Source organism: Corallococcus sp. RDP092CA, from assembly GCF_041903675.1.
Classification (GTDB): Bacteria; Myxococcota; Myxococcia; order Myxococcales; family Myxococcaceae; genus Corallococcus.
Genome location: NZ_JAYESI010000013.1, coordinates 56,424 through 171,766 on the forward strand (window position 1 = coordinate 56,424; position 115,343 = coordinate 171,766).

General features: G+C 72.9%; 79 protein-coding genes (2 of these 79 cut by a window edge). 39 read left to right on the top strand and 40 right to left on the bottom strand.

Annotated features, from left to right (window positions below):
* Window positions 1-180: the 3' end of a murein L,D-transpeptidase family protein gene (locus U8525_RS16325; RefSeq protein WP_374266620.1), read on the top strand. 558 nt of this gene lie to the left of the window's left edge; 180 of the gene's 738 nt are visible here — the last part of the coding sequence; the start codon falls outside the window, past its left edge; it ends in the stop codon at window positions 178-180.
* A gap of 65 nt (window positions 181-245) precedes the next feature.
* Window positions 246-1,745 (top strand): amidase, encoded by a 1,500-nt coding sequence (locus tag U8525_RS16330; protein ID WP_374266622.1) that lies wholly within the window; start codon window positions 246-248, stop codon window positions 1,743-1,745.
* A gap of 1 nt (window position 1,746) precedes the next feature.
* On the opposite strand, the gene U8525_RS16335 is transcribed toward U8525_RS16330, so the two are convergent.
* Window positions 1,747-2,901 carry a TonB C-terminal domain-containing protein gene (locus U8525_RS16335; RefSeq protein ID WP_374266624.1) on the bottom strand — a complete coding sequence of 385 codons (1,155 nt, stop codon included), beginning with the start codon at window positions 2,899-2,901 and terminating at the stop codon, window positions 1,747-1,749.
* A gap of 788 nt (window positions 2,902-3,689) precedes the next feature.
* Here U8525_RS16335 and U8525_RS16340 point away from each other — a divergent pair.
* The 4 genes from U8525_RS16340 to U8525_RS16355 all read left to right on the top strand — a co-directional run bounded on the left by U8525_RS16340 (window position 3,690) and on the right by U8525_RS16355 (window position 11,427).
* Window positions 3,690-6,782 carry a tetratricopeptide repeat protein gene (locus U8525_RS16340; RefSeq protein WP_374266626.1) on the top strand — a complete coding sequence of 1,031 codons (3,093 nt, stop codon included), beginning with the start codon at window positions 3,690-3,692 and terminating at the stop codon, window positions 6,780-6,782.
* 61 nt (window positions 6,783-6,843) lie between these two features.
* The gene (locus tag U8525_RS16345) at window positions 6,844-7,698 is read left to right on the top strand and encodes an NAD-dependent protein deacetylase (protein ID WP_374266628.1); all 855 of its coding nucleotides are present in this window, start codon (window positions 6,844-6,846) and stop codon (window positions 7,696-7,698) included.
* Between the two features lie 142 nt (window positions 7,699-7,840).
* Window positions 7,841-9,859: a protein kinase gene (locus U8525_RS16350; RefSeq protein ID WP_374266630.1), complete on the top strand. Its 2,019-nt coding sequence runs from the start codon at window positions 7,841-7,843 to the stop codon at window positions 9,857-9,859.
* A 29-nt stretch (window positions 9,860-9,888) separates the two neighbouring features.
* Window positions 9,889-11,427 (top strand): adenylate/guanylate cyclase domain-containing protein, encoded by a 1,539-nt coding sequence (locus tag U8525_RS16355; RefSeq protein WP_374266632.1) that lies wholly within the window; start codon window positions 9,889-9,891, stop codon window positions 11,425-11,427.
* A gap of 3 nt (window positions 11,428-11,430) precedes the next feature.
* On the opposite strand, the gene U8525_RS16360 is transcribed toward U8525_RS16355, so the two are convergent.
* From U8525_RS16360 to U8525_RS16395, 8 genes are all read right to left on the bottom strand, one after another.
* Window positions 11,431-12,111, bottom strand: coding sequence for a Crp/Fnr family transcriptional regulator (locus U8525_RS16360; protein ID WP_374266634.1), 681 nt, complete (start codon window positions 12,109-12,111; stop codon window positions 11,431-11,433).
* A 418-nt stretch (window positions 12,112-12,529) separates the two neighbouring features.
* Window positions 12,530-14,965 (bottom strand): penicillin acylase family protein, encoded by a 2,436-nt coding sequence (locus U8525_RS16365; RefSeq protein ID WP_374266636.1) that lies wholly within the window; start codon window positions 14,963-14,965, stop codon window positions 12,530-12,532.
* Complete coding sequence (locus tag U8525_RS16370) at window positions 14,962-16,371, bottom strand: MFS transporter (RefSeq protein WP_374266638.1); 1,410 nt, start codon at window positions 16,369-16,371, stop codon at window positions 14,962-14,964. The genes U8525_RS16365 and U8525_RS16370 overlap by 4 nt, the downstream gene beginning before the upstream one ends.
* Window positions 16,372-16,461: 90 nt before the next feature.
* Complete coding sequence (locus U8525_RS16375) at window positions 16,462-21,054, bottom strand: beta-ketoacyl synthase N-terminal-like domain-containing protein (protein WP_374266640.1); 4,593 nt, start codon at window positions 21,052-21,054, stop codon at window positions 16,462-16,464.
* Window positions 21,047-24,370, bottom strand: a complete 3,324-nt coding sequence (locus U8525_RS16380; RefSeq protein ID WP_374266642.1) for an amino acid adenylation domain-containing protein — start codon at window positions 24,368-24,370, stop codon at window positions 21,047-21,049. Before U8525_RS16380 ends, U8525_RS16375 begins: the two co-directional genes overlap by 8 nt.
* Window positions 24,371-24,372: 2 nt before the next feature.
* Complete coding sequence (locus U8525_RS16385; RefSeq protein ID WP_374266644.1) at window positions 24,373-30,339, bottom strand: beta-ketoacyl synthase N-terminal-like domain-containing protein; 5,967 nt, start codon at window positions 30,337-30,339, stop codon at window positions 24,373-24,375.
* A gap of 39 nt (window positions 30,340-30,378) precedes the next feature.
* The gene (locus tag U8525_RS16390) at window positions 30,379-35,037 is read right to left on the bottom strand and encodes an SDR family NAD(P)-dependent oxidoreductase (protein ID WP_374266646.1); all 4,659 of its coding nucleotides are present in this window, start codon (window positions 35,035-35,037) and stop codon (window positions 30,379-30,381) included.
* A gap of 44 nt (window positions 35,038-35,081) precedes the next feature.
* Window positions 35,082-40,517, bottom strand: a complete 5,436-nt coding sequence (locus U8525_RS16395; RefSeq protein ID WP_374266648.1) for an amino acid adenylation domain-containing protein — start codon at window positions 40,515-40,517, stop codon at window positions 35,082-35,084.
* Window positions 40,518-41,161: 644 nt separating this feature from the next.
* Between U8525_RS16395 and U8525_RS16400 the strand changes: the two genes are divergently transcribed.
* The 3 genes from U8525_RS16400 (at window position 41,162) to U8525_RS16410 (ending at window position 43,068) form a co-directional block, all read left to right on the top strand.
* A complete protein-coding gene (locus U8525_RS16400; protein WP_374266649.1) occupies window positions 41,162-42,034 on the top strand; it encodes a hypothetical protein in 873 nt (290 codons plus the stop codon).
* Window positions 42,035-42,128: 94 nt separating this feature from the next.
* The gene (locus U8525_RS16405) at window positions 42,129-42,845 is read left to right on the top strand and encodes a YcnI family protein (protein ID WP_374266651.1); all 717 of its coding nucleotides are present in this window, start codon (window positions 42,129-42,131) and stop codon (window positions 42,843-42,845) included.
* A 22-nt stretch (window positions 42,846-42,867) separates the two neighbouring features.
* Window positions 42,868-43,068: a hypothetical protein gene (locus tag U8525_RS16410; protein ID WP_374266653.1), complete on the top strand. Its 201-nt coding sequence runs from the start codon at window positions 42,868-42,870 to the stop codon at window positions 43,066-43,068.
* A 101-nt stretch (window positions 43,069-43,169) separates the two neighbouring features.
* Here U8525_RS16410 and U8525_RS16415 read toward each other — a convergent pair whose 3' ends face one another.
* The 4 genes from U8525_RS16415 to xdhC all read right to left on the bottom strand — a co-directional run bounded on the left by U8525_RS16415 (window position 43,170) and on the right by xdhC (window position 49,929).
* Window positions 43,170-44,312: an MbnH family di-heme enzyme gene (locus U8525_RS16415; protein WP_374266655.1), complete on the bottom strand. Its 1,143-nt coding sequence runs from the start codon at window positions 44,310-44,312 to the stop codon at window positions 43,170-43,172.
* 12 nt (window positions 44,313-44,324) lie between these two features.
* The gene (locus tag U8525_RS16420) at window positions 44,325-45,191 is read right to left on the bottom strand and encodes an MbnP family copper-binding protein (protein ID WP_374266657.1); all 867 of its coding nucleotides are present in this window, start codon (window positions 45,189-45,191) and stop codon (window positions 44,325-44,327) included.
* A gap of 77 nt (window positions 45,192-45,268) precedes the next feature.
* On the bottom strand, window positions 45,269-49,102 hold the full coding sequence (xdhB, locus tag U8525_RS16425; RefSeq protein ID WP_374266659.1) for a xanthine dehydrogenase molybdopterin binding subunit: 3,834 nt from the start codon (window positions 49,100-49,102) through the stop codon (window positions 45,269-45,271).
* On the bottom strand, window positions 49,099-49,929 hold the full coding sequence (gene xdhC, locus U8525_RS16430) for a xanthine dehydrogenase accessory protein XdhC (RefSeq protein ID WP_374266661.1): 831 nt from the start codon (window positions 49,927-49,929) through the stop codon (window positions 49,099-49,101). Before xdhC ends, xdhB begins: the two co-directional genes overlap by 4 nt.
* A gap of 153 nt (window positions 49,930-50,082) precedes the next feature.
* Between xdhC and U8525_RS16435 the strand changes: the two genes are divergently transcribed.
* On the top strand, window positions 50,083-50,520 hold the full coding sequence (locus U8525_RS16435; RefSeq protein WP_374266664.1) for a DUF2383 domain-containing protein: 438 nt from the start codon (window positions 50,083-50,085) through the stop codon (window positions 50,518-50,520).
* Between the two features lie 168 nt (window positions 50,521-50,688).
* Entirely contained in the window at window positions 50,689-51,528 is an 840-nt protein-coding gene (locus U8525_RS16440; RefSeq protein WP_374266666.1) for a hypothetical protein, read from the top strand.
* 6 nt (window positions 51,529-51,534) lie between these two features.
* Here the strand turns inward: U8525_RS16440 and U8525_RS16445 are convergent, their stop codons facing one another.
* From U8525_RS16445 to U8525_RS16455, 3 genes are all read right to left on the bottom strand, one after another.
* Window positions 51,535-52,629, bottom strand: a complete 1,095-nt coding sequence (locus U8525_RS16445) for a hypothetical protein (RefSeq protein ID WP_374266668.1) — start codon at window positions 52,627-52,629, stop codon at window positions 51,535-51,537.
* Window positions 52,630-52,641: 12 nt separating this feature from the next.
* Window positions 52,642-52,818, bottom strand: a complete 177-nt coding sequence (locus U8525_RS16450; protein ID WP_374266670.1) for a DUF2378 family protein — start codon at window positions 52,816-52,818, stop codon at window positions 52,642-52,644.
* A gap of 130 nt (window positions 52,819-52,948) precedes the next feature.
* The gene (locus U8525_RS16455; protein ID WP_374266672.1) at window positions 52,949-54,838 is read right to left on the bottom strand and encodes a M4 family metallopeptidase; all 1,890 of its coding nucleotides are present in this window, start codon (window positions 54,836-54,838) and stop codon (window positions 52,949-52,951) included.
* Window positions 54,839-55,094: 256 nt separating this feature from the next.
* Between U8525_RS16455 and purL the strand changes: the two genes are divergently transcribed.
* Complete coding sequence (gene purL / locus U8525_RS16460) at window positions 55,095-58,991, top strand: phosphoribosylformylglycinamidine synthase (RefSeq protein ID WP_374266675.1); 3,897 nt, start codon at window positions 55,095-55,097, stop codon at window positions 58,989-58,991.
* A 19-nt stretch (window positions 58,992-59,010) separates the two neighbouring features.
* On the opposite strand, the gene U8525_RS16465 is transcribed toward purL, so the two are convergent.
* The 3 genes from U8525_RS16465 to msrB all read right to left on the bottom strand — a co-directional run bounded on the left by U8525_RS16465 (window position 59,011) and on the right by msrB (window position 63,214).
* On the bottom strand, window positions 59,011-60,921 hold the full coding sequence (locus tag U8525_RS16465; protein ID WP_374266677.1) for a glycosyl hydrolase family 18 protein: 1,911 nt from the start codon (window positions 60,919-60,921) through the stop codon (window positions 59,011-59,013).
* Window positions 60,922-61,050: 129 nt separating this feature from the next.
* Window positions 61,051-62,739 carry a glycoside hydrolase family 18 protein gene (locus U8525_RS16470; protein ID WP_374266679.1) on the bottom strand — a complete coding sequence of 563 codons (1,689 nt, stop codon included), beginning with the start codon at window positions 62,737-62,739 and terminating at the stop codon, window positions 61,051-61,053.
* Window positions 62,740-62,791: 52 nt separating this feature from the next.
* The gene (msrB, locus tag U8525_RS16475) at window positions 62,792-63,214 is read right to left on the bottom strand and encodes a peptide-methionine (R)-S-oxide reductase MsrB (protein ID WP_374266681.1); all 423 of its coding nucleotides are present in this window, start codon (window positions 63,212-63,214) and stop codon (window positions 62,792-62,794) included.
* A 217-nt stretch (window positions 63,215-63,431) separates the two neighbouring features.
* On the opposite strand from msrB, the gene U8525_RS16480 reads away from it, so the two are divergent.
* Window positions 63,432-63,851, top strand: coding sequence for a CBS domain-containing protein (locus U8525_RS16480; protein ID WP_374266683.1), 420 nt, complete (start codon window positions 63,432-63,434; stop codon window positions 63,849-63,851).
* Window positions 63,852-63,917: 66 nt separating this feature from the next.
* On the opposite strand, the gene thrS is transcribed toward U8525_RS16480, so the two are convergent.
* Entirely contained in the window at window positions 63,918-65,120 is a 1,203-nt protein-coding gene (gene thrS, locus U8525_RS16485) for a threonine--tRNA ligase (RefSeq protein WP_374266685.1), read from the bottom strand.
* Between the two features lie 254 nt (window positions 65,121-65,374).
* On the bottom strand, window positions 65,375-67,222 hold the full coding sequence (locus U8525_RS16490; RefSeq protein ID WP_374266687.1) for an OPT/YSL family transporter: 1,848 nt from the start codon (window positions 67,220-67,222) through the stop codon (window positions 65,375-65,377).
* A 122-nt stretch (window positions 67,223-67,344) separates the two neighbouring features.
* Here U8525_RS16490 and U8525_RS16495 point away from each other — a divergent pair, with 122 nt between their 5' ends.
* Entirely contained in the window at window positions 67,345-68,937 is a 1,593-nt protein-coding gene (locus U8525_RS16495; protein WP_374266689.1) for an MBL fold metallo-hydrolase, read from the top strand.
* Here the strand turns inward: U8525_RS16495 and U8525_RS16500 are convergent.
* Window positions 68,892-69,929: a hypothetical protein gene (locus tag U8525_RS16500; RefSeq protein WP_374266691.1), complete on the bottom strand. Its 1,038-nt coding sequence runs from the start codon at window positions 69,927-69,929 to the stop codon at window positions 68,892-68,894. The genes U8525_RS16495 and U8525_RS16500 overlap by 46 nt on opposite strands.
* A complete protein-coding gene (locus U8525_RS16505) occupies window positions 69,926-70,078 on the bottom strand; it encodes a hypothetical protein (RefSeq protein ID WP_374266693.1) in 153 nt (50 codons plus the stop codon). Before U8525_RS16505 ends, U8525_RS16500 begins: the two co-directional genes overlap by 4 nt.
* A gap of 273 nt (window positions 70,079-70,351) precedes the next feature.
* On the opposite strand from U8525_RS16505, the gene U8525_RS16510 reads away from it, so the two are divergent.
* Window positions 70,352-71,170 (top strand): methylase, encoded by an 819-nt coding sequence (locus U8525_RS16510; RefSeq protein WP_374266695.1) that lies wholly within the window; start codon window positions 70,352-70,354, stop codon window positions 71,168-71,170.
* A 300-nt stretch (window positions 71,171-71,470) separates the two neighbouring features.
* Window positions 71,471-72,790: a carbamoyl-phosphate synthase gene (locus tag U8525_RS16515; RefSeq protein WP_374266697.1), complete on the top strand. Its 1,320-nt coding sequence runs from the start codon at window positions 71,471-71,473 to the stop codon at window positions 72,788-72,790.
* A gap of 7 nt (window positions 72,791-72,797) precedes the next feature.
* Here the strand turns inward: U8525_RS16515 and U8525_RS16520 are convergent, their stop codons facing one another.
* The 3 genes from U8525_RS16520 to U8525_RS16530 all read right to left on the bottom strand — a co-directional run bounded on the left by U8525_RS16520 (window position 72,798) and on the right by U8525_RS16530 (window position 75,559).
* Window positions 72,798-74,243 carry a pyridoxal-dependent decarboxylase gene (locus U8525_RS16520; protein ID WP_374266699.1) on the bottom strand — a complete coding sequence of 482 codons (1,446 nt, stop codon included), beginning with the start codon at window positions 74,241-74,243 and terminating at the stop codon, window positions 72,798-72,800.
* A 25-nt stretch (window positions 74,244-74,268) separates the two neighbouring features.
* Window positions 74,269-75,120, bottom strand: a complete 852-nt coding sequence (locus tag U8525_RS16525) for a glycosyltransferase family 2 protein (protein WP_374266701.1) — start codon at window positions 75,118-75,120, stop codon at window positions 74,269-74,271.
* 268 nt (window positions 75,121-75,388) lie between these two features.
* Window positions 75,389-75,559 (bottom strand): hypothetical protein, encoded by a 171-nt coding sequence (locus U8525_RS16530; protein ID WP_374266703.1) that lies wholly within the window; start codon window positions 75,557-75,559, stop codon window positions 75,389-75,391.
* Window positions 75,560-75,734: 175 nt separating this feature from the next.
* Here U8525_RS16530 and U8525_RS16535 point away from each other — a divergent pair, with 175 nt between their 5' ends.
* On the top strand, window positions 75,735-76,541 hold the full coding sequence (locus U8525_RS16535) for an arginyltransferase (RefSeq protein WP_374266705.1): 807 nt from the start codon (window positions 75,735-75,737) through the stop codon (window positions 76,539-76,541).
* Here U8525_RS16535 and U8525_RS16540 read toward each other — a convergent pair.
* The gene (locus U8525_RS16540; protein WP_374266707.1) at window positions 76,528-77,427 is read right to left on the bottom strand and encodes an alpha/beta hydrolase; all 900 of its coding nucleotides are present in this window, start codon (window positions 77,425-77,427) and stop codon (window positions 76,528-76,530) included. The two genes, U8525_RS16535 and U8525_RS16540, sit on opposite strands and share 14 nt — an antisense overlap.
* A 136-nt stretch (window positions 77,428-77,563) precedes the next feature.
* Here U8525_RS16540 and U8525_RS16545 point away from each other — a divergent pair, with 136 nt between their 5' ends.
* The 4 genes from U8525_RS16545 (at window position 77,564) to U8525_RS16560 (ending at window position 82,508) form a co-directional block, all read left to right on the top strand.
* A complete protein-coding gene (locus U8525_RS16545; protein WP_374266709.1) occupies window positions 77,564-78,379 on the top strand; it encodes a glycosyltransferase family 2 protein in 816 nt (271 codons plus the stop codon).
* Window positions 78,379-79,545, top strand: a complete 1,167-nt coding sequence (locus U8525_RS16550) for a GNAT family N-acetyltransferase (RefSeq protein WP_374266711.1) — start codon at window positions 78,379-78,381, stop codon at window positions 79,543-79,545. Before U8525_RS16545 ends, U8525_RS16550 begins: the two co-directional genes overlap by 1 nt.
* Window positions 79,546-79,628: 83 nt before the next feature.
* Window positions 79,629-80,735, top strand: a complete 1,107-nt coding sequence (locus U8525_RS16555; RefSeq protein ID WP_374266713.1) for a glycosyltransferase — start codon at window positions 79,629-79,631, stop codon at window positions 80,733-80,735.
* Between the two features lie 90 nt (window positions 80,736-80,825).
* Complete coding sequence (locus U8525_RS16560) at window positions 80,826-82,508, top strand: glutamine--tRNA ligase/YqeY domain fusion protein (protein ID WP_374266715.1); 1,683 nt, start codon at window positions 80,826-80,828, stop codon at window positions 82,506-82,508.
* Window positions 82,509-82,532: 24 nt separating this feature from the next.
* On the opposite strand, the gene U8525_RS16565 is transcribed toward U8525_RS16560, so the two are convergent.
* Window positions 82,533-83,075 (bottom strand): N-acetyltransferase family protein, encoded by a 543-nt coding sequence (locus tag U8525_RS16565; protein ID WP_374266717.1) that lies wholly within the window; start codon window positions 83,073-83,075, stop codon window positions 82,533-82,535.
* A gap of 114 nt (window positions 83,076-83,189) precedes the next feature.
* The gene (locus U8525_RS16570; protein WP_374266719.1) at window positions 83,190-83,693 is read right to left on the bottom strand and encodes a DUF3592 domain-containing protein; all 504 of its coding nucleotides are present in this window, start codon (window positions 83,691-83,693) and stop codon (window positions 83,190-83,192) included.
* A 164-nt stretch (window positions 83,694-83,857) separates the two neighbouring features.
* On the opposite strand from U8525_RS16570, the gene U8525_RS16575 reads away from it, so the two are divergent.
* The gene (locus U8525_RS16575; RefSeq protein WP_374266721.1) at window positions 83,858-84,691 is read left to right on the top strand and encodes a 3'(2'),5'-bisphosphate nucleotidase CysQ; all 834 of its coding nucleotides are present in this window, start codon (window positions 83,858-83,860) and stop codon (window positions 84,689-84,691) included.
* On the opposite strand, the gene mug is transcribed toward U8525_RS16575, so the two are convergent.
* Window positions 84,692-85,192 carry a G/U mismatch-specific DNA glycosylase gene (mug, locus tag U8525_RS16580; protein WP_374266848.1) on the bottom strand — a complete coding sequence of 167 codons (501 nt, stop codon included), beginning with the start codon at window positions 85,190-85,192 and terminating at the stop codon, window positions 84,692-84,694.
* Window positions 85,193-85,373: 181 nt separating this feature from the next.
* Here mug and U8525_RS16585 point away from each other — a divergent pair, with 181 nt between their 5' ends.
* On the top strand, window positions 85,374-86,636 hold the full coding sequence (locus U8525_RS16585; protein ID WP_374266723.1) for a glycosyltransferase 87 family protein: 1,263 nt from the start codon (window positions 85,374-85,376) through the stop codon (window positions 86,634-86,636).
* A 62-nt stretch (window positions 86,637-86,698) separates the two neighbouring features.
* Window positions 86,699-87,007, top strand: coding sequence for a hypothetical protein (locus U8525_RS16590; protein ID WP_374266725.1), 309 nt, complete (start codon window positions 86,699-86,701; stop codon window positions 87,005-87,007).
* 18 nt (window positions 87,008-87,025) lie between these two features.
* On the opposite strand, the gene U8525_RS16595 is transcribed toward U8525_RS16590, so the two are convergent.
* Entirely contained in the window at window positions 87,026-87,400 is a 375-nt protein-coding gene (locus U8525_RS16595; protein ID WP_374266727.1) for a DUF423 domain-containing protein, read from the bottom strand.
* Window positions 87,401-87,500: 100 nt separating this feature from the next.
* On the opposite strand from U8525_RS16595, the gene U8525_RS16600 reads away from it, so the two are divergent.
* Together U8525_RS16600 and U8525_RS16605 are read left to right on the top strand one after the other, a co-directional pair.
* Window positions 87,501-88,172, top strand: coding sequence for an SET domain-containing protein (locus tag U8525_RS16600; protein WP_374266729.1), 672 nt, complete (start codon window positions 87,501-87,503; stop codon window positions 88,170-88,172).
* Window positions 88,173-88,225: 53 nt separating this feature from the next.
* Window positions 88,226-89,161 carry an acyl-CoA dehydrogenase family protein gene (locus U8525_RS16605; RefSeq protein ID WP_374266731.1) on the top strand — a complete coding sequence of 312 codons (936 nt, stop codon included), beginning with the start codon at window positions 88,226-88,228 and terminating at the stop codon, window positions 89,159-89,161.
* Window positions 89,162-89,239: 78 nt separating this feature from the next.
* Here U8525_RS16605 and U8525_RS16610 read toward each other — a convergent pair whose 3' ends face one another.
* Window positions 89,240-89,947: a hypothetical protein gene (locus tag U8525_RS16610; RefSeq protein WP_374266733.1), complete on the bottom strand. Its 708-nt coding sequence runs from the start codon at window positions 89,945-89,947 to the stop codon at window positions 89,240-89,242.
* 119 nt (window positions 89,948-90,066) lie between these two features.
* On the opposite strand from U8525_RS16610, the gene U8525_RS16615 reads away from it, so the two are divergent.
* Both U8525_RS16615 and U8525_RS16620 read left to right on the top strand, forming a co-directional pair.
* A complete protein-coding gene (locus U8525_RS16615; RefSeq protein ID WP_374266735.1) occupies window positions 90,067-90,900 on the top strand; it encodes a hypothetical protein in 834 nt (277 codons plus the stop codon).
* Window positions 90,901-90,912: 12 nt separating this feature from the next.
* Window positions 90,913-92,223: a M18 family aminopeptidase gene (locus U8525_RS16620; protein ID WP_374266737.1), complete on the top strand. Its 1,311-nt coding sequence runs from the start codon at window positions 90,913-90,915 to the stop codon at window positions 92,221-92,223.
* A 90-nt stretch (window positions 92,224-92,313) separates the two neighbouring features.
* Here U8525_RS16620 and U8525_RS16625 read toward each other — a convergent pair whose 3' ends face one another.
* Complete coding sequence (locus U8525_RS16625; RefSeq protein ID WP_374266739.1) at window positions 92,314-94,455, bottom strand: M4 family metallopeptidase; 2,142 nt, start codon at window positions 94,453-94,455, stop codon at window positions 92,314-92,316.
* Between the two features lie 373 nt (window positions 94,456-94,828).
* On the opposite strand from U8525_RS16625, the gene U8525_RS16630 reads away from it, so the two are divergent.
* Window positions 94,829-95,413, top strand: coding sequence for a DUF2378 family protein (locus tag U8525_RS16630; RefSeq protein ID WP_374266741.1), 585 nt, complete (start codon window positions 94,829-94,831; stop codon window positions 95,411-95,413).
* 22 nt (window positions 95,414-95,435) lie between these two features.
* Here U8525_RS16630 and U8525_RS16635 read toward each other — a convergent pair whose 3' ends face one another.
* On the bottom strand, window positions 95,436-96,449 hold the full coding sequence (locus U8525_RS16635) for a serine protease (protein ID WP_374266743.1): 1,014 nt from the start codon (window positions 96,447-96,449) through the stop codon (window positions 95,436-95,438).
* A 169-nt stretch (window positions 96,450-96,618) separates the two neighbouring features.
* On the opposite strand from U8525_RS16635, the gene uvrA reads away from it, so the two are divergent.
* The gene (uvrA, locus tag U8525_RS16640) at window positions 96,619-101,922 is read left to right on the top strand and encodes an excinuclease ABC subunit UvrA (RefSeq protein ID WP_374266745.1); all 5,304 of its coding nucleotides are present in this window, start codon (window positions 96,619-96,621) and stop codon (window positions 101,920-101,922) included.
* A 34-nt stretch (window positions 101,923-101,956) separates the two neighbouring features.
* Window positions 101,957-102,517: a glutathione peroxidase gene (locus U8525_RS16645; protein WP_374266747.1), complete on the top strand. Its 561-nt coding sequence runs from the start codon at window positions 101,957-101,959 to the stop codon at window positions 102,515-102,517.
* Between the two features lie 66 nt (window positions 102,518-102,583).
* On the opposite strand, the gene U8525_RS16650 is transcribed toward U8525_RS16645, so the two are convergent.
* The 5 genes from U8525_RS16650 to U8525_RS16670 form a co-directional block, all read right to left on the bottom strand.
* Window positions 102,584-103,159, bottom strand: a complete 576-nt coding sequence (locus tag U8525_RS16650; RefSeq protein ID WP_374266749.1) for a DUF4136 domain-containing protein — start codon at window positions 103,157-103,159, stop codon at window positions 102,584-102,586.
* A 129-nt stretch (window positions 103,160-103,288) separates the two neighbouring features.
* Window positions 103,289-103,777 carry a hypothetical protein gene (locus U8525_RS16655; RefSeq protein ID WP_374266850.1) on the bottom strand — a complete coding sequence of 163 codons (489 nt, stop codon included), beginning with the start codon at window positions 103,775-103,777 and terminating at the stop codon, window positions 103,289-103,291.
* A gap of 5 nt (window positions 103,778-103,782) precedes the next feature.
* Window positions 103,783-104,322, bottom strand: a complete 540-nt coding sequence (locus tag U8525_RS16660; protein WP_374266751.1) for a zf-HC2 domain-containing protein — start codon at window positions 104,320-104,322, stop codon at window positions 103,783-103,785.
* Window positions 104,322-104,894, bottom strand: a complete 573-nt coding sequence (locus U8525_RS16665; RefSeq protein ID WP_374266753.1) for an RNA polymerase sigma factor — start codon at window positions 104,892-104,894, stop codon at window positions 104,322-104,324. The genes U8525_RS16660 and U8525_RS16665 overlap by 1 nt, the downstream gene beginning before the upstream one ends.
* A 140-nt stretch (window positions 104,895-105,034) precedes the next feature.
* On the bottom strand, window positions 105,035-105,511 hold the full coding sequence (locus U8525_RS16670) for a peroxiredoxin (RefSeq protein ID WP_374266755.1): 477 nt from the start codon (window positions 105,509-105,511) through the stop codon (window positions 105,035-105,037).
* A 119-nt stretch (window positions 105,512-105,630) separates the two neighbouring features.
* Between U8525_RS16670 and U8525_RS16675 the strand changes: the two genes are divergently transcribed.
* The 5 genes from U8525_RS16675 to U8525_RS16695 all read left to right on the top strand — a co-directional run bounded on the left by U8525_RS16675 (window position 105,631) and on the right by U8525_RS16695 (window position 112,351).
* The gene (locus U8525_RS16675; RefSeq protein ID WP_374266757.1) at window positions 105,631-106,785 is read left to right on the top strand and encodes a YcaO-like family protein; all 1,155 of its coding nucleotides are present in this window, start codon (window positions 105,631-105,633) and stop codon (window positions 106,783-106,785) included.
* A 182-nt stretch (window positions 106,786-106,967) separates the two neighbouring features.
* Window positions 106,968-108,125: a TfuA-like protein gene (locus tag U8525_RS16680; RefSeq protein ID WP_374266759.1), complete on the top strand. Its 1,158-nt coding sequence runs from the start codon at window positions 106,968-106,970 to the stop codon at window positions 108,123-108,125.
* A gap of 420 nt (window positions 108,126-108,545) precedes the next feature.
* On the top strand, window positions 108,546-110,435 hold the full coding sequence (locus U8525_RS16685; protein WP_374266761.1) for a serine/threonine protein kinase: 1,890 nt from the start codon (window positions 108,546-108,548) through the stop codon (window positions 110,433-110,435).
* 118 nt (window positions 110,436-110,553) lie between these two features.
* Window positions 110,554-111,462 (top strand): DUF2381 family protein, encoded by a 909-nt coding sequence (locus tag U8525_RS16690; RefSeq protein ID WP_374266763.1) that lies wholly within the window; start codon window positions 110,554-110,556, stop codon window positions 111,460-111,462.
* Window positions 111,463-111,577: 115 nt separating this feature from the next.
* Window positions 111,578-112,351, top strand: a complete 774-nt coding sequence (locus U8525_RS16695; protein ID WP_374266765.1) for a site-specific DNA-methyltransferase — start codon at window positions 111,578-111,580, stop codon at window positions 112,349-112,351.
* On the opposite strand, the gene U8525_RS16700 is transcribed toward U8525_RS16695, so the two are convergent.
* The gene (locus U8525_RS16700; RefSeq protein WP_374266767.1) at window positions 112,330-112,968 is read right to left on the bottom strand and encodes a hypothetical protein; all 639 of its coding nucleotides are present in this window, start codon (window positions 112,966-112,968) and stop codon (window positions 112,330-112,332) included. The genes U8525_RS16695 and U8525_RS16700 overlap by 22 nt on opposite strands.
* A 70-nt stretch (window positions 112,969-113,038) precedes the next feature.
* Between U8525_RS16700 and U8525_RS16705 the strand changes: the two genes are divergently transcribed.
* The 3 genes from U8525_RS16705 to U8525_RS16715 all read left to right on the top strand — a co-directional run.
* The gene (locus tag U8525_RS16705) at window positions 113,039-114,316 is read left to right on the top strand and encodes a dicarboxylate/amino acid:cation symporter (RefSeq protein ID WP_374266769.1); all 1,278 of its coding nucleotides are present in this window, start codon (window positions 113,039-113,041) and stop codon (window positions 114,314-114,316) included.
* Window positions 114,317-114,390: 74 nt separating this feature from the next.
* On the top strand, window positions 114,391-114,873 hold the full coding sequence (locus tag U8525_RS16710) for a peptidylprolyl isomerase (protein WP_374266771.1): 483 nt from the start codon (window positions 114,391-114,393) through the stop codon (window positions 114,871-114,873).
* A 69-nt stretch (window positions 114,874-114,942) separates the two neighbouring features.
* Window positions 114,943-115,343, top strand: partial view of an OPT family oligopeptide transporter gene (locus U8525_RS16715; protein WP_374266773.1) — the beginning only. The gene runs 1,495 nt beyond the window's last position; the window shows 401 of its 1,896 coding nt (coding positions 1-401); the start codon lies at window positions 114,943-114,945; its stop codon lies off the right edge, out of view.

Sequence of the window (115,343 nt, forward strand, 5' to 3'; positions counted from 1 at the left end):
GCGGGGCTGGCGGCGCTGGAGGCCCTGTCCGGCGTCACCGACGCGCGGAAGGCCTTCTGGCGCAGCCTGGAGCCGGGCTACCGCCTCTTCGAGGAGACCCGGCGTCCGCCTCGGGTGAAGGTGGATGCTTCCGCGACCCGCTACGTGGTGACGCCGGCGCCCCAGGCCCGGGCGCGCTGAGGAGTTGGTAGAACCGTGGGGTGAAGGCCCCCTCCGCCGGGGCCGGCCTCCGGGAGCGCACGCACATGAAATCATCGGTCTCGCTACGGGAGTCCTCGGGCTCCGGGCGCGCGCGAGCGCTCGTGTCCCTCACGACGACGGAGCTGGCCGCGGCCCTGCGCGAGCGCCAGGTCACCGCCGTGGAGGCGCTGGAGGCCTTCCTCACGCGAGCGCGCCAGCACAACCCCGCGCTCAACGCGGTGGTGACCTGGGACGAGGCGCGGGCCCGGCAGCGGGCGGAGGCGGCGGACGCGGCGCTCGCCCGGGGCGAGCTGTGGGGCCCGCTGCACGGCGTGCCCTTCACGGTGAAGGACGCGTTCAGCACCGAGGCGCTGCGCACGACGTCCGCCCATCCGCTCTTCGCGGAGCACGTGCCCGCGCGCGACGCGACCGCGGTGGCCCGGCTGAAGGCGGCGGGGGCCCTCGTCTTCGGCAAGACGAACCTGCCGCCGTTCGCCGGGGACTTCCAGACGGATGGGCCGCTCTTCGGCCGGACGAACAACCCGCATGACCTGGCGCGCACGCCGGGCGGGTCCAGCGGCGGCGCGGCGGCGGCGGTGGCGGCGGGGCTCACCCCGTTCGAGCTGGGCAGCGACATCGGCGGCTCCATCCGGCTGCCGGCGCACTGCTGCGGCGTCGTGGGCATCAAGCCCACGGAGAACCGCGTGTCCACGGTGGGCCACATCCCGGACATGCCGGGCGGGCCGCGCCACGTGCGCCACATGGCGTGCGTGGGGCCGCTGGCGCGCTCGGTGGCGGACCTGCGGCTCATCCTGTCGCTCATCGAGGGCGCGGATCCGCTCGCCCCGGAGGTGCCGCCCGTCGCGCCGCTGGGGGCCGCGAAGCCCCGGGCGCGGCAGGGACTGCGGCTGGCGTGGACGGACACGCTGGGGCCCTTCCAGGCCGACCGCGAGACGCGGGAGTCGTTCCAGCGCTTCACCGCCGCCGCGCGCGCGGAGGGCGTGGTGGTGGAGCAGGCCGTGCCCGCGGGGCAGGACGTCGCGGACCTCGTGGAGGTGTGGGGGCTGATGCAGGGCGGCGAGGTGGGCGCGCCCCTGCCTCCACCCGCGCGCGAGGGGTATCAGCAGCAGTTCCTTCCCCACGAAAGCGACCGGCTGGCGCGGGCCATCCTCCAGGGCACGCGCCTGGACATGGCGGGCTACGGCGCGGCGCTGAGCCGGCGGGACGCGCACATCGCCCTGCTGGAGGACTTCCTGTCCGGCTGGGACGCGTGGCTGGTGCCTGTGGCGATGTCGGCCGCGCCGGTGCACACGCCGTTCGGCGGGCCGGTGGACGTGGACGGTGCGCCCCGGGGCTACCTGGAGGCCCTGGGCGGGTTCACCTGCCTGTTCAACGCGACGGGGAGTCCGGTCGTGGTGTTCCCGCTGGGGCGCACGTCGGCGGGCCTGCCGGTGGGGGCGCAGCTCGTGGGGCGGCGGTGGGCGGACGGGGCGCTGCTCGACGTGGCGGAGGCGCTGTGGCCCCTGGGCGGCGGCGTGCGGTGGCCGGAGGCGTTCACGCCCTGAGTCAGTAGACGCGCAGGAGGCGCGAGCGGCATTCGAAGTGCGGGTTGCGCACGTCGACGACGTAGACCTCGCCGGTGGTCTCGTCGAAGTTGCCGGCGAGGAGTCCCGCGGCGGCCAGGGCGGCGAGGTAGACGTTGTCCGTGCCCTTCTTCATGTCGCTGACCTTGCGCACGTAGACGATGCGGCCCTCCACGGCCCACACGCTGCGGATGCCGTCGGTGTGCACGCCCATCGCGTCCTCGGGCGGCGCGGGGACCTTCCCCAGCGCGGGTGGGACGGCCTGGAGCACGTAGTCGTCGTAGGCTCGGTTGCCGCTGCGGCTGATGAGCTTCACCTCTCGCAGGAGGCCGTCCGGGCCCTGGTTCAGCTCCAGCGTGACCGTGAGCTTCATCGTGCTGACGCCGTGGGCGAAGTCCTGGAGCTCCTCGCCCGCCTGGGACAGGCCGCGCAGGCGGTCGTAGCCGGGCTCGTCGCGGGTGCGCTTCGCGAGCACCTCGCCCGGCCTGGGGGCCCGGCGGAGCCCGGGCGTGCTCCCGGGGGAGCCGGTGGCGCCGAACTGTCTGGCCTTCTCCGCGTACGCGTACATCAGTTGCTTGGGGAAGCTGGGCATGTCGAAGAGGGGCGGGGCGTCCATCTGCTTCTCCAACTGCGCGCGCAGCGTGCCGAAGTACGGATGGACGCGGCCGGTGTCCACGCGGTCGCGCGCGCGGCGTTCGTCGACGATGCCCTGCACGCGCTCCGACACGCGTGCGTGCTCCTCGGCGGCGAGGGCTTCGGCGGACAGGCTGGGGTCGCCAGGGCGCAGCGTGCGGCCTCCGCCCCGCGAGTTCTCCGGCGTCGTGATGATGACCCCCGTGCTCGATCCGGGGGAGGGGAGCAGGTTCGGGGAAAGAGGGCCCGAAGGCTGCGCGCGCGGCGCGTCCACCCCGGGGCGATCACCGTCCGGAGCGGGCGCGCGGGTCGCGATGTCCAGGCGTGGAATGTCGTCCGCCGAAGCGCGCGGCGCGTCTTGGGCCGGAGCGGGCTCGTGCGTCGCGGCGGCGGGAGGCGCCGGCTCCCGGGTGACGACAGCAGGATGCGGCGCGGTGGGCTCGTGCGTCGCGGTGGCAGGAGGCGGGGCCACGGGCTCGTGCGTCGCGGTAGGAGGCGGGGCCACGGGCTCGCGCATCGCGGTAGGGGGCGGGGCCACAGGCTCGTGCGTCGCGGTGGCAGGAGGCGGGGCCACGGCCTCGTGCGTCGCGGTAGGAGGCGGGGCCACAGCCTCGTGCGTCGCGGTCGTAGGAGGTGGCTGCACCACGGGCTCACGTGTCGCGGCGGCAGGAGGCGAGGGCACCACGGGCTCGTGCGTCGCGGCAGCAGGAGGTGCCGCGGGCTCTCGCATCGCGGTCGCTGGCTCGGACGGAGGCGGCGCGCGTGGCTTCGAGGGGGACGGCGGATGTGCCGGCGCCTCGCGCGTCCCCTCCGGGGGAAGCGGCGTGGGAGCGCCCTTCGGCGGGTCCCCCACCGGAATGCCAGAGGCCGGGGCCGGCGGCTCCCGTGTCGCGAGTTGGGCCTGCGGCTCCGAGGCCGATGGCGGCCCGGCCGGCACGGTGACGATCTCCACCTCCACCGCCTTCGCGCGCGGCGGCGCCCTGCGTCCGGTGGACGACGCGGGCCCCCGCGTCCACAGGAGCCCGAACACGAGGGCGTGCAGCGCCAGGGAGATCAGCCCGGCCCATCCGAGACGTCGCGACCGCCGCATGCTCGTACCCTACAGAAAGCCACCCCTGCCTCAATACGCAGGGGCGGGGGCGTTCGCGAAGCGACGTCCCACCCACCGGGCAGGCGACCCGTCAACGCTTGAAACGTCCCCGAGGTGACTCGACGCACGCCGTGACTCCTGCTGTGCTGCCATCGTCCCTCCGTGCCCCCATGCCCCTCGCCTGTCTGGACGAACCCACGTTCATGGACCTCCTGCTCGGGACGCTGCCTCCCGACAGGACGGCGCTCGTCGACGAGCACCTGGACACGTGCCCCTCCTGCCGGCGCATGGTGTCCGAGGCGCTGAAGGTGCAACCTCCGGCCGACACCGCGCCCGTTCCGGACGAGGAGGTCCTGGACAGCCAGCTGGCCACGCTGGCCGTGGACCCGTGGCGCGGGAAGAAGTCGCGCCTGCGCCTGCCCACGCCGCCCCTGGCGCGAGGCACGGCGGTGGGCCGCTACCTCATCCTGGAGATGCTCGGCGTGGGCGGGATGAGCGTGGTGTACGCCGCCTATGACCCGGAGCTGGACCGCCGCGTGGCGCTCAAGCTCCTCCAGGTGGAGGCGCTGGGGCTGGGCGCGGAGGCCGGCCGCACGCAGGTGCTGCGCGAGGCGCAGGCCATGGCCCGCGTCTCCCACCCGCACGTCGTCTCCGTCTTCGACGTGGGCACCTTCGGCCGGCAGGTCTTCCTGGCCATGGAGCTGGTGGACGCGCACACGCTGCGCACGTGGGAGCACGACGGTCCGCACCCGTGGCGCCAGGTGGTGGAGGTCTTCCTCGCCGTGGCCCGGGGGCTCGCCGCCGCGCACGCGGTGGGCGTGGTGCACGGCGACGTGAAGCCGGAGAACATCCTCGTGGGCCAGGATGGCCGCGTGCGCGTCACGGACTTCGGCCTGTCGCGCATCATGTCCGGCGCCGTGACCCCGCCGGTGATGCCCGGGAGCCCCACGCATCCGCGCGCCATGGAGGGCGGCACGCCCGCGTACATGGCCCCGGAGCAGTTCCCGCCCGAGGAGCGCACCGACGCACGCAGCGACCAGTTCGGCTTCTGCGCCGCGCTCTACGAGGGCCTCTACGGCGAGCGCCCCTTCGCGGGCGGCACGGTGGAGGAGCTGTCCCAGGCGGTGCACGCGGGGCGCGTGAAGGGCGTGCCCCGGCACTCCGGCGTGCCGCAGTGGCTGCGCAAGGTGGTGGTGAAGGGGCTGGCCGTGAAGCCCGAGGACCGCCACGCCTCCATGGAGGCGCTCATCGCCGCGCTGGAGGCGGACCCCGCGGCGCTCCGGACGCGGCGGCTGCGCGTGGCGGGCGCGTCGCTGCTGCTGTTGTCCGCGGTGGGCCTCACGCACTTCCTCCACGGCCGCGACACCACGGGCTGCGAGGGCGCCTCGCGCGCCATGGGCGGCGTGTGGGACGCGCCCCGCCAGCAGGCGGTGGAGGCGGCCTTCCTCGGCACCGGGCGCCGCTTCGCGCACGACGCCTTCCGGCACGTGCGCCGCGGCCTGGACGCGTACACCGCCGCGTGGGTGACGACGCGCACGGCGGCGTGCGAGGCCACCCGCGTGCGCCACGAGCAGAGCGAGGCGGTGATGGCGCTGCGCATGCGCTGCCTGGACGCGCGGCTGGCGGACGTGGCCGCGCTCACGCAGCTCTTCACCCAGGCGGACCCGGACCTGGTGGAGCGGGCGCCCCGCGCGGTGGAGGGGCTGGCGCCGCTGGTGGCCTGCTCGGACGTGGAGTCGCTGACGTCGCGCGGGCACTCCGCGTCGGAAGACGCCGCCGCCCGGGACCGCACCGTCGCGCTGCTCCAGGCGCTGGTGGACGCCAGGGCCCTGCGCGCCGCGGGCCGCTACTCCCAGGGCGTGGCGCGCATGGAGCCGGTGGCCCAGGCCGCGCGGGCCGCGGGGGACTGGGCCGGCGCCGCGGACGCGCTGCTGCTCCTCGCGGAGCTGAAGGACGGGGCCGGGGACTACCGGGGCGCGGAGGCCGCGGTGCTCCAGGCCGCGTGGACCGCGGAGGCCGGCCGCAACGACGACGCCGCCGCGCGCGCGTGGACGCTGGCGGTGCGCGTGACCGGGGAGCGGCTGGACCAGTACGCGCAAGGGCAGCAGGCCGCGGAGCGCGCCAGCGCCGCGGTGGAGCGGCTGGGCGGCAGCAGGGAGATGGCCGGCGTGCTCGCGATGAACCTGGGCCGGCTGCTGTCGCGCCAGGGCCGCTACCCGGAGGCGCACGAGCAGCTCACCCGCGCGCTGTCCCTGATGGAGAAGCGCTTCGGCCCGGAGGCCCTGGAGGTCGCGGACGTGCGCGTGGAGCTGGGCACCGTGCGCCGCTCGCAGGGGCGCACGGAGGACGCCCTGGCCCTGTACGAGCGCGCCCTGGGCACCGTGCGCGGAGCGCTGGGGCCCGAGCACCCGGACGTGGCGCGCATCCGCCTGGAGCAGGCCAGCGTGCGCTGGCAGCAGGGGGACTTCGTGCAGGCGGAGCGGCTGGCCCGGGGCGCGCTGGCGCTGCTGGAGCGCTCGCTGGGCATGGACCACCCGCAGGTGGCGGACGCCCTCAACAGCCTGGCGCTGGCGCTGCAATACCAGGGCAAGCGCGAGGAGGCGCTGCCCCTGTACGAGCGCGCGCTGCACATCGCGGAGACGACGGAGGGGCGCGACAGCTCCACGGTGGCCATCATCGTCAACAACATCGGCACGCTGCTGGTGCACATGGGCCGGCTGGAGGAGGCCACCCAGCGCTTCGCCACGGCGCTCGAGCAGGTGGAGAAGAGCCTGGGCCCGGACCACCCCACGCTGGCGCTGGTGCTCCGGGGCATGGGCCAGACGCTCAGCTACCGCAACCAGCCGGACCAGGCCCTGCCGTACTTCCAGCGCGCCGCCGCGCTCCAGACGTCCCTGCCGGACGACGTGAACGGCGGCTGGACGGGGGCCCTGGTGGACCTGGGGCGCACGTACATGGTGCTCGGCCGCCCGCGCGAGGCGCTGGCCCCCCTGGAGAAGGCCGTCGCGGGCTGGGAGCGCGCCCGGCCCCGCCCGGCGGAGCGCCCCGCCGCGCGCTACATGCTGGCCCGCGCGCTGTGGGACGCGAAGCAGGACCCGGTCCGCGCCCTCCGGCTCGCCGCGGAGGCCCGCCAGGAGGTCGCCGCGCTCCCCGACGACGAGTCCTCGGTGCCGGAGCTGCGCCAGGCGATGGACCGCTGGATCGGCAAGCTGCCCCCCAGCGCGCGCAGGGACCTCAAGGCGGCCATGGCCCCGCCGAAGCCCGCGGACCCCGCGCGGGACGCGCTCGTCCGGTGAGCGCCCCCTCCCGGCGGGCGCGAGGGGGACACGTTATACGGAGGGTGCAATGACGCGCCTCATGGACTCCCCTGTCGCCGCGCTCGCGCCCGAAGCGGGCGTGGACGCCCTGGCCTCGCTGCTGCGCGGACGCCGCGTCGTGGTGCTCACCGGCGCCGGATGCAGCACCGAGTCCGGCATCCCCGACTACCGCGGCCCGGAGACGCGCCACCAGGTGCGCAACCCCATCCAGCACCGCGAGTTCCTGCGCCAGCCGGAGGTGCGCCAGCGCTACTGGGCGCGCAGCCTGCTGGGCTGGCCGCGCTTCACCTCCGCCCGGCCCAACGCGGCGCACCGCGCGCTGGCCGCCCTGGAGCAGGCGGGCGTGGTGCCGGGGCTCATCACCCAGAACGTGGACGGCCTGCACCCCGCGGCGGGCAGCGAGCGCGTGCTGGAGCTCCACGGCGCGCTGTCGCGGGTGCGGTGCCTGGCGTGCGGCGCGCAGGAGCCCCGCGCGTCGCTCCAGGCGCGGCTGCTGGGCCTCAACCCGGACTTCGCGCACGCCGGGGTGGAGGCGCGCCCGGACGGCGACGCGGAGCTGCCGCTGGAGGCGGTGGAGGGCTTCCGGGTCCCCGCGTGCACGCGCTGCGGCGGGACGCTGAAGCCGGACGTGGTGTTCTTCGGCGACAACGTCGCGGCGCCGCTGGTGCAGGACGCGTTCGCGCTGGTGGAGGAGGGGGACGCGCTGCTGGTGGTGGGCTCGTCGCTGACGGTCTACTCCGGCTACCGCTTCGTCACCCGCGCCGCCGAGCGGCGCATCCCCATCGGCATCCTCAACCTCGGGGAGAGCCGGGGCGATGGGCTCGCGGCGGTGCGCGTGGAGGCGCGGGCGGGCGACGTCCTGCCCCGGCTCGCGCAGGCGCTGACCCGCACCTGACGTCCCTCCTCCCACACCAGGCGTGCAGGCGGGCCGGACGCGGCGCCGAATGGGCACGCCGGGAGCGGGGGCAAGTGTGCCATCATCCCCGGCTTCGCGAGGCACGCGCGCCAGGCCGTGCCCGGATGGAGACACAGGGCTGATGGACACCGGGCGCCCGCTGGGCGGCAGGTACGCGCTGGAGCGCAGGATTGGCGGCGGTGGCATGGGCGCCATCTGGCGGGCCGTCGACCTGCAGCTCCAGCGGCACGTGGCCGTCAAGCTCATCGCGTCCGAAGGGGTGGCCCGCACGCCGGAGGCCCACCGCCACTTCGAACAGGAGGCCCAGGCCGTGGCCCGGCTGCGCCACCCGCACGTGGTGCAGGTGCATGACTCCGGCGTGGACGGCGGCGTGCCGTACATCGTCATGGAGCTGCTGGAGGGCGAGGACCTGGAGACGCGCCTCACCCAGCAGGGGCGCCTGTCCCCGGCCCGGGTGGCCGCGCTCGTCACGCCGGTGGCCCGGGCCCTGGCGGCGGCGCACGCGGCGGGGCTCGTCCACCGCGACCTGAAGCCCGCCAACCTCTTCCTCGCGCACGTGGACGGGGAGGAGATGGTGAAGGTGCTCGACTTCGGGCTCGCGCGCTCGCTCATCCCCACGGGCGCGCCCGCGCAGGCCGAGGGGCTCACCGGCACGCTGCGCTACATGAGCCCGGAGCAGCTGCGCGCGGATCCGGACCTGGACGCGCGCGCGGACCTCTGGTCGCTCGCGGTGGTGCTCTACCGCGCCCTCACCGGCCAGTTCCCCTACGGGCCCGAGTCCGTGGGCGCGCTCTTGCGCGGCACCTTCCACCCGCCCGCGGTGCCCGTCGCGCAGCTCGTTCCGGAGCTGGGCCCGGGCGGGGACGCCTTCTTCCAGCGCGCGCTGCACCCGAAGCCCGAGCAGCGCTTCACCTCCGCGCGGGAGCTGGCCGCCGCCTTCGTCGCGCTGGTGGAGGCGGGCCGCGCCGCCCAGGCCGCCACGGTGCTGGTGGTGGACGACGAGCCGGACGTGGAGCTGCTCATGCGCCAGCGCTTCCGCCGGCACGTGCGCGACGGCGTCTACCGCTTCGTCTTCGCGCGCGACGGCGAGGAGGCGCTGGAGGCGCTGCGCCAGCACCCGGACACGCACGCCGTCCTGTGCGACCTGAACATGCCGCGCATGGACGGGCTCACCTTCCTGTCGCGCGTGGGGGAGGTGGATCCGCTGGTGAAGGTGGTCATCGTCTCCGCGTACGGCGACATGCCCAACCTGCGCGCGGCGATGAACCGGGGCGCGTTCGACTTCCTGGTGAAGCCCGTGGACCTGGACGACCTGGAGTCCACGCTGGCCAAGACGGTGCGCCACGTGGCGGAGCTGCGCCGCGCGGTGCGCTCCACGGAGGAGAACGCGCTGCTGCGCATGTTCGTGCACGGCGGCATCGTGGACCGGGTGCTGCCGCTGGTGCGCGGCCCCGGCGCGCTCGCGGGCGAGCAGGTGGACGCCACGGTGGCCTTCCTGGACGTCGCGGACTTCACCGCCGTCACCCGCCAGCACCCACCGGAGTCCGCGCTGCGCCGGCTCAACGCCAACTTCGAGGTCATCCTCCCGGAGCTGGAGGCGCGCGGCGGCGTGGTGGACAAGTTCCTGGGCGACGCGGTGATGGCCGTCTTCCAGGGCGAGGGCCACGTGGCGCGCGCGCTGGACGCCTGCCTCGCGGTGCGGCAGCGGCTCCAGGGCCTGGCGTGGAGCGGCGGGGACGCGTCCCCCTACGCGCACGGCGTCTGCATGGGCGTGGACACCGGGCCGGTGCTGTCCGGCAACGTGGGCGCGGCCGGGCGCGGACGCCTGGACCACACGGTGCTGGGCGACGTGGTGAACACGGCGGCCCGGCTCGCCACCGTGGCCGCGCGCGACCAGGTGCTGGTGAGCGAGGCGCTCGCCGCCCGGCTCGCGAGCACCTTCGACTGCCGGCCCGCCGGAGAGCGGCACCTGCCGGGCCCCGGCGGCCGGACGCTCGCGGTGCGCGAGGTGGTGGCCCGCCACGGCAGCCAGTCCGCCTCCTCCGTGGACCGCACCTCCGAACAGGTGGCCCCCGCCGTCCTGGACTCGCCCGCCTCCCCACCCCAGCCCGGGGCCTTCACGGCCAAGGGGCCCACCTGAGGCGCGCCCTCTCCACGCGCTCTTGAGCCATGCGCCTCATCCTCAACCCAGGCCAGGTGGATGAACGGGTGGTGCTGCTGCCGGAGGGCACCACCACCATCGGCCGCACCGAGGAGAACGGCATCCGCGTGCCGCACCCCAGCCTGTCCCGGCGCCACGCGCGGCTGGAGCGCGCGGGCGGGCGCGTGGTGCTGGTGGACCTGGACAGCAAGAACGGCAGCTTCGTGGGGCCGCACCGCGTGTCGCGCCAGGAGCTGGGCCACGGCCAGTCCTTCCGCTGCGGCGAGGTGTGGTTCCGGCTGGTGTCCCAGGACGCGCCGCTGCCGGACGGCTGGGGCCCGGTGCGCACGCAGCCGCTGGAGACGCGCTTCTCCAGCGGGCCCATGGAGGCGCTGCTCGACACGCGCTCGCCGGACCGCACGCGCGACAAGCTCCAGGTGCTCCTCAAGGTGGGGCAGATCCTCTCCTCGCCGGGCCCGGTGGACGGGCTCCTGGAGCGGGTGCTGCAACTCGTCTTCCAGATATGGGCGGTGGACCGGGCGGCGGTGCTGCTGGCGGACCGGGACACGGGGGCGCTGGCGCCGCGCGTGGCGCGGGGCGCGCTGGGAGGGGCGCTGCCGGAGCGCTTCTACAGCCAGCACATCGTGGACTACGTGCACTCGCGCGGCGTGGCGGCCCTCTTCACGGACGCGCAGGACGACGCGCGGCTCGTGGGCGCGGACTCCGTCTTCCGCCAGTCCATCCGCGCCTCCCTCTGCGTGCCCCTGCGCACGCGCGACACGGTGCTGGGCGTGCTGTACCTGGACAGCCTCAAGCACGGCGGCCTCTTCACCGACGAGGACCTGGAGTTCCTCACCGCGTTCGCCAACCAGGCCGCCATCGCGCTGGACCACGCGCACCTGGCGCGGCGGCTGGAGGAGGAGGCGGTGCTGCGCAACGCCTACCAGCGCTTCTTCCCGCCGGACGTCGTGCGCCAGCTGAAGGCGCTGCGGGGCGTGCCGCTGGAGGTGCGCGAGGCGAACGTCACCATCCTCTTCTCCGACATCACCGGCTTCACCGCCATGTCCTCGCGCCTCAAGCCGCGGCAGGTGGTGGACATGCTCAACGCGTACTTCCCGGTGATGGCGGACGTCGTCTTCCGCCACGAGGGCACGCTGGAGAAGTACATCGGCGACGCGCTGATGGCCGTGTGGGGCGCCCCCTTCGCCCGGCCGGACGACGCGGACCGGGCCGTGCGCGCGGCCGTGGAGATGCAGCGGGCCCTGGCGGACCTCAACGCCCGCTGGCGCGCGGAGGGCGCGCCGGAGCTTCAGGTCCACATCGGCCTCAACTCCGGCCCGGTGGCCGCGGGCAACATCGGCTCGGAGCGCTACCTCCAGTACGCCACCGTGGGGGACGCCACCAACGTCGCGTCCCGCGTGTGCGGCGTCGCGCGCCCGGGCGAGGTGCTGATGACCGAGGCGACGCGCGTCCTCCTGGACGCGGACGCCTTCGCGCTGGAGCCGCTGGAGCCGGTGCGGGTGAAGGGCCGCGACGAGCCCCTGTCCCTCTTCCGCGTGCGCGGCTGACGGCTACTCCGCGTCCTGCCCCAGGCGCTCCGGCTGGAGGAGGATGATCTGTCCGCCCTCGAAGCTGAGCATCCCCTCGCGCACGTAGTAGCGCAGCCACTTGTTGACGCTCTCGCGGGTGACGCCACAGAGGTTGGCCAGCTCCGACTGCGTGAGCTTCGGGGTGATGACCAGCCCCTCGGAGCACGGCTTCCCCTGCGTCTTCGCCAGCTCCAGCAGCACCCGCACCAGCCGGCTGCGCGCGTCCAGGAAGGCCGAGTCGTACACGAGCTGCGTCGTGCGCCGCACCAGCCGGCTCATGTTCGCGAGCAGCGCCAGGCTCACCTGCGGCCGCGTCTCCAGGTAGCGCCGGAAGTCGTCGCGCTGGAGCGTCAGGAGGTGCGCCTCCTCGCGCGCCAGCGCGTCCGTGGAGCGCATCTCCCCGTCCAAGAGGGACAGCTCCCCGAAGGCGTCCCCCCGGTCCAGGAGCGCCAGGGTGATCTCCCGCCCCTCACTGGAGGACAGCCGGATGGCCACCTGGCCCCGCCGGATGATGAACAGGGCCGTGCCCACGTCTCCCCGGTGGAAGATGACCTCGCCCCGGGCGAAGCGCCGGGGCTGGAGGAGCGACGACATGTTCTCCAGGTCCTCCCGGCCGAGGCTCTCGAACATGGGGATTTCGGCCAGCAGCTGCGCGTAGGACATGAGGGGACCGCCATTCTGCCCGGAATCCCCGGATACAGGTAGGGAACCCTCCCATCCAGGCCCGGCGGACAAGTCCGGCGGGTGTGAACGCCTTCACACCGGGGTTGTGGGCCGCTTCACAGACCGAAACAGGGGGGCCCGGTACTGTTCCTTCATCGCAGCACGGGAAGCAGGGGGGCCCGCGCGGCAGCGATACGGTGAGTGACGGAGTCGGGGGACTTCTTAGCTCACCGTGGCATGTGCGGGAAATGGGGGGGACCGCAGGGGCTGGCACATAGAAGGGGGAAGCGTCGGGTTTCTGAGGGGGAACCCGACGCGAAGACGAGTGCCGGCGCCCGTTGGGGCCTGAAACGCAATGGACCCGGGCCTGGAGGCCCGCCGCTCCGGGGGGAGTGGCGGCCTTCAAGTCCGGGTTGTTTTATTTCGCCAGGGCCACCGCCGGCGCGAGCGTCAGCGTGGCCTCGCGGTGCTGCTCCACGGCCTCGCGGGTGTGGAGCATGGGGTGGAACTCCACCTTGCGGCTGAGCTCCATCAGGTCGTCGCGGTGCTTGTGGAACAGGTGCTCCGACTGCCCCGGCGCGTGGATGGACACCGAGCGGGACAGGTCCGCCAGGTCCACGATCATCCGCAGTGCGGTGCCATGGACCACCTTGAAGGGGTGGCTCCAGAGGAACGACGCGCCGTCCACGGAGTAGTTGTCGCCCCGGGCCGGCACCGCGCGGGTGTTGAAGACGCGCCGGATGGCGCCGGGGATGGCGGGCCCGCCCAGCAACTGGTGCGCGTAGGTGAGCTGGTGCACCCGGCCCCAGGCCCAGGCCTCCGGCTTCGGGCCGTAGGTCTTCACCAGCCAGGCGGTGGCCACGCCCAGGGCCGCGCGGAGGATGTCGTCGCGCGTCTCCTGCTCCGGCGTCTTCGGGTCGTCCCACCAGGGGCTGTCCGGCTGGGACATCAGGCCGATGACGAAGGGCATGTGCAGGCTGCCGTGCCGCTCGTACTGGCCCATCAGGTATTCCTTCACCAGCGACGGCTCCAGCTTGTGCTGGAGCAGCTTGCGCAGCACCTCGATGTACCAGGCCTGGAACACCGTGGCGCCCACGGCCTCCGGCTCGAAGCGCAGGTCCCACGCCTTCAGCGCCTCCACGGCCTGGCGCTGGACGTCGTCGGCCGGGAGCGCCGCCGCCAGGAAGTAGGGGCGCAGCGCCTCCGCGGGCAGCGAGTACGTCTCCGCCTGGATGTCCCTCATCGTGTCCACGGTGTGCTGCGTGCTGGCCTCCAGCTTGTCGGTGATGCGTTTGGCGCGGTAGCCGGGGAACCAGTTGTGCGCGATGAGGTGCGGGTAGTCGTCGGATGTGATCTTGTTGTTCGCCGTGGCCGCGTAGCCCGCGGGCGGGTTGAAGGACGCGGGCAGCTCCTCGAAGGGGATGAAGCCCGTCCACTCGTTGTCGCCCGTCCAGCCCGGCACGGGGATGAGGCCCTGGTGGCCCTGGCGGATGGGAATCTTCCCCGTGGCCTGGAAGCCCACGTTGCCGGCCGTGTCCGCGTACACGAAGTTCTGGCCCGGCCCCTCCCAGCGCTTCATGGCGGCGCGGAAGGACTCCCAGTCCGTCGCCAGGTTGAGCTCCAGCACGGCGTTGATGAGCGGCTGGCATTCCCGGTGCGCCCACCTGAGCGCCAGCGGCTCGCTGTCCTTCAGCTCCTCCGCCATCACGACGTTCATCAGCGGGCCGTGCCGGGTGCTCCTCACCTCCAGCACCACCGGGGCCCCGCCCTTGACGGCGATCTCCTCGCGGCGCACCTCCAGGTCGTGCCACGTGCCCTGGTAGAGGTACTGCCTGGGCGCCTTCGGGTCGTCCAGCTTCTCGATGTAGAAGTCCTGCGTGTCCGGCCCCAGGTTGGACATGCCCCAGGCCACCTTCCCGTTGTGGCCGACGATGAGCATGGGCACGCCGGGCAGGGAGAAGCCCACGTGCTGGAAGCGGCCGCCGTGCAGGCCGTTCTCGTACCAGGTGGACGGCATGCTCAGCGGGATGTGCACGTCGTTGGCGAGCAGCGGCTGGCCGCTCTTCGTTCGCTGGCCGTGCACCACCCAGTTGTTGCTGCCGGAGACGATGTTCGGGTCGCCCATCACGGTGTCCACGCTGTCCAGGCCGGACATCGCCTTCACGTCCTTCAGGCCCTGCAGGCGCGCCTCCTTCGGGACGATGAGGGGCGTCTCCGGCGCGTTCTGCGGCAGCAGCGCGTTGGCCACCTCCTCGCCCACCGCCGCCACCAGCCGCGCGCGGAACAGCTCCAGCCGGTGGTTGCCGCCCAGCATCATGGCCAGCAGGTTGCCGCGCGCCAGCGAGTCCACGGGCGTCCAGGGCTCGGGCGTGGTGCTCATCACGGTGAACTCGTAGGGCAGCGGCTCCGCGGCGATGCGCGCGTTGATGCCCGCGCTGTACGCCTCCAGGATGGCCCGGGCCTCCGGGTCCACCTGGGCCCAGGCCTGCTCGGCCATGTGGCGCAGGCCCATGGTGCGCAGGAACTGGTCCGCGGACACGCCCATGGGGCCCAGCAGGGTCGCGAGCCGGCCGTCCACCAGCCGGCGGCCCATCTCCAGCTGCCACAGCCGGTCCTGCCCGTGCACGTAGCCCTGGGCGAAGAACAGGTCGTGCTCGTCGCTGGCGAAGAGGTGCGGCACGCCCCACGTGTCGCGCAGCACCTCCACCTTGCCGTGCAGGCCGGGCAGGGTGAGGGTGCCGTCCTCGCGCGTCCAGCGGCGGCGGGCGAGCCACGGGCCCACGCCGGGGGTGGCCACGGCCATGGCGGACGGCAACATGCGCAGCATGCGCAGGACCTGGGAGAGGGCACTCATGACGCGGAGGCTCCAGCGGTGGGGGCGGTCGGCGGGGTGGGGGTGGCGGTGTCCGCGGGGGCGGGCGGCGCGTCCGGGAGCGCGTCCGGCAGCTCCTTGTCCATGTTGCGCAGGCGCGGGTTGAGCCAGCCGGCCACGACGTTGATGAGCGTCAGCACGGCCAGGACGATGAAGATGACCGCGATGCCGCGCCCCGGCCCCACGCCCAGCAGGCGGCCCATGGTGCTGGCGAGCACGCCCCCTTCACGCATGGCCGGCTCGAAGAGGTCGTCCGCGAGCGGCCCCGCGATGAGGCTGGCGAACGGCGACACGCAGAGGATGAGCATCCGCTTCACGGCGGCGGCGCGGCCCTGGAGGTCCGCGGGGATCTTGCGCTGCCAGATGGACTGGATGCCCGCCATCACGGGCGGCATGGTGAACAGGTAGAGCGCGGCGGCGGTGGCCACGAGCGGCACGCTGGGCGCCGGCGCGGCCATGAAGAGCACCAGGCCCGACAGCGCATGGAACCCCAGGATGCCGTGGAGCTGGTTCTTGGCGCCGCCCCAGATGCCCATGCAGACGGCGCCCAGCAGCGCGCCCACGCCCGCGATGGACGCGATGACGCCCAGCGTGGAGATGTCCGTGAAGGCGAGCACCAGCGGGGTGATCAGCAGCACCACCAGGTCCATGCACAGCACGGCCACGGCGGTGAAGCTCAGCAGCGCCACCAGGCCCTTGCGCGAGCTGATGAAGGTCCAGCCCTGCTTCATCTCCGCGAGCAGCGACCCCTTGCCCTGCTGGCCCTCCGAGGAGGCGGTGGGGCGCGGGAAGCGGACCATCAGCAGGGTGGTGACGGCGACGAGGAAGCTGCACACGTCCACGGACAGCACGCCCACCAGGCCCACGCGCTCGATGAGCGCTCCCGCGATGATGGGGGAGAGGATCTGACTGGCGCCGCTGGCGACCTCCCCCATGGCGTTGGCGCGGCCCAGGTGCTGCTTGGGGACGATCAACGTCACCGTGGCGAAGAAGGCCGGCCAGCGGAAGGCGCCGAAGCACGCGCCCAGGGAGACGGGCAGGTAGAAGTGCCAGGCCTTGAGCTCGAACAGGCCCTTGTTGCTGGCCAGCACCATGGCGAAGATGAGCATCGTGGTGAAGCCGTTGCCCAGGTCCGCCAGCAGCATGGCGCGGCGGCGGTCCCACCGGTCGATGAGCGTCCCCGCGATGGGGGACAGCACCACCATGGGCGCGAACGCGAAGAAGGACAGCAGCGCGAACTGCGTGGTGGAGCGCGTGTCCAGGAAGATCTTCGCGCCCACGCCGAAGGCGGTGAGGCCGGAGCCGAGGATCGAGATGAGCTGGCCGAACCAGGTGATCCAGAAGACCCGCATGGGCTGGGTGATGGTCAGGCGTTGCGCGAGGCTCATTCCACGTCTCTTTCTCCTGGGGGGCAGGAGGGTCAGGGGCCCGCGCACGGTACTACGGGAGGGCGCGCGGGCCGGCGTTCCTCAAGGGGCTCAGCCCTGCTCCAGCTCCGCGAGCATGGCTTCCAGGGCTTCGGGGTCGAGCTGGGCGGCGCTCGCCTCCACGATGGCCACCGTCATCACCTCCACGGTGGGGGACTCGAAGAGGGCGCGCATGGACAGCTCGACCTGGAAGGTCTCGCGGATGCGCGACAGGAGCTGCACGCCCAGGAGCGAGTGGCCGCCCAGCTCGAAGAAGTTGTCGGTGATGCCCACCGACTCCACGCCCAGCAGGTCCTGCCAGAGGGCGGCGACCTTCTCCTCGGTCTCGTCGCGCGGGGCGACGAAGGCGTTGGCCAGCGGGGGCCGCGGGTGCTTGCCGCTGGCGCCGCCGCCCGCGCGGGTGGCGGCGGTGCCTTCGCGCGCCACCTGACGCCGCGCCTCCAGCGAGCCCAGGGACGCGAGGAAGCGCCCCCCGGTGGGCTGGGTGAGCAGCGCGCTGAGGAGGCGGAAGCCCTCGGCGGGGGAGATGACGGCGTCGGGCCGGAAGCCCTCGCCCACGCCCCACACGTCCCAGTCCACGGTGTACCAGCGGGCGCCGCCCAGCCGGGCCTGGCGGGTCGCCACCGCGTCCATGCCGGCGTGCGCCGCCGCCACCGCGCTGACCGCCATGCCGCCCAGCACCACGGTGAGGGAGGACTGCACCACGACGAAGTCCGGACGCCGCGACGACAGGGCCTCCGCGAGCTGCGTGAGGCCCCCCAGGCGGCCGGCCAGCAGCGGGGTGGTGGACTCGGGCGTGGACTCGGCCACGGAGATGCGGGTGGCCATGCCGCCGTCGCCCGCCGTGTAGAAGACGCCGTCGATGCGGCCGAGCTTCGCCTCCGCGACCTGGAGCGCCTTGTCCAGCTGACCCGGAGCGCCCGCGTCCGCGCGCAGCGCCAGCACCTGCGCGCCCGCGCGCTCCAGCGCGCGCAGCCGGTCGATGGCCCTGGACGTCGCGTCCTGCGCGTCATGGCCCGCGCGCCACGCGTCCCACTCCTCGGGGGCGGGCAGCGTGCGGCGCGACAGCAGCACGAGCTTCGGCTTCACCGCCTGCGCGAGCTGCTCCGCGAGCGCGAGCCCCACGCGGCCCAGGCCACCGACGATGACGTAGACGCCGCCGTCCTTGAGTCCGCCCCGGGCGGAGCCACCGGACATGGCGCCCGTGGGCGCGCCCTGCGCCTCGGTGCCGGTGCCCGCGGCGACCGGGACGTCGATGGCCTCGAACGCCTCGACGTGCCGGTATGGGCCGCGCAGCGCGACCACCTCGTCCCTGCCGGTGGCCAGCTCCGCCACCAGCCGCTCCAGCCACGGGCCCGACGCGGACTCGTCCGGCGCGGGCCAGGTGACGTCGACGGCGCGCACGGCGAGGCCGGGGTACTCCTGCGGCAGCACGCGGCTGGCGCCCACGGCGGCCGACTGCCAGGGCAGCAGCGGCTCCTCGCCCGTGACGTCCTGGGCGCCAGTGGTCACCACGTCCAGCGCCACGGGCGTCTTCGCCGCGCCCGGACCCACCGCCCTCGCCAGCGCGAGCAGCCCGTGGAACGACGTCGCGAGCCCCGACTCCAGGTCGCGCGGCTCCCTCACCAGCGGCCACAGGTACGCGATGTGCTCGGGCGTCCACGCCTCGCCGCGCAGGCGCTCCAGGTGCTCCCCCAGCGCGTCCGGGGTGGCGGGATCCACGGCGAACCGTTTCGTCACCGGGTCCGACGCGCCCTGGCCCGCCACGAGCGACACCACGTCCGCGCCCGCCTGGCGCAGCCGCTCCGCCACGCGCGCGGCCACCGGCGTGTCCGCCTCCAGCACCAGCCAGCGCTGGCCGGCCAGCGACGGCACCCGCGGCGAGGCCCGCGTGCGCGGCCACGCGGGCACGGTCAGCTCCACCCCCTGCGCCGCGCCGGCCCGCGCGGCGACAGGGGCGCGCGGCAGCGCGGGCGGCGGGCCCTTGAGCAGGTCGTAGCGCTCGCGCTGGAAGGGGTAGGCGGGCAGGGGGACGCGGCGGCGGGGCTCGCCCTTGTAGACGCGGCCGGCGGTCGTCTTCGCGCCCGCGAGCCACAGCCTCGCGAACGCGTCCGCGGCGTGCGTGAGCGCGTCCTGCTGCGCGTCGCGCGGCGACGGCAGCGTCGTGAGGATGGCCGGGAAGGTGCCCTCCTGCGCGTTGCGGCGCACCAGCGTGGCCAGCGCGTTGCCGGGGCCGACCTCCAGGAAGACGTGCTCGGGGTCGTTCAACAGCAGCGTCGCCGAGTCCTGGAAGCGCACGGCGTCGCGCAGGTGGCGGGCCCAGTACGCCGGGCTCACCGCGTCCTCGCGCGTCACCCAGGTGCCGGTGACGTTGGACAGGTAGAGGTCCTTCGGCTCCTTGCGCGCGACCTTCGCCACCGCCTGGCGGAACTCCTCCACGATGGGGTCCATCATGTGGGAGTGGAACGCGTGCGAGGTGTGCAGCCGCGACACCTCCACCTGCCGCGCCTCCAGCTTCGCCTGGAGCGCGTCCACCGCGTCCGAGGGGCCGGCCACGACGGTGAAGCCCGGCGCGTTCACCGCCGCCACGGAGATGCGCGCGTCCAGCAGCGGCGCCAGCGCCTCCGGCGTCATCCGCACGGACAGCATGGCGCCCGCGGGCAGCGACTGCATCAGCCGGCCGCGCGTGGCCACCAGCGCCAGCGCGTCGTCCAGGCTGAACACGCCGGACAGGCACGCGGCCACGTACTCACCGATGCTGTGGCCCACCATCGCCTGCGGCGTCACGCCCCAGGACGCCCACAGCTTCGCCAGCGCGTACTCGATGACGAACAGCGCGGGCTGCGTGAGGGACGTCTGCTTGAGCTGCTCGGTGGCCTTCTCGCGCCCGTCGGCGGGCGGGTAGAGCACCGCGCGCAGGTCCAGCCCCAGGTGCGGCTCGAGCTTCTGCGCGCAGGCGTCCACCTCCGCGCGGAAGGCGGGCTCCTGCTCGTAGAGGCCCCGGCCCATGTCCACGTACTGCGAGCCCTGGCCGGAGAAGAGGAACACCACCGGCCGGCGCGTGTTGGTGCCGGAGCCGCCCAACAGCCGCCGGGCGTCCCGCAGCGCCGCCTTCGCGTCCGCCACGTCCTTCACCACCACCGCGCGGCGGTGCTCGTGCGCGTGGCGTCCCACCTGGAGCGTGTAGGCCACGTCCGCGAGGGACACGCTCGGGTGCGCGTCCAGGTGCGCGGCCAGCCGCTCCGTCGCCGCGTCCAGCGCCGCGGGCGTGCGGGCGGACAGGGGCAGCAGGTGCCACGCGCGGCGCGACGGCGCGGGGGCGGCCGGCTTCGGGGCCTCCTCCAGGATGACGTGCGCGTTGGTGCCGCCGATGCCGAAGGCGCTCACGCCCGCGCGGCGCGGCCCGTGGGGGGACGTCCACGGCCGGGGCTGCGAGGGCACGAAGAAGGGCCCCGCGTCGAAGTCGATGACGGGGTTGGGCTGCTGGAAGTGGGGGCTCGCGGGGATCTCGCCGTGCTCCATGGCGAGCACCGTCTTCACCACGCCCGCGATGCCGGCCGCCGCGTCCAGGTGGCCGATGGCCGCCTTGAGCGAGCCCAGCGCCACGCGCTGCTGGCCCGTCTCCTTGCCGCCGAAGGCCTGGTTGAGCGCGGCCACTTCAATCGGGTCGCCCAGCGGGGTGCCCGTGGCGTGGGCCTCCACGTACTGGATGTCGTCCGGGGTGACGCCGGAGATGGCCAGGGCCTCCGCGATGACCGCGGCCTGGCCCTCCACGCTGGGCGCGGTGAAGCCCACCTTGCCCGCGCCGTCGTTGTTCACCGCCGTGCCCAGCAGCACGCCGTGGACGGTGTCGCCGTCCTTCAGCGCGTCCGACAGGCGCTTGAGCACCACCACCGCCGCGCCCGCGCCGCGCACCGTGCCGTTGGCCTTCGCGTCGAACGCGCGGCAGTAGCCGTCCGGCGAGAAGATCATCCCCTCCTGGTAGAGGTAGCCCGCCGCCTGCGGGAAGGACACGGATGCGCCGCCCGCGAGCGCCATGTCGCTCTCGCCGGACAGCAGGCTCTGGCACGCCAGGTGGAGCGCCACCAGCGAGCTGGAGCACGCCGTCTGCACCGTCGCGGAGGGGCCGCGCAGGCCCAGGCGGTGGGACACGCGCGTCGCCACGTAGTCCTTGTCGTTGGCCAGCATCACGCCGAACGAGCCCGCAGCGTCCATCAGGTCCGGCTGCCGCATCAGCGCGCGCAGCAGGTACGAGCTGAGGCTCACGCTCGCGTAGACGGCCACCGCGCCCTTGAAGCGGCCCGGGTCGTAGCCGGCGTTGTCCAGCGACTCCCACGCGCACTCCATGAAGATGCGCTGCTGGGGGTCCATCAGCTCCGCCTCGCGCGGGCTGTAGCCGAAGAGGCCCGCGTCGAAGTCCGTCGCGCCCTCCAGCACGTAGCTGGAGCGCACCCACTGCGGGTGGGCGCGCAGGGCCTGCGGGACGCCCGCCTCGTCCAGCTCCGCGTCCGTGGGCACGCGGCGCGCGTCGCCGCCACGGCGGAGCATCTCCCAGAAGCCCTCCAGCGTCTGCGCACCCGGGAAGCGGCCCGACAGGCCGACGATCGCGATGCGCTCCTCGCCACCACCCACTGCGTCACTCATCCGCGTCTCCATCCGTTTCCACCCGACCGCGCGAGGCCGCCGCGCGGCGGTTGACCGTGCGTCGCGCCTCGGCACGGGAGCGGCCCGCCTGCGCCGCGTCCTCCGAGGGCGTGTCCTCCCGGCGCGACAGCCGCGCCGCCAGCGCCCGCACGGTGGGGTACTGGAAGAGGTCCGTGAGCGCCAGCGTCACGCCCAGCTCCGCCGTCAGCCGGCGGTGGAGCTGGAGCGCGAGCAGCGAGTTGCCGCCCAGCTCGAAGAAGGGGTCATCCAGGCCCACCCGCTCCACGTGGAGCAGGTCCCTCCAGGCCTGGGCGAGCTGCTGCTCGATGGCCGTCCCCGGCGCCACGAAGGGACGGGACGGATCCGCGCCGCCGGCCTCCGGCGCGGGCAGCGCCTTGCGGTCCGCCTTGCCGTTGGGGCTGAGCGGCATGCGCTCCAGCACCACGATGTTGGAGGGGACCATGTACTCGGGCAGCCGCTCCAGCAGGTAGGCGCGCAGCGCCGCGCCCTCCGGCTTCGCGTCCTTGCCGGTGACGTAGGCCACCAGCCGCTTCTGGCCCGGCCGGTCCTCGCGCGCGAGCACCACCGCCTGGCGCACCGTGGGGTGCTTCTCCAGCGAGGACTCGATCTCCCCCAGCTCGATGCGCAGGCCGCGGAGCTTCACCTGGAAGTCCGCGCGGCCCAGGTACTCCAGCTCGCCGTCCGGGAGCCACCGCGCCACGTCGCCCGTGCGGTACATGCGCGCGCCCGGCGCCGTCGCGTACGGGTCCGGGAGGAAGCGCTCCGCGGTGAGCGAGGGCCGCGCCAGGTAGCCGCGCCCCACCTGCACGCCGCCGATGTAGAGCTCGCCCGCCGCGCCCTGGGGCACCGGCTGGAGCTCCGCGTCCAGGATGCGGAGCTGGGTGTTGTCCACCGGCCGGCCAATGGGCACGGAGCGGCGGCCGTCGTGGGCCCTGCACGCGTGGAACGTCACGTCCACCGCGGCCTCGGTGGGGCCGTAGAGGTTGTGCAGCCCCGCGCCGGGCAGCGTGCGCAGGCACAGCTCCTTCAGCTCCAGGGGCAGCGCCTCGCCGCTGCACACCACGCGCTTGAGCGACGCGCACTCCGCCACGCCCGGCTCGTCCAGGAAGGCCTGGAGCATGGAGGGCACGAAGTGCAGCGTGGTGACGGACGCGGAGGCGATCAGCGCCTTGAGGTAGCCCGGGTCCTGGTGCCCGCCGGGCTTCGCGACCACCAGCTTCGCCCCCGTCATCAGCGGCCAGAAGAACTCCCAGACGGACACGTCGAAGCTGAAGGGCGTCTTCTGGAGCACCACGTCCTGGGGCGTGAGCCGGTAGGCGGACTGCATCCACAAGAGGCGGTTCACCACCGGGCCGTGCGCGTTCATCGCGCCCTTGGGGCGGCCCGTGCTGCCGGACGTGAAGATGATGTACGCCAGCGAGTCCGGCGTCGCGGTGGGCGCGGGCGCGGTGGTGGGCTCGCGGGCGAGCTCCTCCCAGCCCGTGTCCAGCTTCACCACCTTCGCGTCCGACGCGGGCAGCCGCGCCAGCAGCCGCTCCTGCACCAGCAGCACCGGCGGCCGCGCGTCCTCCAGCATCCAGCCCAGGCGCTCCTGCGGATAGCCCGGGTCCAGCGGCACGTACGCGCCGCCCGCCTTCAGCGTGCCCAGGAGGCCCACCACCAGCTCCAGCGAGCGCTCCACGCACAGGCCCACGCGGACCTCCGGCCCCACGCCGTGCCTGCGCAGCGCGTGCGCCAGCTGGTTCGCGCGGGCGTCCAGCTCGCGGTAGGTGAGGCGGCGGCCCTCGAACTCCAGGGCGACGGCGTCCGGCGTGCGCGCCACCTGCGCCTCGATGAGCGACGTGAGCGTCGCGTCCTTCGGGTGCGCGACGGCGGTGTCGTTCCAGTCCTTCAGCACGCGCTGGCGCTCGGCCTCGGGCAGGAGGGGCAGGTGGGAGATGGGCGCGTCCGGCCGCGCGACGACGCCTTCGAGCAGCGTCAGGTAGTGGCCCAGGAGCCGCTCCGCCGTGGAGCGCTCGAAGAGGTCGGTGCTGTACTCGGCGGTGACGCGCAGGCCCTGCGGCAGGTCCACCAGCAGGAGCGACAGGTCGTACTTCGTCGTGCCGGTGTCCACCGGCTTCGCCTCCATCACCACGCCCGGGGCCTCCAGGGCCGGCATGGGCGCGTTCTGGAGGACGAACATCACCTGGAAGATGGGCGAGTGGCTGAGGTGCCGCTCCGGCTTGAGCGCGTCCACCAGCCGCTCGAAGGGGATGTCCTGGTGCGCGTAGGCGTCCAGCGTGGACTCGTGGACGCGGTTGAGCAGCTCCTGGAACGTGGGCCTGCCGGACAGGTCCGAGCGCAGCGCCAGCATGTTCACGAACAGGCCGATGAGCCCCTCCACCTCCGCGCGCGGCCGGCCCGCGATGGGCGTGCCCACCACGATGTCGTCCTGGCCCGTGTAGCGGGACAGGAGCACGTTGAAGGCGGACAGCAGCGTCACGAAGAGCGTGCGGCCCTCGCGCTGGCCGAGCGCCTTGAGCGCCTGGGTGAGGGCGGGGGACAGGTGCATCACCTGCCGCTCGCCCCTGGAGCTCATCAGCGCCGGGCGCGGCTTGTCCTGGGGCAGATCCAGCAGCGCGTTGGGGTTGAGGCGGTTCTTCCAGTAGGTGAGCTGGCGCTCCAGCTCCGCGCCCTGGAGCCACTCCCTCTGCCACGCCGCCCAGTCCGCGTACTGCAGGGGCAGGGGCTTGAGCGGCGAGGGCTGGCCCTCCAGGCACGCGCGGTACAGCACCGCCAGCTCGTGCACGAGCACGCCCATGGACCAGCCGTCGGAGACGATGTGGTGCTGATCCACCAGCAGCACCTGCTCACCGTTGCCCAGCAGCATCAGCACCGCGCGCAGCAGCGGGCCCTGCTCCAGGCTGAAGGGCTGCTGCGCGAGCGTGACGACGCGCCGCTGGGCCTCGGCCTCGCGCTCGGTCACCGGCAGTCCCTGGAGGTCCATCACCTCCAGCGGCACCTCGCCCGTGGCGGCGATGACCTGCGCGGCGCCGCCCTCGCGCTCCTGGAAGGTGGTGCGCAGCGTGTCGTGCCGCTCCACCAGCAGGGCCAGGGCGCGGCGCAGCGCGTCCGTGTCCACCGCGCCCGTCAGGCGCACCGCGGTGGGCATGTGGAAGGCCGCGCTGCCGGGGCTCCACTTGTCCAGGAACCACATCCGCTCCTGCGCGAAGGACAGGGGCGCCTGCTTCGCGGCGGGGCGCGACTTGTCCTTCAGGAGCTGGGCCAGGCGTGCTCGCTTCTCTTCGGGCGTCATGTTCAGGCTGCGTCCTCGCCGCTGCTGCTGCCACCACCGTCACCGCCGCCCGCGTCCTCCAGGATCGCGAGCAGCTCCGCCACCTGTTCGTCCGACAGCTGGTCCATGTTCTCCAGCAGCTTCTCCGCCTCCGCCGCCGTCACCTTCTGCTTGGCGGTGGGCGTGGCCACCGGCGCGGCCACGGGGGCCTGCGCGGGCGTGGCGCCCTCCACGGAGTAGCCCAGCCGCTCGATGACCGCGTGGGTGGAGGCGTCGAAGGCGCGCGGCCACTTGATGCGCTTCCAGGACTCGCCCATCTTCTTCTCGATGCCCTGGTGCTGGAGGATGTTGGGGTCGCCCAGGCCGCCCATCATGCGGTCCTTCTTGCCGTCGTAGGGCTGGACCATGCGCTCGTCGAACTCGAGCCCCAGGAAGTGGGCCACGCCGGTCATCACCTTCGTGGGGTCCGCGACCAGGTCCTCGTAGCGCACCCAGTGGCAGCGCTCGCGGCCGATGCCGTCGAAGAAGTTGAGCAGGTTGCGGTTGGACAGGGCCCACACCGTCTCCGCCACCACGTAGGGGTCCACGTCCGCGTCGCCGAAGAGGCCGGCGGCGAAGAGGCGGTCGAAGCGCATCCGGAGGATGGACTCCATCACCGGGAGCGGGTGGCGGTAGAGGTAGATGTACTTGTTGCCCTCGAACATCCGCTCCGCGCGCTCCAGCGTCTCCACGTCCATGGCGTAGGTGGGCGTCTTGTCCACGAGCAGCCGGGGCGAGGCCCTCTCCTGCAAGCGGCGGTAGACGTCCTGCGCGGACACGTCCTCCGCGACCAGCCGGTCCACCAGCGCGGCGCCGGCGGGCGAGTCCAGCTTCTCCAGCTCCATGAGCGCCCACTGGAGGCCGCCCGTGGTCCACTCCATCTCGCTGCCGAAGCCGATGTTCTGGCGCCACTCGCGCATGCTCTCGAAGAAGAGCAGGTTCACCTCCGGCGGGCAGAACAGGCGCGGGTGCCCGGCGAGCATCACGCGGAACAGCGTGGAGCCCGCGCGCGGGCTGGAGTGCACGAACACCATGGGCGGGTTCTTCTTCGCCGTGTGGGTGCGCTGCGCGCCGGACGTCCGGGCGCGGTAGGGCTTCAGCGGATACGCGGACAGCGGCTTGTTCTCCGCGAAGCGCTGCGGGTCCTGGAGCCGGTCCATCTCCACCAGCAGGTACCTGGACAGCTCCGGGATGGACGGGTGCGCCTGCACCTCGTGCGGGTAGAGCTGGAACTTGAAGTCCTGCCGCAGGTCGTACTCCAGCTCCGCGCCCAGCGCGTGCAGGTCGTAGCCCTGGAGGCTGCCGTCGGCGGGCAGCTGCTCCACCGGGATGCGCAGGCCCTCCGAGATGTGGTGGCGCAGGTACTCGGTGAGCAGGGCGGGGCGCTCGGTGGGGAACGCGGTGCGCAGGCGCTCCGCGATGGGCTTCTCCGTGGAGGCCGCGCGCTTGCCCAGCTCCTGCTCCACGCGCCCGGCCACGCCGGCCACGGTGGGCGTCTCGAAGAGGCCGCGCAGCGACAGGTCCACCTTCAGCACCGCGTGGATGTGGTTGCGCAGCTGCGTGGCCAGCAGCGAGTGGCCGCCCAGCTCGAAGAAGTTGTCGTGGATGCCGATGCCGTCGATGCCCAGCACCTGCTCCCAGATGCCCGCGACGGTCTTCTCCAACTCCGTGCGAGGCGCGGCGTAGGGCGTGAGGATGGCGGGCCGGGCGTGCTTGCCCTTCGCCGCGTCCTTCTTGCCCTGCTCCGTCTTCGCGGCGCGAGGGCCCTGACGGCGACGCGCGGCCAGGTCCCCCGTGGAGACGGCCAGCCGGCCGCCCTCGCCGTGCGCCAGCGCGCGGCGCAGCGCCTCCAGGCCTTCGGCGGGCTGGATGGCGAACTGGGCCAGCGCGGGGGACAGCTCCGCCATGGCCTGCGCGTCCGCGAACTGCCACGCGTCCCAGTCCACGCTCAGCCACGGGTAGGCGAAGCCCTCCGTGCCCGCCTCCGCGAACGCGTCCATGAAGGCGCTGGCGGAGGCCTGCGCCACCTGGCCCAGGCCGCCCAGCACGGACGACAGCGACGACACGAGGAGGCAGAACGCGGGGCCCTCCTTGGGCAGCACCTGCGCCAGCACCCGCACGCCGTGCACCTGCGGGCGGAAGTGCCAGGCGCACTCGTCCGGGCCCGTCTCCGCGATGGTGCCCAGCGTGGCGCCCTGCATGCCGCCCGCCGCGTGGATGACGCCGTCGATGTGGCCGAAGCGCGCCACCGTCGCCTCCACCACGCCGCGCATGGACTCCACGTCGGTGAGGGACGCCGGCAGCACCAGCAGCTCCACGCCCGTGCGCTCCAGGGCCAGCGCGCGCTGGATGCGGCGGGACACCGCGTCCTGCACGCCGTGCTTCTCCACCCACGCCGTCCACTGGCCGCGGCTGGGGAAGTCCGCCGTCTCCACCAGGGTCAGCTTCGCGTGGTGCGCCGTGGCCAGCTCGGACGCCAGCGCGTGGCCGATGCCGGTGAGGCCGTCCGTGATGAGGTAGGCGCCGCCGTCGCGCAGCGCCTGCGCGCCGGCCGCCTCCAGGCGCACGGGCTCGAAGGTCTGCACCCAGCGCTGGCGGCCACGCAGGGCCACCACCGCGTCACGCGCTTCCGCGCGCAGCTCCGCGGCCAGCCGGTCCGCCACCGCGCCCGCGTCGCCGGGCACCACGTCCACGAAGCGGCAGGAGAGGTTCGGGTACTCCTGCGGCAGCACGCGCGAGGGGCCCACCAGCAGGGCCTGCTCCGGCAGCTGCGCGTCCGCCTGCTCCACGCGGGCGGAGCGGCTGGTCACCACGGACCAGGCGAGCGGCGCCAGGTGGCCCGTGTCGCCCAGGGCGCGGGCGAGGAACAGCTGGCTGTGGAAGCCCACGTCCAGCGCCCTCTCCTGGGAGACGGGCTCGCGCGACAGGCTCCACAGGTGCACCACGTTCGCGAACGCGCGGCCCTGCTTCCTCAGCGCCTCCAGCACCGCGCAGTAGTCCTCGCGGCGCGCCGGGTCCACCGTGAAGGTGCCGTCCGGGCGCTGCTCGAAGCGCGCGCCGGGGACGACGCGGAAGACGTCCCCGCCCAGCTTGGGCGCCAGGGCCTCCGCCACGCCGGTGTCGTCCGCGAGCACCAGCCACCCCGCGCCCGCCGCGTCCTTCGCGCGGGCCAGCGGCGACAGCTTCCACGAGGGCGCGTAGAACCAGTCCGCCACGTCCGGGCGCTTCGCCAGCGCCGCGGGCGCGTCCGCGCGGGCGCCACCGCCCAGGGGCCTCGCGTCGATCCAGTAGCGCTCGCGCTGGAAGGGGTAGGTGGGCAGCGGCACGCGGCGGCGCTGCTCGTGGGCCGCGAAGCCCTTCCAGTCCACCGTCACGCCGCCCAGCCACAGCCGTCCCAGCGCGCCCAGGAGCACCGGGAGGTCCGGCGTCTGCTCGCGCGGGTGGCGCGTGGAGGACGCGAGCACGCGCGCTTCCGCGCCCGGCTGCTGCCTCGCCAGCGTGGTGAGCACCGTGCCGGGGCCCACCTCCAGCAGGGCCGCCTGCGGCCACTTGCGCGACAGCTCCTGGAGGCCCGCGGAGAAGCGCACGGCCTGGCGCAGGTGCGTGGCCCAGTAGCCCGGGTCGGTCGCCTGCGCCGCCTCGATCCAGGTGCCCGTCACGTTGGACAGGAAGGGCAGGGTGGGCGCGTGGAGCTTCACCTGGCGCACGCGCTCGGTGAAGGGCGCGAGGATGGGGTCCATCATCGCGGAGTGGAACGCGTGCGAGGTGTGCAGCCGCGACACCTCCACGCCCTGCGCCTCCAGCTTCGCCTGGAGCGCGTCCACCGCGTCGGTGGGGCCCGCCACGACGGTGAAGCCCGGCGCGTTCACCGCCGCCACGCTGACGCTCGCGGGCAGCAGCGGCTTGAGCGCGGCCTCCTCCAGCTTCGCGGACAGCATGGCGCCCGAGGGCAGCCCCTGCATCAGCTTGCCGCGCGCGGCCACCAGGGCCAGCGCGTCGTCCAGGCTGAACACGCCCGCGAGGCACGCGGCCACGTACTCGCCGATGCTGTGCCCCAGCATCGCGGAGGGCTTCACGCCCCAGGCCATCCACAGCTTCGCCAGCGCGTACTCCACGGCGAAGAGCGCGGGCTGCGTCAGCTCCGTGCGCGTCAGCGCCTGCGTCGCGGCCTCCGCCCGGGAGGACTCCGGGAAGAGGACCGTGCGCAGGTCCAGGCCCAGGTGCGGCGTCAGCTTGTCCGCGCACGCGTCCAGGTGCCGCTTGAAGGTCGGCTCGGACGCGTACAGGTCGCGCGCCATGCCCACGTACTGCGAGCCCTGGCCGGGGAACAGGAAGGCCACCGGCCGCTCATGCACGTCCGGCGCGTTCGTCCACAGGCGGGGGCCGTTCTCCGCCTCCAGCGCGGCGAGCGCGTCGTCGCGGTCGCGGCACACCAGCACGCGCCGCTTCGCCATGGCCTGACGGCCCGTCTGGAGCGTGAAGGCCACGTCCGCCAGCGCCTGCGCGGGGCTCGCCTTCAGGTGCGCGGCCAGGTTCTTCGTGGCCGCGTCCAGCGCCGCGTCGCTCTTCGCGGACAGCACCAGCAGCTGCGCGGGCCGGGACGCGCCGGACGGCGGGAGGGCGGGGGCCTCCTCCAGGACGATGTGCGCGTTGGTGCCGCCCACGCCGAAGGAGCTGACGCCCGCGCGGCGCGGGTGCCTGGGGTTCGCCTGCCACTCGGCGAGCTTCGTGTTGACGAAGAACGGGCCGCCCGCGAACGGAATCTCCGGGTTCACCTCCGTCACGTGCAGGCTGGGCGGAATCTGCCGGTGCTCCAGCGTCAGCACCGCCTTGATGAGGCTGGACACGCCGGCCGCGTTGGCCAGGTGGCCGATGTTGCTCTTGAGCGAGCCCACCGGAATCCTCGGCGGGTCCGCCTTGGCCGCCGCCGAGCGGAACTTGAACGCCTTGTTGAGCGCGCGCACCTCGATGGGGTCGCCCATCTTCGTGCCGGTGCCGTGCGCCTCCAGGTAGCCGATGGTCTCCGGCGCCACGCCCGCGGCGCCCAGGGCCTCCTGGATGACCGTGGCCTGCCCCTCCACGCTGGGGGCGGTGAAGCCCACCTTCAGCGCGCCGTCGTTGTTGATGGCGCTGCCCTTGATGACGGCGTGGATGTGGTCGCCGTCGGCGATGGCGTCCGCCAGCCGCTTGAGCACCACCACGCCCACGCCGCTGCCGAACACCGTGCCCTCCGCCTTCGCGTCGAACGCGCGGCAGTGGCCGTCCGGGGACACGATGCCGCCGGGCACGAAGGGGTAGCCCTCCGGGTGCTTCACGTGCACGGACACGCCGCCCGCGAGCGCCAGGTCGCACTCTTCATTCAAGAGGCTCTGGCAGGCCGCGTGCGTGGCCACGAGCGACGTGGAGCACGCGCTGGTGATGGAGTAGCTGGGGCCGCGCAGGTTGAGCTTGTACGCGACGCGGGTGGCGAGGAAGTCGCTGCCGTTGTTCACGTCCACCTGCACCTGGTCCATGCCGCTCAGCTGGTCGAAGTTGGGGACCAGGTGGAACACCAGGTACGTGTTGGTGGCCGCGCCCGCGAACACGCCGATGGGGCCGTCGAAGCCCTCCGACGTGTGGCCCGCCTTCTCCAGCGCCTCCCACGCGCACTCCAGGAAGACGCGGTGCTGCGGGTCCATCAGCTCCGCCTCGCGGGGCGTGTAGCCGAAGAAGCCCGCGTCGAACAGCTCCATGCCGGCCAACGCGGCGCTGACCTTCACGTGGCGCGGGTCCTTGCGCAGGACGGGGTCCACGCCCAGCCTCTCCAGCTCCGCGTCGGGCACCGGCTGGATGGACTCCACGCCGTCGCGCAGGTTCTTCCAGAAGGTGTCCAGGTCGGGGGCGCCGGGGAAACGTCCGGCCATGCCGACGATGGCGATGGCCTGCGCGTCGATGTTCGATTCAGCGGACATGGGGTGTGCTCGGGCTTCGAAAGGTGGAGGGAGGGACGGCTACTCCTCGTCGGAGGCGGTGTCGCCCCGGCGGTTCGCGCGGCGCGCGCGGCGGCGCTCCCCGCGGCTGAGCGCCTCGGTCTCCTCGGGCGCGGCGTCCGTGTCCTCGGTGCCGCTGGCGGCCTTGAGCAGCTTCGCCAGCGCCCCCACGGTGGGGCCTTCATAGAGGGTGACGGCCGGCAGCGCGACGCCGAACTGCTCGCGCACGCGGGCAATCAGCTTCACGCCGACGAGCGAGTTGCCACCCAGCTCGAAGAAGTTGTCGTGCACGCCGACCTGGTCGATGCCCAGCGTCGTCTGCCAGAGGTGGGCGATCTTCTCCTCCAGCTCGTCGCGGGGCGGCACGTAGGCGTTCTGGAGCGCGGGCCGGGGCGTGGTGCCCAGGGTCGGCCCCGCCTCCTGCTTCGGCTCCGCCTGCTCCTGCGCGGCGGCCGGCTGGGCCCACTTGCGCGCGCGGGCGCGCAGGTTGCTGGTGGACACGGCCACGTGGGACACGGCGCCCAACTGGAAGAGCTGCTCGAAGGCGTCCTCGCCCTCCGCCGCGGTGATGGCCAGCGCGCCGAACGGGCTCTGCGCGCCGCCCGCGCGGGACTCGTACTGCCACGCGTCCCAGCCCACGCTCATCCACGGCACCGGCGACGTCTGCGCCTGCTTCGTGGCGAACGCGTCCATGAAGGACGTGGCCGCCGAGTACGACGCCAGGCCCAGGCCGCCCAGCACCGCCGCCAGCGACGACGACAGCACGCAGAAGTCCAGCGAGCGTCCGCGCAGCGCCTCCTCCAGCGCGTACAGCCCGCGCACGCGGCCGTGGAAGGTGTCGCGCACGTCCTCGGGGCGCGTGTCCGGGATGGCGCGGAAGAGCGCCTGGCCCACGTCACCCGCCGCGAACACCACGCCGTGCAGCGCGCCGAAGTGGGCCAGCGCCGCGTCCACCGCCTCCTTCACCTGGACCTTGTTGCCCGCGTCCACGCAGACGGTGTGCACCCGCGCGCCCAGCGCCTCCAGCTCCCGCACCTGGCGGATGCGGCGGGAGGCGGCGTCCTCCTCGCCGTGGGCCGCGAGGTGCGCGTCCCACCGCGAGCGCTCCGGCAGCGCCGTGCGGCCCGCGAGCACCAGCTTCGCCTTCGCGCGCTTCGCCAGCGACCTGGCGTGGGAGAAGCCCAGCGTGCCGAAGCCGCCGATGAGCAGGTACACGCCCCCATCGCGCAGGGGCAGCTGCGCGGCGCGCGGCGCGTCCGCGGGCACGTGCTCGAAGTGCTGGACCCAGCGGGCCCCGCCCCGGTACGCGATGACGGTCTCCAGCTTGGACGGCGTGGCGGCCTCGGACAGCAGGGCGTCCACCAGCGCCGTCTCCTGCCAGCTGCCGGACGCCGGCAGGCGCACGTCCACGGCCTTCGCGGACAGGTGGCCGTACTCCTGGGGAATCACCCGCACCGGGCCCAGCACCGTGGCCAGCTCCGGGTTCGGCGCCTCGTCGCCCAGCGCCTGCATGCGGTTCGTCACCGCGACCAGCGACACGGGGCGCGTGCCGGGCTGACGGCCCAGGGCCTGCGCCAGGGACAGCAGCCCGAGGAAGCCCTTGCCCAGCGCGGCCTCGAAGTCCGCCTCGCCGTGCGCGTCCCCCAGGCCCAGCGTGCCCAGGTGCAGCACGTGGTCCGGGGCGCGGCCCTGCGCGGTGAGCGCCTCCAGCACCGTGGCCTCGCCGCCCAGCGCGAGCGACCAGTGGTGCTCGTCGTGCTTCGCGGTGACGGCGGCCGGGGTGATGCGCACCACGTCCTGGCCGGCCTCGCCCAGCCTCAGCGCGAGCCGCGCGCCCAGGCCCTCGTGGGCGTCGTCCGGGAGCAGCAGCCACCAGGTGGCCTTCTTCTCGCTCCAGGTGCCCTGCGGCGACGGCAGCGCGCGCTGCCACGACGGCAGGTAGAACCAGCGGGCCACGGGCTGCTTCTGATCCGCGGAGGCCCACTCGGCGCGCTCGCCGTCGGCGGCGGCCTCCTTGCGCGGGTCCACCCAGTGGCGCAGGCGCTCGAAGGGGGACGTGGGCAGCGCGATGCGGCGGCGCTTCTCCGCGCCACGGAACGCGTCCCAGTCCGCCTCCACGCCCTCCAGCCACAGCCGGCCCAGCGTGGCCAGCACGTGGTCCAGGTCCGCGACCTGCTCCTTCGGGTGGCGCAGCGAGTTGAGCAGCGCGTGCTTCGCGCCCTTGTCCGGGTGCTGCCGGGCCAGCGTGACGAGCGTGTTGCCCGGGCCCACCTCCAGCAGGATGGCGTCGGACTCCTTGAGCAGCTCCGCCACGCCGTCCGCGAAGCGCACCGCGCCGCGCAGGTGCTGCGCCCAGTAGTCGGGGCTCGTGGCCTGCTCGGCCGTCACCCAGGTGCCGGTGACGTTGGACAGGTAGGGCTTCGTGGGCGCCTTCCGGGCCACCTTGCGCACCGCCTCGCGGAAGGCGTCCAGGATGGGGTCCATCATCGCGGAGTGGAACGCGTGCGAGGTGTGCAGCCGCGACGAGGCCAGGCCCTGGAGCTTCAGCGTCTCCACGAACGCGTCCACCCGCGGCGTGGGGCCCGCGACCACGCAGGTGGCCGGGCTGTTCACCGCAGCGACGGACAGGCCCTCGGGCAGCATGGGCGTGACGTGCTCCTCCGGCAGGGACACCGCGAGCATGGCGCCCGCGGGCAGCGACTGCATCAGCCGGCCGCGCGCCGCCACCAGCGCCAGCGCGTCGTCCAGGCTGAACACGCCCGCGAGGCACGCGGCCACGTACTCGCCGATGCTGTGACCCACCATCGCGTGCGGCGTCACGCCCCACGACTCCCAGAGCTTCGCCAGCGCGTACTCGATGACGAACAGCGCGGGCTGGGTGAGGCCCGTCTGCTTGAGGCGCTCGGACGCCAGCTCGCGAGCCTCCGCGGCCGGGTAGAGCACCGTGCGCAGGTCCAGGCCCAGGTGCGGCTTGAGCTTCTCCGCGCAGGTGTCCACCTGGGCGCGGAAGCCGCTCTCCGTCTCATACAGCTCGCGGCCCATGTCCACGTACTGCGAGCCCTGCCCGGAGAACATGAACATCACCGGCCGGCCGCTGTTCTCCGCGCTGCCGGAGAAGACGCGGCCCGGCGTGCGCTCCGCCAGCGCGGAGGCCAGCTCCGCGGTGGTGCGCGCCACCACCGCGCGGCGCTTGCCGAAGCGCTTGCGGCCCTGCTGGAGCGTGTGCGCCACGTCCGCCAGGTCCACGTCCGGGTTCTCGCGCAGGTGGGCGGCCAGCCGGTCCGTGGCGACCTCCAGCGAGCCCTCCGTCCGCGCCGACAACAGCACCACCTGCGCGGGCAGGCGGGCCTTATCGGTGGCGGGCAGCTCCGGCGCCTCCTCCAGGATGGCGTGCGCGTTGGTGCCGCCCATGCCCAGCGAGGTGATGCCCGCGCGGCGCGGCGTCTCCCCGCGCGGGAAGTCGCGCAGCTCCGTGTTCACGTAGAACGGGCTGTTGGGGAAGTCGCACGCGGGGTTGGGCGTCTTGAAGTTGAGGCTGGGGGGGATCTGCTTGTGGTGCAGCGTGAGGGCCGCCTTGATGAAGCCCACCGCGCCCGCCGCCGAGTCCAGGTGTCCGATGTTGCTCTTCACCGAGCCCAGCGCGCAGAAGTTCTTCTTGTCCGTGCCCTGGCGGAAGGCCTGCGTGAGCGCGGCGACCTCGATGGGATCCCCGACCTTGGTGGCCGTGCCGTGGGCCTCGATGTAGCCGATGGAGTCCGGCGCCACGCCCGCGACCGCCTGCGCCAGCGCGATGACCTCCGCCTGGCCCGCGACGGCGGGGGCCATGTAGCTGACCTTCTGCGAGCCGTCGTTGTTCACCGCCGAGCCGCGCACCACCGCGTAGACGGTGTCGCCGTCCTTGAGCGCGTCCGACAGGCGCTTGAGCGCGACCACCGCCGCGCCGTGGCCCGCGACGAAGCCCTCGGCCTCCGCGTCGAAGGTGTGGCAGTGGCCGTCCGGCGCCGTGGTGCCGCCCTCGTGGTACAGGTAGCCCGCCTTCTCCGGGAAGTGGATGGACACGCCGCCGGCCAGGGCCATGTCGCACTCGAACGACAGGAGGCTCTGGCAGGCGTAGTGGATGCAGGTGAGCGACGTGGAGGACGAGGACTGGACCGTGACGGCCGGGCCCTTCAGGTCCATGCGGTACGCGACCTCCGTCGTGAGGCTGTCCTTGTCGTTGCCGATGGACGCCTGGAGGCTCTCCACGCCCGCGACGTGCGCCAGGTGCGAGTACAGGTTGGAGAGCAGGTACGTGTTCATGCTCATGCCGCCGAACACGCCCACGCGGCCGGGCTGGCGCTCCGGGCTGTAGCCGGCGCTCTCCATGGCCTCCCACGCGCACTCCAGGAAGACGCGGTGCTGCGGGTCCATCAGCGCGGCCTCGCGGGGGTTCATCCCGAAGAAGGCCGCGTCGAACAGGTCCGTGTCGCCCAGCGTGCCGCGGGCCTTCACGTAGTTGGGGGCGCGCACCAGGGCGGGGTCGGCGCCCTCCGCGATGAGCTCCTCGTCGGTGAAGAAGGTGATGCTCTCCACGCCGCCGGTGAGGTTCTTCCAGAACTCGGCGATGGTCTTCGCGCCGGGCAGGCGGCCGCCCAGGCCGATGACCGCGATGCCATCCACATCAGGAGTGTCAGTGCTCATGGAGCCGTCCTTCGAAATCTGGGGGTGTGCCTGAAAGTCGCTGGTTACTTGCCACGGCCGCGCGCCTGCTGACGCCGCGCCTGGGCGGCCCGGCGGCGCTCCGCCTCGTCCTTGATCTTCTGGGCGGCCGCGCCCGAGTCCTCGCCCTTGTTCGCCAGGTGCTGGGCCAGCGCGCTCACCGTGGTGAACTTGAACATGTCCACCAGCGCGAGGTCCGCGCCCAGCTCCTCGCGCAGCCGCCGGTGGGCCTGCGCGATGAGCAGCGAGTTGCCCCCCAGCTCGAAGAAGTTGTCGTTGAGGCCGACGCGCTCCACCTTGAGCACCGCCTGCCAGATGGCCGCCACGCTGCGCTCCACCGCGCTCTGCGGCTGGGCGTAGGCGACGCCGGAGGCGAGGCGCGCCCCTTCCGGCGCGGGCAGCGCCTTCGCGTCCACCTTGCCGTTGGGCGACAGGGGCAGCGCGGACAGCGGCACGTACGCGGACGGCAGCATGTACGGCGGCAGCGCCTCCGCGAGGAAGGTGTTCAGGTCCGAGTGCGTGGGCGCGGGCTCGCCCAGCACCACGTAGGCCACCAGGCGCCTGTCGCCGGGCGAGTCCTCGCGCGCCATCAGGAACGCGTCCTTCACGGCCGGGTGGCGGCGCACGGCGGCCTCCACCTCACCCAGCTCGATGCGGAAGCCGCGGATCTTCACCTGGTCATCCGCGCGGGACAGGAACGTGAGCACTCCGTCCGGCAGCCAGCGCGCGCGGTCGCCCGTGCGGTACAGGCGCTCGCCGGCGTGGAACGGGTCGGCGATGAAGCGCTCGGAGGTCAGCTCCGGCCGCTTCCAGTACCCGCGCGCCACGCCCAGGCCGCCCACGTACAGCTCGCCGGGGACGCCCACGGGCAGCAGGTTGCGCTCCGCGTCCAGCACGTACACGTCCGTGTTGATGACGGGCCGGCCGATGGGCACCCACGCGTGGCCCTGGAGGTCCTCCACCGCCATGCGGTGGTAGGTGGAGCACACGGTGGTCTCCGTGAGGCCGTAGCCGTTCACCACCGGCACGGCGGCGAGCAGCTTCTCCACGTCGCTGGCCACCAGCGCCTCGCCGCCGGAGAGCACCAGCTTGAGCGGCGGCAGCTGCTCCAGGCGCGCGTTGAGCCCGGCGATGACCGCGGGCACCGTGCTCACGATGGTGACGGTGTGGCGGGTGATGAGCTGGAAGAGCTTCTCCTGATCGAGGATCTCCTCCTCGGTGGGCAGCACCAGCGCGCCGCCCGTGCACAGGAGCGGGAGGATCTCCCCCACGAAGCTGGCCGAGGCCACCGACGTGAGCGGCAGCATCCGGTCCGCCTCCCCGGGCGCGTAGGACTCCACGAACGAGCGGACGAGGTTCGCCAGGCCCCCGTGCTCCAGCATCACGCCCTTGGGCTGGCCGGTGGAGCCGGAGGTGTAGACGAGGCACGCCAGGTCCCCGGCCGCCACGGCCGCGGCGGGCGCGGCGGACAGCGCGCCGTCCAGCGGCTGGTCCACGAACAGCGTGCGCGCGGACGCGCCGGCGGGCAGCGTGCGCTGGAGCCAGGACTGGGTGAGGAGCACCGGCGCCTGCGTGTCGCCCAGGATGAAGGCCACGCGCTCGGAGGGGTAGGCCGGGTCGATGGGCACGTACGCCGCGCCCGTGGCCAGCACGGCCAGCACGGACACCAGCGTCTCCACCGAGCGCTCCAGGCAGATGCCCACGACGTCGCCCGGCTTCACGCCCGCGCCGCGCAGCCACGCGGCCAGCTGACCCGCGCGCGCCTCCAGCTCGCGGTAGGTGAGCCGCGCGTCCTTGAAGAGGACCGCGACGTGGTCCGGCGTGCGCGCCACCTGCGCCGCGAAGCGCGCGGGCAGCATGTCCGCCTGCGTGAGCGGCACGCGCGGGCCCCTCCAGGTCTCCAGGAGCTGCCGCTGTTCGGCCGGCGTGAGCAGCGGCAGGCCCGCGAGCGCGCGGCCCGGCTGCGCGGCGATGCCGGACAGGAGCGTGGCCAGGTGCCCGGCCATGCGCTCGATGGTGTCGGCCTCGAAGAGGTCGGTGTTGTACTCGAAGGAGGCCACCAGCTCGCCGTCCGCCTCGCCCATGGTGAGCGTGAGGTCGAACTGCGCGCCGCCGTGCGACAGCACCAGCGACTCGATGGGCAGGCCCGCCACGGTGGACTTCGCGCCCGGGATGTCCAGGGCGAAGGGCGTGAGGCCGCGCTCGTCCAGCTTGGAGGCGCGCTGGTAGACGAACATCACCTGAAACAGCGGCGAGCGGCTCTGGTCGCGCACCGGCTGCAGCCGGTCCACCAGCGCGCTGAAGGGGTAGTCCTGGTGCTCGAGCGCGCCCAGCATGGTCTGGCGCGTCTGGGCGAGGTAGTCCGTGAACGACAGGGTGGGGGCCGGCCGCGTGCGCACCACCAGCGGGTTGACGAAGTAGCCCGTGATGCCCGCCAGCTCCGCGCGGCCGCGGCCCGCGCTCACCACGCCCAGCGTGAAGTCCTGCTGGCCGGTGTAGCGGTGCAGCAGCACCTGGAACGCCGTCTGGAGCACCATGTTCGGCGTGGCGCCGTGGTCGCGCGCCAGCGCCTTCACCGCGCTCGTGACGTGCGCGTCCAGCCGGGTGGTGTGGACGCGGCCGTTGAAGGTCTGCGCGGGGGGACGCGGGTGGTCCGTGGGCAGGTCCAGCACCGGCGGCGTGCCGGACAGCTGCTCGCGCCAGTACTTCTCCAGCGCCTGGCCGCGAGCGCCCGCGAGCATCTCCGCCTGCCAGCGCGCGTAGTCCGCGTAGGTGCGCGCGGGCCGCGAGAGCGCGGGCTGCTGGCCCAGCTTGAGCGCCGGGTAGAGCGCGTCCAGCTCCTCCGCCATCACCGCCAGCGACCAGAAGTCGGTGACGATGTGGTGCATCGCGATGAGCAGCGCGTGGTCCTCCGCGGACCGCGACACCAGCCGCACGCGCAGCAGCGGCCCCTTCTCCAGGTCGAAGGGGCGGCGGGCCTCGGCGGACAGGTGCTCCGCCACCTGCGCGTCGCTCCAGCCCCGCGCGTCGGTGGCGGCGAAGTCCAGCGGCAGCTCCGCGTGCACGCGCTGCACGGGGCCGGTGGCCGCCATGACGAACGTGGTGCGCAGGGCGGGGTGGCGGGCCACCAGCGCCTCGAAGGCGCCCCTCAGCGCGGCGGCGTCCAGCCCCGCGCGCACGCGCACCGCGACGGGCACGTGGTAGGCCGCGCTGTCCGGCGCGAGCTGGTGCATGAACCACAGCGCCTGCTGGCCGCCGGACAGGGGCGCGTCACCGGTGGCGGACGTGGCGGCCACCGCGCTCGACGCCCGCTGGGACGGGGGCGCCGACATCAGCGTCACCACGACCTCCGCCAGCTTCGACAGCGACACGCCCTGGAGCACGTCCGACAGCGGCAGGTCGATGCCCAGCCCCGCGTCCACCGCGCTCTTGAAGTCCACCGCCATCAGCGAGTCCACGCCGTAGGCGTGCAGCGGCTTCTGCGCGTCCACCTGCGCGGTGGGCAGGCGCAGCACCTGCGCGGCCTGCTCCTGGAGGAACACCGCCACCATGGCCCGGCGCGCGGTGGGGTCCTGCACCGCCGCCAGCATCTTCTGGAGCATGCTCGTGTCCGGGCCCACGGGCGCGGCTTCCGCGGTGGCCTCGGGCGCCTTCACGGGCTCGGGCGCCGGGGCGGGCGCCGCGGCGACGACGCTCTTGTGCAGCGCCTCCAGCGTGTCCGCGACGTACTCCGCGCGGGTGGCGAAGCGCTGGATCTTGCCGCTGGACGTCTTCGGGATGGCGCCGGGCCCCAGCAGCACCACGCCCTGGGCCTGGAGGTCGTGCCCGGCCGCGACGGCCTGCCGGATGCCCTGCGCCAGCGCGTCCAGGTCCACGCCGTCGCGCTCCACCGCGCGGCGGTCCACCTCCGTCACGACGACCAGGCGCTCCTCGTCGTCCTGCTCGATGGAGAACGCCGCCGTGCAGCCGGGGCGGATGGCGGGGTGGGCGGACTCCACCGTGCGCTCGATGTCCTGCGGGTAGTGGTTGCGCCCGCGGATGATGATCAGGTCCTTCAGGCGGCCCGTGACGAACAGCTCGCCGTCCGCGAGGAAGCCCAGGTCGCCCGTGCGCAGGAACGGCGTCGGGTCCCCCGTGCCGGCCAGCGGCTGCTGGAAGGTGGCCCGCGTCTGCTCCTCGCGGCCCCAGTAGCCCTGCGCGATGCTGGGCCCGGCGACGCGGATCTCGCCCACCTGGCCCGCCGGCAGCGGCGCGCCCGTCTCCGGATGCGCGATGACCAGGCGCTGATCCGCGAGGTTGCGGCCGGAGCCCACCAGCGTCTGGGCGCCGGGGCTCGCCGCCTCCTTCGCCACCACGCGGTTCTCCTTCAGCGCGCCCGCGTCCACGGTGCGCTGCACCGGCAGCTCGCGCTTGTCACCGCCCGAGGCGATGAGCGTGCCCTCCGCGAGCCCGTAGCACGGGTAGATGGCCTCCGAGCGGAAGCCCTGCGGCCCGAACGCCTCCGCGAAGCGCCGGAGCGTCTCCGGCATGATGGGCTCCGCGCCGTTGAAGGCCAGGTCCCACTGGCTCAGGTCCAGCTTCGCCCGCTCCTCCGGCGTGGACTTGCGCACGCACAGGTCGAACGCGAAGTTGGGGCCGCCGCTCGTGGTGGCCTTGTAGCGGGAGATGGCCTCCAGCCAGCGCATGGGGCGCTTGAGGAAGTCCACCGGCGAGAACAGCGTCACCGGGAAGCCGCCATACAGCGGCTGGAGGATGCCGCCGATGAGCCCCATGTCGTGGTACGGCGGCAGCCAGATGACGCCCTGGCTCCTGTCCGAGTGCCCGAAGCACGAGTGGATCAGCTTCGAGTTGTGCAGCAGGTTGCCGTGCGTCAGCACCACGCCCTTGGGCGACGACGTGGAGCCGGACGTGTACTGGAGGAACACCCGCGTGTCCGTCGCCACGCCGGGGTCCTTCCAGCCTTCGGCGACCTCCGCGTCCAGCGTGTCCGTGGCGATCCAGTGCAGCTCCCGCAGCTCCGGCGCCTGCTCGAAGAGCATCTCCCCCATGCCGTAGATGAAGTCGGTGGTGAGGGCGATGGTGGCCTGCGCGTCCTGGCTGATGGCCAGCAGGCGCGGCAGCGTGCGCGCCAGGCGCATGGGGTCCGGCGGGTAGATGGGGACGGCGATGACGCCCGCGTACAGACAGCCGAAGAACCCGGCGATGTAGTCCAGCCCGGGCGGGTACAGGAGCAGCGCCCGCTGCCCCTGGGCGCCGCGCGCCTGGAGCGCCGCCGCGATGGCGCGGGCCTTCTGATCCAGCTCCGCGTAGGTCAGGTGCGCTTCGTCCGTCTCGCCGTCCAGCAGGAACGTAAAACCGCGGCGGTCTCCCTGGGTGCTCGCGCGGACGCGCAGCAATTCAACCAGGGTGGAAAAAGCAAAGTCGGGGGCCGGGGAAGAACCGGGCAGGGTTCCAATGGACATCGACGCGACTCCTGGGAGGCGGGGTGTTCCGTGCACGGGGGGCACGGAGACGCGGATTCAGGGGCCGGGGGCGGCGGTCTCCCGGCGAGACAGGGTTTCAAGAGGTCAGTCGCAAACAGCACCCGCCGTGAAGGGGCGTTGTCTCGCGCATGTATCGCCTGGCGCGTGCGCTAGCAATCCCCCCCCACCCACATTGGAGCCATGCCGGGCCTCGGGCACGGCGGGGGCTCGTGAATCAGGCGAGGAGCAGGGGGCGGATTTCATGGTGACGGAATTCGGAGAGCGTCTGGGCCGGCGGTCACTTCATCGCGAACAGGGGCACATTCAAATGACCCCCAAGGTCGGAAACCCGGGGACCTCCCCTGTTCGCGGGAAATGGCGCGCGGCGACCGTCTAAACGTGACACATCGGATCATGCGACGGGAACACGCGGAGTGTATGGGTCCACCCCCGCTGGCCCCTCCCAACACCATGACGCTCCGTGAATCGTGTCTGTGTCTGTGAATTGCAGGCGAAAATAGGATTCCTTGGATTTGTCTGGAGAGTGTTTGAGGAGGATACGGGGTGGGTCCGACATGTCCCTGCGCGCTCTTGCCGCACGGGGGGCCCTGGACGCGCGTGGTAGACGCCGCCCGGGAGGGCGCGTGAGAGCCATGCTGGGATCAGGTCGTGAGGTGACGCGGTGGACGTGGACGGCGCTGCTCTGGTGCGGCGCGTTGGGCTGCTCCGCGGAGCCGGCCATGGCGGTGGTGGTGGACGCGGGCGTGGTGGACCCGGGCCCGGACAGCCTGCCCTGTGACGTCCAGGCGGTGATCGCGGAGCGCTGCGCGTCCTGCCACGCGACGCCCGCGAAGGCGTTCGCCCCCATGGCGCTGCTGGCGCGCTCCGACTTCCAGCGGGCCTCGACGGTCGAGCCTCAGCGCAGCGTGGGGCAGCGCAGCCTGGCGCGGCTGGAGGACGCGGCGTCTCCGATGCCGCCGGCCTCCGAGCCGCCCATGCCGGAGGCGGAGCGGGCGCTGCTCACGGAGTGGCTGGAGGCGGGGATGCCCGCGGGGACCTGCGGCAGCCTCCCCGCCGGGCCCGCGCCGACGACGTGCGCGAGCGGGAGCTTCTGGTCCGAGGCGAGCGGCACCGGGGCCTCCATGGCGCCCGGCCTCGCCTGCCGGAGCTGCCACCTGGTGGAGGCGCCCCACGTGGCGTACTTCTTCATGGGCACGGTGTTCCCGACGCTCCACGAGGCGGACGGGTGTGAGGCGCGGCTGCGGGAGCCGTCGAGCGTGAAGGTGGAGATCCTGGACATGGAGGACCAGGTGCGGCTCACGCTGGTGCCGAACTCCGCGGGCAACTTCACGTCCACGACGCTCCAGCCCTCCTTCCCCATGCCGTACCGGGCACGGCTGGTGGGGCCGGAGGGCACGTCGCGGAGGATGAGCACGCCGCAGAGCAACGGGGACTGCAACACCTGCCACACCGAGCAGGGCGCCCAGCACGCCCCGGGGCGCATCCAGCTGCCGTGAGGAGGGCTGACGCGGGCGCTGCGACAAATGACCGCAGCGTTCGCTCCGCGGAGGGCTGATATCCGGGATGCTCCTTTCTTCCTGGAGTCATCCGATGAAGTCCTTCCTGAGGCCGCTGTGCGTCGTCGCGGGTTCGCTGCTGTCCTCCACCGTCTACGCGCACGCGGCGGTGTCGGGGGCCACGCCTCCGTACGCGGGGGCGACCTTCGACGCGGACGTCACGGTGAGCCACGGCTGCGACGGCGCGGACACGTACCAGATGCGGGTCCAGCTTCCGGAGGGGGTGACGAACGTGCGCCCGGTGGACTCGGTGTTCGGCAGGGCCGAGGTGGAGAAGGATGCCTCCGGCAACGTGACGGCGGTGACGTGGACGCGGACGGGGGAGGTGCGGGCGGCGGACACGCACTTCTTCCGCCTGGGGCTGCGCATGAAGCTGCCCTCGAGGCCGTTCACCACGCTGTTCTTCCCCACGACGCAGACGTGCCGCACGCCGGCGGGCGCGGAGTCGGTGGTGGAGTGGACGGGCACCGAGGGCGGGGAGCACGACCACGACGGGGACGCGGGCACGGCGCCCTCGGAGAACCCGGCGCCGTCGCTCTACCTGCTTCCCTCGCGGCTGCCGGGCTGGAACCAGTACACGGTGGAGGAGCACGTGCACGACCTGACCGTGTTCAAGGACGCGCTCATCGTCTGGTCCGGCGCGCAGGCGTACAGCTTCAACCCCGCCACGCAGGCGCTCATTGAGAAGGAGCCCGGCGTCACCGCGCTCACCCAGATCCACCCGGGCACGGTCATCTGGGTGAAGTACTAGGCCCGCACGGGAGACCGCGATCATGCGCCACTGGCTCTTCGTGTTGTGTGTCGGCGTTCTCGCCGGCTGTTCGGACAAGCCCTCGTCGCCGCCCCCGGAGCAGACGGACGCGGGCGCTGTCGTGGAGGACGCGGGCACGGCGTCCGGGGTGGAGCGGCCGGGGGCGCTGGAGCGTCCGCCGCTGGAGCGGTTGCCGGACGACCTCAAGCCGCCCTCGCGGTAGGGCGGGCTTCAGGGGGCGCGGCGCTGCCCACCGCGCTCCAGGTCGGGCCCGCCTCGCGGCATGGGGTGGCCGGCTGGAGCCCAGCCGGCCACGAGGCCGGCTCAGGGCGCGGTGGCCGGGTCCGCGAAGCGCGGGTCGGTCAGGAACGCCGTGTCCGTGAGCGACTCCAGGAACGCGATGACGTCCGCCTTCTCCTCGGGCGTCAGCTCGAAGCCGCGCACGAAGGCGCTCTGCAGGGGGCTCGGCTGTCCGCCGTTCGCGGCCGTCGCCCGGCCTCCCGCCGCGTAGTGGTCCAACACGTCGGAGAGCGTCGCCACGCTGCCGTCGTGCATGTACGGCGCGGTGACGGCCACGTTGCGCAGCGACGGCGCCTTGAAGCGCCCCATGTCCTCCGGGCGGCCCGTGAGCTCGATGAGGCCTGGATCCCCGAGCGGATAGGCGCCCTGCCCATCCTCGTTGTAGAGCCCCGTGTTGTGGTACGGCAGCACCGGCTCCGGCGTCTGCTCGTGCACGGTCGCGTCCTGGAAGTTGAAGCCGGAGTGGCAGTGGTCGCACTCCAGGCGCTCGGACAGGAACAACTGCAGGCCCCGCTTCGCCGCGGGGCTCAGCGCGTCCACCTCCTTGCCGTACAGGTAGCGGTCATACGCGGACGTGCCCGACAGCAGGGACCGCTCGAACGCCGCCAGGGCCCGCGTCAGCGTGGCCAGCGACACCGGCGTGGCCTCGTTCGGGAACGCCTCCGCGAAGCGCGCCGCCAGGTCCGGATCCGCGCGCAGCCGCTCCAGCAACACCTCCTGGTCGTCCCCGAACCCCAGCTCCACCGGCTCGCGGCCGAACAGCGGCACCAGCGCCTGGGCCTCCAGCGAGGTGAGCGCGGAGTTGGCCCAGGTGAGGCTCGTCGCGTACGCCACGTTCGCCAGGCCCTGCGCGTTGCGGCGGTGCGCCTGGCCCGTGCTGCCCACCGCGTGCACGCGGCCGTCCGTGAAGGCCCGGGCCTGCTCATGGCAGGAGGCGCAGGACTGCGTGCCGTTCAGCGACAGGCGCTTGTCGTAGAAGAGGCGCCGGCCCAGCTGGACCTTCGCCTCCGACATGGGGTTGTCCTCCGGCACGCGCGGCGTGGGGAAGCCCGCCGGCAGCCTCCAGTCGTAGGGCGTGGACTCCTCGGGGGGCCCCGAGGGATCCGCGCAGCCCGCGGCCAGCAGCGCCGCCGTCGCCAGCGCCTTCCACGCTCGTGCTCGTGCCACGTCGGACGTCTCCTATTCGGCCCGGATGAAGGTCTGCGCGGCAGGGTCCGCCGCCTGGCTGCCGAAGCCCAGGCCCAGGCGCTGGAAGAGGGGACCGCAGTCCGCGTCGGTGGGCGACGACATGCAGCCCGCGGCCGTGCTGGGGGCGTTCGCGTCCAGGTCGGAGCCCGCGAAGAGCGCGCCCAGGTCCATCACCACGCGGCCCTTCGTCACGTCGAAGCCCTCCAGGTGGAACTCCGGACGGTTGGGGTTGTCGCACCCGGCGGTGCCCTGCGTCTGGCCCTCGGGCGGCGGCGCGCAGGACGTGCTGCCCAGGTGCAGGACGTGCTGGGGCAGGCCCTGCGTCCGGCCCTCGATGTGGGCGAAGACGAAGCCGCTCTGCCAGCTCCAGTGCAGGCTCATGTCCCCCAGCGGGGCGCCCAGCGTCGTCGGGTCGCCGTGGTTCAGGTCCTCCGGCACGCCCAGCGTGAAGCGCAGGCCCGTGTAGTCACCCTGGGGCACCGTGCCCCGGATGGACGCGTTCATGCCCGCCGTGCCCTGCGTGCACAGGCCGTCCTTGTTCGCGAAGTCCAGGAGCACCACGCCCGAGTGCTGCCACGTGCCGTCCTCGGTCAGCGTCACGGGCACCTCCTGCCCGCCCCGCGTCACCAGCCGCACGTCGTGCACGTACACCCGGAAGTCCATGGGCTCGTAGGTCGTCCCCGTCGTCCCGACGTTCGTGTACGTCTGGCCGCACGCGAACGGCTCCGCGCCCACGCGGGCGACGACGGGGAGGTCCACCGTCAGCACCTCGGGCGTCTGGGGTTCGTCCTCCCCACAGCCGAGCGCGCCCACGAGGGCCAGCGGGAGGAGGAGGCGGGAGCGGAGCAGGGTGCGCATGGGTTTCATCCTTGGAAGGTGCCTCCGTCTAGCGCACCGGGGGCGCGGGCATGCCGTGGCATGTTGCCGCACCCGCCTCACGCCACCTCGCGCGCTTCGTCCGGGGCCGGGAGCCCCGCGCCCCGCGCCTTGCGCCGCTGGATGGCCAGGAAGAGGGCCTCGTGCGTGGCGGGCGAGGGCAGCGCCACGTCGCCGCCCGGCGCTCCGAAGGCGGCCACCGCGTCGCGCAGCGCCTCGCGCACGGACAGGGCCAGCATCAGCGGCGGCTCGCCCACGGCCTTGCTGCCGTGGATGGTGCCCTGCTGCCCGGCCCGCTCCACGAACGCCACGCGCAGGTCGATGGGCGCGTCGCTGAAGGCGGGCACCGCGTAGGTGCTGGCGGAGTGCGTGAGCAGCCGGCCGCTCGCGTCCCACTTCAGCTCCTCGCCGGTGAGCCACCCCATGCCCTGCACGAAGCCGCCCTCCACCTGGCCCCGGTCCACGCCGGGGTTGAGCGAGTCACCCACGTCCTCCAGCAGGTCCGAGCGCAGCACGCGCTTCATGCCCGTGTCGCCGTCCACCTCCACCTCGCTCACCGCCGCGCCGTAGGCGAAGTAGAGGAACGGCCTGCCCCGGCCCTTCTCCCGGTCGTAGCCGATGCCCGGCGTGCGGTAGTAGCCCGTGACGGACAGGCCCACGCGGTCGCGGTAGGCCTCCTCCACCACCGCCGCGAAGTCCAGCCCCTGGTCCGGCCGCGCCGCCGCCGCGATGCGCCCGCCCGCGAACACCAGCGCGTCCGGCGACACCGCCTGCCCGTGCAGCTGGACCAGCATCCGCGCGGCCACCGGGGCCAGCCGCTCGCGCACCTGGATGCAGGCCTCGCGCACCGCCGCGCCGTTGAGGTCCGAGCCGCTGGAGGCCGCCGTCGCGGACGTGTTGGGCACCTTGTCCGTGGCCGTCTGCGCCACGCGCACCAGCTCCGCGGGCAGGCCCAGCTCGCGCATGGCCACGCCTTGAATCTTGGTGTGCAGCCCCTGGCCCATCTCCGTGCCGCCGTGCGACAGCAGCACGGAGCCGTCGCGGTACACGTGCACCAGCGCGCCCGCCTGGTTGAGGAAGGTGGCGGTGAAGGAGATGCCGAACTTCATGGGCGTGATGGCCAGGCCGCGCTTGATGCGGGGGCTGGCCGCGTTGAAGGCAGCCACCTCCGCGCGGCGCCTCGCGAAGTCGGAGGACTCCAGGAGGTCGTTCCACAGCTTCGGCAGCCGGTTGTCCTCCAGCTCCTGGCCGTAGTGCGTGGTGTTCGTCTCGCCCACGCCGTCGTAGAGGTTGCGCTGGCGCACGGCCTCGGGCGCCAGGCCCAGGGTGCTCGCGATGCGCGCCAGGATGTCCTCCATCACCAGCATGCCCTGGGGGCCCCCGAAGCCGCGGAACGCCGTGTTGGACACCCGGTGCGTCTTCGCCACGCGGCCGGAGTAGCGCACCGCCGGCACGTAGTAGCCGTTGTCCAGGTGGAAGAGGGCGCGGTCGGTGATGGACTCGGACAGGTCCAGGGACCAGCCGCCGTTGGACGTGAGGTCCGCCTTGAGCGCGAGCAGCCGCCCCGTGGCGTCGAAGCCCACCTCCCAGGCCGCGTGGAACGGGTGGCGCTTGCCCGTGACGACCATGTCCACGTCGCGGTCCAGCATCCACTTCACCGGCCGGCCCGTGTGCACCGCCGCCAGCGCCACCAGCGCCGCGGGCGCGTTGCCCTGCGTCTCCTTGCCGCCGAAGCCGCCGCCCATGCGGGGCGCCTTCACCACCACGCGGCTCCGGGGCAGGTGCAGCACGTGCGAGAGGATGGCCTGCACTTCCGACGGGTGCTGCGTGGAGGACGTCACCGTGACGTCGCCGTCCTCGCCCACCTCCGCGAAGGCCGCGTGCGTCTCCAGGTAGAAGTGCTCCTGGCCGCCCAGGGTCAGCTCGCCGGACAGCCGGTTCGGGCTGGAGGCGAGCGCGCTGTCCACGTCGCCCCGGCGGATGACGTGCGGGTCGGTGTGGAAGCTGCCCTGCTCGAGGGCCTCGGCCAGCGTGAGCACCGCGGGCAGGGGCTCGTAGTCCACCACCACCTGCCGGGCGCCCTCGCGGCAGGCCTCGGGCGTCTCGCCGACGACGAGCGCCACCACCTGCGAGTGGAAGCGCACCTCCTCCTTCGCGAGCAGCGGCTCGTCGTGGCGGATGGGGCCCGTGTCGTTCATGCCCGGGATGTCCTCGGCGAGCAGCACCTTCACCACGCCGGGCACCTTCAGCGCGGCGCTGGCGTCGCGGCGGAGGATGCGCGCGTGCGCGTGCGGCGACAGCACCGGCCACACCGTCAGCATGGGGCGGCGCTGCGCGAGGTCGTCCACGTACTGCGCGCTGCCCGTCACGTGGCCCAGCGCGCTCTCATGGCGCAGCGCGCGGCCGGCGTCCGCCGTGGCGGAGGGCGCGCCCGGGGCGAACCGGGGGCGTCCGTCCAGCACGGGGCTGCGCGCGCCGGAGGCGAACTTCTCCAGCAGCGACACCACCAGCCCGCGGCGGTAGTCCGCGCTGCCGCGCAGGTCCGTGAGGGGCGTGAACTCGCGCTCCAGCGTGGCGCGCACGCGTTCCACGGCCTCCGCGTTCCACGGGTGGCCCACGAGCAGGGCCTCCGTCTGCCTCGCTCGCGACGGGGTGGCCGCGACGCCGCCGTAGCCCAGCCGGGCGGTGCGCACGACGCCCTGCGCGTCCGTCTCGATACAGAAGCCCGCCGCGACGATGCTGATGTCCAGCTCGCGGCGCTTGGACACCTTGAAGCTGTCCGAGTGGCGCGTCAGCCCGCTGTCCTTCGCCGGGGCGTGGGGGATGACGATGAAGCGGACGACCTCGTCCGGCTGGAGCGCCGTCTTGCGGTAGGCGAGGAAGAAGTCCGACAGCGCCACCGTCCGCTCGCCGCGCGCGGACGCGAGCACCAGCCGCGCGTCCAGCGCCAGCAGCACCGGCGCCGTGTCCCCGATGGGCGACGCCGTCACCAGGTTGCCCGCCAGCGTGGCGCGTTGACGGATCTGCCGCGAGGCGAAGACGTTGAGCATCTTCGCCAGCTCCGGCACCTCGTGGCCCAGCGCGTCCTCCACGTCCACCAGCGACGCGGCGCCGCCCACGTACCAGCCGTCCTCCTCGCGGCGGATGGCGCGCAGGGCCTCCACGCCCTCGGTCGAGATGAGGAACGGGTAGCGGCGGGCCTTCTTGGTGATGTCCACGCCCAGCTCGGTGGCGCCGGCCACGAGCATCGCCTCCGGGTGCAGGGCGCGCAGCGCGAGCAGGTCCTCCCAGGTGGTGGGGCGCAGGAACAGCCCGTCGCGGGCCTCGTAGCGCAGGGGCGGGGTGGGGGAGGGCGGCCCCTCCAGCGAGACGCAGGGCAGTCCGGGGCCGGCGCCCTTCGCGTCGCGGAGGGCGAGCGCGTCCATCATCGCGTCGCGGATGGGGCGGTAGCCGGTGCAGCGGCAGATGTTGCCGCAGAGCTGATCCGCCACCGCCTCCGGCGAGCCCGCGTCCCTGCGACAGTAGGCCTCCACCATGGAGACGACGAAGCCCGGCGTGCAGAAGCCGCACTGTGAGCCGTAGTGCTTCACCATCGCCTGCTGGACGGGGTGCGGCGCGGCGCGGCTGCCCACGCCCTCCACGGTGATGAGCTCGCGCCCGGCCACCATGGGCACCAGCGCGATGCAGCTGTTGAACGCGCGCAACGTCCTCTGCCCGCGCGTGTCCCGGTCCACCATCGCCACGGTGCACGCGCCGCAGTCGCCCTCGGCGCAGCCCTGCTTCGTGCCCGTCAACCCGCGCGCGCGCAGGTAGTCCAGCAGGGTGGTGTTGGACGACGCGTCGTCCACGCGGACCGGCTGTCCGTTGAGCCGGAACTCGAAGGGGGTGCTCATTCCCCGGAGGATAGCAGGGGCTCGGGCGGCGGCTGAGCGCCTGCTTCCGGGGCCAGCCCCTGGGCAGGTCCATGGTGGAGCTGGAGCAGCCCGGCCGCGATGCTCACGGCCACCTCCTGTGGTGACTTCCCGCCGATGGGCAGCCCCATGGGGCACTGGACGCGGGCCACCTGCCCGGCGGGCACCCCCTTCGCCTCCAGCCGCTGCCGGAAGCGGGCCCACTTGGTGTCGCTGCCGATGAGGCCGATGTAGCGGGCCGGCCGCTGGATGGCGAAGGCGATGATGTCCTGATCCACGTCGTGGCGGTGCGTCATCACCGCCACGTAGGTGCGCCGCTCGTCCCAGGCCGCGCGCGGCGCGAAGTCGTCCCACGCCTCCTCATGACGCACCACGCCCGCGGGCACGAGCGGGGAGTGGACCCACTCGGCGCGCTCGTCCACCAGGTGCACGCGGAACGGGGTGCCCTCCAGGATGCGGCACAGCGCCTGCCCCACGTGGCCCGCGCCGAAGAGATAGAGCTGCGGCCCGTGATTGACGGGCTCGACGAAGACGTCCACGACCCCTCCACAGCACTGGCCCAGCCTCGCGCCCAGCGGATAGCGGAACGTGCGCGCCTCGCCCCTGGCCAGGCAGGCGCGGGCGTCCTGGAGCACCAGCTGCTCCAGGTGGCCGCCGCCGATGGTGCCGTGGAAGGTGCCGTCCGCGCGCACCAGCAGCTTCGCGCCGGGGGCCGCGGGCGTGCTGCCCTTGCACTCCGTCACCGTCACGACGGCGAACGGCGCGTCCCCCCGTGCCCACTCCGAGAGCTGGTGAACCCAGTTCCACATGCGGCCAGGGAGTCTGCCACGGCCGCCGTCCTGGCGGCGCTCCCCTGGACGGTCGCCGTGGGGACGAGGAGGCCAGCGCGCGTTGCCGGCTCGCCGCGGCGCACCACCTTTGCGCCAGTCGAGTTCATTCACCGGAACCAAGGAGATGACGTCATGGCGAACACGGACATCGAGACGCTGAACTCCTTCCTGCGCGGTGAGCTGTCCGCCGTGGAGACCTACCGGCAGGCGAGCAAGCACATGAAGAGCGACATCGCCCGGACCGAGGTGGATGCCTGCCTCCATGACCACGAGGCCCGCGTCGACGCGCTCAAGGAGCGCATCGAGAAGCTGGGCGGCAGCCCGGCGGAGAGCTCCGGCGTCTGGGGGGCCTTCGCGAAGATCGTCCAGGGCGGGGCCGACCTGCTGGGGGAGAAGGCCGCCATCGACGCGCTGGAGCAGGGCGAGGACCACGGCCTGGCGGACTACAACCGCGACGTGGCCAAGCTCCACGGCGAGGCGCGCAGCTTCGCGCGTCAGCAGCTCCTTCCGGCCCAGAAGCAGACGCATGATCGGCTCAGCCGCCTGAAGCACAATCCCACCCTGCACTGAGCGTGTGAGGGTGCGCAGTGCCGGACATCGCGAGGTGCCCATCCTGGATGAGGGGATGGGCACCTTGTGGTGCATCTCACGTCCGCGCATCCTGGCCTGGAGGCCCCGGGAAGCGTGCGATATTCGGAAGGAGGACGCTTTCTCCGGCGAACGAGGGTGAAGAGGCACATGGGGCGTGAGCACACGGTGCCGGGGCCGCGCGAGCCCGGGCCCGGCACCGACGGCGAGGACGCGGGGCCACGGGCTGCCCGCCCACCCGAGGCGCGCGCCGGGGACGCGGGACCCGCGTCCGTGCCCTCCCCGACGACCGCCGACACCAGCTACGCCGCGGGGGCCCTGGGCACCGGCGTGGAGGTGCTCTTCACCACCTCCGAGCGCGCCCTCCAGTGGGCCTGGCGCGTGCTCCAGCTGGCGCGCGGCGTGGTGGAGAACTCGCCCAAGGGCGACGCCTACCTCCGCGAGGCCCGCGCGAGCGTGGTGGACTTCCTGGACCACATCCCCCCGCACGTGCGCCGCGGCGTCGACGAGGTGCTCGTCTTCTGCAACCTGTGGCAGGCCGTGGGCGTGCGCCTGCGCCGCCTGGGCGGCTTCCCCGCGGGGGACGACGTGGCCTTCCACCAGCTCTGCGAGGACGTGGAGCTGCTCCAGCGCGCCGCCCAGGCCCGCCTGGGCACCGCCGCGGCCTTGGAGCAGGGGCTGCTCAAGGACCTGGGCCACCTGCGCGCGCTGGCCCTGTCCTGCGGCGACACCGCGAACGAAGTCACGGTGGGCATGGAGGTGTTCACCCGCTGCATCGCGGAGCTGATGGCCGTGGCCAGCGCCATGCGCCGCGCGTGGGAGGCCACCGCCCATGAGCTGGCCGAGTCCGCCGCGTGGCTGCGCGCGGGCGACCCGGCCTTCAGCGCGTGGCTGGCGGAGCACCTGGTCGCCGCCGAGCCCGCGTGGGAGCGCACCCAGAAGATCGCCCGCTGGCTGCGCGACGTGGGCGCCTTCGCGGGCCAGCCCTGACCGGGCTCAGGGCTCGGTGAGGATGCGGTGCCGGTACAGCTCCAGGAGGATGTCCGGATCCAGGTCCGCCTGCCGGTGGTCGCGCAGGTGCTGGCGGACGGCCTCCACGGGCTTCTGGCCGGTGAACTCCACCAGCAGCGCGTAGGCCTCGCCGGGCAGCGCCACCGCGTCGTATTCGCTGTACGAGCCCAGCGCCACGCTGCCGTCCGGCAGCCACTTCACCGTGGCGTCCGGGTTGAAGCGCAGGACGCGCGGCAGCGAGGGCGCGGTGGCGCTCGTGTGCAGGTTCTCCAGCACCTTCTGCTCGATGGTGCCGTCCAGGCCCAGCATCCGCTCCAGCCCGTCCCGGGACACGGCGCGCACGGCGTCGTAGCAGGCGCGGTAGAAGTCCTTCTCCAGCCCGGCGTACCCCTGCCAGAGCGCGGCGTACACCTTCGCCGGGGGCGCCGCGTCGTCCAGGTCCTCCACGGACAGCGGGCCGCTGGCCACCTCCGCCTTGTCGCGGCCCTCCAGGAGGAACTCCGGCATCAGCTGGAGCAGCGCGTGGCGCGACAGCTGGAACTCCGCCAGCGTCAGGTACGTCTTGAGCGACATCCAGAAGCGCTGGCCGTCGCGGCCCGCCACGTACTTGCAGAAGAACGTGGAGCAGACGGACTCGCGGTACGCCCAGATGGTGCAGCCGCCGGACTCCAGCGCGTAGTACGGGCAGCGCAGCGACGACGCGCGGCCGAAGAACTGGTGCGCGTTCTTGTAGAGGTGGTTGAACTTCGCCGGCGGCTTCACCCACTGCGGGCTCACGCCGATGCGGCTGTCGATCTTCGCCTCGATGCGCCGGCGCCCCTCCGCCATCTGCGGCGAGTCATCCGACAGGAGCGCGCCCACGAGGTAGTTGGGCAGCCGGGGCTGGTACGTGCAGCACTTGGTGTCCGGCCGGAACAGGTGCTCCGCCCCGTCCACCGAATCCACCGTGGCCCGCGCGGAGGCGCGGCTCATGGCGCAGTTCGAGCAGGTGGCCTTCGTCTCCGTGGGCGCGTCCTTCTGGAAGAAGGCCGGCAGGAGGTCCTGGTAGAGGGCGGGCAGCGTCGAGAGGATGGAGGACATGAAGGGAAGGGGTCAGGAGGACCGGTCGGCCCACTCCAGGTGATAGGTGGCTGCTTCGGGCGAGTGGCGGGTGCGGTGCAGGGTGAGCCCCCGCACCCCCACGCGCAACATCCCTTCCTCCAGGGTGCCGTCCACGAAGCCCTCCAGCGTCTGCGGCTCGTTGAACCAGATGACGCGCGCGTCCCTCATGGTCCCCTGACCTCGGCGGAGGCCCGGAGCGGCCCCGGGCGCGCATTCTTCGCCCAGGGCCCGGACGGAGGCCAGCCCCAGGTGCCCCCCTCCCGCGGGGCCGCGGCGAGGGCGAGCGCCGGGTGGTGCGTCAGTAGTGCACGGACAGGCTCACGCCGCTGTAGGCCGTGTAGCCCCAGAGCATGATCCACTGCCGGCCGGCGGTGGACTGCGCCCCCAGGCTGCACGTCTCGTTGTTGCCTCCCATGTAGGGACGGCAGGAGTACGTCGTCGCGGTGGGCGCGGCGCCAAAGCGCGTGTAGAGGTCCACGTCCCCGGTGCCGCTGGAGAGGGTCACCGTGGAGGGCGTGTTCGCCGGCACGTCGAAGCAGAAGTACTGCTTCGAGTTGGCCGCGCCGGAGAGCAGGGACACCGTGGTGTTGTTGGGCAGCAGGGTGCACGCGGGCGCCGGCGTCACCGCGCCCACGCCCACCGCCATCCACGCCGCGTCCACCGCGTCCTGGACGTCGGTGCGGTAGCCCAGGTTCACCGCCGCCTGCCGCGTCGCCGTCTTCGCCGCGGCCAGGGTGGTGCTGGCCGTGAAGAGGTGGGCGTTGGCGTAATAGAAGATGCGGGCCGCGGCCTGCACGCCGATGCCCGGCACGCTCACCGTCGTCTTGCCGCGCGGGTGCGTGCCGCCGGTGGACAGCAGCTTGAACGCGAGGTTGGGCACGCCGGAGCCGGAGTGGACGTCCGTGGCGCTCGTCACGTCCGGGGCGTAGTCCAGCGAGGCGCCGTCCGCGGCGGGGTCGTTCATGTAGCGCAGGGCGTCCCCGGGCGTGCTCGGCGTCCAGGCCGTCTCGCCAATCTGCCAGACGGACGCCGCGGTGCTCCAGGTGCCCGTCGCCCAGCTGGAGCAGGCGGCGGCGAAGATGTCCGACAGGGACTCGTTCAACGCGCCGGACTGCCCGCTGTAGGTGAGGTTGGACGTGCTCTCCGTGACGGCGTGCGTGTACTCATGCACGACGATGTCCGGGTCCTCGCAGGGCGGCCCGGACTGGGGCAGGTTGCCGTCGTCGCACACCAGCTTCGTGCCGTCGAAGTACGCGTTCGCGGACTGGCCGCCGGCGTGCACCTGCGCCACCAACTGGCCGCCCGAGCCGTTGTACGAGTCGCGGTTGAAGTTCGCGAGGAAGCAATCGTAGAACAGGCCCAGGTGGCCGTACGTCGTGTCGATGCCGGTGTCCCCCGTGGGCAGCTGGCCCTCCATCCGGCACCAGCCGTGGGTCGCGCCGCCCACGGAGCACACCTTGCGGTTGCGCGCGGTGTGGATCTCCGGCGCGCGCAGCACCTCGTGGCCGTCCTCCGCGCTCACGTAGACGCGGTCGCGCAGCGGCAGGCCGTCCGAGTGCTGGCCGGACACCACCACCTCGAAGGCGCGGACCAGGGCCGCCTCCGGCGCCGGGCGGACGAGCACCTCCCGGACGGACTCCGCGATGCCACCGGCGGTCGCCGCCAGCGCCGCCTCGCTCGCGGCCTCCGCGCTGATGCGAGCCGCGACCGGCAGGGGCTCGCCCCCGCGCGCGGTGCCGTTCACCGCGTACACCTGCCCCCGCGCGTCCACGTGGGCGATGAGCTCCTCGTTCACCACCGGCAGGCCGCCCAGGGTCTGCGCGTAGCGCAGGTGCGTGTGGCCCAGCTCGTCCCGCTGGACGCGCAAGGGCACCACGTCCTTCGTCGTCAGCCGGAAGGCGGGCAGCACGCGCTGGAGGGTGGGCTCCAGGAGCGCGTGCGCCTGCCAGGCGCTGGCGCCGGGAATGGGCCGGCCCGTCGTGCCCAGTGCGCCCTGGATGAACTGGGGCACGCCGTCCTCGTGCACCCCCAGCACCTCCGCGCCGGGCAGCGCCCCCAGCGCGGCCTGGAGGTCGCCCAGGCGGGCCTCGGAGCGGGCGGAGGGCGCCTCGGCCTCGGGGCCGCCCGCACCACATGCGGACAGCGTGAACGTCAGGCCGGCGAGGAGCCAGCGGTTCTTTCGCGTCATGACCTGCCCCCAGTGTGACGAAACGAATCGATGCAGCCTGGCGAGCAAAGCATGGAGCACTGACTGTCAGGTGAATTCTCGGAAGACTGGGAGTGTTGGGGGAGGCCGGGGACGGAGGAGGGCCCACGTCGGCGGTGGTTCACCCACCTGGGTGCCGTGCGGGCGTGCTGGCACGAACTCCGGACGTTGTGACGCGAGGCGCGGTGATAAGGACGGCCCCGCTGTTACCTCCCGTCACCCGCTCGCAAGGACCTTCATGCTCACGCTGCGCGGGGCTCCGGCCCTCTCCGAATTCAGGCTCGCCAAGCTGCTCGCCCGTTGCCGGGAGCGGGTGCCTTCGGTGGCCACCCTCTACTCGGAGTTCGTGCACTTCGTGGACGCGTCCGCGCCGCTGACGCAGGACGAGGCGGCGCGGCTGGAGCGCCTCCTGGAGTACGGCCCCCACGCGGCGAGGCGCGAGCGCGCCGGCACGCTGCTGCTGGTGGTGCCGCGTCCGGGCACGGTGTCGCCCTGGGCCTCCAAGGCGACGGACATCGCGCACCACTGCGGCCTCGCGCAGGTGCGCCGCATGGAGCGCGGCATCGCGTTCTTCCTCACCGGCCCCGGCGGCCGGCCGCTGGACGCGAACGAGGCGGAGGGCGTGCAGGCGGTGCTCCACGACCGGATGACGCAGGCGGTGCTGCCCCGGCTGGAGGACGCGGAGGTCCTGTTCCGCACGCACGCGCCCCGGCCGCTCACGCGGGTGGACGTGCTGGGCGGGGGCCGCGCGGCGCTGGCGAGGGCCAACGGCGAGCTGGGCCTGGCGCTGGCGGAGGACGAAATCGACTACCTGGTGGCGCGCTTCACGGAGCTGGAGCGCAACCCCACCGACGTGGAGTTGATGATGTTCGCCCAGGCGAACAGCGAGCACTGCCGCCACAAAATCTTCAACGCGTCGTGGACGGTGGACGGCCAGCCGCGCGAGCGCTCGCTGTTCCAGGCCATCAAGAACACCTACGCCCAGAGCCCGGGCGGCGTGCTGTCCGCGTACAAGGACAACGCCGCCGTCATCGAGGGCTTCGAGGTGGAGCGCTTCTTTCCCCAGGGCGAGGCGCGCGAGTGGGGCACCGTGCGCGAGCCGGCCCACATCATGATGAAGGTGGAGACGCACAACCACCCCACCGCCATCTCGCCGTACCCGGGCGCGGCCACGGGCGCGGGAGGTGAGATCCGCGACGAGGGCGCCACCGGGCGCGGCGCGAAGCCCAAGGCGGGCCTCACCGGCTTCTCCGTCAGCCACCTGCGGCTGCCGGACTTCGCGCGGCCCTGGGAGGCGCCCTATGGGAAGCCGGACCGCATCGTGTCCGCGCTGGACATCATGGTGGACGGGCCGCTGGGCGGCGCCGCGTTCAACAACGAGTTCGGCCGGCCCAACCTCGCCGGCTACTTCCGCAGCTTCGAGCAGCACGTGCCCACGCCGGAGGGCGTGGAGGTGCGCGGCTACCACAAGCCCATCATGCTGGCGGGCGGCCTGGGCAACATCCGCGCGGGCCACGTGAAGAAGGCCCCGCTGCGGGCGGGCGACAAGCTCATCGTGCTGGGCGGCCCGGCGATGCTCATCGGCCTGGGCGGCGGCGCGGCGTCCTCCATGGCGCAGGGCGCGAGCGCGGCGGACCTCGACTTCGCCTCCGTGCAGCGGGACAACGCGGAGATGGAGCGCCGCTGCCAGGAGGTCATCGACCAGTGCTGGATGCTGGGCGAGCAGAACCCCGTGCGCTCCATCCACGACGTGGGCGCGGGCGGCCTGTCCAACGCGCTGCCGGAGCTGGCGCACGACAACGACCTGGGCGGCCGGCTGGAGCTGCGGGAGGTGCCCAACGACGAGCCGGGCATGTCCCCGGTCGAGATCTGGTGCAACGAGGCGCAGGAGCGCTACGTGCTGGGCGTGGCGCCGGAGGACCTGCCGCGCTTCGCCGCGCTGTGCGAGCGCGAGCGCGCCCCCTTCGCCGTGCTGGGCGAGGCCACCGCGGAGCAGGTGCTCACGCTCACGGACCGCGAGCTGGGGGACACGCCCATCGCGCTGCCCATGGACGTCCTCTTCGGCAAGGCGCCGCGCATGCACCGCGAGGGCGTGTCGCGCCCGCTGGAGCACGCGCCGCTGAGCCTCCCGTCCGACCTGAAGGCCCTGGCGCACGCGGTGCTGTCGCACCCGACGGTGGCGGACAAGTCGTTCCTCATCACCATCGGCGACCGCTCCGTGGGCGGCCACACGGCGCGCGACCAGATGGTGGGCCCGTGGCAGGTGCCGGTGGCGGACTGCGCGGTGACGCTGTCCTCGCTGATGTCCACCACGGGCGAGGCCATGGCGCTGGGCGAGCGCACCCCGGTGGCGCTGGTGGACGCGGCCGCCTCCGCGCGCATGGCGGTGGGCGAGGCGCTCACCAACCTCGCCGCGGCGCGCATTGAGAAGCTGTCGGACGTGAAGCTGTCCGCGAACTGGATGGCGGCGGCGGGCAGCCCCGGCGAGGACGCGAACCTCTACGCCGCGGTGCACGCGGTGGGCATGGAGCTGTGCCCCGCGCTGGGCCTCGCCATCCCGGTGGGCAAGGACTCCATGTCCATGCGCACGCAGTGGCAGGAGGACGGCCAGCAGAAGGCGGTGACGGCGCCCCTGTCGCTGATCATCACCGCGTTCGCGCCGGTGCTGGACGCGCGCGTCACGCTGACGCCGCAGCCTGTGGACGTGGCGGCAGACACGCGCCTGCTGCTCCTGGACGTGGCGAAGGGCCGGCAGCGGCTGGGCGCGTCCGTGCTGGCGCAGGTGCACCAGCAGGTGGGCCCCGAGTGCCCGGACGTGGATGACCCGGCGGCGCTGAAGGGCTTCTTCGCGGCGGTGCAGGAGCTCCAGGCGGCGGGCGTGCTGCTCGCGTACCACGACCGCTCCGACGGCGGCCTCTGGGCCACGCTCGCGGAGATGGCCTTCGCGGGCCACTGCGGCCTGGACGTGGACCTGGCCTCGCTGGGCGGCGACGCGGTGGCGGCCCTCTTCAACGAGGAGCTGGGCGCGGTGGTGCAGGTGCGCGCGGCCGACGTGGCGCGCGTGCGCGAGGCGCTCGCCCGCCACGGCCTGGGCGCGCACGTCCACGAGCTGGGGCGGCCCACGCCCGCGCAGGTTGTGCGCGTGCGGCGCGGCGGCCGGGAGCTGCTCGCGGAGGAGACGGTGGCGCTCAAGCGCACCTGGTCCCGCGTGAGCTACGAGATCCAGAAGCTGCGCGACAACCCCACCTGCGCCGAGGAGGAGTACGCCGCGAAGTGCGACGCGGGCGACCCGGGCCTGTCGCCCAGGCTCACGTTCGATCCGGCGGTGGACGTGGCGGCGCCGTACCTCGCCAGGGGGGCGCGGCCCCGCGTGGCGGTGCTGCGCGAGCAGGGCGTCAACAGCCAGCAGGAGATGGCGGCGGCGTTCACTCGCGCGGGCTTCACCGCGGTGGACGTGCACATGAGCGACCTGCTGTCGGGCCGCGTGTCGCTGAGGGACTTCCACGGCGTGATGGCGTGCGGCGGCTTCAGCTACGGCGACGTGCTGGGCGCGGGCGGTGGATGGGCCAGGTCCATCCTCTTCAACCCGCGTACGCGCGACGCCTTCTCCGAGTTCTTCGCGCGGCCGGACAGCTTCGGCCTGGGCGCGTGCAACGGCTGCCAGATGTTCGCGCAGCTGCGCGAGCTCATCCCCGGCGCGGAGGGCTGGCCGCGCTTCGTGCGCAACGCGTCCGAGCAGTTCGAGGCCCGCCTGGGCACCGTTGAGATCGCGCCGTCGCCGTCCCTCTTCTACCGGGGCATGGAGGGCAGCCGGATGCTCATCGTCGTGTCGCACGGCGAGGGGCGGGCGGAGTTCGCCGACACGGAGGCCGCCGCGCGCTTCAACGCCTCCGGGCTGGTGACGACGCGCTGGGTGGACAACCGGGGCCAGGTGGCGACGCGGTACCCGGCCAACCCCAACGGCTCGCCGCATGGCATCGCCGGCGTCACCACGAAGGACGGGCGCTTCACCATCACCATGCCGCACCCGGAGCGCGTGCACCGCACCGTGCAGCACTCCTGGCACCCGGCGGAGTGGGGCGAGGACGGCCCCTGGATGCGCATGTTCCGCAACGCCCGCGTCACCCTGGGCTGAGGGTGACGCGGGCCTCGCGTCACTTGAGGAAGGCGTCCCTCACGGCGTCCAGCAGCGGGTTGGCGCCCGTCGCGGGGTCGGTGCACCCCTGGTTGACGGTCCAGATGATGGTGCCGCCGTAGCCCTCCTGCTTCACGAACGCGCCCTTCGCGGCGATGGCCCGGGGGCCGTCATAGGAGATCCACCGCACCGTGCCGTCCTCGATGGGCGTGTTCGGCGGGAAGGTGACGTAGTCGGCCTGGGCCGCGTCGTCCCACTGGGCGGTCCCCCACGGCGAGTACTCGAGGATCTTCTTGTACGTGAACGAGTTGTCGCCGCCCACGTAGTCGGACCAGTCCGTGAAGGGCTGGTAGGGGCCGGTGATGTGGCGCCACGCCACGCCGTAGAAGGGGATGCCCATGCCCAGCTTCGCCTTGGGGATGCCCGCCTGCACCCACAGCGCCAGGCTGGAGCTGACGGACGAGGGGTGCAGCCCCTGCTCGCCTCGCAGCGCGGACGTGTGCCAGGACAGCCAGCCGTCCCAGGGCCCGACCATCTGGTAGGTCATGACGTTCACCTGATCCAGGTACTGGGCGAGCTGCGCGAACCACGGGTCCGCGTCCTCCGGGAAGTTGGTGTTGATCCAATGGATGGGGAACGTGAGGATCAACCCCGGGCGAGCGCTGCGCAGGGCCTGGACCAGGGCCAGCAGCTTCGGCCGGTCCTGCGGCTCCACGGGCTCCCAGTCCAGGTCCAGCCCGTCGTAGCCGAAGTCGTCCACCGCCTTCAGCAGCGCCTGGACGAACTTCGCGCGGTTCGCGTCGGACGCGGCGCCCACCCAGCCGTCATGCTCGCCGGAGCCACCCACCATGATCAGCGCCTTGCGGCCCGCGGCGTGCGCGCGCTGTGAGAGCGTGCGGGCGATCTGCGGCCCCTGGTCGTTGTCGAACTGCGTGCTCAGCGTGCCGTCCGGCCTCGGCGTGGCGCGGCCGACCATCAGGTGGGTGATGGCGCTGAAGTCCACCTTGTCCGGAGGGTAGAGGTCCGTGTTCCAGCCCGTGTAGTAGCCCGACACCCACTTGCCCGAGCCTGGGTTCGTGTCGGGCTGGACCTGGATGACGGCCCTCGCCACCTGTCGCGGCTCCGCGTGGCTCCGCGCGGCCACGCGGTAGGTCCCCGGCGCCGCGGGCGCGGTGTAGACCCCCGCGGCCGTGATGGTGCCCCCCGTCCCGGGCGGCTCGACGCTCCACTCCACCGCGGTGTCGCTCGTCCCGGTCACGGTGGCGGTGAACGCCTTGGAGGCACCGGGCGCCAGCACGGCGCTCTCCGGGCTCACGGTGATGTGCACATCCTCCGGGGGCACGTCCCGGTGCGCGATGCCGATGTCGTCGAAGAAGAGCATCGGCAGCGCGCGCCCCCGGCCCTCCTGGAGCCAGAGGCCGTTGATCCGCGTCCGGCCTCCGGACAGGAGCTGCTCGAGCGGCACCCGGCACGTGGTCCAGCGCCCGGCGCGGATGGCGCCGCCCTCGCAGGTGGGGCCCAGGAGAACGCCGATGGGCTGCTCGGTGCCGATGACCGCGCGCACGCGCACCGGCGCGTCATCGCCCGCGGTCCCTCCGTGCACCTTCAGCACCAGCATGTCCCCGGGCTCCACGTCGTAGCCCGGGTGCGCGAAGTACAGCGCATCCCAGGGCCCCATCTTCACGGAGATGGAGTAGGTGCCGGAGGCGACGGGATCCGTGGCGCTCAGCGAGTGAGGACCCCAGGAGTAGTCCAGCCAGGGAGGCTCCAACTGGTCGCGGTAGAGCCACGTCGTGGCTCCGAGCTCCGAGCCCTCAAGTCCAGGGGACGGGGGCGTTCGTGGCTCACTGGGAGGAGTCGCCAGCGCCAGCCCCGTGAACACCACGAGGGCCAGCATGACGGGCGACCACTGTCTGAACGAGCTTCGCATGGCACTCCCTCGGAACGTGAGCGCTCGCGCTCACACCGCGCCGGGATGGCGGGTGCCATGAGATTCGGGACGGGGGCATCGCCAGTCACCCCACCCGGAAGGAGGGGCGGGATGGCCCGTGATGACAGCCTATGGGAGGAAGGCCGCCCTCACCGCGTCCAGCAGTGGATTGGCGCCGGACTCAGGGTCGATGCATCCCTGGTTGAGTGTCCAGAGGATGGTGCCGCCGTAACCTTCCTGCTTCACGAACGCGGCCTTGGCGGCGATGGCCTGCGGGCTGTCGTAGGAGATCCACGTCACGGTGCCGTCCTCCACCTGCTTGTCCGGCGCGAACGTCACGTAGCTGGCCTGGGCCTTCTCATCCCACTGGTACTTTCCCTGCTTCGAATAGCGGAGGATCTTCTTGTACGTGAACGAGTTGTCGCCGCCCACGTAGTCGGACCAGTGCGTGAAGGGTTGGTAGGGCCCGGTGATGTGGCGCCACGCGAGCCCGTAGAAGGGGATGCCGAGGCCCAGCTTCGCCTTGGGGATGCCCGCCTTCACCCACAGCGCCAGGCTGGAGGAGATGGACGTGGGGTGCGGCCCCTGCTCGCCGCGCAGCGCGGACGTGTGCCAGGACCTCCAGCCATCCCACGCGCCGATCATCTCGTAGGACATCAGGTTCATCTGGTCGAAGGACGTCGCCAGCTCCGCGAACCAGGGGTCCGCGTCCGTGGGGAAGTTGGTGTTGATCCAGTGGAGGGGGAACGTGAGGAGCAGCTTCGGCCGCGCCTCGCGCAGGGCCTTCGCCAGGGCCAGCAGCTTCGGTCGGTCCTCCTTCTCCACGGGCTCCCAGTCCAGGTCCAGCCCGTCGTAGCCGAAGTCGTCCACCGCCTTCAGCAGCGCGCGGACGAACCTCGCGCGGTTCGCGTCGGACGCGGCGCCCACCCAGCCGTCGTGCTCGCCGGAGCCGCCCACCATGATCAGCGCCTTGCGGCCCGCTTCATGCGCGCGCTTCGACAGCGTGCGGGCGATCTCCGGCCCCCGGTCGTTGTCGAACTGGGTGCTCAGCGTGCCGTCCGCCCTGGGCGTGGCGCGGCCCACGAGGATGTGCGTGAGCGCGCTGAAGTCCACCTTCTCCGGCGGATAGTCGTCCGCGTTCCAGCCCGTGTAATAGCCAGACACCCACTTGCCGCCCTGGCCCGGTGCGCTCCTCGGGGGCGGCGGCGCGCCCACCCCCGCGCTGGCCACGGCCACCTGGCTCGGCTCCGCCTTGCTCCGCTGCTCGATGCCGATGTCGTCGAAGGAGAGCGGCGGCAGCGCCTTGCCGCTGTCCTCCTGGAGCCACAGGCCGGTGATGCGCGAGCGACCCGCGGGCAGCAGCTTCGCCAGCGACACGCGACAGGAGGTCCACCTCCGGGCCGGGATGGCGCCGCCCTCGCAGGTGGGGCCCAGGGGCACGCCCACGGGCTGCTCGGTGCCGATGACGACGCGCGCGCGCACCGCCGCGTTCGCGCCGTCCTTCCCGCCGTTCACCCTCAGCACCAGCGTGTCGTCCGGGGACACGTCGAAGCCCGGGTGGCCGAAGTACAGCGCCTCCCACGGGCCCAGCGTCACGGAGATGGCGTGGCGGCCCTGGGCCCCCGCCACGCGGGCGTTCATCGCGTGCGCGCCCGCCCACGTCAGGTCCTCCCAGGGCGCGGCCAGCCGGTCCTGATAGAGCCACGTCACCCGGGGTGGCGGGGAGGCGGTGACCTTCGGGGGCGGGGCCCCCTGGGCCGCGCTCCCCAGCAGCAGCGCGGTGAGCAGCACCCGGAGTCCGGCGGGAGGTCGTCGCATGGTCGCCCATCCTCGCAGAGGAGGGGAGCCGCGTCCTGCTCCGCGCCCTGCTTCAGGCCCGGACCAGCTCGATGGGGCTGCCTTCGGGGACGTGCTTCATCGCCACGGAGTTCATGCAGTAGCGCAGCCCCGTGGGTGGCGGGCCGTCCGGGAACACGTGGCCCAGGTGGCCGTCGCAGCGCGCGCAGCGCACCTCGGTGCGGATCATGCCGTGCGACACGTCGCGGATCTCCGTGACGGAGTCCTCCGACAGCGTCTGGGTGAAGGACGGCCAGCCGGTGCCGGACTCGAACTTCGTCCCGGCCTTGAAGAGCGGGTTGTTGCAGCCCGCGCACACGTAGGTGCCCGGCGTCTTGGTGCCGAGGAAGCAGCCCGTCCCCGGGTACTCGGTGCCGTGCTGCCGCAGCACCTGGAACTCCTCGGGGGTGAGGCGCTTGCGCCACTCGTCGTCGGAAAGAATGAGCTTGTCCGCCATGGGTCCTCCTCCACGTTTCGGGCCCGGGGCCCGGAGCACGACGTTGGATGCACCACCCGCCGCCGCGTCGCACCGTATACCAGGGAGGCAGGCAGGGGGCCGGCACCCCAACCGTCTTCCGCGCGACACGGCGGCCCCCGCGGACGATGGGTGGGATGGCCGTGCCTCGGTTGTACTTCTCCGGGACGCGGGTCGCGCGTCACCAGGAGGCCTGCCCATGCGGATTTCGGAGCTGATGCAGAGAGACGTGAAGACCATCGACGCGGATGAGTGTCTGCGCTCGGCCGCCGAGCGGCTGGACACCGCCATCCTGGGCGCGCTGCCCGTCACCGAGCACGGCCGGGTGGTGGGCCTGCTCACCGACTCCGAGCTCTTCCTGTGCTCCACCGTCCACGGGCACGACCCCGACGTCACCCCCGTGCGCGAGGCGATGACGGCGCCGCTCGTCACCTGCCCGGAGGACGCGCCGCTGGAGACCTGCGAGCGCCTGATGGAGGAGCACCACGTGAACCGCCTGGTCGTCGTGGACGCCGAGAACCACGCGGTGGGGCTCCTCGGCCTGGACGACGTCTCCTCCGAGCCGCTCAAGCTGCTGCGGCCCGGCGAGCCGCTGGAGCACCTGAGCCTCTACTCCTGAGCCGCCAGGGGCCCGGCGCCCCCTTCCGCGCGTGGGGAGGGCGCACCGGGCCTCGTGTCCTGACGCTCAGCCCGCCACGGCGGGCTGGCACGCGGCGGCCAGCCACGCGACGGCGTCATCCCAGGGCAGGTCGCGCTGGGAGCCATCGCGCATGCGCAGGCGCGCGCCCCTCGACTCCACCTCGCGGCCACCCACCACCGCGAGGAAGGGCACGCCGTCCTCGTGCGAGCCCAGGACCTTCTTCGACAGGGACTCGTCCCGCACGTCCGCCCGGGCGCGGCAGCCCGCGAGCCGCAGCCGCGCGGCCAGGGCTTCCGCGTACGCGGCGGCCCCCTCGCCCACGGAGGCCACCACCACCTGCTCGGGCGCGAGCCACGCCGGGAGCGCGCCCTCGTGGTGCTCCAGCAGCACGCCGATGAAGCGCTCCAGGCTGCCGAACAGCGCGCGGTGAAGCATCACCGGGCGCAGGCGCTCTCCGGACGCCCCGACGTAGTGCAGGTCGAAGCGCTCCGGCAGCACCAGGTCCAACTGGATCGTGCCGCACTGCCACGCGCGGCCCAGCCGGTCCTTCAGCACGAACTCCAGCTTGGGCCCGTAGAAGGCGCCCTGGCCGGGCTGGTCCTCGTACCGGAGGCCCGCCTGCCGCGCCGCGGACTGGAGCCACGCCTCCGCCTGGTCCCAGAGCGCGTCACCGCCGGCGCGCAGCGCCGGACGGCTGGAGAAGGCCACCTGCACGTCGTCGAAGCCGAAGCCCGCGTAGAACGCCTTGAGCGAGCGCACGAAGCGGATCACCTCCGCCTCCACCTGCTCCGCCGCGCAGAAGATGTGGCCGTCGTCCTGCGTGAACTGGCGCAGGCGGAACAGCCCGTGCAGCGCGCCGCTGGGCTCGCTGCGGTGCACCAGCCCGAACTCCCCCAGGCGCAGGGGCAGGTCGCGGTGGCTGGGGTTCATGCGCTGCACGAGCTGGATGTGGCCGGGGCAGCTCACCGGCTTGAGCGCCAGGTGCCGCTCGCCCTCGGGCAGGCAGAACATGTTCTCGCGGAAGTTCTCCCAGTGGCCGCTCTGCTCCCAGAGCGGCTGGGCGTAGAGCTGCGGCGTCCGGACCTCCCGGTAGCCCTCGTCGCGCATGCGCTGGCGGACGTGGTCTTCCAGGAGCCGGTACAGCATCAGCCCGCGCGGGTGCCAGAACACCATGCCCGGGGCCTCCTCCTGGAGGTGGAAGAGGTCCAGGCGCTGGCCCAGCGCGCGGTGGTCGTGTTCATCGAGCATCGTCGTCTCCGTGTGTCGGTCGGGATGAAGCAGCCGGGGCCGGACACGGGGCGTGTGAGGTTGCACGGTCGCCCCGGCCGGAACTCGGCGGGGCGGGAAACCGTGCGCTCGTCAGGCCACCGACACGCGCACCGGACCCACGCCCGCCGAGGCGGTGGTGGTCTGGGTCGCGGTGGTGGTGATGACGAGGCTCACGCGACAACAAGTGCTCCCGAAGGCACGCAAAGTCAAGCCGCGCTCCGGGACAGGGGGCGTCAGCCCAGCAGGGCCAGCAGGCCGGCGAGGCCGACGAACAGGTAGAAGAGCGACTCGCCCGCGATGAGGCCGCCGCCCACCAGCGACATGGTGCTCATGTCCTCCGGCAGCACCGCCTCCCCGGGGGCGGGCGCCTTCCGCACGCGCTTGGACACGGTGTTGAAGACGGACGTGAGGATGCCGCCCGTGCCGAACCAGAGGGTCGCCGGCAGCGCGATGAAGCCGCCGAACGCGGTCGCGTAGGGGCTGGCCAGCACCAGCGAGTCCATCACCCAGCCCACGCCGAAGCCCGTGCGCGAGCCCTGCACGAAGCGCAGGTAGGCGGGGTTGCGGCGGACCACCTTGCGGATGACCTCCAGCGTGAAGCCGATGCACAGGCCCACGAGCAGCGCCTTCACCTTGTGGTCCGACAGCGCGCCCAGGTCGCGGATGGCGCCCACGAACTTGTACGTCATCGCGGAGCCCCACTGGCCCACCTTCACGTCCGGGTGGTCCAGCTGGTTGACGGACAGCACGGGGTACGCGCCCATGAACACGCGCGCCAGCACCACGCACAGCACCGCGCCCATGAAGATGCCCAGCACCTGGTAGCGGAACTGCACCACGCGGTTGGTGCCCAGGCGCCACCCGGTGGAGCGGTCCTGCTGCATGTCGCAGCCCACCGACGTGGAGATGAGCAGGATGGAGGACGCCATCAGGCCCACCAGCGGATCCTTCAGGCCCAGCAGCGACATCAGCAGCACGGACATCACGAAGGCGCTGGAGATGGGGTTGTTGTCGCTGATGCCATAGGCGATGCCGTTGATGAGCACGAACAGGAGCGACAGCGCGAGCCCGAAGACGATGAAGCCCGCGGGCTGGTGCAGCACCTGCGTGGCCACCGCGACGACGGCCGCGCCCCAGCCCACCACCCAGGCGATGAGCCGGGGCACGTTGACCTTCTTCCACGCGGGCTCGGTGTCCGCCGGCGCCTGCGCGCGGCCCCGGATGCGGTCCACCGCCTGCACCGCGAGCAGCGCCAGGTCCACCAGCGCCGCGCCGCAGATCATCGCCAGCGAGACGAGGAAGCCGATCTTCCGGTACGGATCCTGCGGCCCCAGCCACCCGATGCGCTGGAGGTACGGCGTGATGGCGAAGCCGACGAGCCCCATGACCATGGCGGGCACCGTGATGCGGCTGCCCACCACCATGCCGGCGCCCACCGTGGAGCTGCTCACGCTCAGCGCGGCGATGGCCGCCACCTTCTCCGTGAGCCACGCGGCCAGGATGCCCAGGCCGGTGCCGCCGCCCAGCTTCGCGATGGAGGCCTTGAGCAGGCGCTTGTCCGTGAGCGCGCGCAGGATGTTGGCCACCGCGTAGCCGGACGGGTAGTCCAGCTGGAGCCGGTCCACGAGGAGCGGCGTGTAGAGCATGCCCACGCCCACGCCGAACATGCCCACGCACCCGACGAAGAGCATCAGCTGCCACGCGGGCGGCTGGGGCATGCCCAGCCACACCATGGACTGGATGAGCACGGACATGGCGCACAGCGAGGCCACCGACGCGGCCATCGTCTGCATGTAGTTGGCGCCGTGCTTGCCCTCCGCGCCGTAGCCGTAGGTGACGACGCTGCCGAGGATGCCGGACAGCACCTGGCTGGCGACGAAGAAGCCCAGGCTGAAGTTCATGTACGACGCGGCCACGCCGCCCAGCGGGCCCAGGAAGAAGATGGCCACCGACGCGAGCAGCAGGTGGTACTTCCACGTGCCCACCGCGGGCAGGAAGCGGAAGCGCGGCGCGACGGCGTCGGGCACGGAGGACAGGGGGGCGGAAGGCTCCGGCGGGAGCGGCTCGGCGGGGTGGGCCATGGGTGTAGGGGAGGGTACCGGCCCCGCCCGGGAGCCACAACCCGCCAGGACGCGAGCGGCCCGGCGGCCGGTCGCAAGCGCAGGCCCTTGCGAAGGCCCGGGCGCCATGCGAGTCCGCACGCATGCGATTCACCCTGCACCGCGGCGTGAGCCTGGCCGTCCTCGCCTCCGCCCGCACGGAGGCCGACCACCACGAGGACCTGGGGTGCAGCATCCAGGGCCCGACCGCGCGCCCGGTGCGCCGCGCGCAGGTGCCGCTGAAGCGCCACATCGCCGCGCTGGGCCGCGACGGCGCGCTGCGCGAGGCGGACGCGCTCATCCGCTGGCTGGAGGACACGCCCCGCTACGCCGCGCTCTGCCAGGGCGCGAAGCGGCGCATGGGCCGGCGCGTGCTGCGCGAGGACGTCCTCTTCCCGGATCCGCTGCGCCACCGGCCGCGCGTGCTGCACCTGCGCCAGGGCTCGCTGGGGCTGGACGTGCCGGTGCGCGCGAGGGACTGGCCGGCCGTGGCGGACCTGTTCGCGTCGCTCGCCCGGGGCGCGACGCGCGAGGAGCTGCGCGCGCTGGCCGCCGCGCCCGTCGTGGACGGGCTGCTCGGGGACCTGTCGCAGGCCGGCTGGCTCGTGCGCCATGCGGGGCCGGTGGCCGTGCCGGGGCCGGGCGCCCTCTTCGTGGGGCACAACACGGTGCTGGTGTCGGGCAGGGAGGGGCGCGTGCTGGTGGACCCGTACTTCCGCCCCATGGGCGAGCTGGACCTGCCCGGCTACGGCGCGTTGCAGGCCGGGGACCTGGGCCGCGTGGACGCGGTGGTCATCACCCACTCGCATGGCGACCACTTCCACCTGGGCTCGCTGCTGCCCCTGCCTCGCGACACGCGCATCTTCGTGCCGGCGGTGGCGCGCGAGAGCCTGTTCTCCACGGACTGCGCGCTGCGGCTGACGCAGCTGGGCTTCACGCGCGTGGAGCCCCTGCGCTGGGGCGAGACGCGGCGGGTGGGCGACGTGACGGTGCACGCGCTGCCCTTCCACGGCGAGCAGCCCACCGACGGCGAGGGGCCCCACCCGGACCTCTTCAACGAGGGCAACACCTGGCTGGTGCGCTCGAAGGACTTCTCCGCCGCCTTCTTCGCGGACGCGGGCCACGACGTGCGCGGGGACATGGCCGCGGTGTGCCGCCGCGTGCGCCAGCAGCAGGGGCCGGTGGACGTGCTCTTGTGCGGCGTGCGCGGCTTCCGGCTGCCGCCCATCTTCTTCGGCTTCACCACGCTGGATGCGTTCCTGGTCAACGTGCCACGCGACGCGCTCACCACGCCGCAGCGCCTGATGGCGGGGCCGGAGGAGGCGCTGCGCTACGGCGCGCTCCTGGGCGCGCGCTACGTGGTGCCCTGCGCGGACGGCGGCGCCCCCTGGTACTGGCGCGAGGGCATGGGGCCTCGCTACGCCGGCTATCCGGGCGAGCCCGTCGCGGGCGCGAGCCAGATGGACGAGAACCCGGACGCGGATCCGTATCCGGAGCGGCTGGCCCAGGTGCGCGAGGAGCAGGGCGAGGGGCCGCGAGCGCTCCTCCTGCGGCCCGGCGAGGCCCTGCGCTGGCGGGGCGCGCGCGCTCCGGAGGTGCTGCGCACGCCGGGCTTCGAGTGGCCCTTCGGGAGCTGGCGCGAGGCCGGGCCTCAGCCGCGCAGGGCCTCGCGGCCGCGCCAGAGGGCCACCAGGTAGAGCGCGGCCAGCGCGGCGAGGCACGCGAGGCCCACGTTCACGTTCCAGCGGATGACGCGGCTGATGTTCCAGCCGTACACGTCCACCAGGGCGCTGGGGTCGCTCAGGCCCGCGCCCTCGATGCGGCCGAAGGGGATGCGGTCCACGTGGGTGCGCGCGCTCCACCACAGCTCGAAGCTGTCCATGAGCGCCGCCGCGCCGATGACGACGAAGCCCCAGCGGAGCTGATGCCGGTGGAGGTAGTGGCCCGGCGGCACGAAGAACGTGGCCATCAGCAGGGTGCCCAGCACCATCAGGCCCGCGTCGCCGCCGAAGTAGATGAGGGCGCGGGCCTGGTCATGGGGGAGGCCGAACCTGCCCACCCCGAGCGTCGCGAGCAGCACCGCGCCCACGCCCATCCACGCCCACCGCTGGCGCTTCCAGCCCCGCCACACGAGCGCGCCCAGCAGGCCCGCCAGCAGGAGGACCATGAACGTCGAGCGTTCCTCCGAGACGTGGGTCACCCACAGGGTGGGCGTGGCGCTGTAGCCGCAGAACCAGGCGGTGACGGCGTGCCCCAGCTCATGCACCGGCATGGTGAGGAAGGTGCGGAGCAGGAAATGGAAGGGGGGCGACTGGACCGCGAACCACGCTCCGACGAGCGCCAGGGGGAGCACCGCCAGCCGCAGCCGCGCCTCCAGGGCGCCGGCGCTCAGCCCGTCGCCGTGGTGGAAGGTGATGCCCTCCGTCGCCGCGTCCGCCGCGGGCTGCGCCGCCATCAGGGGTGGCACGAACGTGGGGGCGCTGTGGGCCTCCAGCGCCTCGCGCAGCGCGGCCCGCTGATCCTCGGCCTCGCGCCGGGCCGCCTCTCCGGCCTCGCGGTCGCGGACCTCCGCCAGACGGGTGGCGGCGCGTGCTTCCGCTCGCAGGTAGATGACGCCGCACGCCGGGCACTCGGGCCCCGCCACGCGGGGGGCGCCACAGCGGGGGCAGGAGTCAGGCGGAGGGCTCACGGGAGCCACACTCTAGGTGCGCCGCGAGCGGGACGAAAATCGCGCCGCCGGGGACCCGCGAGGCTCCCGGCGGCGGAGGGCTCGAAGCCGTAGTCGCTGCTGTAGTCCGTGTTGAACAGGTCGATGACCGTGGCGCCCCAGGGGCGCACCCTGATGACGATGCTCGTCCCGCGGAAGCGCGTGACGTTGTAAACACGGACACCACGGCGCTTCGACGACGGCGGCCCCCTCGTGCTGCGACGCTGCCAATCCCTCGCGCGACGGTGGCCCGCCCGGCTCCCGAGGCGCGGCGCCCGGTGCTTCGCGACCGCGAGCCAGGGATTGCGACGTACCGGGTTCCGGCCAGCGCCCGGCCATGACCTCGCGCGCTACGTCGCGGGACGCGGCTTGACGTCCCCGGCCTCCAGCGCCCATGTCGTGCCATGGCCGGAGAGCTGGATGCCCGCACCCGAGGCAGGACCGCGCGAGGACGTCTGCGCGCCCTGGACGCATACCTGTGCCAGTTCGAGGCCACGCTCCTCACGCGCGCGGACGGTCCCTGGGCCCGCGCCGTCTTCGTGGACGTGGGCTTCGGCGAGCACCCGTGGACCACGCTGGAGAGCGCCACCGCCTTCCGCGCGCTGCACCCGGAGCTGTCCGTGGTGGGCGTGGAGCTGGAGCCGGAGCGCGCCGCGGCCGCCGCCCGCAGTCACGCGGCGCCGCGCACGCACTTCCGCGAGGGTGGCTTCGCGCTCCCGCTGTCACCCGATGAGCCCGCCCGCCTGGTGCGCGCCATGAACCTCCTGCGCCAGGGGCCGCCGGAGCGCATCCCGGAGGCCCACCGCGCGATGTCGCGGCGGCTCCTGCCCGGCGGGCTGCTCGTGGAGGGCTCGTCCGACACGGACGGCGCGGTGCTGGTGGCCCACCTGCTGCGCCGGACGCCGGACCCAGAGGACCCCGCGCGCGAGGGCCTCCTCTTCCACACCGACTTCTCCCGGGGCTTCGCGCCCTGGCTGCTGCGCGACTGGCTGCCCCGCGACCTGCGCCGCCGCGTCCGTCCTGGCGAACCCATGCACGCCTTCTTCCAGGCATGGGAGGCGGCATGGAAGGCCGCGCGCGAGCAGGGCCACACCGCGCCCCCGGACGCGTTCGCGGAGTCCGTCCTGCGGCTCGCGGAGCTGACGCCTGGGGTCTCCACGGACGCGTGGCTGCTCACCCGGGGCTGTCTGCGCTGGACCCCGCCCGGCGGCACGCCCGCGTGAGCCCGGTCACTCCTGGGAGCTGCAATCGTCCGGGGGCCAATCCCACGCGCGGCCGGAAAAAGGTATTCTCCCGGGAATCGGGCTTCCGGCGCCCCCCGAACCGCTGGGAGCAGACGGCTCGACATGACCAGGCACCTTCTGATGCTTCTTGCCGCGGGGCTGATGGCCAGCACCGCTGTCGCCGGCCCGTTGACTCCCGACCTCGGGGGCGGTCGTCTCGCCCAGCGCCCCCACCGCCAATCCCGTCGTTCCTCCGCGCGCTCGCGCCGCGAGGCCGACACCGCGAAACTGGAGCATGAGATGGAAGAGGCCGCTTACTCCGATGAGGCCTCCGCGGCCGTCATCGCGGCCCGGCCCCCCGCGTTGCTGTTCTCCGCCAACTTCTACGGCACCCTGGCCGCCGCCCGCTGCCTGGGCCGCCACGGCGTGGACGTGACGGTGGCGGACACCGGCCGGTTGGGGCCGGCCAGCTACTCGCGCTTCGTCAGCCGCCGCGTGCAGTGCCCGCCGGAGTCCCAGCCGGAGGCCTTCCTCCAGTGGCTGGTGGACTTCGGCCTGCGCGAGCCCGTCAAGCACGTGCTCTACCCGACGAGCGACGAGCTGGCGTGGCTCATCTCCGCGCACCGCTCCAAGCTGGAGGACCTCTTCCACCTCTACGACCCGGGCGTGGAGGCGGTGTACGGCCTGCTCAACAAGCGCCGCCTCTACGAGGTGGGGACCGAGGTGGGCCTGAAGCTGCCGCGCACCTGGTTCCCCCAGTCGGAGGAGGACCTGGAGCAGGTGCGCCGCGAGGCGCGCTTCCCGGTGCTGCTCAAGCCCACCACGCAGATCCTCCACGCCACGCACCGCAAGGGCCAGCCGGTGTCCTCCCCGGAAGACCTGGCGCGCGAGTACCGCGAGTTCGCGCGCGACACCTACGCGCCCATGCTCGTGAAGTTCGACCCGGCGGTGGTGAACCCCATGGTGCAGGAGTTCCACCCGGAGGCCGCGGAGGGCATCTACAGCCTCTCCGGCTTCGTGGACGACTCCGGCGAGCTCTTCGAGGCCCGCGCCGCGATGAAGGTCCTCCAGCGCCCGCGCCGCCTGGGCGTGGGCGTCTGCTTCGAGTCCGCGCCGCTGCGCCCGGACCTCGTCGCCGGCCTCACCCGGCTGTGCAAGAAGCTGGGCTACCACGGCGTCTTCGAGGTGGAGTTCATCCAGACGCAGGACTCGTACCTCCTCATCGACTTCAACCCGCGCTTCTACGGGCAGATGGGCTTCGACATCGCGCGGGGGCTGCCCCTGCCGCTGCTCGCCTACCACGCGGCCATCGGGGACCGGGACGCGCTCACCCGCGCGGTGGAGGACGCGCGCGACGCCTGCGCCGAGCACGAGGACGCGGTGTTCTGCAACCGCATCGCGCTGGAGATGCTGCTCAACCTCCAGCGGATGTCCGGCGCGCTGCCGGCGGACGAGGCCCGGCAGTGGCGGCAGTGGTTCAACACCCACAAGGAGACGGCGGTGGATCCGCTCATCGACCGGGACGACATGATGCCCGCGGCGGTGGAGCTGGCCACCATCTCCTACGGCGCCGCGCGCCACCCCCGCGCCTTCCTGCGGATGATGGTGCTCAACCGCTGAAGCGCCGTCAGCCCGCGGCGCGAGGCGCCTCGGGGACCGGGTCGTCGAAGGTGATCAGGTCCTCGTGCGTCTCCGCCCGGCGCAGGCGCCGCACCTGCCCGCCGTCCACGGCCACGATGGCCGGCTGCGGGAAGGAGAAGGACGTGCCGAAGGGCACGAAGTACGCGCCCGCGTCCATGATGGCCAGCGTGTCGCCCACCTTCAGCTCCGGCAACCGCACCGCGTGGTACAGCGTGTCGGCCGGCGTGCAGATGGGGCCCACCACCGTGTACGCGCGGCGCGACGGCGCGGACGGCTGCTCCACGTGGAAGAGCTGGTGGTACTCGTTGCGCACGCACTCGGCGTGGTTGATGCCCATGTCGAGCACCGCCCACGTGCGCTCGCCGCCCTCCTTGAGCGCGTGCACGCGGCCCAACAGCAGCTGCGTGTTGCCCGTCATCGCGCGGCCCGGCTCCAGGAAGATGCGCGGGCGCGCGCGGCCCCGCTTCGCGTAGTGCGCCTCCACCTGGGACACCACCTTCGCCACGTACCGCTCGATGGAGAGCGCCGCCGCGAAGTCCGGCGCGGGCAGGTCGCGCTGGAAGGTGAGGTTGAGCCGCCAGTCCCTCTGCTCGATGTGCTCCACCGTCGGCGTGCAGAGGCTGCCGCCCAGGTCCAGCACCTCCAGGTCCAGCCCCAGCTCGCGGTGCAGCTCGTCCGCGAAGTCCAGCACCGCGCCGACGAAGCCCTCCAGCTCCGCCTCCGTGCGGATCAGCTCACCGCGGTGCGCGTGCAGGCCCACCACGTCCAGGTTGCCCAGGGCCAGCGCCTGCCGGTACGCGGCCAGCGCCTGCCCCCCCGCGATGGGCGTGCCGAACTGCGACGTCCAGCCCGACAGCGTCGTCACCCGCACGGCCACGCGCGGGCGCTTGCCGGCTTCCGCCGCGTGGCGGGAGAAGACGTCCAGCTCCTCGCGGTGGTTCGCGGCCAGGAGGCCAATGCCCCGGGTGATGGACTCGCGGATGGACGCGTCCGACTTCACCGGGCCGTTGTAGACGATGCGCTCCGGCGCCACGCCCAGCTTGAGCGCGAGCCACAGCTCGTAGGCGGAGATGACCTCCGCGCCCACGCCCCGCGCGTGCAGCGCGGACAGCACGCCCGGCACGGGGTTGGTCTTGTACGAGTAGTACACCTCGCAGCCGCCCGCCGCGCCCGGGGGCACCGCCTGGAACGCGTCCGCGTTGCGGTGCAGCGCCGCCAGGTGCACCACGTGCAGCGGCGAGCCGTGCTCCCGGGCCAGCCGGGACAGCGACACGCCCTCCAGGAACAGGCCCTGGCCGGCGCGAGACTCCAGGCCCCACGTCTCCGGGGGGAGGAAGGCGCGCGCGGGGGCCATCGCGCGTTGCACGACGGGGCCCAGGGTCTGCTTCAACTGGCGCTTGGCGGTACCAACGAGACGGCGACGCAGGCTCACGGGGAGGGGCCCTTTCGGAAGGCGCTTACGGCAGCTTGAGGGGGAGGAAGCGCGTCAGGCCGAAGCGGCCCTTCAGCGCGCGCGTGGCCACCTGGAGGAGCCGGTACTCCAGCTCGCCGTGCTCGCGCCGGTACTTGTTGTGGATGATGGCGTTGGACTCCGCCACGGACCTCTCCACCTTCTCGCCCTTCTTGCCCAGGTCGTGCATCAGCGACGGCTTGCCCACCCGGTAGTTGAGGATGGGCCGGTCCACGTAGACGTGGCCGTAGCGGCGGATGCCGCGCATGTAGAAGTCCACGTCCTCGTAGACGGGGATGTTCGGATCGAACCCGCCCAGCGGCTGGAAGAACTCGCGGCGCACCATGCACGCGGAGTTCACGTACAGCGTCCCGAGGAAGAGGATGTGCGCCACCGTCCACGCGCTGCTGGGCGTGGAGGCCCCCACCTTCGCCACGCGCTCGAAGTAGGAGCTCTTGTCCTCCAGCCACTCGGGGTCCTCGCTGAAGGGCACCACCCAGCCCACCGCGACGCCCGCGTCCGGCCGCGCGTCCAGCGCCGTCACCATCGCGCCCAGCGCCCCCTCCGCGAGCGTGTCGTCGTCGTCGAGGAAGTGCAGGTAGCGGCCCTGGGCCAGCGTGGCGCCGTGGTTGCGCACCAGCGCGGGGCGCCCCCTCGACGGCACCTCCTGCTTGAAGTAGCGCACGCGCGGATCGCCAATGCCCTGCACCGCGTCGCGGGCCGTGCCCTCGGGCGAGTCATCCAGGACGATCACCTCCACCCGGACGCCTTCCTGACGCAGCGCGGAGTGGATGGCCTCCACCACTTCCTTCTCGCGCTTGTACGTGGGCATCACCACCGAGACGTCGACTGGGGACATAGGCCCCGGTTTATACCGGTGGCGCCCCACGACTGAGAAGCCAGCGGGGCCTCCCGCGCTCGGGGCATTTCGCCTCCGGGGGGCATTCCGCCCCAGCGGGGCCCCCCTGTGTCCTGTGCTACCCGCCCGCTGTCCGGGGAAGCGAACGGGGTCCGTGTCCTCGCGGTTTCTCTGAAGTTTCTACGGGCCCTTCAGGGGGTGGACCGGAAAGAATCACAGTCGGATCGCGACAGGGCTGCCACACCGTGGCTGCCGGGCCGCGGGATTTTCAGTAGCTGGCGACGGCGAAGTCGGACGCGTCCAGCGCGTCCATGACGCCGTCGTCGGCGGAGTACGGCGAGGCGCCGTCCTCCTCGCCGAAGGCGTCCGTCAGAGGGGCGCCGTCGGCCTCCTCCGGCTCCAGCGGCAGCCATCCGGGATGCAGTTCCTCGCGGGCCATGTGCGTTCTTCCTCTTCCGCAAGCGCTGCGGCTTCACCCCGAGGCGTGCAGCCGTTGTGCCATTGCTGGAGATGAAACGCCGGCGCGGCCGGGTCGTTTCCGACGGAGGGTGGGTCGCCAGACAGCCAGGCATGGCTTGACGCCGGGGCCCGGGGCCGACAGGAAGGGAACACCGATGGCCGTCCTGCTGGCACATGAAATCGAAGCCCCGCGCCCGTGCAGCTACCTGCCGGAGCGGGAGGCGTCCCTGGAGACGCTGGTGATGCGCAACGTGACGGTGCAGGAGTACGAGCACCTGCTGGTGCGCGGGTGGCGCCGCTTTGGACCGCAGTACTTCCGGCCCGCGTGCGCGTCGTGCCACGAGTGCGTGTCCCTGCGCGTGCCGGTGGAGGGCTTCACGCCCAACCGCAGCCAGCGCCGTGCCCGCGCCGCGTGCGCGCACCTGCGCGTGGAGGTGGGCCCGCCGCGCGTGGACGAGGAGCGCCTGGCGCTGTACCGCGCGTGGCACGCGGAGCGGGAGTCCTCGCGTGAATGGGAGCCGTCCGAGCTGGGCGCGCGCGAGTACTCGCTCCAGTTCGCCTTCCCGCACCCGTCCGCGCGCGAGGTGGCCTGGTACGACGACGGCGACCCGGCGGGCCCGAAGCTGGTGGGCCTGGGCCTGTGCGACGAGACGCCGCATGCGTGGAGCGCGGTGTACTTCTTCTACGACCCGGCCTACGCGCGGCTGTCCCTGGGCAAGGCGAACGTGCTGTTCCAGGTGGAGCTGGCGCGCGAGCGGGGCATCCCCCACGTGTACCTGGGCTACCGCGTGCAGGCGTGCGATTCGCTCCGCTACAAGTCCGGCTTCCGCCCGCATGAGCTCCTGGAGGGCCGTCCCGCGCTGGACGCGCCGCCCGTGTGGCGCCCCGCGGTTGACGCGCCAGCGTCCGAGGCTGACGCGCCCGCGGCGCCGGCGCGCGCGCCGGCCGTCAGGAGCCGCTGAGCAGCGCCGCGTCGAAGAAGTCGCGCAGGTGGCGCGCGTACTCCTCCGGGGCCCTCTTCGCGTACTCGCCGTGGTGCGCGCCGGGCACCACCCAGTAGGACTTGGGCTCGCACGCGGCCTGGAAGAGCGCGTCCTGGAGGAACGCGGGTGCGTACTCGTCGACGTCGCCGTTGATCAGCAGGAGCGGCCGGCCCTTCAGGTCGCACAGGCGCCTCATGGGGTCCACCGCGTCCACGTCCACGCCGGACAGGCGCAGCGCCCAGAGCGCCGGCACGGCGCTCAGCGGCCCCCACCTGCCGTAGCTGTAGCGCGTGTCCGCCTCCAGCGAGGGGTACGCGCCCGCGGCGGCCACCGCCTTGAGCCGTGGGTCCTCCAGCGCCTCCAGCATCGCGGTGGTGCCCCCCATGGAGAAGCCCAGCGCGCCCAGGCGGGACGGCTCCACGTCGTCGCGGCGCGAGACGAAGTCCACCGCCGCGCGCAGGTCCTCGCGCTCGCGGTCGCCCCACGTCACCAGGTCGCCCTCGCTCTCGCCATGACCTCGCGAGTCGAAGAGCAGCACGCCGTAGCCCGCGCGCGCCAGCACCTCCGCCTCGAAGAGCATCTGCGTGCGGTTCTCCGCGAAGCCGTGCAGCACCACCACCGCCGCGCGGTTGCGCGACGGCAGGTACCAGCCGCGCAGCGTCAGGCCGTCCCGCGTGCGCAGGGCCACGTCCGCGCGCTCCGCGAGCATCCCCTCCGCCACCGGCCTCAGCGGCTGGCGCGCGGGGTGCAAGACCGCACGCGCGGTGCGGACGTTGCGGTACGCGATGACGGCCACCACCGCGAGCACGCCCAGGAGGGCGAGCCCGATGAAACGGGCGGGACGGGGATGGATGGGGTTCTTCACGAGGATGGAACGTGAGCCTATACCCGCAAGCCGGTCCCTGGCAGGAGGCCCCCCGGCTCGTTGCGCCCCCAAGCAATGAGGCCCGAGCCCTGCCTCGCCTGGCGCGGGTGGGGGTGCCCGGGCCGGAGGTGCTGACATGACGCCCGATGTCTCGGTGGTGGTGCCCACCTTCCGTCGGCCCGCCCTGGTGGTGGAGGCGGTGCGGAGCGCGCTGGCGCAGGCGGACGACGGGGTGCGCGTGGAGGTGCGGGTGCTGGACGACAGCCCGGAGGGCTCCGCGCGGGAGCCCGTCCAGGCGCTGGGCGACGCGCGCGTGCATTACGTGCGGCGCGACGTGCCCACCGGCGGCAACCCCGCCACGGTGCGCAACGAGGGCTGGCCTCTCACCGCCGGGCGTTACCTGCACTTCCTGGACGACGACGACCGCGTGGCCCCCGGGGCGTATCGGGCGCTCCTGGATGCGCTCGACGCGCACCCCGACCAGGGCGTGGCCTTCGGCCGGGTGGCGCCCTTCGGCGACGACGCCGCGGTGCTGGCCCGGCAGACGACCTATTTCGAGGACGCGGCGTGCCGGGCCCGCGTGGCCGCGCGGCTGAGGTCGCGGCGCTGGATGGTGGCGAACATGCTGTTCCGCCCCACGGTGCTGGTGAACTCCGCGTGCCTCATCCGCCGGGAGCTCCTGCCCGCGCTGGGGGGCTACGACACGCGGCTGCCCCTGGTGGAGGACGTGGACTTCTACCTGCGGGCCATCCGCCGCGGGGGCGCGGTGTTCCTGGACCGCGTGGTGCTGGAGTACCGCACCGGCGCGCCGTCGCTGATGCACGACGAGCGCGACGCGCGCAAGGCGGTGAGCGCGTACCGGCTCATCCACGAACGCTACCGGCGGGAGTGGGGCGCGGCGGAGCACACCGCGCTCCGGCTCGCCGCGCGCACCTTCCTGCGGTGGCTCTGATGCGCCTCACCGTCGAGCAGGTGGACACGGTGGAGGGCCTGCTCGCGCTGGGGCCGGAGTGGCGCGCGCTGGCGGCCCGGGTGGGGCAGGGGCTGCCCTTCGCCACCTGGGAGTGGAACGTCACCTGGTGGCGCCACTTCCAGGAGCAGCGCCGCAGCGTGCGCGACCACCTCTTCGTGCTCGCGCTCCGGAGCGCGGACGGGGCGCTGCGCGCCGTGGCGCCGCTCATGCGCACGGAGCGCCCGGGCTCGGGGCCCGTGCGCGTGCGGGTGCTCCAGTTCCTGGGCGCGGACCCCAACGTCACGGAGCTGCGCGGCCTCCTCTGCGCGCCGGAGCTGGAGGCCCCCGCGTACGCGGCCGTCACGCGCCACCTGCGCGCGTGCGCGTCCGAGTGGGACTGGGTCCTCTGGAGCGGGCTGGACCTGGATGGGCCGGCGGCGGGGGAGCTCTCCCGCATGTCGCCGCTCACGCCGGTGCGTGAGGTGCCCGCGTACGTGCTGGCGCTCGCGCCCACGTGGGAGGCGTTCAAGGCGGGCCGGTCGCGCAACATCAAGGAGTCACTGCGCAAGTGCTACAACTCCCTCAAGCGCGACGGCCTGGCCTTCACCTTCCAGGTCGCGCGCACGCCGGAGGAGGTCGCCCCGGCGCTCACCACGTTCTTCGAACTGCACCAGGCCCGCGCGGAGGCGCAGGCCGCGGCGGTGCGTCACCGCGACGTGTTCGGCTCGGAGCAGGCCCGCGGGTTCCTCAGGGACCTGTGCGAGCAGCTCGCCCGGCAGGACGCCGTCCGGGTGTTTCAACTGTGTATGGGTGGGGCCGTGGTCGCCACCCGCGTGGGCTTCGTCCTGGGCGAGACGTTGTATCTCTACTATTCCGGTTATCTCCCCCGCTGGGGTGACTACAGCGTGATGACCACCACCGTGGCGGAGGCGCTCCAATACGGCATCGCCCACGGCCTGAAAGTGGCTCACCTGTCATCAGGGAGGGATGTTTCGAAGTTGCGCTGGGGCCCTCGGGAGATCCACCGGCATGACGCGGTTCAACTGTCTCCTGAGTGGCGGGGCCGGGTGGCCTTCGCTACCTATCGCAAGGTCCGTGAGTTATTGAGCAACGAGCAACTCCAGGGGTGGGCCCGTCGGACGCTCGGCCGCAGGGCGGGAGATTGAATATTCTTTCTTTCCGGGAATCCCAGACATTGAAACCACAGGCGCGTCGAGAGACGGCGGCCCCTGCCACCGGGCGGCGGCGCGTGTTGTTCACGCTCGTCTTCATGGGGACGGGCGGCATCGAGCGCTCCGTGTGCAACGTGCTGGCGGGCCTGGACCGGGAGCGGTTCGAACCTTCGCTGTTCTTCCACCACGGGCCGCCGCCGCCGGACACGCGCGGGCGCATCCCGGCGGACGTGCCCATCTCCTGGGGCGTGGGCGTGGAGGCGTACCGGCGGTGGGAGCTGCCGCGGATGCTCTGGCGGCTGTTTCATGAGGCGCGCAAGGCGGACATCCTCGTCTCCGGACAGGAGGGGCGGGCGGCCCTGCTGGCGCGGATGGCGGGGGCCATCCTGGGCAAGCCGGTGTTGGGGATGGTGCACTTCGACTGGGGGGCCTTCCACCACGAGCAGCCCCGGCGCCAGCTCTGGGGGCTGAAGGTGCTCTACCCGGGCATGGACCGCATCGTGGCGTGCGGCTACGACTCCGCCAGGGCGTTCGCGGAGCTGGTGAACGTGGACCGCGAGCGGCTGGAGGTCATCCCCAACTTCGTGGACGCGGACCGCATCCGTGCCGCGTCGGACGCTCCCCTGCCTGAGTGGGCGGTGCCGGTGTTCCAGAAGCCGGTGGTCATCGCGGTGGGCCGCCTGGAGCCCCAGAAGTCCTTCGACGTGCTCATCCGCGCGCACGCCCGGATGCGGGCGGCCGGGGCGGACACCCACCTGCTCATCCTGGGAGTGGGCTCGCTGGAGGCGGAGCTGAGGGCGCTCGCGGCGGAACTGGGCGTGGCGGCTTCCGTGTTCATGCCGGGCTACGCGGACAATCCGCACGCGTTGATGCGGCGGGCCACGGCGTTCGCCCTGTCCTCGCGCTTCGAGGGGCTGCCCATGGTGATGCTGGAGGCGCTCGCGCTGGGCTGCCCCATTGTCAGCACGGACTGCCCCTCGGGCCCCTCGGAGGCCCTGGACGGGGGGCGGGCGGGCGTGCTGGTGCCCATGGGGGACGACGCGGCCCTGGCCCAGGCGCTGACGCGGGTGGTGACGGACGCGGGCTGGCGCGAGAGCCTGCGCCAGCGGGCCCTGGCCCGGGCGGACGAGCTGTCCGCTGAGCGGGCGCTCAAGGCCTGGGAGTCGCTGCTGGCGGAGGTCTAGGGCCCGTTCGCGCTCAAAAGAGGGCCCCTGGGGGACGGGACAGGAAAACCTTGCCCCCCTGGTCCCGCTTCAAGAGGATTCGCACCCATCATGACGACGACGAACGAGACCCAGGGCCTGAACTTCCTCCAGGAGGTCATCGAGGAAGACCGGCGGACGGGCAAGCACGGCGGACGCGTGCACACCCGCTTCCCGCCCGAGCCCAACGGCTACCTCCATATCGGCCACGCCAAGTCCATCGTGCTGAACTTCGGGCTGGCGCAGCAGTATGGCGGCAAGTGCAACCTGCGCCTCGACGACACCAACCCGCTCACCGAGGACACCGACTACGTGGAGTCCATCCAGCGCGACGTGCGCTGGCTCGGGTTCGACTGGGACGACCGGCGCTTCTTCGCGTCCGACTACTTCGACCGGCTCTACGCCTTCGCGGAGCAGCTGATCTCACAGGGCCAGGCCTACGTGTGCAGCCTGTCGCCGGAGGAGATCTCCCAGTACCGCGGTGACTTCACCACGCCGGGCCGCAACAGCCCGTACCGCGACCGCACGGTGGAGGAGAACCTGGACCTGTTCCGCCGGATGAGGGCGGGCGAGTTCCCGGACGGCAAGCACACGCTGCGCGCGAAGATCGACATGACGTCGTCGAACCCCGTGCTGCGCGACCCGCCCATCTACCGCATCCGGCACGCGCACCACCACCGCACGGGCGACAAGTGGTGCATCTACCCGCTCTACGACTTCGCGCACTGCCTGTCGGACGCCATCGAGGGCGTCACGCACTCCATCTGTACGCTGGAGTTCGAGAACCGGCGCGTGCTGTACGACTGGATCGTCAGCGCGCTGATCAAGGGCGACCGGCCCTACCAGTACGAGTTCGCGCGGCTGAACCTCACCTACGCGGTGATGAGCAAGCGCAAGCTGCTCCAGTTGGTGCAGGAGCAGCGCGTCTCCGGCTGGGATGATCCGCGCATGCTGACCATCAGCGGCCTGCGCCGCCGGGGCTACACGCCCGCGTCGCTGCGCGAGTTCGCCAGGCGCATCGGCGTGAGCAAGTCCGACAGCCTCATCGACATGGGCGTGCTGGAGCTGTCCATCCGGGACGACCTCAACGAGACGGCGCCGCGCGCCATGGCCGTCCTGCGCCCGCTCAAGGTGGTGCTGGAGAACTACCCGGAGGGCCAGGTGGAGGAGCTGGAGACGGCGAACCACCCGAAGCGCGAGGACATGGGCACGCGCAAGGTGCCGTTCATGCGCGAGCTCTACATCGAGGCGGACGACTTCCAGGAGGTGCCGGAGAAGGGCTTCTTCCGCCTGGCGCCGGGCAAGGAGGTGCGCCTGCGCTCCGCGTACTTCATCAAGTGCGAGAAGGTCATCAAGGACGCGGCCGGCAACATCACGGAGCTGCGCTGCACCTATGACCCGGCCACGCGCGGTGGCGATTCGCCGGACGGCCGCAAGGTGAAGGGCACGCTGCACTGGGTGCCGGGCAACGCGCCGGAGGCGCAGGTGCGGCTGTACGACCGGCTCTTCTCCGTGGAGCAGCCGGACCGGGACAAGGAGAAGGACTTCAAGGAGTTCCTCAACCCGAACAGCCTGGAGACCCTCACCCACGCGCGCGTGGAGCCGCGGCTCGCGGAAGCGAAGCCGGGCGACCGCTTCCAGTTCGAGCGCCTGGGCTACTTCTGCGCGGACCCGGTGGACTCCAAGCCGGGCGCGCCCGTCTTCAACCGCACGGTGACGCTGAAGGACTCGTGGGTGAAGGAGCAGAAGAAGTAGGCGCCCGCCGCTCGCGCCGCGGCTTCACGGCGGGCCCTGGGGGCCACCCCCCGGAGCCTCGTCGTCTCCACGGGGAGGCGGGGCGCCGCGCGGCGCCTCGCGCGTCATCTCCACCATGGTGGGACGCCAGCCCAGCCGCTCGAAGAGGCGCCGCGCGGCTTCGTTCTTCGCGGCGGTGTGGAGCACGACGCGCGGCGCTCCCAGCTCCGTGAGCCGCTCCACCATGGCCTCCGCGAGCAGCCGGCCGGTGCCGGTGCCTCGCGCCCGGGCCTCCACCCAGATGTCGTGCAGGGCGCCGTGCCTGTCGAGGAGCATGTTCCAGTCCACGCCCTCCAGCCGGCCGTAGCAGTAGCCCACGACGTCGCCGTCCAGCTCGGCCACCAGCACCACGGCCTCCTGGGGACGGCGCGCCTCCTTGCCCAGCCACCAGCGGTAGCCGGACTCGACGTCGTCCGGGAGCAGGAAGCGCGGCGGGTCGAAGCCGTGGTGCTGGCGCGCGAGCGCCGCGCCCATGCGGCCCAGGGCGGGCGCGTCCGAGTCCTTCGCGGGGCGGATGGTGACGGGCATGCGGTCTCCAGGAAGCGGGTCTCCGCCCCACCTTGCGCATCGAGGGCCGCGCGTGTCGAAGGCTCCTGGAGGAGAGTGCTCGGCCGGACAGGCGGGAGGACGGCCCGGCGGTGCCTAGCGGGCCTTCGCGCGCATGGGGGGCGCGGCGCGCTTGCCGTCGCGCAGGCTGGAGCGGCCCATCTCCAGCAGGCCCCAGCCCGCCACGAGCGCGAACACCGCGCCCACCGCCGTCACGATGTAGTTCGCCAGGCTCGTGTCGCCGCACTGGAGGCACGCCACGGACGGGTCCGCCGGCTCGTAGTGCAGCGTCACCGGGGCGCCGGCCACGTAGTGGTGCGACACCGCCTGCGCCTCGGAGAGCCCGCCGGAGCCGTGGCCGTCGAAGGCCACCGTGTCGGAGGTGTACGGCACGCCGTTCACCTCGTAGCGGTAGCTCACCTCCGGGCGGAAGCTCACCGCGCGCTTGCTGCGCAGCGTCTCCACGCGGGAGCTCACCACGGTGCCCTGCACGGTGGGCCAGTCCTTGCTCACCTTCGAGCGGTACACCATCCGGCCGCCCGCGAACGCCAGCGCCGCGCCGAAGCCCAGCAGGGCCAGTCCCATGAGCCACTTCATCATCGTTCGAGTCCTTGCATGCCCTCCGCGCGGTCCGGGCGGGGAGGACGAATCCCCCTGGGATTGCAGCCGCCGGGCCAGGGCGCTCCGCCCGGAGGAGCGGGGCCGTGGGGCGGGGCAGATTTCCCCACGAGGGGCAATTCGCCCCAGTAGACTCAAGGGCCTCCATGCCCGCACTCGCCCAAGAGCTTGAAGTGGCCCGGCGCATCGCGCGCCAGGCCGGTGACATCCTCCTGCAGGTCTACGCCACGGACTTCTCCGTCACGGACAAGGCCGGAGGCGCCGGCCCGGTCACGCTGGCGGACGAGCGGGCCAACGCCTTCATCGTGGGCGAGCTGCGCAAGGCCTTCCCCGCGGACGGGGTGGTGGCTGAGGAGAGCGAGGACGCCTCCGACGCGAAGCGCTTCTCGCGCTGCTGGTTCGTGGATCCGCTCGACGGCACGCAGGAGTTCGTCAACCGCAACGGCGAGTTCGCCATCCACATCGGCCTGGCGGTGGAGGGCCGGGCCGCGCTGGGCGTCGTCTACCGCGCGGTGGGGGACGTGCTGTACTCGGGGGTGGTGGGCGAGCAGGGCTTCGTGGAGGACCCCCAGGGCCGCCGGGCGCTGCGCGTGTCGGACGTGGCGGACGCCTCGGCGCTGCGGCTCGTGGTGTCGCGCTCGCACCGCTCGAAGACGACGGACGCGGTGGTGCAGCGGCTGGGCATCACGAAGGAGACGGAGTCCGGCTCGGTGGGCCTCAAGTGCGGCCTCCTGGCCGAGGCCCGCTGCGACCTCTACGTGCACGTGAGCGACAAGAGCTACCGCTGGGACAACTGCGCGCCGGAGGCCGTCATCCGCTCCGCGGGCGGCGTGCTCACGGACCTGGCGGGCCACGCGTACCTCTACGACGGCTCGGAGCTCCAGAACCGCCGCGGCCTGCTCGCGTGCAACGCCGCCGCCTTCGACAAGGTGCTGCCCGTCGCCTCGCAGGTGGCCCGCGAGGCCGGCCTGCTGAAGTAGTCAGCGCGCTTCGGCCGCGCGGCGCAGCTCGCCGTACAGCCGCGCGAGGTCCGGCAGCTGGTAGCTGGCATTGAGCCCGCTGGGGTTGGGCAGCACCCACAGCCGGGTGTCGCCCAGCGTCTCCTCCTGCGGCCCGAACCTCGCCTTCGGCCGCGCGAAGGCGGTGCGGTACGCGCCCAGCCCCAGCACCGCGAGGTACCGGGGGCGGTGGCGCTTCACCTTGCGCGCCAGCGACTTCGCCCCTTCCGCGAGCTCCTCCGGGGCCAGCAGGTCCGCGCTCGCGGTGGCCCGGTCCACCACGTTGGTGATGCCCAGCCCCAGCGCCAGCAGCTCCTCCTGCTCGGACGGGTCCAGCCGGCGCGGCGTGAAGCCCGACGCGTGGAGCGAGGGCCAGAAGCGGTTGCCGGGCCGCGCGAAGTGCACGCCCACCACCGCGGAGTAGAGGCTGGGGTTGATGCCGCAGAAGAGGACGCGCAGGCCGGGGGCCAGCAGGTCCTTCACGGTGCGGCCGGTGGCGGCGGACAGCTCGTCCTTCGTGGGGCGGTGGAGCTTCACGGCCGGAACCTAGCGGGTCAGGCCGCACGGCGCACGGCGAAGGGGCCGCACGGGCTCCGGGCAGGGGAGGGGGCGGCTGCCTTTCCCCGGCGACAGCGCCCGGCCTCTCCGGGCAGAGTGCCGCCCCGTGTCCGCTCCGACTTCGTCCGCCCCCCACCGGCTTGAGCCCAGGCACTGGTTCGCGCTCGCCGTGAGCGTGTTGCCGCTGGTGCTGTACGCGCTCTTCTCCCTCCGGGAGGGCGACCTGCCGCTGTACTTCCGGACGTCCCGCGCGTTCCTGGATGGCGCGGTGCCCAACCGCGACTTCCGCTTCGAATACCCGCCCTACGCGCTGCTGTGGTTCGTGCCCGCGACGTGGGCGGGCGGCGACCTGCGCGGCTTCATCCTCGCGTTCGGCCTGGAGCTCACGCTCTTCGACGCGTTCATCAAGTGGCTGCTGCTGTCCGAGGGCGTGCGCCGCTGGGGCACGACCTGGCGTGCGTGGGCGCCGCTCGCGGCGTACTTCGTCGTCAGCTGGATCCAGAGCGTGCACTACCTCAAGCGCTACGACGTGATCCCGGCCGCGCTCGCGCTGGGCGCGCTGGTGGCCCTGATGCGGCGGCGCGAGGGCTGGGCGGGCGCGGCGCTCGCGGTGGGCACCGTCACCAAGCTGTACCCGGCCGTGCTCGTGCCGCTGGCCCTGGCCGTGTGCTGGCGACGGGGCGCGAAGCCCACGCGGGCCCTGATGATGGGCCTCGTCGCGGGCGCGCTGCCGCTCCTGCCGCTGAGCCTCGTGTGGCCGTGGTGGCAGTTCGCGTCCTTCCACGTCGAGCGCGGCCTCCAGGTGGAGGCCTTCACCGCGGGCCTGCTCTGGGCCGCGCACCAGCTGGGCTTCGCCGACGTCCAGTGGGTCCACGCGCCGGCCTCCTACGAGCTGCACGGCGCGGCCGCGGAGGGCGTGCGCGCCATCACCCGCCAGCTGTGGGTCGCGGGCTCGCTCCTGGCCGCGGCGGTGTCCGTGCGCGCCGCCTGGCGCAGGCCCCCGGTGCACATGGAGGACGCGGCCCGGCTGGCGCTGGTGCCGCTCGTGGCCTTCGTCATCCTCAACCCGGTGCTGAGCCCGCAGTACCTCATCTGGCTCACCGGGGCCGCCGCGCTCGCGCTGCTGTCCGGCCCCGTGGGGCCGCCCGCCGTGCTGCTGGTGGCCGCCGCCATCACCCGGGGCCTCTTCGCGGGCAGCACCTACGACACGGGCTTCCAGCCGCCGTACACGGCGCTGCTCCTGGCGCGCAACGCGATGGTGCTGGGCGCGGGGCTCGTCTGGGCCCGCGAGGCGTGGTGGCGGGGACGCCCTGGCCCGGCAGGGCACCCGGACGTGGAGCCCACCCCCGCTCCGGCTCCGCCCGCCTGAAGCCTGGCCGCCCGCCCCGCGAGCGTCGAGCGCCCCCGGGGGCGCGTGGTTAGAGGGAAGGCATGGCCCGACCGGTGAACGTCAACGCCCTGTTGCCCATCGAAGCGGAGCTCCAGCGGGAGCGCGCCTCCGGGCTGCGCCGCTCCGGCGACAAGCTGGAGGAGGCCCTCGCCCGGGTGGCCCAGGCGGAGCAGGAGCTGCGCGCCCTGCACGGGCTGGCGCGCATGGAGCGCTACGCGGCGTACCGCGCGCTGTGGAAGGAGGCGGAGCGGCTGCGCTGGAACCTCACCGTGCAGCGCGAGGCCTGCGGCCTGCGCAACCACCGCGACCTGGACCACGTCTACCCGCTGCCGCCCCTCCTGCGGGAGTGACGCGGGGCGTTCACCACCTCACGGTGCGGAGCGCCACGCGGCCACGGCGAGGAGCGCCCAGCCCGCGAGGAAGCCCAGCCCGCCCAGCGGCGTGATGGCGCCCAGCACGCGCACGCCGGACAGGGCCAGCGCGTACAGGCTGCCGGAGAACAGGACGATGCCCGCGAGCATCGCCCAGCCCGCGGACTCCAGGAGCGGGGAGGGGCGCACCGTGCCCAGCAGCCCCACCGCCACCAGCGCGAGCGCGTGGTACATGTGGTAGCGCGCCCCGGTTTCGAAGATGACCTGCAGGTCCTGCGGCAACCGGGTCCTCAGCGCATGCGCCCCGAAGGCGCCGGCCGCCACGGACAGGAAACCGTTCACCGCGCCCACCACGATCCACCACCGCATCATCGAGTGCCTTTCTTCGCGCGCTTGTCTGCGGCACGCTACACCGCGCCTCAAGGCAGCGTCCTGGTTGAACACGCACCCCGCCCCAGCCGCGCCATCCCCGATGACGACTTCCCCTTCCTTCCAGCCGACCCCGTCGATTCCCTTCGAGCTGCGCCAGTCCCCCATCCAGGGCACGGGCGCCTTCGCCACCCGCCGCATCCGCAAGGGCGCGCGCATCATCGAGTACATCGGTGAGCGCATCACCCAGGCGGAGGCGGACAACCGCTACGACGACGAGTCGATGGAGCGCCACCACACGTTCCTCTTCAACCTGGACGACGACACCGTGCTGGACGCGGGCACCCTCCACAACGAGTCCCGCTACATCAACCACTCGTGCGAGCCCAACTGCCAGTCGCTCATCGACAAGGGCCACATCCACATCTACGCGCTGCGCACCATCGAACCGGGGGAGGAGCTGACGTACGACTACGCGTACGAGCGCACCCCGGAGATGGACGCGGACGCCGAGGCGCTCTACGTCTGCCGCTGCGGCACGCCCTCCTGCCGGGGCACCATCCTCGCCCCGGAGAAGCGGGCCCCCGCGCGGAGCAAGAAGGCCGCGTCGAAGTCCAAGTCGGCCTCCAAGAAGAAGGCCGCGTCGAAGTCCAAGGCGCCCTCCAAGGCGAAGTCCGCCAAGAAGTCGAAGGCCGCGCCGCCCGCCGCCGCGAAGAAGAAGCGGGGCACCCGGCGCACGAAGTCCCCGGGCCGCGGCCGCCGCGCCGCGAGCTGACGGCCCGCACGGAAGCGCGCGCACGGTCCGGGGCCCGGGATTAGACTGGAGGCGTGAAAGACGTCCTGCGCTTCCTGCTCACCGAGGCCCCTGACTCTCCCTCGCTCGACTCCGTGGAGGCCTGGTGGCGCCGGCACCTCGCGCTGCTCCCTCGCTTCCCGGCGCCCGCCGACCTGGCGCTCGCCGCCGGGTTCCGGATGGACCGGATGGGGTTCGCGTTCGCCTCCGGCTACCAGGCGGCGCTGCGCTCCCTCTTCCCCCAGCTCCCGCCCGACCAGCGCGCCGCGCTCTGCGCCACGGAGACCGGGGGCGGACACCCGGGCGCCATGGAGACGAAGCTCACGGCGAAGGGCGCGGGCTGGACGCTCGACGGCTTGAAGACCTACGTCTCGCTGGGCACGCACGCGGAGGTGCTGCTGGTGGTGGCCTCCGAGGGCCGGGACGCCCAGGAGCGCAACCGCCTGCGCATGGTGCGGCTGGATGCGAAGGCGCCCGGGGTGACCGTGGAGCCGCTGCCTCCGCTGGGCTTCATCCCGGAGGTGCCGCACGCGGCGCTGCGGCTGGACGGCGTGGAGGTGACGGCGGAGGACGTGCTGCCCGGGGATGGCTACACCCGCTACCTCAAGCCGTTCCGCACGGTGGAGGACTGCCACGTCGACCTGGCGGTGCTGGGCTGGCTGGTGAAGGTGGCCCGCCGGTGCGGCTGGCCCGTGGCGCTGCGCGAGGAGCTGCTGGCCATCGCGGCGATGATGCACGCGCTGGCGCTGGAGGACCCCGGCGACCCGGCCGTGCACGTGGCGCTGGGGGGCGCGCTCACGCAGCTGCACCGCGCCCTGGAGCGCTGCGAGGTGGCCTGGGAGGGCGTGGACGTGGAGATGCGCGAGCGCTGGCAGCGCGACCGGCGCCTCCTGGACATCGCCTCCAAGGCGCGCGCGAAGCGGCTGGACGTCGCGCGCCAGCGGCTGGCCGGCGGCGCGGGCGACGACTGACGCCCGCAAGGCGAAGCCCGCGAGGGGCGGGGCCGTGAAGCCTCCTCCACCGCGCGGGCCCGGAGACCGCGAGGGCCTTCAGTACCGTCCGCCGCCCAGCGCGGAGACGATGGCGGACAGGACGCGGTTCTCCACGCCCCAGACGGCCTTGTTCACGCCCTTCACGCCCGCGCCGCGCATGTAGTCCGTGAAGTCGTGCAGGGCGGTGGAGCGCTGCATGCGCTCGGAGCTGGCGGCGTAGAGCAGCGGCGTGTTCGGCGCGCCCGTGAGGCCCAGGTCCGGACAGGCCTCGGACAGCGCCGCGCGGTCGATGCCCGTCACCGCGGACATCATGGCCACGGTGAAGTGGTGCACGGGCAGCTCGCGCGCGTTGGGCACGCGCTCCAGCACCTTCGCGCGCGTCGCCGGGTCGGTGGCCAGCTGGGGCAGCGTCACCCGCGACATCTCGAGGATCTGCTCGTTGGTGATGTGCTTGTTGTCCAGGATGGCCCGGTCGAACAGGCTCTGCGGCGTGTCACCCTTGATGGTGATGTTCACGTCGGACATCCGCTGGCGGATGGCCTGGATGGCGCGCCCCACCTCCGTGTTGGGGCCGCCGCGCCACGAGCCCGGCGTCGCCTGCACCGGCGCCGTCGTCGCGCGGATGCGCGCCAGCTCCGCGCGGTTGAGCACGTCCGCGCGTGACGCCTCCGTGACCTGGTTGGCGCGGGCGGGCTGCGCGGCCGGGGCCTGCGTGCGCGCCGGAGCGACGGAGGGGGTGGCGGGACGGTTGCGGATCTCGTTCATGGAGGCACCTTCTACCCGGGAAATCGGAGTACCGGATTATCGCCCGAGGGGCAGGGGAGTTGCCCTCCCGGCGCCCCGCCGCGCGTGCGTTCCGCGACCTTCCCGGTATGGTGCGCGCCATGTCCCCGCGCCTCCCCACCCAGTTCGCCGACCTCCTCACCCCGAAGGGCCGCCGCATTCTCGAAGGCCGAGACGCCGAGATGCGCGGCGCGCTGCTGGACCCCACGCGGCCCTTCATCGCGCTGCAGGGCGTCATCGACGTGAAGAAGGCCGCTGCGGCCCGCGACCTCCTGGACGCCGCGCTGCGTGACACGCTCGTCACCATGGAGGACCCCATCCCGGAGGACTCCATCTCCGGCATGGTGGAGAACTACACGGAGGCGCTGCCCAAGACGGTGCGCGTGCGCACCGCGCTCCTGGAGAGCCGGCGCTCGCGCTCGTGGCGCGCGGCGGAGGGCGTGGGGCTGACGGCGCTCCTGCGCTCGGACACGTTCGCGGCCTTCGCGGCGACGGTGAGCGGCCGGCCGCTCAAGCGGGGCTGGGGCATCCAGGTGCTCTGCTACGGCCCGGGGGATTACACCGGCCCGCACAACGATCACCACCCGGAGGAGGCGGACGCGCGCGACGGCTACGTGGACATGCACGTGAGCCTCACGCTGCCGGCCGTGGACCACCAGTACCTCGTGTACGCCAAGGACGGGCACCTCTCCGAGCTGACGAAGGTCAGCACCGTGGGCGGCGTCACCGTGTACCGGCTGCCTTTCTGGCACTACACGACGCCGCTGGCCGCGAAGCCGGGCCGGGAGGACGCGGCGCGCCGCTGGGTGCTGTTGGGGACCTTCCTGGACGCGGGGCCCGGGACGCGCCCCTCCTCCACCGTCCTGCCTGCGGGCGCCCCGCCGCCTGTCCGGGCGGTGACAGTCGGACGTGGCACCGGGGCCGGACGGCGTTAGCGTGCCGGGCCCATGAGCCCGACCGACATCGACACGCAGGCCAACGACCTCCTCCAGTACATCGACGCGTCGCCCACGCCGTACCACGCCGTGCGCGAGACGGCGCGCCGCCTCACCGCCCGCGGCTTCCGCGAGCTGGACGAGCGCGAGTCCTGGTCCCTCAAGGCCGGGGACAAGGTGTTCGTCATCCGCGGCGACACGAGCCTCGCGGCCTTCCAGCTGGGCACGAAGCCCGTGGACACCACCGGCTTCCGGCTGGTGGGCGCGCACACGGACTCGCCCAACCTGCGCCTCAAGCCGAACGCGCCCGTCAACCGCCACGGCTACCAGCAGCTGGGCGTGGAGATCTACGGCGGGGTGCTCCTGCACACGTGGACGGACCGGGACCTGTCGCTCGCGGGCCGCGTGGTGACGCTGCACGACGGCCGTCCCCGGCACCACCTGGTGGACTTCCGCCGGCCGCTGCTGCGCGTGCCCAACCTGGCCATCCACCTGAACCGCGCCGTCAACGCGGAGGGCCTGAAGCTCAACCCCCAGGAGCACATGGTGCCGGTGCTGGGTCTGGAGAGCGCGGGCCCGGCGGAGCTGCGCGCGCTGCTCGTGGAGGAGCTGGGCCGCGCGGGCGTGAAGGCCGCCGCGGACGACCTCCTGGGCTACGACCTGTGCCTCTATGACCTGCAGCCGTCCACGCGCTCCGGCCTGCACGGGGAGTTCCTCCACGCGCCCCGCCTGGACAACCTGGCCAGCTGCCACACCGGGCTCACCGCGCTGCTCTCGGACACCGGCCCGCGCGAGGCCACGGTGGGCGTGGTGCTCTACGATCACGAGGAGTGCGGCAGCCGGAGCGCGCAGGGCGCCGCGTCGCCGTTCCTCAAGGACCTCCTGGAGCGCATCGTCCAGGCGCACTCGGATGGGCGCGCGGACGCGTTCCACCGCGCCATCCGCCGCTCGTTCCTGGTGAGCGCGGACATGGCGCACGCGGTGCACCCCAACTACTCGTCCATGCACGAGCCCAGGCACCAGCCGCAGCTGGGCGGCGGCCCGGTCATCAAGACCAACGTCAACCAGTCCTACGCCACGGACGGCGAGTCGTGGGCGCACTTCGCGGCGCTGTGCAAGGAGGCGGGCGTCACGCCGCAACACTTCGTCACGCGCACGGACCTGGGCTGCGGCAGCACCATTGGCCCCATCACCGCGGGGCAGCTGGGCATCCGCACGGTGGACGTGGGCAACCCCATGCTGTCCATGCACTCCATCCGCGAGCTGGCCGCCGCGTCCGACGTGGCCCGCATGGTGGCGGTGCTGACGCGCTTCTTCGCCTGAGGCGCGGCGCCTGACGGCGAAAAGGAAGAGGCGGGCCCGGTGGAGAGACCGGACCCGCCTCGGATGTTTCAGGAGCCCTTCAGCGGACGACTAGTTCACGCCCACCGCGGTCCAGGCGTCCTTCACCTTCTGCACCTGGTTGGAGTCCGCGCCGTACAGGTCGGTGGCGGCCTTGATGGTGGCCTCGCGGGCCTGCGCGAAGTTCGTCTTCGGCGTCATGTACGTCGTGAGGGCGCGGCCGAAGATCTTCAGGCCGTCCTCCATGCCGATGCCGCCCTTCACTTCCAGGCCGGAGGTGCGGTTCTTGCCGCCCTCCACCAGCAGGTAGAAGGCGTTGTTGGAGATGCCGCTGGACCCGTGCACCTCCGTCTGCTTCGGGTAGTTCTTGTAGTTGTCGACCGAGTAGCCGTCCTTGGTCGGGTCGTTCATGTAGCGCAGGCCGTCATCCGGGTCGCCGTTGTTCGGGGTCCACGCGGCCTCGCCCACGGTCCAGTTCCACTTGGCCTCGGGGTTCTTCTGCGCGGCGTACCACTCCACGCCCGTGCCCATGATGTCGGAGAAGGACTCGTTCAGGCCGCCGGACTCGCCGCTGTAGATGAGGCCCGCGGTGCGCTCGGTGAGGCCGTGGGTGATCTCGTGGCCCGCGATGTCCAGCGTGGTGAGCGGGCCGGACGTCTTACCGTCGCCGTCGCCGTAGCTCATCTTCTCGCCGTCCCAGTACGCGTTCACGTAGTTGTTCTTCACGTGCACGTAGTTGACGAGCTTCTCGCCCGCGCCGTCGATGGAGTCCCGGCCCAGGATCTCCTTGTAGAAGTCGTAGGTCATGGCCGAGCCGTAGTGCGCGTCGATGCCGGCCTTGGCGCGCTCCGGGTCGGTGGCCTCGCCCCACTTGTCGTTGTTGTCGTTGATCTTCGTCTGGCCGGACGCCGTGGACTTGTTGTTCGCGTCGTAGGTCACGATGCCCTTGCCGCGCGTCGTGTCCTCCAGCGAGTACGTGCCGTCCGCGTTCTTCGTGGTCTTCAGGTCCACGTGGCCGCTGTACATGGACAGGTCGTCCGCGGTGCCCGTGGGAGTGTCCGACGGATCCGTCGGCGGAGGCGTGGTCTCCTTCGCGGAGATGTTCAGGCTCCAGTTGTTGAGGGTGCCCGTGTCACGCGCGGCCTTGTCCTCGACGGTGATGGTCCAGTCGCCCTTGGCGCTCTCGCCCTTGAAGGCCTCGGACAGGTCGAAGGAGCCGGTGATGTCATCCGCGGAGCCGCCCTTGCGGTCCTGCAGCACGGCGGTCTTGCCGGAGGGGCTGGTGACGGAGACCTTCAGGTCGCCGCTCCAGGTGTGCTTGATGTTCAGGTCGACGGACAGCTGGTCCACCGTCACGTTGTCCGGGATGCTGATCTTCGACTGGACCTGGCCCTTGTCCGGGATGGCGACGTTGGGGCTGGCCGTGCCGTTGACCTGCAGCGCCGCGGGCGCGTTCTTCGTCCAGCCGCCGATCTTGTTGAAGCTCTCCAGCACCTTCCCCGTGTTGGCGTCGATGATGTAGTTCTGCTTCTTGGGCTTCTCCTGCCCGGCGATCTGCTGGATCTCCACCTGGTAGGCGGAGTGGTACTTGCCTTCCGCGTCCTGGTAGATGACGCGCTCGGAAGAGGGCTGCTTGTCGGCCTTGCCGCCCAGCTCCTTCTTCGCGATGTCGATGGCCTGCTGCGGGGCCAGCTTCGGCTTCTGCGAACCCAGGCCCGCGGGGATGGGGTTCTGCTCACCGGTGACGCTGGACACCTTGCCGTCCGCGCCCAGGTGGCTGATCAGCTGCTCACCGAAGACCTTCACGCCCTCGTGCACGCGGTCCAGACGCACGTGGGTCATGCCCAGCTCGTCGACCTCCACGCTCTTGGGGGCCAGCGTCGGGCCGGCCTTGTTCGCGGCCAGCAGGTTCGACGCGGTCAGCGGCGGGGTGAGGTGCTTCAGGGACGTCTGGATGGCCTGCTGCGCCTCCTTGCTGTCCAGCGGGAGGCGGCCCGCCTGAGCGGACGTGGCCTGCGCGGGAGCGGCCTGCGCGGCCTGCGTCGTCGCGGCGGCGGCGGCCGTGGGCTGGGCGCCAGCGGCGGCGCCCGTGCGGGAGACGGACTCGAAGCCGTCCTTCACGCGCAGGACATTCTTGGCCTTCGCCGGCGCGGAGGTGTCGGTGGTGGGGCGGAGAGCAACGGGCGTCGAACCTTCGGTGCGGCGAATGGTCATTGATCACTCACACTGCAAGGGGGATGAACAATTCTCGCACGACGAACACCCAGAGTTTCTGGTGGGGTGAAGAAGATAACGCGCCATCCCAGAATTCATTGGATACCGATGGTGGACTTCCTGTGAATTCAATGGTTGACACCGAATCTTTACTTTCAGTAGGGGTCCTGAGTGACCCGAATTCCTGAAATCCCCGACGCAGGACGTCATGGATCAGCGCCCGAGGGGCGGGGAATTTCGGAAGAAATACTTGGAAAAAACACCTCCGGGCGGCAGCCGGGCGGGCGGGCCGGGCGCGCGGAGGCTGATACAGTGCAACGCGGTTTCCCTGCCAGGCCGGGGCGGGGGGGCTGGACCCTGGGGGGGTTGAAACATGGAGTCATGGATTCATCCGGAGAGGCGGGAGACGCCTGTCCTTCCGCTCTTGCCGGTGCGGGTGCCGCGCCGGAGCTTCGAGGGCCTGTTCGAGTACGCGCTGAGGCCGTCGGGCCCGTTCGCGCAGGCGCTGCGCGACGTGGGCTACGACCCGGACACGGTGGAGGAGCGGCTTCCGCTGGAGGTGTGGCGCGCTTCGCTGGCGGTGGCGCGGCGGTATGCGTGCCCGGGCCTTCCCAGCGAGGACGCCAACCGCGTGCTGGGCACGCACTACGTGGAGGGCTTCGCGCAGACGCTGGTGGGGCGCATCTTCGCGGCGGCGGCGCCGCTGCTGGGCGCGGAGCGGTGCCTGGCGCGCCTGCCCACGTACCTGCGCGCGGGCCGCGAGGACATGAAGCTGCTGCTGGAGCCGGTGCGGGCGCGCGAGTGGCGGGCGCGCGTGGTGGACGCGGATCCGCTGCCGGACTTCGTGGCGGGCGTGGTGGAGCAGGTGCTGCGCCGCACGCGGGTGCTGTCGCGCGTGGACGTGCTGGAGCGCGGCGAGCGCACCTATTCGCTGCGGATCCGCTGGGACGACGCCTGATGGCTGGCGCGTCCTCCCGCCGCTAGTTGAGGTACGTCTTCGGCGGGGGGCGCTTGCTGGCGGGGGTGGGCGAGGCCGGACGCGACTGGCGCCACCGGCCGATGACGTCCATCAACCCGTCGAACGTGTCGCGCAGGGCCCAGGCGCGGTCCTCCGCGTCCTTCATGCCCTCGCAGCGCAGGAGCCCGTCGCGCAGGGCGCGCTGGACGCCGGGGCAGTCGTCGCGCTCGTCGATGAGCTGCTCGGCGGTGTGCATGTAGAGCCGGTAGCACCCCTCCACGTCGCCCCGGTTGTAGGCGGGGGCGCCCACGTTGATGGCCTGCCCCAGGAGCGCGGCCACGGACTCCACGGCCGGCGTCGCGCAGCCGTCCAGCAGGCCCAGGGGATGCTGGGGCACCTGGCGCACGCGGGGAGCGCGCTGCCGGGGCGTGTCCAGCGCGGACAGCGGCTGGGGAGGGCCGGGCGTCTTGAGGAGCGGCGCGAGGTAGCGCACCGGGATGACCAGCCCCAGCGCGCGGCCGTTGGCGAGCGCCGCCGTGGCCAGCCCCACCACCTGTCCCCGCGCGTCCACCACCGGTGAGCCCGAGGCGTCCTCGGGCAGCGTGCGCGTCAGCTCCAGCAGGGTGAGCCACTCCCCCAGCACCTGCACCGCGCGGACCTCCAGCGTGCGCGTCTCCGGCGGGCGGTCCGCGTGGGCCTGGACCACGTGCAGGGCTTCGCCTTCCGAGGGCAGGGTGGGCGGGCCCAGCGGGAGGGCGGGCACCCGGTTCGAGAGGGGCAGGCAGAGGACGGCCAGGTCGCGCCGCTCATCCACGGCCGCCACCTGCACCACCGGGGAGCGCGCTCCGTCCGGCAGCACGGCGGTGATGGCGCGCGCGCTGGCCACCGCGTGGAGGCTGGTGGCGACGTGGCCTTCGGAGGAGATGACGAACCCGGTGGCGGTGCGGCCGCCCAGGTCCAGCAACACCAGGGAGGCACTCGTGCGCCGCAGGGCCTCTTCGGCCCGCGCATGGCGTGCCTGGACGTCGTCGGACATGGGCCACCCCCGTTCGGCCGGCATTCCCAGCGTGAGACATTTCATGCGTCCGGCCGCACCGCGTTGTATCAGCCTGCCCGCTCTCCACCCAACCCACCCGGGCGGGGCGATGTTGGCCGTCACGTTGTGATTGGCGGCGGAGTGTCCGATCGTTAAACCTCCGGCCGGCATGCACAAGACCCACCTCGTCGGCGCCCGCACCCACAACCTCAAGGTTCTGTCCGTCGACCTCTCCGAGGGGGAGTTCGTCTGCGTCACCGGCGTGTCGGGAGGCGGCAAGTCGAGCCTCGCGCTGGACACGCTCTACGCGGAGGGGCAGCGCCGGTTCGTGGAGAGCTTCAGCCCGTATGCCCGGCAGTTCCTCGAGCGGCTGGAGCGGCCGCCCATGGACGCGCTGGAGCCGGTGGCGGCGGGCGTCGCGGTGGACCGGCGCGCGCCGGTGAAGAGCTCGCGCTCCACGGTGGCGACGCTGGCGGACGTGGAGCCGTACCTGTCCGCGCTCTTCACCCGCGAGGCGATGCCGGTGTGTCCGGACTGTGGCCTGGAGGCGGTGCGCACCGACGCGCGCGTGGCCGCGCGGGCCGCGCTGCGGGAGCACCCGGACGCGCCCGCCGTCTTCACGTACCCCGTGCGCATCCCCGACACGGCCGCGTTCCTCGACGCGCGCGCCCGCCTGCTGAAGGACGGCTACCACCGGCTGGTGGTGCAGGGCGAGGTGAGGGAGCTGGAGACGCTCAAGCCGGGCGAGGCCACCGACCCCGCGGGCATCGCGCAGGTGGTGGTGGACCGGGTGAAGCTGACGGACGCGAGCCTGTCCCGCGTCACCCAGGCGCTGGAGGACGCGTGGGCGCGCGCCGAGGGCGAGGCGCTGCTCTTCCTGCCGGACACCGCGCCGAAGAAGCTGCGCCGGGGCCTCGTCTGCCCCAGGTGCGCGCGCGAGTTCGAGCCCGCGCGGCCGGGCCTCTTCAGCTACCAGAGCCCGGTGGGCGCGTGCGCGCCGTGCCGGGGCTTCGGGCGCACCATCGGCATCGACTGGGGGAAGGTGATCCCCAACCCGTCGCTGAGCCTGGCCCAGGGGGCCGTTCGTCCCTGGTCCGGCCAGTCCACCAGCTGGGAGCGGGAGATGCTCCAGCGCTACTGCAAGCAGCAGGGCATCCCCTTCGACAGGCCGTGGGAGAAGCTCACCGCCGCCCAGCGCGAGGCGGTGCTCCAGGGCGAGGGCGACTACGACGGCGGCCGCGTGTACCCGGGCGTGCGCGCGTGGTTCCGGTGGATGGAGAGCCGCACGTACAAGATGCACGTGCGCGTGCTGCTGGCGCGCTATCGCGCGTACACCCTCTGCGAGAGCTGTCACGGCGCGCGGCTGAACGAGCAGGCCCGCGCGTGGCGCGTGGGCGGCCTGGACCTGCCGGGCTGGCACGGCCTGGAGCTGACGGACGCGCTGGCGCGGCTGGACGGGCTGAAGACGCTGACGGGGCAGGGCGACCTGGCGCGGCGCGAGCTGTCCGCGCGGCTGCGCTACCTCCAGCGCGTGGGCCTGGGCTACCTCACGCTGGACCGGCCCGCGCGCACGCTGTCCGGCGGCGAGGCGCAGCGCGTGTCGCTGACCGCGGCGCTGGGCACGTCGCTCACCGGCGCGCTCTTCGTGCTGGACGAGCCCACCGTGGGCCTGCACCCGGGGGACGTGCCGCCGCTCACGGAGGCCATCGCGGAGCTGGCGGACCGGGGCAACATCGCGCTGGTCATCGAGCATGATCCGCTGGTCATCCGCTCCGCGCACCGCGTCCTGGAGCTGGGGCCCGGCGCGGGCCGTCATGGCGGCGCGCTGTGCTTCGACGGCACCCCGGAGGCGCTGGCGAAGCGGCAGGACCTGCCCACCGGCCGCATGCTGTCCGGCGGCTCGGAGGCGGCGCGCGCGCCGCGCACCCGCACGGGCGAGCTGATCATCCGCGGCGCGCGCGAGCACAACCTGAAGGACGTGTCCGTGCGCGTGCCGCTGGGTGTGCTGTGCGCCATCACCGGCCCCAGCGGCTCCGGCAAGAGCACGCTGATGGACGAGGTGCTCTACCGGCACCTGGCGCGCGGGCTGGGCGTGAAGGACGTGGAGGCCCCCGGCGACGTGGCGGCGGTGGAGGGCGGGGCGCAGGTGGAGGCCATCACCTTCGTGGATCAGTCCCCGCTGGGGCGCACGTCGCGCGGCAACGCGGCCACGTACACCAAGGCATGGGACCGGCTGCGCGAGCGCTTCGCCTCGGAGCCCGACGCCCAGGCGCGGGGCCTGACGTCCGCGCACTTCTCCTTCAACGTGGACAAGGGCCGCTGCGAGGCCTGCGGCGGAGAGGGCTACGAGACGGTGGAGATGCAGTTCCTCGCGGACGTGGCCCTCTTGTGCGCGGTGTGCCGGGGCCGGCGCTTCAAGGAGGAGGTGCTCGCCGTCCGCCACCAGGGCTTCAGCGTGGCGCGGGTGCTGGAGATGACGGTGGACGAGGTGCTCCAGCACTTCGGCGCCGACCCGGCGCTGAAGCGCACGCTGGGGCCGGCGCAGCGGCTGGGCCTGGGCTACCTGCCCCTGGGCCAGCCCCTGTCCACGCTGTCCGGCGGCGAGGCGCAGCGGCTCAAGCTGGCGCGCGCGCTGGCGAGCGACCCGAAGGGCACGCTCTTCCTCATCGACGAGCCGAGCGCGGGCCTCCACGCGGAGGACGTGCGCCACGTGATGGCGTCGCTGCACGCGCTGGTGGACCGGGGCGCGAGCGTCATCGTCGTGGACCACGACGTGACCGTGATGAAGGGCTCGGACTGGATCATCGACCTGGGGCACAAGGGGGGCCGCGACGGTGGCCGGCTGGTGGCGGAGGGCACGCCCTCGGACGTGGCGAAGGCGCGGGACAGCGCCACCGCCGCCGCGCTCCGGGGCGAGGGCAGGCCGCTGGCGAAGGCGGTGAAGCTGCGCCGCCCCGGGAAGGAGGCGCCGCCCGCCATCGAGGTGGAGCACGCGCGCGAGCACAACCTCCAGGACGTGTCCTGCCGCATCCCCCTGGGGAAGCTGACCGTGGTGACCGGGCCCAGCGGCTCCGGCAAGAGCTCGCTGGTGTTCGACGTCGTCTTCGCGGAGGGCCAGCGCCGCTTCCTGGAGACGCTGACGCCGTACGCGCGGCAGTTCCTGCCCACGCTGCCGCGCCCGGACGTGGAGCGGATCAGCAGCATCCCGCCCACGGTGGCGCTGGAGCAGCGCACGTCGCGCGCGGGGGCCACCAGCACCGTGGCCACCGTCACGGAGGTGGCCCACTACCTGCGGCTCATGTACGCGAAGATCGGCGAGCCGCACTGCCCGCATGACGACACGCCCATCGGCGCCACCGCGCCCGCGGCGCTCTACGCGCAGGTGCTGGCGACGAAGGGCGACGGACAGGTGCTGGCGCCCGCGGTGCGCTCGCGCAAGGGCACGTACCTGGACGTCTTCACCGCGGCGGCCCGCGCGGGCATCACCCAGGCCATCGTCGACGGGGAGCGGGTGTCCACGGACGACCCGCCGCGCCTGGCGAAGACGAAGGAGCACGACATCGACCTCGTGATGTACGAGGGCCGGCTCGCGAAGCTGCCGCGCGAGGTGTTCGAGGCCTCGCTCAACTGGGGCAAGGGCGCGGTGAAGCTGCGCACGGGCAGGGCGGAGACGCTGCTGTCCAGCGAGCGCACCTGCCCGAAGTGCGGCACCGCCGTGCCGGAGCTGGATCCGCGCTGGTTCTCCTTCAACACGAAGCAGGGCCGCTGCGAGTCGTGCGAGGGCACCGGCGTGCAGGGCGGCGCCGCCGCCATGGCCGAGGGCGAGACGGCCCCCTGCCGCGCCTGCGGGGGCACCCGCCTGGCTCCGGTGCCGCGCGCGGTGCGGCTGGAGGGCGCGCGCTACCACGAGGTGGTGCAGGCGTCGGTGACGGCCGCGCTCGCGCGCGTGCGCACCTGGAAGCTCAAGGGCGACCGGGCGCTCTTGGGCGAGACGGCGCGGCAGGAGATGCTGCGGCGGCTGGAGTTCCTGGAGCGCGTGGGCCTGGGCTACCTGTCCCTGGACCGCAACGCGGCCACGCTGTCCGGCGGCGAGATGCAGCGCCTGCGGTTGTCCGCGCAGCTGGGCGCGGGCCTCACCGGCGCGATGTACGTGCTGGACGAGCCCACCATCGGCCTGCATCCGCGCGACACGCACCGGCTGCTCGACAACCTGCGCGCGCTGGTGGAGACGGGCTCCACGGTGCTGGTGGTGGAGCACGACTCGGACACCATCCGCGCCGCGGATCACCTGCTGGACCTGGGCCCCACGGGCGGCCGGGGCGGTGGCCACATCCTGGCGGAGGGCACGCCGGACGTGGTGCTGGAGTCGGACTCGCCCACCGCGCGGGCGCTGCGGGCCGCGCAGGTGCGGCCTCCTTCCGGCCGGGGCGAGCCGAAGGCCTGGGTGGAGCTGAAGGGCGCGCGCGCGAACAACCTCCAGCGCGTGGACCTCAAGCTCCCGGTGGGACGGCTCAACGTCGTCTCCGGCGTGTCGGGCTCCGGCAAGAGCACGCTCATCCGGCAGGTGCTGTACCCGGCGCTGCGCGACAGGCTGGGGCTCGTCACCGCGAAGCCCGGCGCGTTCGACTCGCTCAAGGGCACGGAGTCCCTCAAGCGGGTGCTGTCGGTGGATCAGTCGCCCATCGGGCGCACGCCGCGCTCGGTGCCGGCCACGTTCCTGGGCATCTGGGATGAGCTGCGCCGCGTGTTCGCGGCCACGCCCGAGGCGAAGATCCGCGGCTTCGGGCCCGCGCGCTTCTCCTTCAACACGGCCAGCGGCGGCCGCTGCAAGGTCTGCGAAGGGCAGGGCGCCATCTCCCACGAGATGTCCTTCCTGCCGGACGTCGTCACGCCGTGCGAGGCCTGCAACGGGGCGCGCTTCGACGCCGCCACGCTGGAGGTGCGCTACCACGGCCTCACCGTGGGCGACGTGCTGCGGCTGTCCGCGGACGAGGCCAAGGACGTCTTCCGCGCGCTGCCCAAGGTCGCCGCGCCGCTGGAGTGCCTGGCGGACCTGGGCGTGGGCTACCTCCAGCTGGGACAGGGCTCCAACACGCTGTCCGGCGGCGAGGCGCAGCGGCTCAAGCTGGCCGCGGAGCTGACGGCCTCCTCCCGCCACGAGCCCACGCTGTACGTGCTGGACGAGCCCACCACCGGCCTGCACCTGGGAGACGTGGAGAAGCTGATCACGTTCATGGGCCGGCTGGTGGACCGGGGCGACACGCTGGTCGTGATCGAGCACCACCCATCGGTCATCGCCGCGGCGGACCACGTGGTGGAGCTGGGGCCGGAGGGCGGCGAGGGTGGAGGTCGCATCGTGGGCGAAGGGACGCCTCGCGAGGTGGCGAAGCTCAAGACGCCCACGGGCCGGGTGCTCAAGTCGGTTTTTTCCGCTGAAGAACCCCGTGCGCGCGTCGCCTCACGCGGACGGTGAAACGACGCGCCCCTTCCGGCATCCTGCGCCCGCCATGAGAACCTCCCTGCTCCTCGCCGCCGCGGCGGTGCTCTCCCTCTCCCCGGTGGCCTCCGCCGAGGACAAGACCGGGAAGAAAGCCATGTCCTTCCACCAGCTCACCGCCAACCGGCTCGACGGCAAGCCCGAGAAGCTGTCGGACTTCCAGGGCAAGGTCGCCCTCGTCGTGAACACCGCGTCCGAGTGCGGCTACACGCCCCAGTACAAGGGCCTCCAGGCGCTCTACGACAGCTACAAGGACAAGGGCGTCGTCGTCCTGGGCTTCCCGTCCAACGACTTCGGCGGACAGGAGCCGGGCACCTCCGAGCAGATCGCGAAGTTCTGCGAGCTGCGCTTCAAGGTCACCTTCCCCATGTTCGAGAAGGTGAAGACGAAGGGCGAGGGCCAGTCCCCCGTCTACGCGTTCCTCGCCAGGGACCTGGGCGAGCCCAAGTGGAACTTCCACAAGTACGTGGTGGGCAAGGACGGCCAGGTGAAGGCCGCGTTCCCGAGCAGCGTGACGCCCGACAGCCCGGAGCTGAAGGCCGCCATCGACAAGGCGCTCGCGGAGAAGTGACCGTCGTTCCCCGGCTCGAGGCCCCGGCTGTCAGGGGCCTCGCCGGGAGTCGCGCGCTGACGGCGGCTACTTCTGCTCCTTCGGCTGGGGCGGGAACTTCTCCAGCATCTTCTCCACGCCCTTGTCGATCTTGTCGTTGGTGGCCTGGAGGCTCGGGCTGTCGCCCAGGTTCGCCTGGGCCGTGCCGCGCCAGATGAGCGTCTTCGCCCGCGCGTCCACCACGTCGAGGATGAGGGTGCCCACGTCATACTGGCGCACGTACGTCTCCGAGGGCCCGTAGAACGACCCCCAGAAGGGATCCCACGGGTAGCCCCAGTAGCTGTCCACCGTCTCCGCGGACAGCCGCGTGTTGATGGCGCCCTGCCAGCCGATGAGGAAGTCCGGATCCCCGCTCGCGTCCACCTTCTGGTAGCCGCGGGCCTGGAGGTCGCGGTCCACCGCCCCCGTCACCTGGGAGTTGGTGATGTCGTTGTTGATGCGCGTGTCCTCCGACTGCTGGGGATGCGACAGCCACGCATAGGTGTGGAACGCGTTGATGCGCTGGACGGCGGCAGGGTCGTAGTTGGTGCCGACCTTGACGCCCGAGCAGGACGCGAGCCCGAGGCCCACGAGCAAGGGGAGGACACGGGACAGCAGACGCATGGCGGACTCCATGAGGGCGGGCGCGTCCCCTGGAGGCGGGACACGGTCAACGCCATGACGTTGGGGCTGGCCTCCGGGGACGACCGCCCGCGCCCGCCCGTCCGCCTCCGACCGCCGGGAGGGGCGGCCTCAGTCGCCGCGCGGTTCCTTCAGTCCCTTGGCCTTCATCCACTTCGCGCCCTCGGAGCGGGCCATGACCATGGCCAGCCGCGCGCGCTTCTGCGGGGACAGGTCCTTGGCGAGCGCCTGGTACAGCTCCCGGTCCAGCGCGGCGATCCGCGCCCGTGCGTCGAAGACCTTCTGCGCCGCCGCGTCCACCTGGCCCAGCGCCGCGCTGTCGCCGCGCGCCGCCAGGTGGAGGATGCGCGCCGAGTCCCGCACCTGCTCGCGCAGCGGGCGGCGCTGGTCCTCGAAGCGGCGCAGCGTCTCATCCACCTTCAGGGCCTGCGCGCTGTCCAGCTCCAGCGTGTCCGCCAGCTCCAGCACCTGCCGCAGCCGCAGCCGCTGCTCGGCCCGGGCCATGCGGTCGGCGTCACGGGCTCCTGGCTCCTTCGGTCCGGGCTGCGCCAGCGCCATCACCGGCAGCGCGAACGCGAGCGCCCAGGTCATCCGCTTCATCGTCTTCACAGTGTCCCTCCCAGGTCGAAGTCCCCGTCCAGGTCCGGGTCGTCCCACGTCAGGTCCTCGTCCAAGCCGTACCCCGAGCCGTCATCGTCCAGCGGATCCAACCCGGCCCACGCCTCGAAGGCGGCCAGCGTCTCCGCGTCCACGTCGTCGCGGGCGCCAGCGGACTGCACGGCGGCCGACGTCGCCGCGCGCTGGGGCACCTTGAGCCGCTCCAGCGCGGAGGGCCCCAGCATCAGCGCCACCACCGCCGCCACGGCCGCGAGCGACCCCAGCGCCCGGCGGCTCATCCCCCGGCGCGTCTGCTCACGGCGCCAGGCCGCCAGGGTCCTCGCACCCAGGCCCTCCTGCGCGCGCACCTCCACGGGCGTCTGGGGTGGCAGCGCCACCAGGCCCAGGACCTCGCGAGCGGAGGCCACCTCCGCCTGGCAGGCCGCGCAGGACTCCAGGTGGGCCAGGAAGCGCGCGGCCTCCTCGCCCTCCAGCGCCTCCGCGGCGTGGAGGCTCGCCTGCTCCTCGTATCCCACGCACGCACCCATCACTGCGTCTCCCCGGCCACGTCGGCCTTCAAGCGTTTCACCGCGTGGTGGAACTGCACCTTCGCGTTGTTCTCCGTGATGCCCAGCGTCTCCGCGATGTCCTTGAACGGCAGCCCACCGTCCACCCGCAGCGTCAGCACCTCTCGCTGACGGCGGGGCAGGGCCAGCACGGCCTGTCGCACCCGGTGGCCCTGCTGGGTGCGCTCCAGCGACGCGTCCGCGCCCTCGCCCGGATCCGCCACCACGTCGTCCAGCACCGGCGCCACCAGCACCGGCCGCCACCGCAGCCCCTGCCGCGCGTGGTTCTTCGCCAGGTTGAGCGCCACCCGCACCAGCCACGAACGGAACGGCGTGGGCGTGGTGGGGGTGAAGCGCGCGAAGACCCGCCGTGACGCCTCCAGGGCCCGGAGGAACGCCTGCTGCGTCAGGTCCGCCGCGTCCTCCGCGCTCACGGTGTAGCGGCGCATCAGCGAGAAGACGAGCCCCCGGTGCCGTTCGAAGAGCTGGCCGAACGCCGTCGCGTCCCCCGCGAGGAAGGCCCCGCACAGGGCCTCATCCGAGAGAGCGCTCACGGCCCCCTCGGGCCGCACCAGTCCTAGGACCCGTCCGCTCACAGGGGCTCCAACCCGCCAGGGGGCGGAAGGTTATTTCCGGTCCGCATTTTTCGTGGAGGGGGGCGCGGGAGGCGTCCGGAACCGGGCAGGCGGGCGGCTCAGGCGGAGGCGGCGGGGCCGCCCGGGGCGGGGTGGGCCTGGAGGTACTTCAGCACGTCGTCCAGGTGGCGGTAGACGCGCACCTCGTGGTGGATGACGTGCTCGACGACGCCGTCCACGCCGATGATGAAGGTGACGCGCCGGTCGATGTTGAGGACCGGCCACAGCACGCCCCAGGCGCGGCTGATCCGCCGCTCGTCGTCTCCCAGGAGGGCGAAGTGGATGCCCTCCTCTTCGGCGAAGTCGCACTGGGTGGTGAGCGTGTCCACGGAGACGCCGACCAGCTCCGCGCCCAGCGAGCGGATCCGCTCGTGGTTGTCCCGGAACGCCCGGTTCTCGATGGTGCAGCCCACGGTGAAGGCGCGCGGGAAGAAGAAGAGCACGACGCGCCGGCCTCGCAGCTCCGACAGGCGCACGGTCTGCCCGTGGCAGTCGAGTGCGGCGAAGTCAGGTGCGGGGTCTCCGACGGCAATCATTCGATGGGCGCTCCTTCTCGACGGCGGGGGCCGCCCTTCCCCTACCACGTTTTCCCCGCCATCCCATGCCGCGCCGTGCCGGCTGTCCGCTAAGGTGCCCCGCCGTGTCGCCTGCCTCGATGGATTCCGTCTCCCCCTCCTTTCTCGATGCCCTGGCGCGGGGCCTGGGTGTGACCCGGGTCGCGCGGGTCACCGGCCTGGACCGCACGGGCGTGGAGGTCGCCTGCGCTGTGCGTCCGGGTGGACATGTGCTCCAGGTGTGCAACGGCAAGGGGCTCGGCTTCGAGGCCGCGGCCCGGGGCGCGCTCTTCGAGACAGCGGAGCTGTGGGCGGCGGAGGCGGTGCGGCCGGAGCGGCTGCGCTGGGGAACGCGGGCGGAGCTTGAGCGGACGGGCGACGCGGTCTGGGGCGTGGAGTCGCTCGGGTCGGCGGGGGCGGTGGTGGTGCCAAGGCTCGCGGGGCCGGCGGTGCGGATGGCGTGGTGCGAGGCGCGGACCCTGGACGGGGACGCGCGGGTCTGGGTGCCGGCGCAGGGCGTGTACTGCCCGCCGTCGGGGACGGTGGAGCTGGGGCCTGTGTCGGTGGCGTGGACGACGAATGGATCCGGGGCGCATCCGGAGTCCGGGCCGGCGCTGCTGCACGCGCTGCTGGAGGCCACGGAGCGCGACCAGCTGGCGCGGGCGCTGCCGGGGGGCTGGTCGGAGGAGGGCGTGGTGGCGAGGATGTTGCGGCCGGAGACCCTGGCGGACGGGGCGCCGCGCGCGGCCGCGCTGCGGGAGGCGCTGGGGGCTCGCGGGTTCCGGGCCTACCTGTTCGATGTGACGCCCGCGACCCGGACGCGGGGAAGGGTGGGGCTGCCCGTGGCGGCGGCCGTGCTGGTGGACGCGGACGAGGGGCCGGTGCCGCTCACGGCCGGCTACGCGTGCGCGATGGACCGGGACGAGGCGCTGCTGAAGGCCCTGCTCGAGGCCGCGCAGTCGCGGCTGACGGACATCCACGGCGCCCGCGAGGACGTGGCGGCGGCGGATCGCGAGGCGACGCTGGGCTTCGCGCAGGCGCTGGCCGAGGTCAGGCCCCGGCGAGCCGTGGACGCGATGCCGGACGTGGCGGACCGGCGGGCGAAGACCCCGGCGGCGAAGGTGCGCATGGTGCGGTCGTTGTTGAGCAGCGCGGGGTTCACCCAGGTGGCGGGCGTCGCGCTGGACGCGCCGGTTCCCGGGCTTCACGTGTGGAAGGTCGTGGTGCCGGGCATGCGCGTCTCGGAGCTCCTGTGAAGCGGCGGTCGGGTGGAGTGAAGAGGGCAGGGGCCATGGCTCAGGGTGTCCCGGTTGCCGGAAGTGACCCTGAGCGTGATGGCGCTCGCGTGAGGCAGCGGCCGGGTGGAGCGAAGAGGGCAGGGGCGAAGGCTCAGGAGGACCCCGTTGCTGGAAGTGGACCGGAGCCTGAGGCCGCGCGCGTGAGGCGGCGGCCCGAGGACCTGGTGGTGTTCCTGGGGCCCTCGCTGCCCGCGGCGGAGGCGCGGCGGCTGGCTCCGTGCACGGTGTTGCCTCCCGCGCGGCAGGGAGACGTGTGGCGGGCCCTGTCGCTCAAGCCCCGGGCGCTGGTGCTGGTGGACGGCGTCTTCGAGGCGCAGCCGTCCGTCTGGCACCACGAGCTGCTGGCGGCGCTGGAGGCGGGCGTGGCCGTGTTCGGCGGAGGCAGCATGGGCGCGCTGCGCGCCGCCGAGCTGTCCGCGCACGGCATGGTGGGCGTGGGCCGCATCTTCGGCTGGTATCGCGACGGCGTGGCGGTGGATGACGCGGAGGTGGCGCTGCTGCACGCGGACGCCGAACACGGCTGGCGGCCCCTCACCGTGCCCCTGGTGAACGTGCGGCACGCGGCGGAGCAGGCACGCAAGGCGCGCGTGCTGGGGCGCTCCGATGCCCGGGCCCTGGTGGACGCGGCGGCGGGCCTCTTCTACCAGGAGCGCACCTGGGCGCGGCTCCGCGAGGCCATGGAGCCCGCGTGGACCCGGTCCGTGCGCGAAGCCTGGGACGCCTGGTTCGCGGGCGGGGTGGAGGACCTCAAGCGGCTGGACGCCATCGAGTGCGTGCGCGCGGGCGCGGAGCTCGTGCGCCGCGCGGCGCGGGCCCCTCCGGGTGCGCGGCGCAATCCCTCGTCGCTGGTGCGGCGCCGGCGGCTGATGGAGGACGTGACGCGCGTCGGTTCGCGCGTCGTGGGGTCCGGGCGCGTGATGGAGGTGCTGCGCGGCGCACCCGACGCGGAGGCCTGGGCGGAGGCGGGCTTGCGGCGGGCGTTGCTCGCGGGCTGGGCGCGCTCGCTGGGGCTCGAGGCGACGGAGGAGGAGGTCGCCGCGGAGGAGGCCGCGTGGTGGAACGAGCGGAGGGTCCGCGCCTCTCGCCGGGAGGCCTTCCTCGCGGCGAACGGGCTCGACGGGCTGGAGCTGCGCCAGCTGTGCGAAGCACGGGCGCTGGAGCGCCTGGCGCTGCTGCACGCCTCGCGGCTCCTGCCGGACGGTCCCTCGTGGGACGAGGCCCTGGCCTCCGAAGCTCGCCTGGGAGGCCAGTGGGAGCAGGCCGCCCGCGCGCTGGCGGAGGCGGACGACGGCGAGTGACGGCGTGGGGCCGGGGCTCCTTGGCCCGGTGCCTCGATGCAGGCCGGGCCCCCGCGCAATCCCAGACAGGGCCCGCCGTCACACCCGGGCGTGCTGAAACCTGTTTCACGACCCCCGTGGCCCTGAATGGCCTGATGGGTTGGACGCCCGTTCAGGGGCAGCCCTCCTGCGGCGTCACGAAAAAACGTGACAGCCCCGCAGGGCTCGATAGGGTCAACCCCGGAGGTTGTCCGCATTGAACACCGCTCCCTGGGTGGTTCCGCCAAGTGGGTCCGCGCCGTCATCGGACGGGCACGCTCGGGGATTGCGGGGAATCCGACCTCCGTGGTGGGATGTGGCAGGGAGAGTGCCCTCGCTGGTCCTGAAACGCCGCGCGGACAGCCCCACCTGCCAGGTTGTGTCGCGAGCTGAGTCAGCGTCATGACCACGCCGCTCCACCCGGACCAGCTCGAGGTCGGCCACTTCGTCGGCCCGTGGCGGATCGTCGGGTCGCTCGGCGCGGGGGGCTTCGGCCGGGTGTTCAAGGTGGAGCGGGGCGGGAACGTCTACGCGCTGAAGCTCGCGTTGCGTCCGGCGAATCAGCACGCCAGCGACGAGGAGGACGTGAACGGGCGGCTCGCGCGGGAGGTGGCGGCGCTGCTCGCGTGCGCGCCGCATCCCAACCTGCCGCGCGTGCACGCCGTGGATCGCTGGCCGGAGCCGCCGGACGGCTACCTCTTCCACGTCACCGACTTCGTGGACGGCGAGACGTTCCACGAGTGGCGCTGGCGGGTGAAGCCCACCGCCGCGCACCTGCTGACCGTCTACACGGAGGTCGTGCGGGTGGTGGCGGATCTCCACCGCCGGGGCGTGCACCACCGCGACCTCAAGGCGGACAACCTGCTCATCCGCCGACTGGACGAGCGGCCCATCCTCATCGACCTGGGCACGGCGCGGATTCCGGGCGCCTCCACGTTGACGGTGGGCGTGGCGCCCGCGTCGCCGCACCTGCTGCCGCCCGAGTGCGTGGCGTTCCTACGAGAGGGCTCCTGGAAGTCGGGCGCGAACTTCGACGCGGGCATCCCGGGCGACCTGTACGCGCTGGGCGCGCTGCTCTACGAGTCCCTGACGGACGGCTACGCCTTCGATCCGCGCCTCCCCTACGAGCGCTTGCTGCCCGCCATCGAGACGGTGGTGCCGCGCGCGCCGAAGGACATCAACCCCAAGGTCCCCTCCAGCCTGTCGGACATCGCGATGCGGCTGCTCTCCAAGCGCCCCGAGGATCGCTACTCGGGGACGGAGACGCTGCTACAGGCGCTCTGGGACGCGGCCAAGGACAAGCGCCACGCGGACTGGAAGGTCTCGCTGGACGTCCCGGCGGACACGGACGCGTCGGGCCTGGACCGGGGCGTGGTGTCGCTGTCGCAGTTCTCCAGGAGCTCCACGGCGCCGCCAGCCCATGTCGCGGAGCCGGCGCCTTCGGTGCAGCCCGCCGCCGCCGTGGCGGGCCCGCCGCCGCCCGCGCCGCGCCGTCGCGCCGGGGCCGTGGTGGGCCTGGGCGTACTCCTGCTGGGCTTCTTGATCTTCGGTCTGGTGCGGCTGTCGCCGGACCGCCCTCCACCTGCCGTAGCGCCTGTGTCTGAGAAAGGAAGTTCGTCCGTGACTCCAACCCCGAGTCTTCCCGACGCCGCCGTGCTCGCGGTGGCGGCTTCCCCGGAGGCGGGCATACCCGCTGCGGCGGAGCCGACTCCGCCCCTGTCTCCCGAGGTCGCGCCCACGCCCGTGAAACCCCTCCGCGCGGACGGCGGGGTCATGCGGAAGCTCACGGGCGCGGCCGTCGCGGCCTGCGTGGGCATGTCGTGCGCGGGCGGCAGCGCCAACACCCGCAACGAGGAGGGCGAGCCGTGCCCGGCGGGAGCCCGGGAGGCCATGAAGTCGCTGAGAAACGCCGGCGAGGTCCCGATGGAGGGGGTCTATCTGCGGGAGAACGAGGAGCGGGAGCTGGAGATCCGCGAGGGGCCCATCCAGGGCATCGTCCATGAGGCGTCGGCCCGGCGCGGCCAGCTGCCGGTGGGAACGATCATGCGGGGCCGCTCGGTGTTCGAGCCCAGGAACACCCGGCTCCTCTTCACGGAGGCCACCCTACCCGACGGGAGGGTCGTCCCCATCTGCATGGAGTACTTCAACATGAACACCAACCGGCTCGGGTGGGAGCAGGGCGATCCCTCCTACTCGGACGACACCGGCAATGCCCGACACGTTCCGGTCCAGTTGTTCGGCGTGATGGCCGTCAAGCGCCTCAACGTCCCCCAGCCGCCCGAGGACGAGTAGCGCTCCGACGCGGTGACGCCTACTCACGGCGATGGGTCATCATCGCACGGGGGGCACATGTAACGCCTCGTGGTAGAAGGAACCCTCTGTTGCCCCGGTTCGAGGAGTTCTTCCCACCGTGCCCTCCAGTCTGTTCGTCGTGCTCCCCCTGCTGCTCTGGTCGTCCCTGGTCCTGGCGGCTTCTCCCGGCGCGAAGGATGCGGTTGAGGGGACGGTCCGGATGGAAGTGGGAGCGGAGGACACGGTGACGCGCCCCGTCCGCATCGGGGCCGGGGTGAGCACGACGCTGCTCTTCGATACCGACATCCAGCAGGACCAGGTGAGCCTGGAGTCGCGAGCGCGGTTCGCGCGGGTGAGCACCGGCAGCTCCGTCCTGGTCCTCGTTCCCACCCATGACTTGCAGCCAGGGGAGGCCGTGAAGCTGACGGTCCCCTTCAAGGACGCGAGCTCGACGTTTCCCCCGCGGCTGTCATTGACCCTGGTGGTGGATCCCGGCGCCGTGGATCGGCAGGTGGAGGTCTACCGGCGCGCGCGCTCCGCGGAGTCGTACCGCCAGGAAGCGCAGCAGCTGCGCGTGGAGCTCGAACGCTTGCGACGGGAGCGCGTTCCCCCGGTGGACGGCGCGCGCGCGCAGACGGGGTTTGGCGGGCTCCTGATGATGACGTCGGAGTTTCCCGGCCTGAGCGTGCAGCGGGCGTTAGAGCGCTTCAACTGCAGGCGCCCGTGTTCCTTGCTGGTGGTGAAGGCGTCGTCGTACACGTCCGGAGCGCGGCGGGCGGTGAAGCTGTCGCTGAAGGCGGCCGACAAGAAGCCATGGACCATCGGGCGGGCCGTGCTGGTGGACCGGAAGGGCAAGGAGTGGCCGTCCCTGCCGCCCACCCAGTCCGGCCCCATCACGACCGAATCCCAGGCGACCGTGGTGCTGGAGTTCGAGGTGAACAGCCCGGAGCTGGTGGGCTACCAGCTGAACGTCTCGGACGTGGATGGCACGCGGACGGTGCAGTGGAGCGGCATCCATTTCCCCTGAGCCCGGGGCCGCGGGGGGCCGGCGCGCCCTCCTGCCCGAGCGCACGCAAGGTCACCGGGCGTGCCAGAATCCCGGCGGCCCCCGCCCCCATGCCGGGTAGGGTGCGCTCCACACGATGACCACCGACCTGACGCCCGAATCCCTGCGCTGCGTCCGCGCCGACGCGCGCGAGCCCGAGGGCTACCGGGCCGCCCTCGGCGACACCCGCGCCTCCCTGCTCCACACCGACCCGCCCTATTGCCTGCTCACCCGACGCCGCAAGGGCGGCGACCTTCGCGACCCCCGCGCGCACAAGAAGATCGACCGCAACCCCATCGTCCGCTTCGAGTCCGTGCGCGACTACCGCGCGTTCTCCGAGGCCTGGCTCACCCGGGCCACCGCGTACCTCACCCCCGACGCGCCCCTCATCATCTGGACCAACCTGCTGGGCAAGGCGCCCATCCTCTCCGCCGCCCGCGACCTGGGCTACACGCACCTGCGCGGCGAATACGTCTGGGGCAAGCGCACCACCGACAAGAACGCCAACGAACAGCTCCTGCGCGTCTACGAGGTCGCCCTCGTCATCGCCCGCACGCCCGCGCCGCCGCTCGCGCAGGGGGACGCGCCCATCGTGTGGGCCGTCGTCGGCGGCTACGACGATGACGCCGAGGCCGTGCACTGGGGGGGCCACCCGCACCACAAGCCCTTCTCCGTGCTGGAGCCCCTCGTCCGCACCTGGAGCCGCCCCGGCGACACCGTGCTGGACCCCTTCGCCGGCAGCGGCTCCATGCCCTCCGCCGCCCTGCGCCTGGGCCGCCGCCCCGCCTGCATGGAGGTCGAGCCCGAGTGGGCCGAGCGCGTCACCCACCGCCTGCGCGAGACCGCCCGTCAGCTCGCCAGCGCCCGGTAGAAGCGCGTCTCGCTCCACGTGGGCACGTCCGTGGGGCGGTGACCCCACCAGTTCATCACCAGCGTGCGCCGCTCGCGCGACGGCCCCGGCAGCTTCCCCTCCGGAACCTGGTTGTCCGCGTCCAGCACCCCGTGCGTCAGCGTCCCGTCGAACACGACCAGCCGGTTGGGACGCGGCGCCACCAGCGTCAGGTCCTCCAGCCGGTCCGGCGCGAGCGACGGGTTGTGGTCCGACGGCAGCTCCCGCGTCACCGCCAGCGCGCCGCCCCGCACCCGGTTGAGGAACAACACCGACGAGCGCACCGGGTGCACCAGCTTCCCGGTCGCCAGCGCCAGCCGCTCATCCCGGTCCTGGTGGAAGTCCACCCGCACGTCCGTGGCCCGCATCCGCGACAGCCACCACTCCACGCCGGCGATCTTCCACCCCCTCGTCACGTGGGGCCGCAGCGAGTGGATGACCTCCTCCGCCACGTTCCGTGGAGGCCCGAAGGCGTACCAGAACGTCGTCTGATACGTGTGGCGCAGGCGCTCTCCCCTCAGCGCCCCCACGCGGCGGAGCAGCCGGTGGAAGAGGGGCAGGGGCACGGCGGGCTCGGTGAGCTGGACGAGGGGTTCCACGATGGATCCGCAGCTTTCCCCCGAACGCGAGGTGGGCGCCACCCCCTTTCATCGGTAGGCTCCAGCCCGCATGAAGCCCCATCAGAAGATGCTCCTCGGCATTTCCGTCGGCGCGGCGGCCGGCCTCGCGTGCAACGCCGCGTTCGGGAGCGCGGGCTGGCTCACCTGGGCCGTCGAGCACGTCACCAACCCCGTGGGGCAGATCTTCATCCGCCTGCTCCTGATGCTCGTCGTGCCGCTCCTGTTCTCCGCGCTCGTCGTCGGCGTGGCGGAGCTGGACCTGAAGCAGGTCGGCCGGCTGGGCGCTCGCACGCTGGGCTACACGGTCGTCTTCTCCGTCATCTCCGTGCTCATCGGCCTGCTGCTGGTGAACACGCTGCGGCCCGGTGACGGCCTGAGCGACGAGGCCCGCGCGCTGGCCCGCACGGGCACGTCCATCAAGGCCGCGCCGCCCCCCGGTGACACCTCCGCGGGCGCGCTCTTCCTGTCCATGGTGCCCACCAACCCGCTGAAGGCCGCGGCGGACGGGGACATGATCGGCCTCATCGTCTTCTCGCTCATCTTCGGCCTGGGCCTGGCGCTCACCCCGGGTGAGCCCGCCCAGCGCCTCAAGGACGTCATCCAGGGCCTCTACGACGTGATGATGAAGCTCATCGACGGGGTGCTCCAGCTGGCCCCCGTGGGCGTGGGCGCGCTGCTGTTCTCCATGACGGCGCGCCTGGGCTTCCACATCCTGGGGCAGCTCGCGTCCTACGTGGGCGTGGTGCTGCTGGCGCTCGGCATCCACATGTTCGTCATGTACTCGCTGTCCGTGCGCTTCCTGGGCGGACGCAGCCCGGTGGAGTTCTTCCGCTCCTGCCGGCTCGCCATCGTCACGGCGTTCTCCACGTCCTCCTCCAGCGCCACGCTGCCCACCGCGCTCAAGGTCGCGGAGGAGAACCTCAAGCTGCCGCGCAACGTGTCGCGCTTCGTGCTCACCGCCGGCTCCGCGATGAACCAGAACGGCACCGCGCTCTTCGAGGGCGTCACCGTCCTCTTCCTCGCGCAGGTCTACGGCGTCCAGCTGGGCCTCGCGCAGCAGGCGACCATCATGTTCATCTGCGTGCTGGCGGGCATCGGCACGGCCGGCGTGCCTGCGGGCTCCATCCCCGTCATCGCCATGATCCTGGGCATGTTCCAGATCCCGGTGGAGGGGCTGGGCCTCATCCTCGGGGTGGACCGCTTCCTGGACATGTGCCGCACGGTGCTCAACGTCACCGGAGACCTGGCGGCCGCCGTCTACGTGTCGCGCGGAGAGCCCCCCGACCGCCCGCTCGGGGAGGAGGCGGCGCGGTCCCCCACCGCCTGACGCGGCCCCGCCCCGGTTCCACCTTTGACCGAAGTCCCATCCGCTGTCTTCTGAAGCCAAGGAGCTTCCGCCGCATGAAAGTCGCCAACGGTCGCGTCGTCGCCCTCGACTACCGCCTCCACCTGGGGGACGGGCAGATCATCGACCAGAGCGCCCCGGGCCAGCCGCTCTTCTACCTGCACGGTCACAAGCAGATCGTCCCCGGCCTGGAGGTCCCCCTGGAGGGCCTGGCCGCCGGAGAGAGCAGGCAGGTGGTGGTGGCGCCGGAGCAGGGCTACGGCGTGCACAAGCCGGAGGGCGTGCGCAACGTCCCCCGCTCCATGCTGCCCACCACCTACCTGCCCCAGGTGGGCGGGACGCTCATGGCCCAGACGGAGGACGGCGACGTCCCCCTGCGCATCATCGCCGTGAACCCGGACTCCGTGGTGGTGGACCTCAACCACCCGCTCGCGGGCAAGACGCTCCACTTCGACGTCACCGTGCGCGAAGTGCGTGACGCGACGCAGGAGGAGCTGGCGCACGGCCACGTGCACGGCCCGGGCGGCGCGCACGGGTAGTCCTTTTCGGCGAGGCCGGGCACGGAGCGTTTCGTGCCTCCGGGGGGCGTGCACTATCTTGCGTCCCTCATGGTTCCTCCCGTTCCGAACCCCAGCCAGCTCCGCGTCCCCGCGCCCGACTCCGGCGCCGTCCCCGAACGGCCCGGCGCCTCCGCGGCCGCGGATCCGGAGCTGTACTGGCGGGAGCACGTCTACCAGGGCGGCGCGCGGCAGCTCACCGTGCGCGCCGTCATCGCCGGGATGCTCATTGGCGCGGTGATGTGCCTGTCCAACCTCTACGTCATCCTCAAGACGGGCTGGAGCCTGGGCGTCACCATCACCGCGTGCATCCTGGCCTTCGCGGTGTTCGGCACGCTGCGCTCGCTGAAGCTGCTGCGCACGGAGTTCACCGACCTGGAGAACAACGCCATGGGCTCCGTGGCGTCCGCCGCGGGCTACATGACGGGCGGCGGCAACATGGCCGCGGTGCC

Coding starts and splice junctions, on each gene's coding strand:
- U8525_RS16470 (WP_374266679.1), bottom strand. CDS start 62,739: ATGCGACGACCTCCCGCCGGACTCCGGGTGCTGCTCACCGCGCTGCTG.
- U8525_RS16570 (WP_374266719.1), bottom strand. CDS start 83,693: ATGATGAAGTGGCTCATGGGACTGGCCCTGCTGGGCTTCGGCGCGGCG.
- uvrA (WP_374266745.1), top strand. CDS start 96,619: ATGCACAAGACCCACCTCGTCGGCGCCCGCACCCACAACCTCAAGGTT.
- U8525_RS16510 (WP_374266695.1), top strand. CDS start 70,352: ATGGCCGGAGAGCTGGATGCCCGCACCCGAGGCAGGACCGCGCGAGGA.
- U8525_RS16495 (WP_374266689.1), top strand. CDS start 67,345: ATGCGATTCACCCTGCACCGCGGCGTGAGCCTGGCCGTCCTCGCCTCC.
- U8525_RS16650 (WP_374266749.1), bottom strand. CDS start 103,159: ATGCGTCTGCTGTCCCGTGTCCTCCCCTTGCTCGTGGGCCTCGGGCTC.
- U8525_RS16380 (WP_374266642.1), bottom strand. CDS start 24,370: ATGACGCCCGAAGAGAAGCGAGCACGCCTGGCCCAGCTCCTGAAGGAC.
- U8525_RS16710 (WP_374266771.1), top strand. CDS start 114,391: ATGAAAGTCGCCAACGGTCGCGTCGTCGCCCTCGACTACCGCCTCCAC.
- U8525_RS16435 (WP_374266664.1), top strand. CDS start 50,083: ATGGCGAACACGGACATCGAGACGCTGAACTCCTTCCTGCGCGGTGAG.
- U8525_RS16405 (WP_374266651.1), top strand. CDS start 42,129: ATGAAGTCCTTCCTGAGGCCGCTGTGCGTCGTCGCGGGTTCGCTGCTG.
- U8525_RS16545 (WP_374266709.1), top strand. CDS start 77,564: ATGACGCCCGATGTCTCGGTGGTGGTGCCCACCTTCCGTCGGCCCGCC.
- thrS (WP_374266685.1), bottom strand. CDS start 65,120: ATGCTCGATGAACACGACCACCGCGCGCTGGGCCAGCGCCTGGACCTC.
- U8525_RS16390 (WP_374266646.1), bottom strand. CDS start 35,037: ATGAGCACTGACACTCCTGATGTGGATGGCATCGCGGTCATCGGCCTG.
- U8525_RS16455 (WP_374266672.1), bottom strand. CDS start 54,838: ATGACGCGAAAGAACCGCTGGCTCCTCGCCGGCCTGACGTTCACGCTG.
- U8525_RS16635 (WP_374266743.1), bottom strand. CDS start 96,449: ATGTCCGACGACGTCCAGGCACGCCATGCGCGGGCCGAAGAGGCCCTG.
- U8525_RS16410 (WP_374266653.1), top strand. CDS start 42,868: ATGCGCCACTGGCTCTTCGTGTTGTGTGTCGGCGTTCTCGCCGGCTGT.
- U8525_RS16675 (WP_374266757.1), top strand. CDS start 105,631: ATGGATTCCGTCTCCCCCTCCTTTCTCGATGCCCTGGCGCGGGGCCTG.
- U8525_RS16465 (WP_374266677.1), bottom strand. CDS start 60,921: ATGCGAAGCTCGTTCAGACAGTGGTCGCCCGTCATGCTGGCCCTCGTG.
- U8525_RS16695 (WP_374266765.1), top strand. CDS start 111,578: ATGACCACCGACCTGACGCCCGAATCCCTGCGCTGCGTCCGCGCCGAC.
- U8525_RS16610 (WP_374266733.1), bottom strand. CDS start 89,947: ATGAACGAGATCCGCAACCGTCCCGCCACCCCCTCCGTCGCTCCGGCG.
- U8525_RS16560 (WP_374266715.1), top strand. CDS start 80,826: ATGACGACGACGAACGAGACCCAGGGCCTGAACTTCCTCCAGGAGGTC.
- U8525_RS16345 (WP_374266628.1), top strand. CDS start 6,844: ATGGACTCCCCTGTCGCCGCGCTCGCGCCCGAAGCGGGCGTGGACGCC.
- purL (WP_374266675.1), top strand. CDS start 55,095: ATGCTCACGCTGCGCGGGGCTCCGGCCCTCTCCGAATTCAGGCTCGCC.
- U8525_RS16655 (WP_374266850.1), bottom strand. CDS start 103,777: ATGAAGCGGATGACCTGGGCGCTCGCGTTCGCGCTGCCGGTGATGGCG.
- U8525_RS16375 (WP_374266640.1), bottom strand. CDS start 21,054: ATGAGTGACGCAGTGGGTGGTGGCGAGGAGCGCATCGCGATCGTCGGC.
- U8525_RS16660 (WP_374266751.1), bottom strand. CDS start 104,322: ATGGGTGCGTGCGTGGGATACGAGGAGCAGGCGAGCCTCCACGCCGCG.
- U8525_RS16450 (WP_374266670.1), bottom strand. CDS start 52,818: ATGAGGGACGCGCGCGTCATCTGGTTCAACGAGCCGCAGACGCTGGAG.
- U8525_RS16490 (WP_374266687.1), bottom strand. CDS start 67,222: ATGGCCCACCCCGCCGAGCCGCTCCCGCCGGAGCCTTCCGCCCCCCTG.
- U8525_RS16670 (WP_374266755.1), bottom strand. CDS start 105,511: ATGATTGCCGTCGGAGACCCCGCACCTGACTTCGCCGCACTCGACTGC.
- U8525_RS16620 (WP_374266737.1), top strand. CDS start 90,913: ATGAGCCCGACCGACATCGACACGCAGGCCAACGACCTCCTCCAGTAC.
- U8525_RS16420 (WP_374266657.1), bottom strand. CDS start 45,191: ATGCGCACCCTGCTCCGCTCCCGCCTCCTCCTCCCGCTGGCCCTCGTG.
- U8525_RS16535 (WP_374266705.1), top strand. CDS start 75,735: ATGGCCGTCCTGCTGGCACATGAAATCGAAGCCCCGCGCCCGTGCAGC.
- U8525_RS16590 (WP_374266725.1), top strand. CDS start 86,699: ATGGCCCGACCGGTGAACGTCAACGCCCTGTTGCCCATCGAAGCGGAG.
- U8525_RS16350 (WP_374266630.1), top strand. CDS start 7,841: ATGGACACCGGGCGCCCGCTGGGCGGCAGGTACGCGCTGGAGCGCAGG.
- U8525_RS16480 (WP_374266683.1), top strand. CDS start 63,432: ATGCGGATTTCGGAGCTGATGCAGAGAGACGTGAAGACCATCGACGCG.
- U8525_RS16445 (WP_374266668.1), bottom strand. CDS start 52,629: ATGTCCTCCATCCTCTCGACGCTGCCCGCCCTCTACCAGGACCTCCTG.
- U8525_RS16645 (WP_374266747.1), top strand. CDS start 101,957: ATGAGAACCTCCCTGCTCCTCGCCGCCGCGGCGGTGCTCTCCCTCTCC.
- U8525_RS16440 (WP_374266666.1), top strand. CDS start 50,689: ATGGGGCGTGAGCACACGGTGCCGGGGCCGCGCGAGCCCGGGCCCGGC.
- U8525_RS16705 (WP_374266769.1), top strand. CDS start 113,039: ATGAAGCCCCATCAGAAGATGCTCCTCGGCATTTCCGTCGGCGCGGCG.
- xdhC (WP_374266661.1), bottom strand. CDS start 49,929: ATGTGGAACTGGGTTCACCAGCTCTCGGAGTGGGCACGGGGGGACGCG.
- U8525_RS16515 (WP_374266697.1), top strand. CDS start 71,471: ATGGAAGAGGCCGCTTACTCCGATGAGGCCTCCGCGGCCGTCATCGCG.
- U8525_RS16530 (WP_374266703.1), bottom strand. CDS start 75,559: ATGGCCCGCGAGGAACTGCATCCCGGATGGCTGCCGCTGGAGCCGGAG.
- U8525_RS16615 (WP_374266735.1), top strand. CDS start 90,067: ATGTCCCCGCGCCTCCCCACCCAGTTCGCCGACCTCCTCACCCCGAAG.
- U8525_RS16365 (WP_374266636.1), bottom strand. CDS start 14,965: ATGAGTGCCCTCTCCCAGGTCCTGCGCATGCTGCGCATGTTGCCGTCC.
- U8525_RS16565 (WP_374266717.1), bottom strand. CDS start 83,075: ATGCCCGTCACCATCCGCCCCGCGAAGGACTCGGACGCGCCCGCCCTG.
- U8525_RS16550 (WP_374266711.1), top strand. CDS start 78,379: ATGCGCCTCACCGTCGAGCAGGTGGACACGGTGGAGGGCCTGCTCGCG.
- U8525_RS16370 (WP_374266638.1), bottom strand. CDS start 16,371: ATGAGCCTCGCGCAACGCCTGACCATCACCCAGCCCATGCGGGTCTTC.
- U8525_RS16625 (WP_374266739.1), bottom strand. CDS start 94,455: ATGACCATTCGCCGCACCGAAGGTTCGACGCCCGTTGCTCTCCGCCCC.
- U8525_RS16595 (WP_374266727.1), bottom strand. CDS start 87,400: ATGATGCGGTGGTGGATCGTGGTGGGCGCGGTGAACGGTTTCCTGTCC.
- U8525_RS16340 (WP_374266626.1), top strand. CDS start 3,690: ATGGACCTCCTGCTCGGGACGCTGCCTCCCGACAGGACGGCGCTCGTC.
- xdhB (WP_374266659.1), bottom strand. CDS start 49,102: ATGAGCACCCCCTTCGAGTTCCGGCTCAACGGACAGCCGGTCCGCGTG.
- U8525_RS16525 (WP_374266701.1), bottom strand. CDS start 75,120: ATGTCCCCAGTCGACGTCTCGGTGGTGATGCCCACGTACAAGCGCGAG.
- U8525_RS16395 (WP_374266648.1), bottom strand. CDS start 40,517: ATGTCCATTGGAACCCTGCCCGGTTCTTCCCCGGCCCCCGACTTTGCT.
- U8525_RS16685 (WP_374266761.1), top strand. CDS start 108,546: ATGACCACGCCGCTCCACCCGGACCAGCTCGAGGTCGGCCACTTCGTC.
- U8525_RS16330 (WP_374266622.1), top strand. CDS start 246: ATGAAATCATCGGTCTCGCTACGGGAGTCCTCGGGCTCCGGGCGCGCG.
- U8525_RS16360 (WP_374266634.1), bottom strand. CDS start 12,111: ATGTCCTACGCGCAGCTGCTGGCCGAAATCCCCATGTTCGAGAGCCTC.
- U8525_RS16600 (WP_374266729.1), top strand. CDS start 87,501: ATGACGACTTCCCCTTCCTTCCAGCCGACCCCGTCGATTCCCTTCGAG.
- U8525_RS16630 (WP_374266741.1), top strand. CDS start 94,829: ATGGAGTCATGGATTCATCCGGAGAGGCGGGAGACGCCTGTCCTTCCG.
- msrB (WP_374266681.1), bottom strand. CDS start 63,214: ATGGCGGACAAGCTCATTCTTTCCGACGACGAGTGGCGCAAGCGCCTC.
- U8525_RS16355 (WP_374266632.1), top strand. CDS start 9,889: ATGCGCCTCATCCTCAACCCAGGCCAGGTGGATGAACGGGTGGTGCTG.
- U8525_RS16385 (WP_374266644.1), bottom strand. CDS start 30,339: ATGTCCGCTGAATCGAACATCGACGCGCAGGCCATCGCCATCGTCGGC.
- U8525_RS16575 (WP_374266721.1), top strand. CDS start 83,858: ATGCCCGCACTCGCCCAAGAGCTTGAAGTGGCCCGGCGCATCGCGCGC.